The organism is Nonomuraea sp. NPDC047529, from assembly GCF_040642995.1.
Taxonomy (GTDB): domain Bacteria; phylum Actinomycetota; class Actinomycetes; order Streptosporangiales; family Streptosporangiaceae; genus Nonomuraea.
Window position 1 is genome coordinate 171603 of the sequence record NZ_JBEYTJ010000008.1, and the last position, 110868, is coordinate 282470.

The window sequence follows — 110868 nt, forward strand, 5'->3', positions numbered from 1 at the left end:
GCCCTTGCCCAGCAGCTTGTCGACCTCGGCGTGGACGTACCCGACGCCCTTGTCCAGGCGGGACTGGTCGAGGTCGGTCAGGACGACCGGGACCTCCAGGCGGCGGGCGAACAGCAGCGCCATCTGCGAGGCCATCAGCCCGGCGCCCACGACGCCGACCTTGGTGACCTTGCGGGCCAGCGACCGGTCCGGCGCGCCCGCGGGCCGCTTGGCGCGGCGCTGGACCAGGTCGAAGGAGTAGAGCCCGGCCCGCAGCTCGTCGCCCATCAGCAGGTCGGCCAGCGCCTCGGTCTCGGCGGCGAAGCCCTCGTCGCGCGAGGCGGTCGCGGCCAGCCCGATCAGGTCGAGTGCCCGGTAGGGGGCGGGGGAGGCGCCGCGCAGCTTCATGTCGACCAGGAAGCGCGCGTCGGCGACGGCCTTCTCCCAGCCGTCGTGCTCCTGCCGCTCGACGGTGACCTCGCCCTTGACGACGCGGGCGGCCCAGCGCAGCGACTCCTCCAGGAAGTCGGCCGGCTCGAACATCGCGTCCGCGACGCCGAGTTCGTACGCGTCCGCGCCCTTGATCATGCGGTTCTGCGACAGCGGGTTCTCGATGATCAGCTTGATCGCCTTGGCCGGGCCGATCAGGCGGGGGAGGAGCTGCGTGCCGCCCCAGCCGGGCACCAGGCCGAGGAAGCACTCGGGCAGCGCCACCGCGGGCACGCCGGAGGAGATCGTCCGGTACGTGCAATGCAGCGCGATCTCCAGGCCGCCGCCCATGGCCGCGCCGTTCACGAACGCGAACGTCGGGATCGGCAGCTCGCCCAGCCTGCGGAAGACGTGGTGGCCCAGCGCGCCGATGGCGTGGGCCTCCTCGCGCGAGGCCACGGCCGCCGCGCCCTTGAGGTCGGCGCCGACGGCGAAGATGAACGGCTTGCCCGTGACGCCCACGGCGGCCAGGTCGGTGCGCGCGGCGATCTCCGACAGGGCCTCGTCCAGCGCGAACAGGCCGTGCGGGCCGAAGGTGTTGGGCTTGGTGTGGTCGAAGCCGTTGTCCAGCGTGATCAGGGCCATCGTGCCCGCCCCGTCGGGCAGCGGCACGTCGCGCACCAGGGCCTTGGTGACGACCTCGTCGGTGTTGCGCCCGCTCAGCAGCGCGCGCCAGGTCTCGATGTCGCTCATGCCAGGTTCTCCCAGATCACAGTGCCGCCCATGCCCATGCCGACGCACATGGTGGTGATGCCGTACCGCACGTCGGGCCGCTCGCCGAACTGGCGGGCGAGCTGCGTCATGAGCCGTACGCCCGAGGAGGCCAGCGGGTGGCCGAAGGCGATCGCGCCGCCGTAGGCGTTGACGCGCTGGTCGTCGTCGGCGAGGCCGAAGTGCTCCAGGAAGGCCAGCACCTGGACGGCGAACGCCTCGTTGATCTCGAACAGGCCGATGTCGCCGATGGACAGCCCGGCCAGGCGCAGCGCCCGCTCGGTGGACGGGATCGGGCCCACGCCCATCACCTCGGGGTCCACGCCCGCGAACGCGTAGGAGACCAGGCGCATCTTCGGCGTCAGGCCCAGCTCGCCGGCGACGTCGCGGGCGGCCACGATGCAGCCGGTGGCGCCGTCGTTGATGCCGGAGGAGTTGCCCGCGGTGACGTTGCCGTGCGGGCGGAAGGGCGTCTTGAGCGCGCCCAGCGCCTCCATCGTGGTGCCGGGGCGCGGCGCCTCGTCCTCGGCGGCCAGGCCCCAGCCCTTCTCGGCCGTCCTGACCGCGGTGGGCACGAGGTCGGGCTGGATCTTGCCGTCGGCGTACGCCTTGGCCGCCTTCTCCTGGGAGAGCACCGCGTAGGCGTCGGCGCGCTCCTTGGAGATCGACGGGTAGCGGTCGTGCAGGTTCTCGGCGGTCATGCCCATGACCAGCGCGCTCGGGTCGACCAGCTTCTCCGACAGGAAACGCGGGTTGGGGTCCACGCCCTCGCCCATGGGGTGGCGGCCCATGTGCTCGACGCCGCCGGCGATGGCCACGTCGTAGGCGCCGAAGGCGATGCCGCCCGCGACCGTGGTGACCGCGGTCATCGCGCCCGCGCACATGCGGTCGATCGCGTAGCCGGGCACGCTCTTGGGCAGACCGGCCAGCACCGCCGCCGAGCGGCCGATGGTCAGGCCCTGGTCGCCGATCTGGGTCGTCGCGGCGATGGCCACCTCGTCCACGCGCTCGGGAGGCAGACCGGGGTTGCGCCGGATGAGCTCGCGGATGACGCGGACGACCATGTCGTCGGCGCGGGTCTCCGCGTACAGTCCCTTCGGCCCTGACCTGCCGAAGGGCGTGCGTACGCCGTCGACGAACACGACGTCACGAGAGGAAGGCACGGATTCGCTCCTCGTTCTTGGATGGGGTTCCGCGGCCTATGCTACTCGTCGGTAACCACCCCGCAGACGAGGGCGGCGGTCAGCAGCGCGTAAATGATCGGCATGGGCGGCTCCCAGAGATGGGCGCGGGCTCCGAGCAGGGCGGCGACCGCCACGGCCGCGCCCGTCCAGAGCGCCGCGCCCCCTCGTGGACGCGCGCCCCGGCCGGGATCCCACGGATCGCCAGGTGATCCTCCCGGACGGCCGGCGCGCGCCATTATCCCCAGGGCGTCCCGTGCCCACCAGATGAGGAACGACACCCCCGCGGCCAGGCCGATCACCATGGCGGCCTCGACGGCCCAGCTCAGGGCGTCGGCGAAGGCGTACAGGGCGGCCGCCCTGAACTGGCCGGGAGAGGTGGCGCCGAGCAGCAGCAGCACGGCCCAGCCGGACGCGACGCCGAGCCGGCTCAGCGGACGCCGCCGGGCCGAGGGCGGCACGGCGAACAGCTCGCGCTCGCGACGGCGCACCACGCGCGCCCGCGCGCCCCAGACGAGCTGGGTGGCCGCCAGGACGGGCAGCGCGGTCGCGAGCACCGCCAGCGACAACACGGCGAGCGGTAACGTCTGCTCTCTGGTCGGCGCCCGGTCGGCCAGCACCTGGGCCGTGGTCAGCAGCGCGATCGAGCCGGTGAGCGCGACGAAGACGGCTCGGCGGGCGGTTCTGGCCCGGGCGCGCAGCCCGGTCAACGCCTCGGCGCCTGGAGGGGGCGCCATCTCGGTCAGAAGCATGAACGTCATGATGGCGTCACGGACCGTAGTGACGCCCCGGGTTTGTGCGCTTCACATGGAGCCCTCGCCGGACGCGTCCCCAGGAGTCTGGCATCGGGTGAAATCCGCGACATTCCGTATTAGTGGAGGAATGTCAGTATGCTGCGCGTCACACCAAAGGGGGCCGCGTTCCGCGAGGGGCGCGCGGGGTGCGTCCTGTGCGGGCGCGCGTAGAGGGGGGCGCGTGAGCGAGGGCCGGAGAGTGGCGGAACGGCCGCAGCGCAGTCCCCATCGCCGCCCGGACCGGCCTCCGGGGCGCACGCGGCGCATCACCCCGCTGGCGTGGACGAGCATGGTGCTGACCTTCGTACTGGTCGCGGTCACGCTGGGCGGCTACGCGTACTACCGCAGCATCGACAGCGACATCCCGCGCGTCGCCGTGGACCCCGGATCGACGCGGCCGCCCGAGACCGGCGCGCTCAACGTGCTGCTCGTCGGCTCCGACTCGCGCGAGGGCGACAACAAGAAGTACGGCGCGAAGTCGCAGGGCCTCGGTGAGCGCACCGACACGATCATGGTGCTGCACATCTCCCCCGACCGCGACAAGGCCACCATGATCAGCTTCCCCCGGGACACCATGGTCATGATCCCGCAGTGCCAGAGCCGCACCGGCGCGACGCTGGCGGGCGGCCTGCGCCAGATCAACTCCGCCTTCAACGACGGCGGCATCAACTGCACGGTCCGGACGATCGAATCGCTCACCAACATCAAGATCAACCACATCGCGAAGGTGGACTTCACCGGCTTCAAGGGCATCGTCGACGCCATCGGCGGCATCGAGATCTGCCTACCCAAGGCGGTCAACGACCCCAAGGCCAAGCTCCAGCTCAGCGCGGGCAAGCACGTGGTCCGCGGCGAGCAGGCGCTCGCGTACGTGCGCACCCGCTACGCCCTCGGCGACGGCAGCGACCTCGGCCGGATCCAGCGCCAGCAGGTCTTCCTCACCAAGGTGCTGGACAAGATCACCAACGGAGGGTTGCTCACCGACCCCATCAAGCTCAACGCGTTCCTCAGGGCCGGGGCCAAGGCCGTCACCCTGGACGACAAGCTCACGCTGGAACGGATGGTGGAGATCGCGGGCAGCGTCAAGGGGCTGACCGCCAAGGAGCTCAAGGGCATCACCGTGCCCGTGGAGGCATACCCGGCCGACAAGAACCGGGTGCAGCTCAGGCAGCCGGACGCCCGCAACTTCTTCGAGGCCGTCCGCTCGGACACCGAGGTGAGCCCGCCCTCGACCGTCGCCACCAAGCCGAAGGTCGAGAACGGGCGGGTGCGCGTCCAGGTGCTCAACGGCACGACGGAGGTCGGCAAGGCCGGTCAGGTGGCCGACGAGCTGGCCGACCAGGGCTTCGTCGTCGTCCAGGTCGGCAACGCCGCGCCGGTGCCCACCACGTCGATCCGGTACGCCAAGAAGGACGCCGACAACGGGATCGCCTACGGGGACGCGGTGGCCGCCCGGCTGTCGAAGGACAAGCGCACGCCGGTGGCGGGCAAGGTCGCCCCGGTCAACCCGAAGCCGTACCCGGCCAAGGTCACCCAGATGCCCGACGGGCCGATCGTGCAGCTCGTCATCGGGGCCGACTGGCCCGGCGTGCGGGTGGTGTCGCCGATCCCGGGCTCGCTCAAGGACAAGGTGGTCGACTCCACCACGAACCCCTGCCTGTGAGGGCGGCGGGCTAAAGGTCCTCGGCCACGAGCAGGTCGACCAGGCCGGGGAAGCGGGCGTCGAGGTCGTCGCGGCGCAGCCGGATGAACAACTTGCGGCCCTCCGGGCGCTGGCAGATGACGCCGGCCTCGCGCAGCACCCGCCAGTGGGCGGTCAGCGTCGACTTCGGCACGTCCTCGACGACCTCGCCGCAGAACAGCTCGTCCCCCGAGGCCAGCGCGCGCACGATCTGGGCGCGTACGGGGTGGCCGAGCGCGGCGAGCACCTCCACCAACTGGATCTGGTCACGCGACGGGTGCAGCATGCGGCCATTGTACGGACAACGCGAACGATGATTTGACGGGCATTGTTCGTATGTACGAAGATTACGTACTCAATCGGTCCGAGGAGGGTGTCGTGTTCGATGTCGCCGTGGTGGGTGGCGGGCCCGTGGGCATGTTGCTCGCCGCCGAGCTGGGCCTTCAGGGGGTACGTCCGCTCGTGCTCGAACGGCTCCCCGCGCCGACCGGCCAGTCCAAGGCCGGGACGCTGCACGCGGGCATCGCCCAGAGCCTCGACCGGCGCGGGCTGCTGGAGGCGGTGGGCCGCACCACGTACGGGAGCGTGAGCTTCCACTTCTCCGGCATGTTCGGGCTCGACCTCGGGGCGGTGTCGGACGGCGGGCCGACCATCGTGGGCAGTCCGCAGGCATGGGCCGAGCAGGTGTTCGCCCGCCGCGCGGCGGATCTGGGCGCGGAGATCAGGCGCGGCCAGGACGTCACCGGCCTGGAGCAGCGGGACGACCACGTCGTGCTGACCGTGAACGGCCGCGAGCTGGCCGCCCGGTACGTCGTCGGCGCCGACGGCGCGCGCAGCGTGGTGCGCAAGGCCGCCGGCATCCCGTTCACCGGCACCGGGGCCCGCGTCGCCGCGCTCATGGGCGACGTACGGCTGCTCGACCCGTACACGGTGCCGCCGGGTTACACGCGGACGCCGCGCGGCTGGATCATCGTCTGGCTCGACCCCGCCGGGCACAGTCGCGTCACCACCTACGACTTCCGTGCCCCGCACGCCGACCGCGAGGCCCCCGTCGCCCTGGAGGAGCTCCAGGAGGCGGCCGAGCACATCCTCGGTGTCCCGGTCCCGATGGCCGGCGCGCGCAACCTGTCCCGGTACGGCGACGCCGCCCTGCAGGCCGAGACCTACCGCGCGGGCCGCGTCCTGCTGGCCGGGGACGCGGCGCACGTGCACTTCCCGTGGGGTGGTCAAGGGCTCAACACCGGCCTGGGGGACGCGTTCAACCTGGGCTGGAAGCTGGCCGCCGAGGTGCGCGGCGACGCCCCGGCCGGGCTGCTCGACAGCTACCACGCCGAGCGGCACCCGGTCGGGGCGCGGGTGTTGTGGAACGTACGGGCCCAGAGCGCGCTGGCCGACCCCGACCCGGCCGTCGACCCGCTGCGCGAGCTGTTCGCCGAGCTGATGCGGTTCGACCAGGTCAACGAGTACCTGAGCGGGATGATCAGCGGGCTCGACACGGTCTACGACGTGGGCGTGCCCGGGGCCGGGCGGATGGCGCCCGACCTGCCGGTCAAGACGGCCGACGGCGTCGTGCGCACGGTGGAGCTGCTGCGCGGCGGCCGGGTGCTGCTGCTGGACCTCGCCGGGCGCGACGACCTGGTGGCGGCGGCCGCCCCGTGGGCGGACCGGCTGGAGATCGTACGGGGGAGCGCGGAGCACGACGCCGAGGCGCTGCTCGTGCGGCCCGACGGGTATACGGCCTGGACGTCGGGGGTGCCGGGGCGTCCGCTGGAGGCGGCGCTGGCCCGGTGGCTGGGGCCTGTGTGACGGAGAGTAACTTTAGGGAAACATGTGAAATTTCCGGACAAGTCTGTTAAGAAAGGTCGCGGTCCGTATTCAAAGCTAGAGAGGGTCCATCGTGGCGCGCGACGAGAACGACAGGCCGTACGAGGATGGGCAGGGTAGTAAGTCGTTAAATCCGGAGATGACCGGAGACGTGCTGTCCCCCCGGTGGAGCACCGAGGACACCGACGAGCAGCCCGCCATCCAGGTCTCCGGCAACGAGACCTACATCCTGCCGCCCGGCCAGGCCGCGCAGTCCGTCGAGCCCCCGGCGACCCCGGCCGACGCGCCGCACGACGTCCTGGACGGTCCCAGCGGCCCGCACGACGTCCTCGACGGCGCGAGTGGACCGCACGACGTGCTGAGCGGGCCGCACGAGGCCCTCAGCGGGCCGCACGAGACGCTGGCCGGGCCGCAGGAGACGCTGAGCGGGCCGCACGCCGTCCTCGGGGCGGACGCGCTCGACGCCGCCACCGGCGACCGTGCCGTCGACGACGACCTGCCCTACCTGCCGCTGGACCAGGGCTACAAGCCCGAGCGCGACGACGACGACGCCGACGCGGGCGGGACGAGGCGCGGATTCCTCGGCTCGGGCTGGACCGACGACGCCGACGACCGCCGTGGCGCCGGCGAGCGCGAGGTGCGCCGGCGTACCAGGGTGCTGGTGCTGGCGGGCGTCGCGGTGGTGCTGGTCGGGGCCGGGGCGGGCTGGCTGCTCACCGGCACCTCCTCCGACGACCCCTGCGGGACCGCCCGCTGCGCGAGCGCGAGCGAGGTCAGCGCCCCGCCGCAGACCGCGCTGCCGGAGCAGACCGAGGAGGCCACCCCCGAGCCCGAGGTTACGGACACCGCCGAGCCGACCGTGTCCGAGACCGTAACCCCCACCCCCGTGGCCCGCCGCCCCCGTCCCACCCGCGAGCCCACGGCCCGGCCCACCACCTCCAGCCGCGAGCGCCGCCCGACGGCCACGCCCGACGACGACGCCACCCGCGGCACGCGCGGCCACATGAACGAGACCTCCGACGGCGCCCCCGAGGACGCGGCCGAGGCGCCCGCCACCAAGGAGCCGGAGCGGCAGGAGACCGGCGCCCCCACGCAGGCGCCGCCCCCCACCCAGCAGGACCAGCCCGCGCCCGCGCCGAGCGAGAAGAAGGGCCTGTTCGACATCCTGTTCCCCTGGTAGCGGGACGCCTGTCGCGGCCCGCCCGCGCACGGTGCGCGGGTTCTGTCGCCGCCGGGGGCGGGCGTGCGAGGATGCGGAGCCAGGTCGCCGTCTGGCAGACTTGGAAACCGCTTTCCGGGAGGTCTCGTGGTCACGCTTGAGGACGTCGCCAAACAGGCGGGCGTCTCCCTCGCCACCGCCTCGCGGGTGCTCAACGGCAGCACCCGCCAGGTGGGCGCGACCCTGCGGGCCCGTGTCGAGCGGGCCGCCGACGAGCTCGGCTACCGCGCGAACATCGCCGCCCAGACGCTGGCCCGGGGGGCGAGCAACGTCATCGGCATCGTCGTCCACGACCTGACCGACCCCTACTTCGCGGCGCTGGCCGACGGCGCGATGCGGGCCGCCGCCACCGAGGGGCTGCTGGTCATGGTCGGCACCACCCATCGCGACCCCGAGCAGGAGATCGCCTACGTCGCCACCATGAACGCCCAGCGCGTGCGGGCCGTGCTGCTGGCCGGCTCGCGGGTCGCCGACCCCGTCGTGACCGGGCGGCTGCGCGAGGAGCTGGCCCGGTACCGGGAGGGCGGCGGGCGGGCCGCGTGCGTGGGGCAGGACCTGCTCGGCGTGGACACCGTCGCGCCCGCCAACCGGGCCGGGGCCGCGGCCCTGGCCCGCGCGCTGGCCGGGCTGGGCCACACCCGGTTCGCCGTGCTGGCCGGGCCGCCGCAGCTGGTGACCGCCGCCGACCGGTGCGAGGGGTTCGCCGAGGCGCTGCGAGGCCTGGGGCTGCCCGAGCCCGTCGTGGTCCACGGGGCGTTCGACCGCGACGGTGGCTACCGGGCCGCGACCGAGATCGGCGACGCCACCTGCGTGTTCGCGGTCAACGACGTGATGGCCGTGGGGGCGCTGGCCGCCTGCCGGGAACGCGGGATCCGGGTGCCGGAGGACGTCTCGGTGGCCGGGTTCGACGACATCGTCACGCTGCGTGATCACGTGCCCGCGCTGACGACCGTGCGGCTGCCGCTGAAGGACATGGGGGCGCGGGCCCTGGAGCTCGCGCTCGGCGGCGCGGACGTCACCGCCGCGCCCGTGGTGGAGCACGTCGCGGGCGAGGTCGTGCTGCGGGAGAGCGTCAGGAGGATGGCGTGAGGCTGGCCGTCAGCACGCTGGGGATGCCGGGCGAGGGGTTGGAACGGGCGGTGGAGATCGCCGCCGCGCACGGCTGTCAGGGGCTTGAGCTGCGGCTGCATCCGGACACCGGCGTCCATGCCGGGCTCACCGCGCCGGAGCGGCGCGCGGTGCGGGAGCGGGTGGGGCGGGCGGGGCTGGAGATCGCCGCCCTCGCCGGATATGTCGGCATCTGCGAGCCGGGCCCGGACGGGCCGGTCGCCGACGCGCTCCTCGCCGACCTGCGGCTCGCCGCCGACCTGGGCGCGCCGGGCGTGCGGGTGTTCCCGCGCGGCGACGATCCGGCGGTGGGCGCCCGCAGGCTGAGGTCCGTCGCCGGTACGGCCGCCGCCCTCGGCGTGCGCGTCCTGGTCGAGACGCACGACGAGATGGCCACCGGGGCGGCCGTGGCCGCGCTGCTGGCCGAGGCGGGCCGGCCTGAGTCCACCGGCGCGCTGTGGGACCTGCTGCACCCCTGGCGGAACGGCGAACCCCCGGCCGCCACGCTCGCCGCGCTCGGTCCTTCGCTCGCCTACGTCCAGGTCAAGGACGCCGTCTCGGCTGCGGACACCACCCCGGTCCCGATGGGGACGGGCTCGGTCCCGCTGGAGGAGGCCGGCGACCTGCTGCGCGCGGCCGGGTACGCCGGGTGGGTCTCGCTGGAGTGGGAGCGCACGTGGTACCCGCAGGTGGCGCCGGTCGAGGAGATCCTGCCGGGCGCGGCCGACTGGGTGCGGCGGTTCACCGCTTAGATAGGGGAATGCCCCTTAACAAGAACAAAGTCCTCGTGGTCGGCATGGACGGCCTGCGCTTCGACCGGCTCGTCGCCCTCGCCCCGCCGGTCCTGTCGTCCTTGATGGCGTCCGGCGCGTACGGCACCAGCCGGCTCCCGTACGGCGAGGCGGCGGCGCCCAGGACGGAGTCGCCCGGCGAGGTCGTGCCGAAGAGCCCGGAGCCGCCGTCGGCGGGCCGCGTGATCAGGTCGCGGACGGACTCGGGCCCCGGCTGGTCGTCCATCGCCACGGGCACCTGGCCCGACAAACACGGTGTCGTAGACAACAGCTTCACCAGCCCCCAGTTCACGAAATTTCCGGACTTTTTGAGTCGTGCGAAGAATGCCCGCCCCGACCTCACCACCGCCGCCTTCCTCTCCTGGGCGGCCCTGGGCGAGCACAACGCGTTCGGCCCCGCCATCGACCACCGCATGGTCCTGGACGGCTACGCCCTCACCTGGACCGCCGCCGACCGGCAGATCGCCGACGCGGCCGGGCGCCACCTCGCCGACACCGGCCCCGATCTCGCCTTCGTCTATCTCGGCGACACCGACGAGGTGGCCCACGCCCTCGGCCCCCACTGCCCCGAGTACGCCGCCGCCCTGCACGCCCAGGACGCCTACCTCGGCCGCCTGCTCGACGCCGTCCGCGCCCGTCCCGGGGAGAGCTGGACCGTCCTGGTCACCACCGACCACGGCCACGTGGACGAGGGCGGCCACGGCGGCACCTCACCCGAGGAGCGCACGGTGTTCGTGATCGCCAACCGGCTGGGCGAGGACCTGGGCGGCCGCCCGCTCGACGAGCCCCGCCTGGTGGACGTCGGCCCGACCGCCCTGGCCCTGCTCGGCGTGCCGCTCGACCCGGCCTGGGAACTGGACGGGGAACCGCTGTTCAACAGTTGGTGAATTTATGGCAGACTCCGGGGAAGGGGGTGCCTTCAATGAGGACCACGCGTGACTTCTCCGAGATCGACGCCACGATGCTCGCCGAGGTGGGCGGAAAGGCCGCCAACCTCGGTGAGCTGACCCTGGCCGGCCTGCCCGTCCCGCCCGGCTGGGCCCTCACCACCGACGCCTACCGCCAGGTCGCCGCCGGGCTCGACCTCACCCCGGGCGACGGGCTCGCCGCGCGGGCCAGGCGGCACCTGCTCCAGGCCCCGGTGCCCGGCCCGGTGCGCGAGGCGATCATGGCGGCCTACGCGCGGCTCGGCGCGGACGTCCCGGTGGCCGTGCGCTCCTCGGCCACGGCGGAGGACCTGCCGTTCGCCAGCTTCGCCGGCCAGCAGGACAGCTTTCTCAACGTGGTGGGCGGCGAGGCGGTGCTCGACGCCGTCCGCCGCTGCTGGGCCTCGCTGTGGACCGACCGGGCCGTGGCCTACCGGGAGTCCAACGGCATCGACCACGCCGCCGTCCGGCTCGCGGTGGTCGTCCAGGTGATGGTGGACGCGCGGGTGGCCGGGGTGATGTTCACCGCCAACCCGGTGACCGGCAGGCGGCGCGAGACCGTCCTCGACGCGAGCCCCGGCCTCGGCGAGGCGGTCGTCTCCGGCGCGGTCAACCCCGACCGCTTCGTCGTCTCCGGCGGCGAGGTGCGCGAGCGGCACGCGGGCGACAAGAGGCTGGCCGTCCGGCCGCTGCCCGGCGGCGGCGTCGAACGGGTCGAGACCGCCGCCGGCGGCCTGTGCCTGACCGATGCGCAGGTGCTCGCCCTGGCCGCACTCGGCGCGCGCGTCGAGGACCACTACGGCGCGCCCCAGGACACCGAATGGGCCATCGGCCCGGACGGCACGCTCTGGCTCACCCAGGCCAGGCCGATCACCACGCTCCACCCGGTGCCCGAGCCGGCCGGTCCCGGGCTGCGCGTGCACCTGTCGCTCAACGTCGCCCAGGGCGTGATGGGGCCGTTCACGCCGATGGGGGTGTCCGCGTTCAACCTGGTCAGCTCGGGGGCGGCGGGCGTGTTCGGGCACGCGCCCGCCGACCGGCTCGACGGGCCCGCGTTCCTGTCGGAGGCGGGGCAGCGCCTGTGGCTCGACCTGACCACGCCGCTGCGCAGCCGTACCGGCCGGGCCGTCCTGACGCGGCTGATGCCCTTGGGCGAGGCGCGGGCCGCGGCCGTCGTGCGGGAGCTGGCCGACGACCCGCGGCTGTCGGTCGTCCAGAACTCGCGCCGCCCGTTCCTGCGCGGGCTGCGCCGCTTCGCGCGCCGCGTGCACGCGCCGGCGCGCGTCCGCGACGCGCTGCTCAGCCCGGCCAGGGCGCTCGCCTACGCCGCCCGCGTCGGGGCGGAACTGGACGGACGGCTCGAACCGCCGCCCGGCGCCACTCCCGCCCAGCGGCTCGACCACGCCGAACGCCTGCTCGGCGGCACGTTCCCGGCCATCGTCTCGATCATGCCGATCGTGATCACCGGCTACGCGCTGCTCGGCCTGGCCGCCCGGCTCTCCGGCACGCGGGTGGGCGACCTCCAGGACGTCCTGCGCGGCGTCCCGCACAACCCGACCACCGAGATGGACCTCGAACTGTGGGATCTGGCCACCCGCGTCGAGCCCGAGCCGTTCCGCGACCTGCCCGCGGCCGAGCTGGCCCGCCGCTACCAGGCCGGCGAGCTCCCGCCACGGGCCCAGCAGGGCCTCGCCGCGTTCCTGGCCAAGTACGGGCACCGCGGCGTGGCCGAGATCGACCTCGGCGTGCCCCGCTGGTCCGACGACCCCACCCACATCCTCGGCGTCCTGGCCAACTACCTGCGCATCGACGGCGACTCCGACCTCGCCCCCGCCGCGCTGTTCGCCAAGGGCGCGCGGGCCGCGCGGGAGGAGGTGGACCGGGTCGCCGCGCTGGCCGCGCGCAGGGGCCGGTGGCGGGGGCCCGTGGTGCGCTTCGCGCTCGGCCGCACCCGGGCCTACGCGGGGCTGCGCGAACTGCCCAAGTTCCACCTGGTCAGGGCCATCGCCGCCGTCCGGGACAGCCTGCGCGCGGTCGGCGAGCACCTCGTCCGCGCCGGCGTCCTGGACGACGCCCTCGACGTGTACTTCCTGCGCCTGGAGGAGGCCAGGGCCGCCCTGACCGGCGGCGACCTGCGCGACCTCGTGCGCGAGCGGCGGGCGGCGTACGAGCGGGAGTCGCGCCGCAGGCACGTGCCCCGGATCATGCTCTCCGACGGCACCGAGCCCGAGGCCCTGGCCGGCCCCGCCCCCGAGGGCGCGCTGACCGGCACGGCGGCCTCGGCCGGCACGGTCACCGGCGTGGCCAGGGTGGTGCTCGACCCGACCGGCGCCCACCTGGAGCCGGGCGAGATCCTGGTCTGCCCCTCGACCGACCCCGGCTGGACCCCGCTGTTCCTCACGGCCGGCGGCCTGGTGATGGAGATGGGCGGCGCCATGTCGCACGGCGCCGTGGTGGCCCGCGAGTACGGCATCCCCGCCGTCGTCGGCGTGCCCGACGCCACCCGGCGGGTCACCACGGGCCAGAAGATCACCCTCGACGGGTCCGCGGGCACCGTGACCCCGTAGGCCGGCCGGATGGTTGTCACCGCGGCGCCACCCGATCGTGGGCGGCGCCTGCCGTTAAGCCCGCGCCGCCGAGGGTAACCGGGGAGGGCATGACGTTCCCGGATGAGGCGGTCCCATGCTGGTCACAGAGCTGGTGCGCAGGGTAGGCACGACCCTTGCGCAGTCGCAAGGGCGCTTCCCCCTCTACGCCGACCCCGTGACGGGCGAATGGACCTGGTCCGAGGACGGGGACTGGTGCGGCGGCTTCTGGGGCGGCCTGCTGTCCCTGGCCGCGGTCGCCACCGGCGAGCCCGGATACGCCCGCGCGGCCGGCCAGGTCGCCGAGCGGCTGACGTCCCGCACCGACGCCCCCACCCTGCTGCGCGGCCTGCTGTTCTGGTACGGCGCCGCGCTCCCGGCCGTGCTCGCCGGCGACGAGGACCCGGGCGCCACGACCGCCGTGGCCGCCGCCCGGTCCCTGAGCATCGGCTTCGACCCGCTGGCCGGCCTGCTCCCACCCCAGGAGGACGACGTCGTCAAGTACGACTGGCCCCGGCCGGGCGCCTGCGTGGACGGCCTGCCCGGCACGGTCCCGCTGCTGGCCTTCGCCTGCGAACGCACCGGCGCCCGCGAGCTGCTGGTGATGGCCGAGTCCCACGCCCGCGCCAGCTACGCCATGTGCGTCCGCGAGGACGGCTCGGTCGCCCAGACCTCGGCCGGCGCGGTCAACGGCTCCTCGCCGGGCAGCACCTGGGCCCGCGCGCAGGCGTGGGCCATGCTGGGCCTGGCCCAGGCCGCCCACCTGTCGGCCGAGTTCATCGGGCCGGCCACCGAGGTCGCCGACTGGTACCTGGCCCACGTCCCGTCCGACCGGGTCTGCTACTGGGACTTCGACGACCCCGCCATCCCCGACGCGCCCCGCGACACCTCGGCCACCGCGATCGCCGCCGCCGCCCTGTCCAAGCTCGCGCCGCTGGCCAAGGACGGCTACCGCGAACACGCCGCCGACACCCTGGAGTCGCTGGCCCGCGACCACCTCAACGAGCACGGCGGCCTGGTGGACGGCTGCTACGACCGCCGCAAGGGCCTGGCCGCCGGCAACGAGCTCATCTGGGGCGACTACTTCCTGCTCGAAGCCGCCCTCACCCTCGACGGCACGGTCGACCCCAGCCGCGTCTAGACCACCAGCTCGGCGTAGCGGGCCTTCATCGTGGCCAGCACCTCGTCCGGGTCGGCCGCCCAGACGTCGGCGTTGAAGATCTCGACCTCGATGTCGCCCGCGTAGCCGGCGGCCAGCACGGCCCGCGTGATCGGCGCGAAGTCGATCACCCCGTCGCCCATCATCCCCCGGCCGAGCAGCACGTCCGAGGGCAGCGGGTGCAGGTAGTCGCACACCTGGTACGACGCGATCCGCCGGCCGGCCCGCGCGACGTCCTCGAACAGCCTGGGGTCCCACCACACGTGGAAGGTGTCCACGACCACCCCCACCTGCTCCTCCGGGTACGGCAGGCTCAGGTCGAGCGCCTGGCCCAGCGTGGACAGCACCGCCCGGTCCGGGCAGTAGACCGGATGCAGCGGCTCCAGCGCCAGCCGGACGCCGCGCTCACCGGCGTAGGGGGCCAGCACCGCCAGCGCCTCGGCCACCCGCTCGCGCGCACCGGCGACGTCCTTGGAGAAACCGGACGGCAGCGGCTCGCCCGGCCGCACCCCCGGCAGCCCGCCGACCACCATCACCAGGCACGCGGCGCCCAGCTCGGCCGCCTCGTCCACGGCCCGCCGGTTGTCGTCGAGCGCCCGGTCGAAGGCCCGCCGGCCCTCCTCGCCGGGCAGCCCGCCCGCCGTGAGGAAGCCACCCCGGCACAGCGAGGACACCCGCAGCCCGGCCTCGCGCACCAGCTTGACGCTGCGCGCGAGCCCCTCCTCGGCCACCTTCTCGCGCCACAGCCCGATCGCCTCCAGGCCGTGCCGCGCGCAGCCGTCCACGGCTTCGGCGACCGACCAGCGCCGGGTCGTCCACTGGTTCAGCGACAGGCTCACAGGCCGTTCACCGCCAGCAGCGCCGTCATCCTGCGCACGGCCAGCTCCTGGTCGGCCAGCAGCCCGGCCCTGTCGGCCAGCCGGAACACCTCCGACAGGTGGCGCAGCGAGCGCGCCGACTGGGCGCCGTTCACCATGGCGAACGCGTCCTGGTGGCCGTTCAGCCAGGCCAGGAAGACGATGCCGGTCTTGTAGTGGTACGTCGGCGCCTCGAAGATCTTGCGTGACAGGGCGACCGTGGGGGCCAGGATCTCGTCGTAGCGGGCCAGGTGATGGGCCGCCTCAGCACCGGTGGCCGTCTCGGCCGCGTCCAGCTCGCGCAGGGCCGCGGCGGCGGCCGGGGCGATCGCGTCGAAGATGCCGAGCAGCGCGTGCGAGCCCGACCTGATGAGCGAGGGATAGTTGAAGTCGTCGCCGGTGTAGAGGCGGACGCCCTCGGGGAGCGCGGCGCGCAGCCGTATCTCGTGCTGCTCGTCCAGCAGCGACACCTTCACGCCGTCCACCAGGGCGGCGTGGGCGTGGACCAGCTCCAGGAACGACTCCGTCGCGGCGTCCACGTCGTGCGCGCCCCAGTAGCCGGCGAGCTGCGGGTCGAACATCTCGCCCAGCCAGTGCAGGATGACCGGGCGGTCGGCCAGGCCGAGCACCTTGCCGTACACCTGGTGGTAGTCCCGCGGGCCCTCGGCCACCCCGGCGAGCTGCCGGGAGGCCATCACGATCACGCCCGCGCCGGCCGCCTGGACGGCCTCCACCTGCTCGGCGTACGCGGCGGTGATCGTGTGCAGGTCGGCGGCGCCGGGCGCGTGGTCGGTGCCCGCGCCGCAGGCCACCAGCGCCGCCGGGTCGCCGAAGGGGGAGGCCTCCTGGGCGCTGAGCCGGATCAGCTCCTCGGTCGCCGCCCAGTCCAGGCCCATGTTGCGCTGGGCGGTGTCCATGGCGTCGGCCACCCGCAGGCCGTGCGACCACAGGTGGCGGCGGAAGCGCAGCGTGGCGTCCCAGTCGACGGCGGCGGGGGAGCCCGGCGTGTTGTCGCCGAGCGGGTCGGCGACGACGTGCGCGGCCGCGTAGACGACCCTGCTCGTGGCCGGGGCGGCCGACACCGGCCAGGTCACCGGCTCGCGCAGCTCGTACGCGCCGCCCGGCAGGTCGATCCTCACAGCTGCGGCACCTCGATCCTGCGGCCCTCGGCGTTCGAGCGCAGGCCCAGCTCGGCGAGCTGCACGCCACGCGCGCCGGAGGCGAAGTCGTAGGGGAAGGGCGCGTCCTCCAGCACGTGCCGAATGAACGCCGTCCACTGGACCTTGAACCCGTTGTCGAACTCGGCGTTGTCCGGGACCTCCTGCCAGTCCTCGCGGAAGCGGGCCGTGGCCGGCAGGTCGGGGTTCCAGACCGGCTTGGGGGTGGCGGCCCGGTGCTGGAAGCGGCAGTTGCGCAGGCCCGCGACGGCGCTGCCGTGCGTGCCGTCCACCTGGAACTCGACCAGCTCGTCCCGGTTCACGCGGACCGTCCAGGAGGAGTTGATCTGAGCGATCACGTCCCCTTCGAGCTCGAAGATGCCGTACGCGGCGTCGTCCGCGGTGGCCTCGTACGCCCGGCCCTGCTCGTCCACCCGGGACGGGACGTGCGTGACGGCCTTGGCATAGACCGACCGGACCCGGCCGAACAGGTTCTCCATCACGTAGTGCCAGTGCGGGAACATGTCGAGCACGATGCCGCCGCCGTCCTGGGACCGGTAGTTCCAGGACGGGCGCTGCGCCTCCTGCCAGTCGCCCTCGAACACCCAGTAGCCGAACTCGCCGCGCACCGACAGGACGCGGCCGAAGAACCCGCCGTCGATCAGCCGCTTCAGCTTGAGCAGGCCCGGCAGGAACAGCTTGTCCTGCACGACGCCGTTCTTCACCCCCTTGGCCGCAGCGGCCTCGGCCAGCGCGACGGCCTCCTCCACAGACTCGGCCGTGGGCTTCTCGGCGTAGACGTGCTTGCCCGCCTCGATGGCCTTGAGCACGGCCTTGACGCGGGCGCTGGTGACCTGGGCGTCGAAGTAGATCAGGTTGTCGTCGTCGGCGAGGGCGGCGTCCAGGTCGGTGGTGTGGTCCGGGATCCCGTGGCGGTCCGCGATGTCGGCGATCCTGGCGGCGTTCCGGCCGACCAGCACCGGGCGCAGCCTGACGCGTTCGCCGTCGGAGAGCGTGACGCCGCCCTGCTCGTTGATGGCCAGCACGGAGCGGACGAGGTGCTGGCGATAGCCCATTCGTCCGGTGACGCCGTTCATCACGACGCCGATGGTGCGCACGCTCATGAGGATCCCTTCAGGCAGCGGGGGAGGGGAAAGCGCTTTCCCGAAACGTACGGCCGTCCCCCTCGGAGCGTCAAGTGGGAGGGCGACGACGGCGGGCGGAGGGGTGGACCCTCCGCCCGTACGCCGGCGGTGGGCTAGCTGTCGCCCCGGCCTTCGAGCCGGGCCAGCGCCTTGGCGATGGGATGGGCCGCGAGCGTGAGCTGCCACTCACGCGCCCCGAGCGCCCGCAGCCGCGCGGTCACGCTCTCGTCGGTGATCTCGGGCGGGGGTTCCCAGGTGAGCCTGCGCACCGCGTCGGGCTGGAGCAGGTTCTCCGTGGGCATGTGGTGCTCCTCGGCCAGCGCGGCCACCACGGCGCGCGCCGCCGCGAGGCGTTTGGCCGCCGCAGGGTCGCGGTCGGCCCAGCGGTTGGGCGGCGGCGGCCCGTCACCCGGGGTGCTCGGCTGGGGGAGCTGGGCGTCGGGCAGCGCCCGTGCCCGGTTGACGGCGGCCAGCCAGTCATTCATGTACCGGCGGGCGCTGCGGCCGGTGAAGGCCGAGATCTCCGTCAGCGCCTTCTTCGTGCGGGGGCCCTCAAGGGCCGCCGTGACGATCGCGGCGTCGGGCAGCACCCGGCCGGGAGCCAGGTCGCTCTCCCTGGCGATCGTGTCGCGCATGGTCCACAGCTCGCGCACGATGGCCAGCGCGCGCACGTTGCGCACCTTGTGGATGCCCGACGTACGCCGCCACGGGTCGGACCGCGGCGCCGGCGGCGGGGTGTTGAGCACGGCCGCGAACTCCTCGCGCGCCCACTCCAGCTTCCCCGACTCCGTCAGCTCCTGGTGGAGCATGTCGCGCAGCTCGACCAGCACCTCGACGTCGAGGGCCGCGTAACGCAGCCAGTCTTCGGGCAGCGGCCTGGTGGACCAGTCGGCGGCCGAGTGGCCCTTCTCCAGCCGCAGCCCGAGCACGGTCTCGACCATGGTGCCGAGCCCGACGCGTTCGTAACCGAGCAGCCGGCCGGCCAGCTCGGTGTCGAAGATCTCGCGCGGCTTGAAGCCGACCTCCATCAGGCACGGCAGGTCCTGGGACGCGGCGTGCAGCACGACCTCGGTGCCGGTCAGCGCGGCGTCGAGCGCCGACAGGTCGGGGCAGCCGACCGGGTCGACCAGCGCGGTGCCCGCGCCGGCCCGGCGGAGCTGGACCAGGTAGGCCCGGTTGCCGTAGCGGTAGCCGGAGGCGCGCTCGGCATCGACCGCCACGGGCCCGGTGCCCGCGGCGAAGGCGTCGACGACCCGCGCCAGCCCCTGCGCGTCGGCGATCACCGGCGGGATGCCTTCGCGGGGTTCGAGCAGGGGCTCAACGATGCGTTCTTCTGTCATGAGCTCACCGACCTCATGACGCTGGTGCTGTCTTGACTGGTGCCCTCACTTCGTACGGTCACTCTCCGGATCATCACGTCGGCGCGGCAGCGCGGCCACGTCGGGCGGGAGCGGCGGGATCCCCGCCGCCAGGCACATGAGGTCGCACCAGGCGGCGACGTGGCCGGTCAGATCCTCCTCGGCGGGCGACCAGGACGCACGCAACTCGAGCTCGGTCGTGACCGGGTCTTCCGCCTTGTTGCCGAAGCCCTCGGACACGGCTCTAGTCACGGTACCGCCCGCGGCGGAGTAGTCGGCTTCGTGCGCCTCCAGGGCCTCGGTCAGCCAGCTCCACACGACCGGGCCGAGCAGCGGGTCGGAGGTGATCTCCGGCTCCATGTCGGCCCGGACGTAGGCCACCAGCCGGAACGGGCCCTCCCAGCCGCGCTGGCCGTCGGGGTCGTAGAGCAGGATCAGCCGGCCGACCGCGAGCTCGTCGTCGTCGCGGTAGACCGAGGCGCCGATGGCGGCCGAGTAGGGGGCCAGCCGCTGCGGCGCGGGCAGGTCCTCGAGCTCGATCTCCGGCCTGACCTCGCACAGCCGCAGGCTCTCCGCCGCGCGGGTGAACGCGGCGGGCGGCGGTGGCTGGTCACCGAGGGTCATAGCCGAAGCGTAGGTCGAGGACGGACGGAAGGGGACCACGGGGGTGCTCATCCTTGGTGATCAAGCCGCTGCCGTAACCAGCTGGCGGACCGGTCGGGTGGTCTCGGCCGGGCCGAGCAGGATCGCGTGGCCGCATTCGGCGCAGGCCCATTCCGGGCACTCGCCCGGCCCGTGCCCGTCGAAACAGGGCGGCTGTTCGAACAGCCGCTCGCCGGCACAGGCGGCACAGCGTTCGCTGCGACGCTCCGGGGAACTCCACAACGCGGTCATCGCACCAGTCATCGAACCGGGGCCTTTCTTCGGGTCGTGGCTCCGACGTTGGCACGAGCCGCTGACAATTCCCCGCAACGCGCTCGGCGTGTCCCGAAAGTGGTCGCTGAATCGATGCCGCGCGGTGCGTTGGTGAACATTTGGTCCAGTCGAGACCGGCTCTCTGGGCGGCCATGGGGTGTGTTCGACCCGTGTGCGACGCCGCTGCCGGGCAGACCGGTAAACCTTCATCTGGCTATCTGATCATGATTTTGGGTATCCAATGCATGTTTTTCCGACACCTCGCGCCGATGTCCCGGCCGATCGGGGGCCATGGCACCCTTGGAGGGTGAATCTCGCCGACTCAGCCTTCCTGCGCGCCTGCCGCAGGCAGCCCGTCCCGCACACCCCTGTCTGGTACATGAGGCAGGCCGGGCGTTCGCTGCCCGAATACCTGAAGGTCCGCGAGGGTGTGCCGATGCTCACCGCCTGCGCGACGCCCGACCTGATCGTCGAGATCACCATGCAGCCCGTGCGCCGCTACGGCGTCGACGCGGCCATCTTCTTCAGTGACATCGTCGTCCCGCTCAAGGCCATCGGCATCGACCTCGACATCAAGCCGGGCGTCGGCCCGGTCGTCGCCGACCCGATCCGCGACGCGCGCGGCGTGGCCGCCCTGCGCCCGCTGGAGCCCGGCGACGTGCCCTACGTGACGGAGGCCGTCTCGGCGCTGGTCGGCGAGCTGGCCGGCACCCCGCTGATCGGCTTCGCCGGCGCGCCCTTCACCCTCGGGTCCTACCTGATCGAGGGCGGTCCGTCGAAGAACCACGACCTCACCAAGGCCATGATGTACGGCGAGCCGGCCCTGTGGCACTCCCTGATGGAGCGCCTGACCGACATCGTCCTGGAACACCTGCGCATCCAGATCGCGGCGGGCGCCTCGGCGATCCAGCTCTTCGACTCGTGGGTGGGCGCGGTGGCCCCGGCCGACTACCGCGAGTTCATCCTGCCCCACACCCGGCGCATCTTCGAGGGCGTCACGGGCGTGCCCCGCATCCACTTCGGCGTCGGCACCGGCGAGCTGCTCGGCGTGCTCGGCGAGGCCGGGGCCGACGTCGTGGGCGTCGACTGGCGGGTGCCGCTCGACGAGGCGGCCCGGCGCGTCGGGCCGGGCAAGGCGCTGCAGGGCAACCTCGACCCGGCGATCCTGCTCGCGCCGTGGGAGGTCGTGGAGCGCAAGGCCCGCGAGGTGCTGCGGCGTGGCGCGGCGGCCGAGGGTCACGTGTTCAACCTCGGCCACGGCGTGCTTCCCTCGACCGACCCCGACCAGCTCAAGCGCCTGACCGACCTGGTCCACGAAGCGAGCGCCTGACCGTCAGGCCGCCGACGGCCCAGGCTCGGCGGGCTCGGCCTCGGCGGGCTCCGGGGCGGCCGGGGGAGCGGGGCGGCGCGCGCGGTTGCGCCGCACCAGGAACACCGCCACGGCCAAAAGCGGCACCATGACGACCAGCCACGGCAGCAGCGCGCCGAACACGGTCAGCGCCGTCTTGGTGAACGACACCAGCGCCTCCCAGCCGGCCTTCAGCCCGCCGAGGAAGCCCGCCGGCTCCTCGGCCGGGTCCTCGACCACGGCCACCGGCCCGACCAGCCGGAGCGTCAGCGTGGCCATCGCGACCTGGGTGGCCAGCTCCTTCTGCTGGGCCTGCAACGCCTCCAGGTCCGACTCGCGGGAGTTGATCTCCCGCTCCACCTGTAGCACCTGCCCGATGGTGTCGGCCTTCTTCAGCAGCGTGCGCAACGACGCCAGCGACTCCTGGGCCGACTTCAGCCGGCTTTCGACGTCGGCGACCTGGAGGGTGACGTCCTGGGTGCCCTGGTTCATCGAGAGCTGCTTGCCCAGCTCCCTGCCCAGCCTGCCGGTCACGTCGGCGTACCGGGTGGGCGGGATCTTGAACTCCAGCAGGGCCGAGTCCTCGGTGTCGCTGGCGGTGTTGGTCTCCTCCTTCGACAGGTAGCCGCCCGCCGCCGTGACGAGCTGCTTGGCCTGCTGGGCCGCCGAGGTGACCTGTTTGGCCCGTACCGTCATGCTGCCGGTGTAGATGACCTGCCGGTCCTGCTGCTGGGCCAGTTTGACGCCGGAGACCGCGCTGTCGCCGCTCTGCCGCGCGACCCTCTTCTCAGGCGCCACCTGATCCTGTGCCTCGGGCGCGGCGAGCGCCTGCGAAGACGCCTCCGACGCGCCGGCCGCAGCCACCATGGGCTCGCCGCCGCCGGCGCCGCAGCCCGCGAGCAGCAGGGCGGCACAGGCCGAGAGCGCGATGCCTAACCGGATTCTCCTCATGCCCTCTATGACGGACGGTGGATCACCCCGGTTTGGCGACCTACGTCACGGTAGGGTCACGTGCCCCGATCAGCTGGGCGGTCTGCCGAGGCGGTAGCGTCAGGAGACGTGGAAGGCAATCGGGCGCACGTCGTCGTCATCGGCGGTGGGATCTCCGGCCTGGCGGCCGCGTGGTTCCTCCGTCAGGGTACGAGCGAGCAGGTCAAGGTGACCGTGTTGGAGGGCAGCCCCCGCCTCGGCGGCAAGCTGCACGCCTCCGAGGTCGCGGGGGTGAGCGTCGACGCCGGGGCCGAGGCCATGCTGGCCCGGCGGCCGGAGGGCGTCGAGCTGGCCAAGGCCGTCGGGCTGGAGGACGATCTCGTCTTCCCGGGCACCGCGCGGTCGGCCGTCTACTCCCGGGGCGCGCTGCGGCAGATGCCGAAGGGGCACGTCATGGGCGTGCCCGCCGACCTGGCCGAGCTGGCGAAGTCGGGCATCGTCTCGCCCGGCGGCCTGCTGCGCGTGCCGCTCGACCAGATCCTGCCGCCCACGCTGGTGCGCACCGACGTGTCCGTGGCCTCCTACATCCGGGCCCGGATGGGCGGCGAGATCGTCGAGCGCCTGGTCGAGCCGCTGCTCGGCGGCGTCTACGCCGGCCGTTCCGACATGTTGTCGCTGGAGGCGACGATGCCGCAGGTCGCGGCCGTCGCCAGGGCCGAGCGCTCGCTGCTCAACGCCGCCCGGCACATCGTCGAGGAGGCGCCCAAGAACGGCGGGCCGGTCTTCACCACGCTGCGCCAGGGGCTGGGCGGGCTGCCCGAGGCGGTGGCCAAGGCGTCCGGGGCCGACGTCAGGACCGGCGTGACCGTGCGCGAGCTCCACCGCACCGAGCACGGCTGGCGGCTGGTCGCCGGGCCGGTGCCGCAGCCGGAGGTGATCGAGGCCGACGCGGTGATCCTGGCCACGCCGGGCCCCGCCGCCGCCCGCCTGCTCAAGGACGAGGTGCCCAAGGCCGCCGCCGAGCTGGCCCGCATCGAGTACGCCAGCATGGCCGTCGTCACCCTCGCCTACCCGATCGACGCGCTCGCGCAGCCGCCCGGCGGCAGCGGCTACCTGGTGCCGCCGGTCGAGGGCCGGCCGGTCAAGGCGGTCACGTTCAGCTCGGTCAAGTGGCCCCACCTGGCCCAAGACCTGCTGGTCGTGCGCTGCTCGGTCGGCAGGATCGGCGAGGAGCACCTGCTCCAGCGCGACGACGCCGAGCTGGTGTCGCTGGCCACGGCCGAGCTGGCCGACGTCGTGGGCGTGCGCGGCCTGCCGATCGACAGCCGGGTCACCCGCTGGGGCGGCGCGCTGCCGCAGTACAACGTGGGCCATCTCGACCGGGTGGCCCGGGTGCGCGCCGCGGTGTCGGGCGCCGCCGGGCTCGCCGTGTGCGGCGCGGCCTACGACGGCATCGGCGTCCCCGCCTGCGTCGCGACCGCCCGCACGGCCGCGGCCCGGATTCTGGACCACCTGTCGCGACAAGGAGAATGAAGGACATGACAGAGGGCGCGCCGCGGCTGAAGGCCCGCGATCTCAACCAGGTGATCCGTTACACCATGTGGTCGGTCTTCCAGGTGACCGAGCAGGTCCCGGGCAACCGGGAGAACATGGCCGACGAGGTCGAGGAGCTGCTCGGCCAGGCGGCCGGGAACGACATCGTGACCAGGGGGGTCTACGACGTCGCCGGCTTCCGTGCCGACGCCGACTACATGTTCTGGTGGCACGCGCCCACGCCCGAGGACCTCCAGGACGTCTACTCCCGGTTCCGCCGCACCGGCCTCGGCCGGCACAGCAGGCCGGTCTGGTCGGCGATGGCCCTCCACCGGCCGGCCGAGTTCAACAAGTCCCACATCCCGGCCTTCCTCGCCGAGGAGGAGCCGCGGGCGTACGTGAGCGTCTACCCGTTCGTGCGCTCCTACGAGTGGTACCTGCTGGAGGACTCCGAGCGGCGGGCGATGCTGGCCGAGCACGGCCGGATGGCCCGCGACTACCCCGACGTGCGGGCCAACACCGTGGCCTGCTTCTCGCTCAACGACTACGAGTGGATGCTGGCGTTCGAGGCCGACGAGCTCCACCGCATCGTCGACCTGATGCGCACGCTGCGCGGCGCGGAGGCCCGCCGCCACACCCGCGTGGAGATCCCGTTCTTCACGGGCGCGCGCAAGCCGGTGCAGGAGCTCGTCGCGGCCCTGCCCTAGCGGGTCAGGGCGGCCCGCAGCCGCCACGACCCCAGGGCGAGCAACGCCGCCGCGAAGAGCGCGAGCACGCCGAGCTGCGGCAGGACGTCGGCCACCGTGCCGTCCCTGCGCAGCAGCTCGGCGAAGCCGTCCAGGGCCCAGGCATGCGGCGTGAGGTGCGCGATCTGCCGCATCGGGCCGGTGAACTGGTCCAGCGGCACCATCGCGCCGCCGATCGCGGCCAGGCCCATCCCGGCCAGCACCCCCACGGACACCGCCTGCTGCGAGGTGCGCGCCACCGCGCCGAGCAACATCGCCGCGCCCCCTCCGACCAGCGAGAACGCCAGCAGCAGGGCCGCCGCGCCGACCGGGTCGCCCCAGCGCACGCCGAACAGCAGCCCCGACCCGAGCATGATGACCAGCCCCTGCGCCAGCGCCACGCCGACGCGCCCGGCGGCCTCGCCGAGCAGGATCGCCCGGCTGCCGACCGGGGCGGCGTACATCCGCCGCGACACCCCGAGCCGCCTGGTCTCGATCAGCGCCGACGCGCCGGTCAGCGAGGTGAGGAAGACGAACAGCAGGAGCTGGGACGTGGCGGCGACGTCGAAGCCGGACACCTGCACCGGCCTGACCGGCCCGGTCGTGACCGACTCGACCGTGACGCCCGGCGCGCTGATGCGCCCGATCCTGGCGACGAGGTCGGGGAATGACCCCTCGCGGACGTACGCGGCGGCGCGGGCGGCCATGGTGGCCTGCGACACCACCGACCTGACGGTCGCGCCGAGTTGCAGCGCCGCCGGCTCGTTCCTGGCCACGTACGGCAGCTCGACCGGGGTGAAGGCGGCCAGGGCGCGGTCGTAGCCGCCGGGGATGATCAGCGCGGCGGTGAGCGTGCCGCGTTCGACGCCGTCGCGGGCCTCGGCCTCGCCGCCGACCCGTACCAGCTCCAGCTCCCCGGACCTGGCCAGCGCCGCGACCAGTTCGGCGGCCAGCGGGCCGTCCCCGGCGGCGACGCCGAGGCGCGGCCTGCCCGTCCCGCCGAACGAGAGCCCGAAGACCAGGATGAGGACGATCGGGAAGACGACGACGGAGAAGATGTTCGTCCGGTCGCGTACGAGCCTGACCAGGTTGACCCAGACGATGGCTGTCACAGGCGGAACATCCTCTCCGTCCGCGACAGTGCCAGTCCGAGCGTGACGACGGCGAAGCCGAGCAGCGCCAGCACCGGCACGAGTGGCACGACGGGCGCGTTCGCGCCGTGCAGGTCGGCCAGGCCGCGCATGAACCAGCGGTGCGGCGTGACCAGGCTCAGCGTCGCCAGCGCGCCGCCGGTCTGCTGGATGGGGACGAGCACCCCGCCCAGCACGCCGAGCAGCATGGCGGCCACCGTCTCGGCGTTGCCCGCCTGCTCGGCCGTCCTGGCCACGGTCACGACCAGGGCCATCACCCCGTTGGCGGCCAGCACGCCGGCCACGATGAGCAGCCCGAGCCCGACCGGCGCCCCCCAGTCCGCGCCGAGCAGCAGCGACGAGGCGGCCAGCAGCACGGTCATGCTGACGACGCCGACCACGACCCCGGTCAGCAGCTTCGCCAGCGCGATCGTGAGCCGGGGGACCGGCGCGGCGAGCAGGCGGGCGAGCGTGCCGTCGCGGCGTTCGTCCAGGATCGAGCTGAATCCGAACTGCACGGCGAAGAACAGGAAGAACACCGCGATCCCGGCCTGGAACCCCTCGGCCAGCGTGAGCTGCCGCCGGTCGGCCGTCAGATCGGCGACCGTGACCGGCGGGGGCACCGCCGCGGCCTGCTCCGGGGTGCCCCCGCCCTTGGCCGCCAGGGCCACCTGGACGTAGCGCACGTCGGAGGCGAAGGAGTCGGCGATCGACCGGGCCACGAACGCGCCGATGCGGTCGTTCACGTCGCCGATCACCCGGATGGTGGCCTTGTGTCGGGTCTGGACGGCCTGGCTGAAGCCCGTGGGGATGACGTAGGCCGCCTGCGCCTGGCCGCCGTCCACGATCGCCCGTGCCATGGTCTCGTCGTCGGCGCCGCGCAGCCTGACCACCCCGGCCTGCTCCAGCGGGCGCAGGACGCGGCCGGTGAACGTCGTCGCGATCGGCCCCCGGTCCAGGTCCGCGACCGCGAACGTGACCGGCTGCTGGGCGTCCACGTCCCGGAAGACCACACTGAAGACGGCCGCCAGCCCGAACGGCACCACGAACGCCAGCAGCAGCAGCGACCGGTCCCTGAGCCGCTGGCGCAGGTCCTTGCCCGCGATGAGGAGAATCGTGCGCACATCAGCCTCCCGGGTCCAGGTCCGGTTCGAGCGGGAGTGTGCGGGAGGGGGTCTCGATGGTCGGGTCCGGTTCGAGCGGGAGTGTGTGCATGTCAGTCCCGTAGGGCTTTGCCGGTGAGGTGCAGGAAGACCGACTCCAGGTCCGGCTCGGCGACCTCGACCGCCCGTACGGCCACGCCCGCGTCGGCGGCCGCGGCCAGGATGCGCGGCAGCGACCTCCGGGCGTCCTCCACCGTGAGCTCGACGCGTCCCTCGCGGCCGCCGGCCTCGCGCACCCCGGGCAGCGCCGCCAGCGCGGGCAGGGCCTGGGCGGCGTCGGCGGTCAGCGTGATGCGGTCCAGCTCGCCCACCAGGCCGACCAGTTCCCTGCGGGTGCCCTCGGCCCTGATCCGGCCCAGGTCGATGATGCCGATGCGGTCGCAGAGCCGTTCGGCCTCCTCCATGTAGTGCGTGGTGTAGAGCACCCCGACCCCCTCGCCGGCCAGCGCCGCGACGCTCTCCAGGATGGCGTTGCGGCTCTGGGGGTCCACGCCGGCGGTGGGCTCGTCCAGGATGAGCAGGGGCGGCCGGTGCAGCAGGCCGACGCCGATGTTGAGCCGCCGCTTCATGCCGCCCGAGTAGTCCTTGACCCGGTCGTCGGCGCGCTCGGCCAGGCCGACGAGCTCCAGGACCTCGCCGACGCGGGTGCGGACGTCCCCTTTGCGCAGGCCGTGCAGCCGGGCGAAGAAGCGCAGGTTCTCGCGGGCGCTGAGGTCTGGGTAGAGCGCGAGGTCCTGCGGGACGTACCCGATGCGCTCCTTGCCCCAGGAGCTTCTGGTGTCGTGGATGCGGCCGGCCACGCGCACCTCGCCGCCGTCGCGTTCCAGGATGCCGGCGATCATGGAGATCGTGGTGGTCTTGCCCGCGCCGTTGGGACCGAGCAGGCCGTACGTCTCACCGGCGGCGATGGTGAAGCTGACGTCGTCGACCGCGACGAGGTCTCCGAACGTCTTGCGCAGGCTCTGACATTTCAGGATCTCGTCCTGGGCCACAGGAGCAGTGTCGTGCCGGACGGCCGGGAAGATCAAGACCAACTTGACGATCTCCCTGCATTGATCTATCCCCTTTGTCACAATCGAGGATGAATTCCCTCGGGTGGCGTGACGTCGGTGGCACGGTCCACGAGGGGGCAAGGAGGGCGGGGTGGAGCAGTCCGCGGAAGGGCCGCGCCCCGGACGGCGCCGCGCGACGGGCCGCCACGCGGCGTTACGGGAATTGGGACGCGCCGACAGCCTGACCGGCGAACAACCGACTGACCCCCGACCGACCCGCGAGCGGGCGACCAGCGAGCGGGCGACCAGCGAGCGGGCGACCAGCGAGCGGGCGGAGGTGCAGGCGGGGCGTGGGCGGCATGGACGGCGGCGGCGCGGGCGTACGGGGAAACGCGGCCTGACGGCGGGTGCGATCGCGCTGGCCGGCGGGGTCGCGCTGCTCCTCGGCCTGAACGGCGCGCTCGGTGGTACGGTGACCGCCCTGGGAGTCCAGGCCGGCGCGGAAGGCGACACGGCCCGGCAGGACCCGGCGGCCGACAGCCGTGTCCCGGCGAACGCGGGCCGGGCGCCGGCGAACGGCAAGGGCGCCGCGGACGCCCGCGAGCAGCAGAAGGGCGAGGCCCGGCTGAGCACGTCGCCCACGGACTCCGGAGGCTCCGGCGCCCCCGCCCAGACCGGCACGGCCGATCCCGCCGGGAAGCCCGGCACGGAGTCCGCCACGAAGCCGGACGCCGTCCCGGGAAAGGCCGACACCGTCCAGGGGAGGACCGACACCGGCGACGCCGAGGTGAGCGTCCCCGAAGCCGACGACCCGGCCGGTCACAAAACCGACGACTCCGCCGGTCGCAAGGACGACTCCGCCGGCCGCAAGCGCGGCGACTCGGCCGGCTTCAAGGCGGACGGGCCGTCGCGGCACACCGACCGGGAGGCCGTCGAGTACTTCCGCGCCCGTTGGGGCCCCGGCGACAAGGCGATGAAACACCTCAAGGACATCCGCACCATAGGCGGATATCTACGCATCTACACGAACCTGCCGGACTCAGCCGACAACTCGCGCACGGCCATCACGCTGTGCAAACGCGGCCTGGAATTCCTGCGGGCGAACGGCGTGAAGCGTCCGATCGTCTTCGTGCAGGCGGAGTTCGGCGAGAACGGGAACCCCGTCCTCGCCAACATCCTGGGCCCGTCCGACCGCAGTTGCCGTGTCACCTACCCCCGGCCGAACTGACCCGTGGCCGGACTAGCGCACCCGGACCCGCGTCTTCGCGCACACTTCACACCGCTGGGTCATGACACGTCCGATCGTCTCAATCGTCATCCAGCGGTGGCGAAGATGGACCCGGCCCACGAAGAGGCCCCTACCCTCCGTGGGCGATCGGTACGCTCTGTCGGTGATCGATCACCCCTTGGGTTCGAGCCGCAATGAGAGCGAGTTGATGCAGTAACGATCGTCGGTCGGCGTCGCGTAGCCCTCGCCGTGGAAGACGTGACCGAGGTGGGAGTCGCAGCTCGCGCAGCGCACCTCCGTGCGCGTCATGCCGTGACTGCGGTCCTCGATCAGCCTCACCGCCTTCGACTCCGACGGCTCGAAGAAGCTCGGCCAGCCGCAGTGCGACTCGAACTTCGTGTCGGACCGGAACAGCTCCGCGCCGCAGGCGCGGCACGAGTACACGCCCTCGGTCTTGGTGTCGACGTACTCCCCCGTGAACGGGCGCTCGGTCCCGGCCTCCCTGAGCACGTGGAACTCCTCAGGAGAAAGCCTGGCCCGCCATTCGGCCTCGCTCTTGACCACCTTGTCCATGTGTCCAGACTACGAGATCCGGCAAAAAGAGATCTCCGCAGGGTGAAGCATCCTTTCTCGGCCGAATTCGCGTCTTTGTCGGTAAGGGGGTGTCATCGCCTCCTGCCAAGGGGTGAGATCGTCCGCGGCTCGCCGTAGCGGCACAGCCCACGCCCGTGCTGGCGCCGCCGGCGACCGGAGATGGCCGGCCGGGTGGCGCGCCAGCGCCCGGAACGGCGAAGGATGATCTTAGGTCCGTCCCGTCGAGCCCCGGTCCCGCCACCGACGCGGCTCCGGGACGGGCCCACCTCTTTTGTCGGGGCGGGGGAGTAGGTTCGGTGGCATGGCATCGCCGTTCATAGAGCTCGAGGTGGGGGAGCGGACCGTCAAGGTCACCAATCCCGACAAGGTCTACTTCCCGGAGATCGGGGCGACAAAGCGGGAGCTGGTCGAATATTACGTAAGCGTCGGCGAGGGTGCCCTGCGCGCGCTCCGAGACCGGCCGACCAACATCAAGCGCCATCCCGACGGCGTCCAGACCGAGGCCATCTACCAGAAGCGCATGCCGCCCAGGCACCCCGAGTGGCTGCAGTCGGTCACGGTCACCTTCCCCAGCGGCCGCACCGCCGACTCGCTCCGGGTGACCGAGGTCGCCGCGATCGCCTACTGCGCCAACCTGGGCACGATCGACTTCCACCCCTGGCAGGTGCGGGCCGCCGACGTCGAGCACCCCGACGAGCTGCGCATCGACCTCGACCCGCAGCCTGGCCTGGAGTTCGACGCGGCGCGCCGGGCCGCCGAGCGCACCCGCGAGGTGCTCGACGAGCTGGGCATGACGGGCTTCGTCAAGACCTCGGGCAACCGCGGCGTGCACATCGCGGTGCGCATCGAGCCCCGCTGGGACTTCGTCCAGGTGCGGCATGCCGGCATCGCCCTGGCCAGGGCGGTCGAGGCGCGCGACCCGAGCCTGGTGACCACCGCCTGGTGGAAGGAGGAGCGCGGCGACCGCGTGTTCGTCGACTTCAACCAGAACGCCAGAGACCGCACGGTCGCCAGCGCCTACTCCGTCCGGGCCCGCCCGCACGCCCCCGTCTCGACCCCGCTGACCTGGGACGAGCTGGCCGACGCCGATCCGCGCGACTTCGACATCCGCACCGTCCCGGCCCGCTTCGCCAAGCTGGGCGACGTGCACGCGGCCATCGACGACCAGGCGTACTCGATCGAGCCCCTGCTGGAGATGTACGCCGCCGACGACCGCGGCGACCTGCCCTACCCGCCCAACTACCCGAAGATGCCGGGCGAGCCCAAGCGCGTCCAGCCCAGCAAGGCCAGACCCGACACAGGGGAGTGACCCGCGGCCGGCCCCTGTCGCCGAGGCAGGGTCCTGTCGCCAAGGGGGTGACGGCGAAAAGCCGGCCCCGTCGCGGAGGCCGGCCTTTTCGCGGGAGCCGGTCAGCAGGTGTCGGCTCCGTCGAAGGTACGCACGCCGCGCGGCACGCGCGAGTAGATGGTCTCGCCGGGGTCGACGGTCTGGCACGCGCCGTCGGTCCCGTGCGCCCAGATGATCTTCAGCCTGAGCCGGCCCTCGCAGTCGTTGCGGGCGTAGCCGGTCTTGGTGATGGTGCCGGTGCTCTGCCAGACGGTCACGCACGACGGCGCGTTACCGGCCGGCGCGGCGGCCCAGGCCGGCAACGTGCTGAAGGTGCAGCACGCGACGGCGAGGGTGGTGAGGGCTGCTCGGGTGGCTGGGCGCATATGCGATGTCCTTCCGTTCCAGCCTCGGCCAGGCGGCTGCCTGGGCAGGGGGCGAGGTGGAGACATAAGCGAACATCTCAGACTGGTAACGGCGGTGGCGATCGTGTCAGGGCACAGGATGAGAGCCGCAGGTCTGGGCGTGTCGCGTGTAACGTCGCGACGGCGTTCCCGAAAATATGGTCGAGTCCCCACAAAGACCTGCGCGCCTTCCGCCTGACGAAACGCTGCGAACGGCATGACGGCAGATGTCATGCGCCTCCGGCCGAACTTGTCAGGCGTTTCCCGCATCGAAACGGTCATGAACTCAAGCGCCACGCACAAGAACAGCCCGACGGCCCGCCGGCTCCTCGTCTGGGCGTCGACCGTCGCCCTGTCGGCCTCACTGGCGCCGATCCTCGCCACGGGCGCCGCCTCCGCCGCGACGGGCCGGGCGACGGACCCCTTCCGGGGCGTCGACTGGGCGCCCGTCGTGGAGCGGGCCCTCCACTGCCCCAAGCCGGGGCCGAAGGACAAGTGGTACGTCGTCCGCGCCCGCGTCGCCGCCGTCGGCGACCTCACGCGTGACGGACGGCCCGAGGCCGTCGTGGTCTCGTCCTGCCCGAGCCCCACGGCGGGCAACCCGATGATCGCCTTCGTCTACGACGGCGCCTCCAAGCGCTCGGCCCCGCGGCTGATCGGCGAGCTGGGCAAGAACCGCTACTTCAAGACCCAAAGCGTCACCATCCAGCAGGGCCAGGTGCGCCTGAGCGGCAAGGTGCTCAGCGACCGGGCTCCCCGATGCTGCCCCGACCTGCTCGTCCGCCAGACCTACAAGTGGACCGGCAAGGCGTTCCAGCGGACGTCCGAGAAGCTGACCCGCATCTCCTGACGTGCGGCCCGCGCCGGGCGTGAGAGCCGCACGGCCGGACCCGGCGCCTGGGACGGGACCCGACGGCCCGGCCGTGCGGCGGCACAAGAGGTGGGGCCGAGAGACGAAGGTAACGCGCACATCTCCCGCTGAGGGAGGAATCGGATATCTGATTTCCGCTCGCGGTAGAGGATTCTCCCCTCAGGTAGAAGAAATCTCATCCTGGGTGGAATCGCCGAAGCACCCGTCCAGGACGAGCCGGGACGGGTGCGGAACGCTGGTTCAGCGGCGCACGAGATGATGTGGCGCCAGCTCGCGGGTCTCGCCGCGTTCCAGGTAGACCACGCGGTCGGCCAGGCCCACCTGCTCGATGTGGTGCCGGAAGTCGTCCAGCGGCGAGCTGAAGACGCCGTAGTCGTCGAAGTGCACCGGCACCACCGTGTGCGGGTTGATCAGGTCGACCCAGGTCGCGCCCTGCTCGCCGTCCATGGTGACGAGCAGCGTGCCGAGCAGGCGGGTGCCGCCCAGGTGCACGAGGGCCAGGTCGACGTCGGGGAAGCGGCGCGGGATCGCCTCCAGGCGGCGGTCGAGCAGTGTGTCGCCGCTGATGTGCAGGCGCAGCTCCACCAGGCCCTCGGGGCCGCGGAACTCCAGCATCGTCCCGATCACCGGCGGCAGCAGCGCCTCCGCCGGGCCGGGCGCGTGCCTGGCGGGCAGGGCGGTGACGGTCACGCTGCCCTGCGGGCCGTTCAGCTCGTGCTGCTCCCACACCTCCAGGCCCGTGCTGCGGCCGAAGCCGCGGCGGCGCAACGTGCGCGCCGCCTGCCGGGTGGTGATGATCTGGGTGTCCTTGTCCAGCCCCTTCTCGGTCACCCGGTCCCAGTGGTCCCCGTGCAGGTGCGACAGCACCACCGCGTCGACGGGCGGCAGGTCCGACACGTCGATGGCCGGGTCCTTCAGCCGCCGCGAGCTCAGGCCGTAGCCCAGGTAGGCCCGCTGGCCGCGGTGCAGGAAGTTGGGATCCGTCAGCAGCGTGAAGCCGTTGTAGCGGATCAGCGTGGTCGCGTTGCCGATGAACTGCAGGCTGCCCTTCATCGTGCTCACCCCGGATACGGCGGGTGCTGGCCCGGGGGCACGCCGCCGCCCTTGCCGCCGCCCTTGTGTCCCTTGTCGCTGCCGTGCGGCCGCCCGGCCCGCTTGCCGCCGCTCTTGGACTCCGGCACGGCGTCGGTAGATTTGGAGTTCGCGCCGGACTTACCCGACCGGCGAAGTTCGGGCTGTTGCGGATTACTCATGGCTTTTGTCCCCCTTTGCGGCTTATCACCTACCTCGCACCTCCGCCGCCAAACCCTCCGCCCGCCGACGGCTACCGGGTCAGGCCCGCGTCGTGGGCGATCAGGCCCGCCTGGGTGCGGTTGAGGCAGCCCAGCTTGTCCAGCAGGCGGGACACGTAGCCCTTGACGGTGGGTTCGGCCAGGTGCAGGCGGGCGCCGATCTGCGCGTTCGACAGCCCTTCGCCGAGGCACGCCAGCACCTCGCGCTCGCGTCCGGTCAGCGACTCCACCAGCTCGCGGGCGCGGGCGCGCGCCGGGTCCGCCGCCGTCGAGGCCGCCACCAGCCTCCGGGCGGCGACCGGTGACAGCACGGTGTGCCCCTCGGCGGCCACCCGGACGAGCCCGATCAGGTCCTCCGGCGGCGTCGACTTGACCAGGAAGCCGCAGGCGCCCGCGCGCAGGGCGCGCAGCACGTACTCGTCGGCGTCGAACGTCGTCAGCACCACGACGACCGGCGGACGGGGCAGCTCGCCCAGGCGTTCGATGGCGGTGAGCCCGTCCAGGCCGGGCATGCGCAGGTCCATGAGCACGACGTCCGGACGGCTGCGCACGACCGCCTCGATGCCGGCGGCGCCGTCGTGGGCCTCGTCCACGACCTCGATGTCGGGCGCCGAGCCGAGGATGGTGCGCAGGAAGCGGCAGACCATCGGCTCGTCGTCCACGACCACGACCCTGATCATGTGGCCACGTACGCGGGGAGGACGGCCTCGACGCTGAACCCGCCGTCGTCGGCGGGCCCGGCGCGCAGTGTGCCGTGCACGACCTCGACCCGCCGCCGCAGGTTGGCGATGCCGAGGCCGGAGCCGGTCCCGGCCAGCGGGCCGCCGGGCAGGCCGGTCGGCGGGGTGTTGCGCACGGTGAGCCGCACCTGGGCCTGGCCGTACTCGATGCGCACCTCCACCCGCGCGCCCGGCGCGTGCTTGCGCACGTTCGTCAGCGCCTCGCGCACGATCCGGTACGCCGTGCGCCCCACCACCGGCGAGGCCAGCGCCCGGTCGCCCTCCTCGACCAGCTCGGCCGGGGTGCCCACGGAGGCGGACTCGGCGACCAGCGCGGCGAAGTCGGCCGCCGACGGCGGCGCGTCCGGCTCCGGCGCGGTGCGCAGGAGGCCGATCACGTCCCGCAGCTCGTCGAGCGCCTGGCAGCCCGCGGCCCGCAGCTCCTCGGCGGCCTGCCGGGTCTGCTCGTCGCCCGCGGTCACTCGCAGCGCGCCGGCCTGCAACACCATGAGGCTCACCCGGTGGGTGACGACGTCGTGCATCTCGGCGGCCAGCCGGGCGCGCTCCTCGGCGCGGGCCTGCTCGGCCAGCAGGTGCCGCTCGCGTTCGGCCCGTTCGGCGCGCTCGGTCAGCATCCTGATCACCCGCCGCCGTCCGTCGAGGTAGAGCGCGAGCAGCGGCCCGACGGCCGTGCGCAGCACCCCGTTGACGAGGACGCCCACCGACGGCTCCCACACCCGCGCGATCACCAGTGTGTACACGGCCAGCGCGGCGAGGGCGACCCGCCGGTCCCGGCGGTAGACCGGCCCGTACGCCGCCGCGATGGTCGCGAACGGCGCCCACACGTTCCCCGGTCCGGCCGGGACCAGCACCCCGCCCGGCGAGATCAGCAACGTCAGCACCAGCGTGAACGTCCCCAGGACGGCCAGGACCGTGAGCGGCGCCCGGCGGCGGGCCGCCAGCGACAGGCAGACGGCCGCCTGGACCGCCAGCAGCCCCCAGGCGAGCGGGCCCGGACGCTCGGGCCACCACGTGAGGCCGAGCAGCGTCGAGCCGGTGTCGAGCAGCGCGAAGCCGACCGCGATGACCACGTCCAGCACGAGGGAACGGCGACACGCCCCTGCACTCATGCCGCAAACGCTATGACATCCCTGTATGCCGTAGATATCGGGCAAGTCGGAATCCATACGAAAGTCGCACGCGCTCCCTCCGAACGTCGCCCCCACGACCGACGGCCCGCCCTGCCGGACGGCCGTCCCGCCGCCGTGCAATGGACCCATGACGAACCTTCCCCCGCTGGGCCGCTACGAGATCGACGTCGAGAACTCCGCGATCCGCTTCACCACCAGGCACCTGTACGGCCTCGGCCGCGCCCGCGGCACGTTCGACGTCAAGGGCGGCACCGTGGACGTGGCCGAGCCGCTCGCCGACTCCCGCGTGCGCGTGGAGATCGACGCCGCCGGCTTCCACACCGGCAACCACCGGCGCGACGAGACCGTCCGCTCGGCCCGCTTCCTCGACGTCGCCCGCAACCCGGTCATCACCTTCACCGGCGGCCACACCGACGGCGAGACGCTGACCGGCACGCTCACCGTCGCCGGCGTCGAACAGCCGCTCACCCTCACCGTCGAACGCTGCGACGTGACCCCGAACGGCTTCACCGTCGTCGTCGCCGCCCGCGTGGACCGCACCGCCTTCGGGGTGACCGCCATGCCCGGGCTCGCCGCGCGTCACCTGACGATGTCGGCCGAGGTCAGATGCGTGCGGGCGGGCGTCAAGGATCGCGGGGAAGACCGAGCGCGCGCTCGGCGATGATGTTGAGCTGCACCTCGGTGGTGCCGCCGCCGATGGTGAAGGCCCGGGTGGCCAGGATCATGCGGTTCCAGTGACGGTCGGACGGAACCAGCGACCAGCAGAACTCCGAGATCGCCTGCGCGTGCCGCATACCGAGCAGCTTGCGCACGCTGGAGGCGGGCCCGGGGTCGGCGCCGGCCAGCCTGGACAGCGTCACGCGCAGCCCGAGCGCCGAGATCGCCTGCCCCTCGGCCCACAGGCGCCCCGCCTGCTCGCGGCGCGACTGCCGCAGCGGCGGCAGGCCGCCGATCAGCCGGATCATGTCGGTGTGCTGAGAGCCGGGTCCCCAGGAGTCGCCGAGCGCGACCCGTTCGTACGAGAGCGTGTCGCGGGCCACCCGCCAGCCGCCGTCCACCTCGCCGACCACCAGGTCGTCCGGGACGAAGACGTCGTCGAGGAAGACCTCGTTGAAGATCTCGTCCCCGTTGATCTCCTTGAGCGGCCTGACGGTGACGCCGGGGGCGGACATGTCCACCAGGAAGTACGTGATCCCCTCGTGCTTGGGCCTGTCGGGTGAGGTGCGGGCCAGGCAGATGCCCCAGTGGGCGTACTGGGCGAGGGACGTCCAGATCTTCCGGCCGTTCAGCGACCAGCCGCCCTCCACGCGGGTGGCCCTGGTCGACAGGCCGGCCAGGTCGGACCCGGCGCCCGGCTCGCTGAACAGCTGGCACCACACGAGCTCGCCGGTGAACGTCCTCGGCAGGAAACGTTCCTGCTGCTCGCGGGTGCCGTACGTGACGATGGACGGGACCGCCCAGGCGGCGATCCCCAGGTTGGGGCGTTTGAGGTCGCGGAACTCCTGGTGGATGATCACCTGTTCCAGCGGCGTGGCCGCGCGCCCCCACGGCCTGGGCAGATACGGCATGATCCAGCCCTCGCGGGCGAACCGGCCCAGCCGGGCGAGCGGCTCCTCGCGCCGCAGCGACCCGGCCTCCGCCCTGATCGTCTCCCTGAGGGGGACGGACTCCTCGGGCAGGTCGGGCTCCATCGCCCGGCGGACGCCCGCGAGGGCCAGCTCGGCGACCTGCTCGGCCCACGGTCCCGGGTCCCCGGCGAGCATGCGGCCGGACAGGGCGCGGCGATAGTGGCGGTGGGCGTCGTGCTCGAAGGTGTAGCCGATGCCGCCGAGCACCTGGATGGCGTCGGCCGCGCAGCGCACCGCCGCGTCCGGCCCCAGCACGGCCGCCACCCCGACGGCCAGCCTCGCCTCGCCGCCGAGCACACGCGGTCCGTCCTCGCGCGGTCCGTCCGGGTGGGGGCTGTCCGAACGGGGGTGGTCGAGGGCGCGGGCGGCGTCCCAGACGGCGGCGCGGGCCTGCTCAAGGGCCACCAGGGCGGCGGCCACCCGGTGCTTGACGCCCTGGAACTGGCCGATCGGGCGGCCGAACTGCTCGCGTACCTTGGCGTGGGCGGCGGCCGTGCCGACCGCCCAGGCGGCGGTGCCGCACGCGTCGGCGCCGAGCAGCACCGCGGCCAGCTCCCGCACCGGCACCGGGCCGAGCACCCGCTCCGGCGGGATGGCGCGGACCAGGCGCTCCGGCGGCACCCCGCGGGCCGTGACCGTGCAGAGGTCCCGGTCCAGGTCGACGCCCTCGGCGGGTTCGGCGGTCACGTCCGCACGGTCCAGCAGCGCCCACCCGTCGCCGTGCGGCACGAGGAACAGGTCGGCCCCGGCCGCCCCGAGGGCGACCGGCCCGAGGACGACGGCCGCCGTCAGCGACCCGTCGGCCAACCCGCGCAGCAGGCCGGGCGCGGGGGCCCGGGACCGGGCGAGCGCCGCCGAGGCCAGCACGACCGGCAGGTACGGCCCCGCCACCCGCAACTCGCCCAGCACCTCCACGGCCACGCACAGCTCCACCAGCCCGTACCCCTGCCCGCCGTGCTCCTCCGGCAGGTGCAGCCCCAGCAGCCCCTGCCCGGCCAGCGCCCGGTGCTCGACGGTACGCCCCGCCAGCCCCCGTACGGAGGCCGCCAGCGCCCGGTGTTCCTCGGTCAGCCCGATCCCCATGGACGCACACTAGAACGATATTCGGTCGATCTCCAGCGCCCCGGAAAACTGTTGGCGCGCGACCGGCGGGGATGGTTACCCTCGCAACTGTCCCGTTCGGCGCGATTTCTGGAGGTGGGTTGATGCCCGGCACGGCGCCCAGCGCGCCTCTCCGTGCCACGGGTGTGCCCCGCCTTCCCTGAGAGCCGGAGGATCGGCTTCCGAAAGGGCCAAGGCCTCGGAAGGACCGGACCACCTGTCGCACCAGCGTGCCTGTGAGGCCCGCTCGGCGCTCCCTTGCTGCCTTTTCTCGTATCAAGATCCGGCAAGGAGAACCCAGGTTGTCTGCCAACGGCAAACCTCGTTCCATCATCAGCACCGACACCTTCGCGTGCGTCCGCTGCGGCCTGACCGTCGCCGCGCACGGCCCCGACGGCGCCCGCCGCAACCACTGCCCGAGCTGCCTGCACTCGCTGCACGTGCTCGACCGGGTGGAGGGCGGCCCGTCGGAGTGCCGGTCGCGGATGAACCCGATCTCCATCGCGGTGCTCCGCACCGGCGACTGGATGATCATCCATCGCTGCTCGCGCTGCGGCGAGCTGACGTCCAACCCGATCTGCGGGGACGACAACCAGCTCATCCTCATGCGCATGGCCGTACGCCCGCTCGCACAGCCGCCGTTCCCGCTCGAAGCGTTCGGCGACCTGTGACATGCCCAGGAAGAACCCTGGCCGGGCCAGGCCGCAACAGCCCAAGGCCGTACAGCGGGGCGAGCGCGGCGACGCGTTCCGCTGCGTCGGCTGCCGGCTGGACGTACCGATGGACGCGCCGGGAACGGCGCACCGCAACCACTGCCCGCACTGCCTGACCAGCCTGCACGTCGACCACCGGATCCCGGGGGACCGGCGGGCGGGCTGCCGGGGCCCGATGGCGGCGCTGAGCGTCACCGTCAGGCCGGACGGGGAGTGGCTGATCATCCACCACTGCCAGGCGTGCGGCGGGCTCAGCGCCAACCGCATCGCCGGCGACGACAACGCGCTGGCCCTGCTGCGCATCGCCGTCCGGCCGCTGTCCGACAGCCGCCTGCCGGTCAACGCGCTGCTGGCGCTGTGAAGACGCGTTCTGCGTGAGACGCGCCTCTGAGACGCGTTCTGTGAGGCGCGCCTTGTGAGGCGCGTTCGTGAGACGGCGGGTCGTCCTTCGGGGCGGCCCGCCCCTCGCGTCGGCCTAGGCGGTGTTTCATAAGGCCTTGAGCCACTGGTCGATCGCGGCGATGGTGAGTGTGGCCTCGAACCGGACGGCGAGCTTGTCGTAGCGAGTGGCCATGCCACGGTTCTGCTTGAGCTGGTTGATGCCGCATTCCACGGCGTGACGCCAGCGGTAGAGACCGGGGTCGAAGGTCGGCGGCCGCCCGCCTTTGGAACCCTTGGCGCGCCGGTGGGCGTCCTGGTCGGCCTTGCTCGGGATGCACGCCTTGATCCCACGCCGGCGCAGATGAGTGCGGTTGGCCTTGCTGGTGTAAGCCCTGTCGGCCAGCACAAGATCGGGACGGGTCCGGGGTCGGCCGCCACCCGGGCGGCCGACCCGGATCTTGGCCAGCACCGCGATGAACTGCGGGCTGTCTCCCCGATGACCGGCCGTCACCAGCAGGGCCAGGGGTTTACGGCCCTGCTCACAGGCCAGATGCGTCTTGGTGGTCAGCCCGCCCCGCGAGCGGCCCAGCGCGTGATCGTCCGGTTCGTTCCCCGTCCCACCGGGCGGTTCCTTCTGCAGGTGACCGTCCCGGCGCGCACCCGCGGCATGCTGATGGGCACGGCTGGTCGTGGAGTCCACGCTCACCGTCCAGCCGATCTTCCCTTCGGCGTCCGCCCGCCTCTGCAACCCGGCAAGGATCTTGGCCCAGGTGCCATCACGCTGCCAGCGCCGGAACCGGCCGTACACCATGGACCAGGGCGCGTACGCCTCGGGGACGTCCCGCCATGGCGCGCCAGTCCGGATCCGCCACCGGATGGCGTCGATCAACTGGCGTCTGCTCCATTTCGGCGGACGACCGCGGTCCGAGGGCGTGGGTAACAGCGGCTCCAGCGCTGCCCACTGCCCGTCGGTCAGGTCGTGCCGCCTCGTCACCGCTACGCTGGCCACGAGGTCTCCGGTACTTGGGTCTTCTTGGTCGTTGAACCAACTACCGGAGGCCTCGTCAATTACCAACGACCGCCACGCCGCGTCCCCTCATCACCTTTGAAAACGCGGCCTAGTAGTGGGCGAAATCCGTCGTTGTCGCGGTCGCGCATCATGGGTTATGAGCCGACGTTCGGGCCGCTGCGGAGGAGCGCCTGTCCAAGGGGGGTCAGGGTGTGGAGGACGGCGCCGCCGATCCGGGTGGTTGAGACGAGTCCGGCGTTGCGCAGTACCGTGGCGTGCTGGCTGGCGGAGCCGAGGGAGGTGCCGACCCGTTCGGCCACGGACGTGGTGGTGGCGGGGTCGCGCAGGGCGGCCAACACGGCTGCGCGGGTACGGCCGAGTAGGGGGCCGAGCACGTCGGCCTGGTCGGTGGACTGCCCCCCGACGAAGATCGGATACGTCAGCACGCTGGCCGCGTCGGGCCGATACGTCACTATCAGGCGAGGCGCGAAGTAGGACGGGATCAGCAGCAGCCCGTGCCCAGGCAGAGCAATGTCATGGTCGTCGCCGAACGGGATGTACAGGGTCGGCGGCTGCCAGCGGCAGTCGGGGTGGAGCGTGGCCAGCAGGGCGTCTACCCCGCCGCGTAGCAGGGTTTCGGCGCGCAGGGTGCGGTCGGCGGCGGCTTCGGCCTGGATCTGCGGCCACAGTGGCTCCACGGATGAGGTGAAGTAGCGGTTCAGGTCACTGGCAAGGGTCTGGCGCGCCCAGGAGGCGCCGTCGGCCAGTTCCTGTGCCCACCGCCCGGCCTGCTGCGCGGGCGACAGCTCGCTGAGATCGAACGCTAAGTTGGAGCTGGTCGTCTGACTGGCCTGCTTGACGCCGGTGGCGAAGTCTCCGGCGTCCGGCTGGAGCAGGAACGTGGGTATGAAGTTCTTCGGGGGAACCAGGGGCGCGAGCACCCCGGCCCGCTCCGCCAGGCTTCCTCTCACCTGCTGGTGCAGTCGGCGGACTCCGGGTCGCGACCAGCTCCTGCTGGTCTGTGCGCCAAGCAAGAGGCGCACACTCAGTGCCGTCTCCCACAGCGCGTTCGGAGCCGGGGCGAACGTGATCTGGCGAAGGTCGGCGTCACAGAAGTGCATGCGGATCATGCCGATGATTCTCACGCAGCCGGCTCTGCTCGGCGAAGTCCAGCCTCACCCTTTTAGTCAGGACTAAAAGGCGTTGTGGTCGAAATTCGGCCAGGGCATCCTTACCATCCAGGGTCCCGATTAGGAGCCATTGGCTCCAGTTAGCGGCGCCTTGCGCGGGGGCAGCCTCATCGCTGTCCAGGGATCGCTACATGTAACCATGGATGGACTGGAAGAGGCCATCCACATCGCTGGTTTGAGCGATGAACTCTCGCCCTAGGAGGTCATAGTCGATGCAGTGAGGTGATCTCAGAGAATTAATTCGGGCAAGCAGGGATTTCTTAGCCGCAGGCGGTCGCGTATCGGGCCTTTCGGGAGAAGTCGTTGAAGACCGGAGACAGGCGTGGAGCCTCCGGTAGATGAGTTCTCACCACAAGAAATCCCATAGCCGGAAGGCTCCACGTGATTGCTCATCGTGCCATGCTCGACGTCTCCCGCGCGCTGGTTCAGTACGTTGCCCGGTTGCTGCAGGAGGAACGCCGACAGCTCGGCACTCCCAAGGGCAGCCGCGCCCTGACCCCGTTCCGGCAGGCGGTCATGGTGCTGCGCTGGTTCCGAGGCGAGCGCGACATCCCCAAGCTCGGCCGCGATCACCGTGTCTCCCGAGCCACCGCCTACCGCTACATCACCGAAGGTATCGACGTCCTCGCAGCTCAAGCCCCTGATCTACACGAGGCCCTAGATCGCGCCCAGGCCGACGGGCTGGGCTATGTGATCCTGGACGGTACCTTGATCTTCATCGACCGCTGCGCCGAACAGAGCCTCAGCGTCAAGGGCGAGCCCATCGACGCCTGGTACTCCGGCAAGGCCCACCAGCACGCGGCAACCTCCAAGCACTCTCTGCACCCAGCGGGCTTCCCCTGTGGATCGCCCACGTCGAACCAGGCTCGGTCCACGACCTAACCGCCGCTCGCGCGCACGTCCTGGGCGCGCTGTACGCCGCTGCCGCAGGCGGCCTGCCCACTCTCGCCGACGGCGGCTACGACGGCGCGGGCATCGGCGTCCACATACCGATCAAACAACCCCAGGAAACCAGACCCTCAGCCCGGACAACCGCACCTACAACCAACTCCTGCGCGGCCTGCGCTGTATCGGTGAACGCGGGTTCGCCCTGCTCAAAGGCCGCTGGCGGATCCTCCAGCACATCACCGCCGGCCCCAGCACAATCGGCGACATCGCCCGCGCGGCACTTGTACTGACCCATTTCGAGCACAACTGGCTACCAGAAATGCGCTGAGATCACCTCACTGAGGCGTCGGTTTTCGGAGTGCCCTGCTGCTCTTGCCGCACAGGCAAGAGAAGCGGATGCTCATCCCTCAACACCACATGGCCCTTCGCGCCACTCGACATTCGTTTCGCGCGGGCCGCCAAAAGGGGCTTTCGCCGCGTTGCCTCCGTAGGTGACCATGAACGCTTAGGGGGCCGCACCATCAACGGGGAGAACCATAGTGAATCGTGTTCTGGCGCTGTTATGCGCCTTCATCGTCACGCTCGTCATGATGCCGCCGGCGCAGGCAAACGCGTCGGCGTCCACCAGCACCCTCAAGCTCGCCTGGACCTACGTCGCCCTGGCCGACCCGAAGGCCTCCCATTGGAACAGCGCGGACGACGCGCTCGTGGGGACGGGTGTCCAGCCTCCCGGCGTGTTCCGCTCCTTCTTCCGCATGGACATCAGCCCGATGCGCGGCAAGAAGCTGCTGTACGCCACCTTCCAGGGCTATCTCAACAGCGGCGCCTGCGACCCCAGCATCGAACTCTGGCTGACCGGGGAGATCGGCCCGGAGACCACCTGGAGCAACCAGCCCGCCTGGACGCGGAACCTCGGCACCGGGACGGTCGCCGACGGCTTCGACTCCTGCTTCTTCAACTGGCGGATCAGTGACCTCGTGCGGGAAGCCTCCGCACGCGGCGAACGGCACCTGACCTTCGGACTGCGTGCGGCCAGCGAGGTCGGGCCGCGCAGCCTGCGTGTCTTTGAAACCGATCAGGTCAACCACCCGTACTGGGGCCGCTTCACCACGCCGGGGCTGCGCTTCTGGTACAACACCGTGCCTGAGGTGCCCACCGATCCGGCCATCAACCTCAACGACTCCTGCTGGCCAGAGCCACGCCCGGCGACAACGTTCGTCTCCACCACGACACCCACCCTGGGCGCCGACGTCGTCAACCCCGACCGGGAGCACGGCGACGAGGTGTCGGCGCGCTTCGAGTGGGCTGACGCCTCCGGCGCTGTCCTGGGCTCGGCGACGTCCTATCCCGGCAGTTGGGAGGGCAGGCACTGCACCGAGATCCCCGAAGGGCTGCTCGCCGATGGCAAGACCTACCGGTGGCGGGTACGCGCCGAGGATCACTACCAGGAGCCGGAGACCCTGGAGATGCTCAGCGACGCCAGTGACTGGACGGCCTGGCAGGAGTTCACCGTCGACGTCACCCGGCCCACGCTGCCGGTGATCGCCTCCGAGACGTATCCGGAGAACTCGACGGGCGGGCTGGTCGGCACGCCCGGTGTGTTCACCTTCTCCCCCGGCGAGTCCACCGACGTCGCGTCCTACGAGTACCGGCTCGTACCGGGTGGTTCCCTACCATCTGGGCGCGTGACGGCCGATGCCGAGGGGCGGGCCAGCGTGACCCTCACCCCGACGCGCATATTCCGCAACATCCTGTATGTCAGAGCGGTCGACCGGGCCGGCAACCCCGGGTCGGAGCGTGCCTACGCCTTCACCCCGCGGCGGAACCCGGCGCCGTCGGTCACCTCGGCCGTCTACCCGGAGAACGCGCCCGGCGGCGGAGCGGGCGTGCCCGGCGAGTTCACCTTCTCGTCCAACGGCGCGCAGGACGTCGTCGCGTACGGCTATCGCCTGGACTCCGGTGAGACGCTCCAGACCCCCGCAGACACGCCCACCGTGACCATCACGCCCGACACTGCCGGTCCTCACACGCTGTCGGTGTGGAGCATCGATGCGCGCGGCTACTCGAGCTGGGCACGTGATTACGCCTTCACCGTGAACTAGGCCGTGTTTCGAAAGATCACGTGTGAGGCGTGTCGGTGATCGTTGAACGAAGAGGTCTCCGGTAATTGGTTCAACGACCAAGAAGAACGAAACACCGGAGACCTCGTGGCCAGCGTAGTGGTGACGAGGCGGCACGACCTCACTGACGCGCAGTGGGCGGCGCTGGAGCCGCATCTGCCTGCCGCGTTGGGCAAGGGCGTCCGCCGAAGTGGAGCAGGCGGCAGTTGATCGAGGGGATCCGGTGGCGGATCCGGACCGGGGCGCCGTGGCGGGACGTGCGCCTGCTACGGTCACTGGTTCACCGTGTACGGCTTGTTCCGGCGCTGGCAGCGGGAGGGGATCTGGGCGCGGATCCTGGCTGCGTTGCAGGCGTGTGCGGACGCCGCCGGGAAGATCGAGTGGACGGTGAGCGTGGACTCCACCATCACCCGGGCTCACCAGCACGCAGCTGGAGCACGCCGGGACGGCCACCTGCAAAAGGAACCACCCGGCGGCGTGCACAGCGAGCCGGACGATCACGCGCTGGGGCGCTCACGCGGCGGGCTGACCACCAAGACCCATCTGGCTTGCGAGCAGGGCCGCAAGCTGCTGGCTGCGGTGGTGACCGCAGGTCAGCGGGGCGACAGCCCGCAGTTCATCCCGGTGCTGGGCAAGATCCGGGTGGGCCGCCTCGGCGGTGGCCGTCCCAGGACCCGCCCCGATCTTGTGCTGGCCGACAAGGCCTACACCAGCAAGGCCAACCGCACTCATCTGCGCCGGCGTGGGATCAAGGCGTGCATTCCGAGCAAGGCCGACCAGGACACCCACCGACGAGCCAAGGGATCGAAGGGAGGCCGCCCACCCGCCTTCGACCCCGCGTTCTACCGGCTGCGCCACGCTGTGGAGTGCGGCATCAACCTGCTCAAAGGCAACCGCGGCATGGCAACCCGCTACGACAAGCTCGCCGTACGCTACGAAGCCGTCGTCATCATCGCCGCGATCAACCAGTGGCTCAAAGCCTTATGAAACACGGCCTAGTCGTCCCCGAACTCCAGGCGCAGGGCCAGCGTGAAGTCGGTCACCGCCTCCTCGTGGCGTTCCATCTCCTGGAAGATCTCGCCGCGCACCCGGTAGGCCCAGATGTACTCGGGGTCCAGCTCGACGGCCCGGTCCAGGTCGCGCAGCGCGGCCTCGTTGTCGCCCATCTCGCTCAGCACCGCGCCCCGGCTGCCGAACGCCCGGTCGTTGTCGGGGTCCAGCTCGACCGCGCGGTTCAGGTCGGCCAGCGCCTCCTGGTACCGGTCGATCATGCGCAGCGCCTCGCCGCGCCGGCTGAGCGCCCGTACGTGGTCGGGGTCGGCCGCCAGAGCCCTGGTGTAGTCGTCGATGGCCTCGCTGTAGAGGTGCATGCGCTGGTACAGGTCGCCGCGCGCCACCCACGAGTACGCCAGCTCCTCGTTCAACGCGATGATCTTGGCGTGCTCGTCCAGGGCCTCGGCCAGCCGGTCCATGTCCACCAGGGCGTCGGCCTTGGCCTCCAGGATCCACAGGGACTCGGGGGCGAGGGTGAGGGCGTGGTCGAAGTCCTCCATCGCCTCCTCCGGCCGGCCGAGCGCCGCGTACGCCTGGCCGCGCGAGCCCAGCGCGTACGCGCTGTCGGGTTCCAGTCTCAACGACTCGTCGAAGTCCGCCAGGGCGGCCTCGTACCGCTCGATGACCCGATGGCTCTCACCGCGCAGCCGCCAGGCGCGGGCGTTGTCCGGGACCAGCGCTATCGACTCGGTCAGATCGGCGATAGCGGCCTCGTGCCGCGACAGCGCGATGTACGATTCGGCTCGGCTGCGCAACACTGACGCGCGCGACTGGGCGGCTGCCTCGGTCAGCTCGGTCAGCTCGGACTGGTCGTTGATCCCCTCGCTCATGGAGGGAATCTATCTAACTAAATCTGGATGATGGCCGCCTTTTCGCGGGTGTACTCCAGGACCGAGTCGTGGCCGTACCCGCTGTCCTTCACGCCGCCGAACGGCAGGCCCGGAGGCATCTGGCGGTAGGTGTTCACCCACACGGTCCCGCTCTGCAGATCCCGGACGAACCGGTGCGCCCGCCCGAGGTCCCGCGTCCACACCCCGGCCGCCAGCCCGTACGGCGAGTCGTTGGCGATCTCCAGCGCCTGCTCGTCGCCGTCGAACGGGATGGCCACCGCCACCGGCCCGAAGATCTCCTCCTGGCAGATGCGCAGGCCGTTGTCCTCGGTCGTGTAGAGCGTGGGCGCCACCCAGTAGCCGCCCGGCAGGCCGGGCACCACCTCGGCCCCCGACCGTCCGCCGAAGACCAGCTCGGCCCCCTCCTTCTCGGCCGTCTCCAGGTACGACCGCACCCGCTCGAACTGCCCGGCCGACACGATCGGGCCCATGGACGTGGCCAGGTCGAGGGGGTCGTCCAGGACCAGCCCGGCGCAGATGTGCCTGATCCGCCCGAGCAGGTCGTCCCAGATCGACCGGTGGACGAGGATGCGCGAGCCGGCCACGCACACCTGCCCGGCGTTGCCGGTGTAGATCGAGTTCACCGTGACGCCCTGCGCGGCGGCGTCCAGGTCGGCGTCCGGGAAGACGATGTTGGGCGACTTGCCGCCCAGTTCGAACGTCAGCGGCTTCAGCGCGTCCGCCGAGGCCCGGGTGATGGCCTGGCCGGTGGCCGTGGAGCCGGTGAGGCTGACCTTGGCGACGTCCCGGTGCCGGACGAGCGCGTCGCCGACCTCCTCGCCGAGCCCGCTGACGATGTTCAGCACGCCGGGCGGGAACACCTCGGCCAGCAGCTCGCCCAGCCGCAGCACCGACGCGCTCGCCTGCTCGGCGGGCTTGACGATCACCGTGTTCCCGGCGGCCAGGGCGTAGGCGGCCTTGGCGGAGAAGGTGGAAATGGGGGAGTTCCAGGGGATGATGCAGACCGCCACCCCGTACGGCTCGCGCCGCGTCAGCCCCAGCGTGTCGGGGCCGAGCAGGACGGTGTCGCCCTTGACCGCGTCCAGGCACTGCCCGGCGGCGAGCTGCCACAGGTACGCCATGCCCGGCAGGTCCTTCTTGAGCGTGTCGCGCAGGATACGGCCGTTGTCGCGGGTCTCCAGCCGGGCCAGTTCCTCGGCGTGCCGGCCGAACAGCTCCGACACCTTGCGCAGGAAGTGCGCCCGGCCCAGCGCGGGCATGGCCGACCAGGCGGGGAAGGCCGCCCGCGCCGCCGCCACGGCGGCCTCGGCCTCCCGTGCGCCACTGGCCGGGATGCTCGCCCACGCCTCGCCGGTGGCGGGGTTGACGGTGTCCATCGTCCGGTCCGCGGGGACCAGCTCGCCGCCGATGAGATTGCGATACTCAGGCACGTGCCCAAGCATATGCTTGCTTGCCAGCGATGGGCCAGTCCTGGATGGATCGGGGCATAATGGTCTTCCGTGAAGATTGACCTGACCTGGCCGGAAACCGCCGACGAACCCGTGCTCGCCGCCGTCCACCGCGTGCTGCACGCCGTCGTCGAGCTGGGTGGCGCCGTCGGCTACCTGGCGCCGCCCACCCGGGACGAGACCGACCCCTGGGTGCGGGCCGCGCTCGCGTCGGCGGCGAACGGCGAGGGCCGCCTCGCCCTCGCCACGGTCGACGGCACGGTCCAGGCCATGGGGGTCTGGCGCCGCGGCCAGGAGGCCGTCTTCCGGCACTCCGGCGAGATCGGCAAGGTCATGGCTCACCCGGAGGCGCGCGGGCTCGGTCTCGGCCGGCTGGTCGTGTCCGGCCTCGCGGACGACGCCCGCGCCGCCGGCATCGAGACGCTCACACTGCGCGTGCGCGGCAACAACCACGGCGCGATCGCCCTGTACGGGAGCCTCGGGTTCCGTGAGTGGGGGCGGCTGCCGAACGTCGTCGAGGTGGGGGAGTGGCGCTTCGACGAGGTGAGCATGTATCTGGAACTCGGCCGCCGGCCCGGCGTCATCCTCCACGGCTCCTCTCCGGGCGGCCCCGGCTCCTCCCCCAACCCCGCAACCCCCTGATCCACGACCCCCTGGCCCGTCCCTGGCGGTCCGGCTCCTGTTCGCCCGGGAGTCGCGGTTAGGATCGGGGGCATGCTGCTGGCCCCCGGAGTGCACGCCGTCGTCACCGACCGCCACGGAGGGGTCAGCGCCCCGCCGTACGGCTCGCGCAACCTCGGCGGCATGGTCGGCGACGACCCGGCGGCCGTACGGGCCAACCGCGAGACCCTGGCGGCCGAGCTGGGCGTGCGCGCCGTCGTGTACATGCGCCAGGTCCACGGCGCCGAGGTCGCGTACGTGAGCGAGCCTTTCGGCGACGACCCGCCGCCGCTCGACGGCGTGTTCACCACCGAGCCGCGCCTGGCGCTGGCCTCACTGGGCGCCGACTGCCCCGCCGTGCTGGTGGCCGACCCCGAGGCGCGCATGGTGGGCGCCGCGCACTCCGGCCGTCCGGGCACCGAGGCGGGCGTGGCCACCGCCCTCGTCGAGGCCATGGCCGCCAAGGGCGCCCGCCCCGGCAGGATGGTCGCGCTGATCGGCCCGGGCGCGTGCGGCCGCTGCTACGAGGTGCCTGCGGAGCTGCGCGACCGGGTCGCCTCGAAGGTGCCGGCGACCTGGTCGACGACGTCGTGGGAGACCCCGGCGCTCGACCTGCGGGCCGGGATAGAGTCCCAGCTCAGGGCGGCGGGCGTGCCCGACGTGCGGCACGACGCCCGCTGCACCATCGAGTCCGCCGAGCTCTACTCCCACCGCCGCGAACAGCCCGGCGGCCGATTCGCCGGCCTCATCTGGCTGACCTGACCCCGGGGCCTCGCCGGACGGCGGCGGCGCCCGGGCCGGGGGCCTACTTCTCGCGGGAGCTGTTGAAGACCACGTTGACGATGATGATCCCCACCCAGATCGGGATCATCATCAACGCCCGCCCGCCCCCCGCGAACGCGAGCGCGATCGTGGACAGCGTGCCCAGGGAGAGCGAGACGATCGCCAGTGCCAGCCGCTGCCCGTCCGACCCCCTGGCGGGCGCCTTGGCGCGCGGAGCCGCGCCGGCCAGACGCTGGTCGACGCGCCGATCGACCTCCTGGCCCACCTTGTCGAGGAACGACTCCACCAGCGCGTCCTCGAAGTCGGGGCCGAGGTCGCGCCGCGCGGACACGGCCGCCTTGAGCTCATCACCGGTGGTCATACGGGAGAGACTAGACGGCTTTGCCCCCTAACGGGCGAGGATGTCGTCGAGATCGTAACTGACCGGCCGTTCCAACTGTTCGTACGTGCACGACTGCGGGGTACGGTCGGGCCGCCAGCGCCGGAAGTGCGCCGTGTGCCGGAACCGGTCGCCCTCCATCTGGTCGTAGGCCACCTCGATCACCAGCTCGGGCCTGAGCGGGATGAACGACAGGTCCTTCTTGGCGTTCCACCGCGACACCGCGCCCGGCACCCGCTGCCCGCCGGTGGCGGGCCCCGCCGCCGGCTGCCCGGCGTTGGCGGCGGACTGCTCGGCCCAGTGGCCCCACGGGTGCTCGCTCAGCTCCGCCAGGTACGGCCTGAGCTCCTCCACCAGCTCGGCCCGGCGCGCCATGGGGAACGACGCCGCCACGCCCACGTGGTGGAGCCGGCCGTCGTCGCCGTAGAGGCCGAGCAGGAGTGAGCCGACGATGGGCCCGCTCTTGTGCTCGCGGTAGCCGCAGATCACCACGTCGGCCGTGCGCTCGTGCTTGACCTTGAACATCGTGCGCTTGTCGGGCACGTAGGGCTGGTCGCCCGGCTTGACGATGATGCCGTCGAGCCCCGCCCCCTCGAACGTCTCGAACCATTCGCGCGCCTGCTCGTCGGCGGTGGTGACCGGTGTCAGCCGGACGGACCCGCCCTTGTGCGGAAACAGCTCCTCAAGCCGCCGCCGACGCTCGGAGAACGGCTCCTCCATCAGCGACTCGTCGCCCACCGCCAGCAGGTCGAAGGCGACGAACTGGGCCGGCGTCTGCTCCGAGAGCAGCTTCACCCGCGAGGCGGCCGGATGGATGCGCTGCTGGAGGGCGTCGAAGTCGAGCTGCGCCCCCCGGGGCAGCACGATCTCGCCGTCGACGACCACCTTGTCGGGCAGCTCGGTCTTGACCGCCTCGACCAGTTCGGGGAAGTAGCGGGTGAACGGGCGCTCGTTGCGGCTGCCGAGGTAGACCTCGTCGCCGTCGCGGAACACGATGCAGCGGAAGCCGTCCCACTTGGGCTCGTAGAACAGCGTGCCGTCCTGTTTGGGCATGGCCTTGACCGGCTTGGCCAGCATCGGCGGCACGGGCGGCCGGACCGGCAGGTTGGGCACCGGCTCTTCGACGGGCTGCTCGGTCATGGGCTCTGCTCCCTCGTGTATCTGCAGAAGAGGACCCCCTCCTCTTCCAGGACCTGGCGGAGGTCAAGCGGGACCTGCGCGGCCACGCCGTTCAGTATGCGGGCCGCGCCGCCCGCGACCAGCATGGGACTCACCGACAGGCACAACTCGTCGATGAGGTCGTCGGCCGAGAGCTGCGCGTTGATGCGCGGGCCGCCCTCGCACAGGACGCGGGTCAGGCCGCGCTCGTGCAGCTCGCGCACGGCCAGCCGCATGTCGACGCCGTCGTCGCCGGCGATGATCAGGTCGGACCGCTGGGCGGCCAGTTTGCGCCGCTCGGCGGGCGCGGCCTCGCAGGTGATCACGATCGTCGGGCTGGTCGCGTCGGTGAACAGCTCGCCGTCGAGGTCGAGGTCGAGGCTGCGGGTGATCACCGCGATCGGCGGCACCTCCGGACGCCCGGCCCGCATCGACGACCAGGAGGCGCGCGGCTTGACCGGGCCGTAGCCCTCGGTGCGGACGGTCGCCGCCCCCGCGACGATCACGTCGGACATCCCGCGCAGGACGCCGAAGATGCGCTTGTCGCCCCTGCTCGACAGCCCGCCCGAGCGCCCCTTCAGCCAGGCCGCGCCGTCGGCGCTGGACACCATGTTGAGCCGCAGCCAGGGCCGCCCCTCGGGGTAGGCGTACGCCTGCTCGATGTCCGGGTTGTCTTGAATGTCGGGATAGATGCGCCGCACTCCTCTACCTTGGCACACCCCACTGACAATCCGTCCCGGGGGTTTTGCCACCGACCGCACTTTTGGGTAATCGAAGGACGAAAGGCCCCTTGCCTGCATACGGTGACGGAAGGGACTTGCCGGGAGGGAACGTGGGCCTGGTCACCGCCGCCGCATGGGCGATCGCCGCACTGATCGGGGTGTACCTGCTCTACCGCTGGCTCTCGGCCGGCGGCCTGCGCGGGCAGGAGGCCAAGGTCACCCGCTTCCCCGTGACGCTGCTGCTGTCCCATCCGGCGCTCGCGGTGTCGTCGCTGGCCTGCTGGATCGCGTACGTGCTGACCGGCAGCGTGCCGCTGGCCTGGATCGCCTTCTGCGGGCTCACCGTGGCGGCGCTGCTCGGCTTCGCGATGTTCACCCGCTGGCTCGGCGGCGGACGTCACCAGCGCCGGGCCGCCGGCTTCCCGGTGCTCGCGGTGGTCCTGCACGGCGTGGCCGGGGTGACCACGTTCGCCCTGCTCCTCGTCACGGCCGGCATCGCCCGCCTCTTCTAGCGGCCCGGCCGGCTACGGCGTCCGGGGCTCCCTGGGCAGCCGCAACACCTGGAACGACCGGCCGGTGACCGCCACCAGGTCGCCCGCCCGCCACCGCTCGTCGCCGGACGCCTCCTCCACCACGTCGTGGCCGGTGTCGAGCACCGGCAGCCACTCGGCCCCGAACTCCGGCCCCGGCAGCGTGAACGACAGGTTCTCGTGGTGGGCGTTGATGAGCAGGAGGAAGGAGTCGTCGACGATCCGCTCGCCACGGGGGCCCGGCTCGGTGATGGCCTCGCCGTTGAGGTAGACCATCAGCGACTTGGCGTAGCCGGTGTGCCAGTCGCCGGCCGTCATCTCCTTGCCGCCCGGGGTCAGCCAGACCAGGTCGCGTTTGCCGTTGTCGGGGTGGCGGCCGTGGAAGAAGCGGCGGCGCTGGAAGACCGGGTGCTCGCGGCGCAGCTTCGACAGCGTGCGGACGAACGCCAGCAGGTCGGACTCGGCGTGCAGCATCGACCAGTCGATCCAGGCCAGCTCGTTGTCCTGGCAGTAGGCGTTGTTGTTGCCCCGCTGCGTGCGGCCGATCTCGTCGCCGTGGGAGAGCATGGGCACGCCCTGCGACAGGAACAGCGTGGTCAGGAAGTTGCGGCGCTGGCGGCGGCGCAGCGCGACGATGTCCGGGTCCTCCACCGGGCCCTCGGCGCCGCAGTTCCAGGAGCGGTTGTCGTTGGTGCCGTCGCGGTTCTCCTCGGCGTTGGCCTCGTTGTGCTTGTGGTCGTACGAGACCAGGTCGGCCAGGGTGAAGCCGTCGTGGCAGGTGACGAAGTTGATCGAGGCCACCGGGCGGCGGCCGGAGGACTCGTAGAGGTCGGCCGAGCCGGTCAGGCGGGAGGCGAACTCCGGCAGGGCGGAGTTCGTGCCCCTCCAGAAATCGCGCACGATGTCGCGGTATTTGCCGTTCCACTCCGTCCAGAGCGGCGGGAAGTTGCCGACCTGGTAGCCGCCCGGCCCCACGTCCCAGGGCTCGGCGATCAGCTTCACCTGCGAGATCACCGGGTCCTGCTGGATGAGGTCGAAGAACGCGCTCAGCCGGTCGACGTCGTGCAGCTCCCTGGCCAGGGCCGAGGCCAGGTCGAAGCGGAAGCCGTCGACGTGCATCTCCAGCACCCAGTAGCGCAGCGAGTCCATGATGAGCTGCAGCGCGTGCGGCGAGCGCACGTTGAGCGAGTTGCCGCAGCCGGTGTAGTCGAGGTAGTAGCGCCGGTCGCCGTCGTGCAGGCGGTAGTAGTTGACGTTGTCGATGCCCCGGAAGCCCAGTGTGGGGCCCATGTGGTCGCCCTCGGCCGTGTGGTTGTAGACCACGTCGAGGATGACCTCGATGCCCGCCTCGTGCAGCGCCCGCACCATGGCCTTGAACTCCAGCACCTGCTGGCCCCGCGTGCCCGAGCCGGAGTAGCGGCCGTGGGGCGCCAGGTAGGCCATCGTGTTGTAGCCCCAGTAGTTGGTCAGCCCCCGGGCCACCAGGAAGTGCTCGGGCACGTAGTGGTGCACCGGCATGAGCTCGACCGCCGTCACGCCGATGGACAGCAGGTGCTCGATGATCGCCGGATGCCCCACCCCCGCGTACGTGCCGCGCAGCTCCTGCGGCACGCCCGGGTGGCGCATGGTCAGCCCCCGCACGTGCGCCTCGTAGATCACCGTCTCGTGGTACGGGATGCGCGGCGGCCGGTCGTTGCCCCACTCGAAGAACGGGTTGACCACCACGTTCTTGGGCATGTACGGGGCGCTGTCCTCCCTGTTGCGCACCGACGGATCGGTGAAGTAGTAGGGGAACAGCGCCTCGTTCCAGGTCAGGTCGCCGTCGATGGCCTTGGCGTAGGGGTCGAGCAGCAGCTTGGACGGGTCGCAACGACGCCCCTGCGACGGCTCGTACGGCCCGTGGACGCGGTAACCGTACCGCTGGCCCGGCTGGATCCCCGGCAGGTAGCCGTGCCAGACGAAGCCGTCGACCTCCGGGAGCGGGACCCGCTCCTCGCTGTCGTCATCGTGAAAAAGGCACAGCTCGACCCGCTCGGCGACCTCGGAGAACACGGCAAAGCTGGTGCCGACGCCGTCCCAGGTGCCGCCGAGTGGATAGGGCTCGCCCGGCCAGACCTCGCGCATGTGACCCGATTGTCGCACGCCAAAGCGCTCCCGTTAGAGGAGTTCGGCGTTCAGTGTGATCGTGGTGCCCGCCAACGCCTTGCTGACCGGGCAGTTCGCCTTGGCGGTCGCGGCGGCCTCCTGGAACTGCTCGGCCGTGATGCCCGGAACCTGTCCCTGCACGGTGAGCACGATGCCTGTGATGCCCTCACCCGGCTGGAATGTCACGTCCGCGCTCGTGCGCAGCGACTCCGGCGGCGTGCCCGCGCCGGCCAGGCCGTGCGACAGGGCCATGGCGAAGCAGGAGGAGTGGGCGGCGGCGATGAGCTCCTCCGGCGAGGTCTTGCCGCCCGCCGCCTCGGCCCTGGAGGGCCAGGAGACGTCGAACGTGCCCACGCCCGAGGAGTCGAGCGAGACGGTGCCCGAGCCGTCGAGCAGGGCGCCCTTCCACTGCGTGGTGGCGGTGCGGGTGGTGGCCATGGCGGGTGATCCCTCCTGTCGTCGTCCTCTCGACACTATCGTGGGCCTCAGGAGCCGCCGCGGGGGGTCGTCCGCCTCAACATTTCCGGCGAACAATGGCATGCTCGGGTCGCGGCGCACCCGCCGTCTTGGTCCGGACCACGGGAGTGTGGTGCCAGTGGAGGCACCGTACGACGACCGCCTGCTGCACCAGCGGGTGGTCGGCGGCGACGAGTCGGCGCTCGGGGAGGTCTACGATCGGCTGTCCGCGCTGATCTTCGGGCTCTCCTTACGGGTCACCAGGGACCGTGTGATCGCCGAGGACATCACGCAGGAGGTGTTCCTGGTGTTCTGGGAGCGCCCGCTGGCCTACGACCCGGAGCGCGGCACGCTGCGCGCCTGGCTCGCCACGATCGCCCACCGCCGCGGGGTCGACCACGTACGGGCCGAGGAACGCCGCCGGGTCTCCGTCCTCGGGCCGAAGCTGTTCGAGCGCGAGCCCGTGCGGCCGGAGGACACCGTGCTGGCGGCCGAGGAGGCCGAGCGCGTTCGGCAGGCCGTGACGTCGTTGCCCGAGGGGCTGCGCCGGCCGGTCGAACTGGCCTACTACGGCGGCCGTACCTATCGGCAGGTGGGTGAGGAGCTGGGCGTGCCCGAGGGCACGGCCAAGTCGCGCATCCGGCTGGCGCTGCGGCGCCTGGCGGACGCGCTGGCGGAGGAAGAAGGCTGATGGATCCTGTCGAGCGCCTCTTTCTGGACGCGTTGATGGAGGACCCGGCGGTGCCGGTCGGCTCCCTGCGCCCGCAGCTCCTGGCCGGCGCCAGGGCCCGCCGCCGCCCCGCGGCGCCGACCGCCGGCTGGGCGCGGCCGTACGCGGGCCGCGTCGCCGCCATGGACGCGCTGCTGGCCTCGGCCGTGGACGACGACTGGTCGCGCGTCATCGTCGAGGGCTGGACGTTGCAGGAGCTCGTGGCCCACCTGGCCGCCAAGGACGGCCTGCTGGCCGCCTCCGTCGGCGCGCCCGTGCTCGGCCCTCCGCCGGCCGCCTCCGACGCGGCCGGCCGCACGGCCGACGTGCAGGCGTACGAGCGGGTCCGCAGCCCCGAGCAGACCAGGCGCGACTGGCGGGCCCAGGCCGACGCCCTCTGCCGCCACCTGGACGGACTCGACCCGGCCCGGCCGGCCACGGTGGACGGCATGGAGGCGGCCGTGCGTGACCACGTGCTGGCCAGGAGCCTGGAGACGTGGGTGCACACCGCCGACGCCGCCACGACGGCCGGGATCCGCCTGCCCGACCCCGTGCCCGAGCACATCCGCCCGACGGCCGACCTGTGCGCCCGCCTGCTGCCCTGGACGATGCTGCTGTCCGGCCTGGACGGCTCCGGCCGCACCCTCCTGCTCACGCTGACCGGCGCCGGCGGCGGCGAGTGGCGGATCCCGCTCGGCGTCTCCGACACCGCGCCGGGCACGCCGGACGCCCACGTGACGGCCGACGTGGTCGCCTTCTGCTTCCTGCTGGGCGGCAGGGGAGAGCCGGACACCTTCCCGGCCGAGCTGACGGGCGACCTCGCGCTGGCCCGCGACGTCCTGACCACGGCTCCCGCGCTGTCGGGGCCGTGAGCGGGTAGGCTGTGATCGATTTGTTACCTAATATAAGGTGATAAATCGGGATCCATAGGGAATCCTTTGATCCGAAGTCCAGCAGAGGGCTTCATCTCACGTTCAAACGTGGCGTGCCTCTGCCTGGGCTTTTTCCATGGGCAGAGCCGCCATCGGGCATATGGAGCTACTCAGATGGCCGTCCTGGAAATCGCACTCGACGAAATGACCGCCGAACAGCTTCTGGCTGAGATGAACAGGCCGGAAGCCTCGGACGAGCACAAGGCCCGCATCCGCGAGCGCGTCGTCACCATGTACGACTCCCTCGTCACCGAGGTCACCCGTCGCTACCGCCACCAGCGCGAGCCGATGGAGGACCTGCGCCAGGCCGCGTACGTCGGCCTGATGAAGGCCATCAACGGCTTCGACCCCGAGCTCGGCCACGAGTTCCGCGGCTACGCCATGATCACGATGGTCGGCGAGGTCAAGCGGCACTTCCGCGACCGCACGTGGGCCGTCAAGGTGCCGCGCGTCTACCAGGAGCGCAGGCTGGAGCTCAACAAGGCCACAGCCGACCTCACCCAGAGGCTCGGCCACTCGCCCACCGTCTCCGAGCTCGCCGCGCACATGAACATCACGGAGGAGGACGTCCTGCTCACCATGGACGCCTCGACCGCCTACAGCGCCCTGTCGCTGGACGCCCCCGTCGGCGGCGACAACGACGGCGCCGACCTCGGCGACTTCCTGCCCTCCCAGGACGACTCGCTGGACACGCTGCTCGGCAAGTACGCCGTCAAGCCGCTCATCGACGCCCTGCCGTCGCGCGAGCGCAACATCCTGCTGATGCGCTTCTACGGCAACATGACCCAGTCGGAGATCGCCGCCGAGTTCGGCATCTCGCAGATGCACGTCTCCCGCATCCTGCGCGCCGTGCTCACCCGGCTCCGCACCGCCCTGTCGGACTGACCGGGCGGGCAGGCGGTCCGCGGCCCGGCCGAGAACCCGCGCCCCCGGCGGCCCCGCACGCCGGGGGCGCCGGGGGCGGGGCGCCGGGGTCACTCCTCGCCGATCCCCGTGACGAGGTCTCTGGCGTAGTCGTCGTCGCTCTCCTCCAGCACCCGCCGGACGCCCTGCTCGGCCCGCTCGTCGCCGCGCGTCGCGAGCCCCCGCGCCGCCTCGGCCACCGTGCGCAGGTCGGCGTCGCCCAGCCGGTCGGCCAGCGCCTCCCGGATGCGGGGCGTGTCCGCCGACAGCCCGGCCAGCCCGGCCGTGGCCCAGTCGCGGATCTCGGCCTCCTCGTCCCGGGACATCTCGATGAGCAGGGCCAGGCCCTCCTCGTGGTCGGCGGGCAGGACGTCGGCCAGCGCGATGGCGTCCGTCATCGTGCGTTTGTGGCCCGGCCGGCCGATGATGTCGAGCACGGCGGGCAGCGCGCGCGGGTCGCCCTGGTGCCCGAGCGCGGCCAGCACCGAGCGCAGCACCTGCGGGTTGCCCTCGGTGGTCACCATCTTCTGCAGCAGCGCGAGAGTGCGGTCGAGATAGGGCTTCTCGCCGTCGGCGAAGCCGAACTGGGCGATCGCGTCGACCCCGAACTCCCGCTCCCGCGCGTCCTCGCTCACGCACAGCCGGGCCAGGGCCTCGTACGTCTCGTCGTCGGCCCGCCGGCCCAGCGAGTCGGCCACGATCCACCAGGTCTCGGCGTCCTCGTCGACGTCGCGGTGGGCGACGGCCCTGGCGACGAGCTGGTCGGCCGGCGTGTAGACGCCCGCCGCGTCCTCCAGGACGGTCGCGATGGCGGCGTGGCCGCGCTGGGCCTGCACCTGCTCGGTCTCCGAGCCGTCGGGGGAGCGGCCGGCCACGGTGACCAGCTCGGTGCCGTCCTTGGCGTACTGGCGGCCGACGACGTACTCCCAGCCCTCCTGGGCGATCTGGTCGAGCAGCGCGGACTCCAGGTGCACGCCCACCCAGTCGGCCGCGATGTCGAGCGGGCTGTCGCCGTCGCCGTCGAACTTCTCGTGGTCGGCGCCCGCCTCCAGCAGCGTCTGCACCACGCCCAGCGCCCCGCGCCTGGCCGCCAGCGTCAGCGGCGTGTCGCCGTCGTCGTTGGCGGCGTCGAGCTCGGCCCCGGCCTCGATCAGCACGCGGGCGGTGGCGGCGTGGCCGTTGGCGGCGGCCCACAGCAAGGCGGTCCAGCCGCCGGCCTCGCGGCCGTCGACCGCGGCCCCGGCAGCGAGCAGCGCCTCGACGACCTCGACGCGGTCCCAGGCAGCGGCCGCGCAGAGCGGCAGCCCGGCCTCCTCGCCCTCGCTGGCCTTGTTGGGGTCGGCGCCCCCGGTGAGCAGCTTGCCCACGGTCTCGGTCTCGCCGTTCAACGCCGCGCGGTAGAGCTGTTCCTCATGCATGACAGGACCCTAGCGTCTTCGCCGCCCGGGGTCGCCGGAGCGCGCTGACGGGCGCGCGCGGCGGCGGCGAGGGGGCGGCGCCGGGGAGCGTGCCCATCCAAGGGTGTACGGATGTTCCTCCCAAGGGAGGAGTCCAGATCGGTCCAAGACGCGATATGTTGCGTCTATGACAGATCCGGGTGAGGTGCGCGCGTCGGACGCCGAACGCGAGGCCGTCGTGGAGCAGCTCCGTGTCGCCTCGGTCGAGGGCCGGCTCACGCTCGCCGAGCTGACCGACCGTACCGAGGCCGCCTACACCGCGACCACGCACGCCGAGCTCGCGCTGCTCACCCAGGACCTCCCCATGGGCGCCGGCCCCGTGCCCGCGCCCGCCCCGGCCCGTCAGGGTGGCAAGCGGCGCTGGTTCGTCGGCATCATGGGCGACACCAAGCGGCGCGGCACCTGGCGCATCGACCAGGAGCTGGGCGCGGTCGCCGTCATGGGCGACGTGCTGCTCGACCTGCGCGAGGCCGAGGTGCGCACGGACGTGGTCGACGTCACGGCGGTGTCCGTGATGGGCGACGTCAAGATCATCGTGCCGGACGGCGTGAACGTGGACCTCGACGGCGTCGCCGTGATGGGCGACAAGAGGGTCGACGTGCTGGAGGCGGCCCCCGGGATGAACGTGCCGGTGATCCGGGTGCGCGCCTACGCCGTGATGGGCGACGTCAAGGTGCTCGGCGACTCCCGCGCCCAGCCGCTCAAGCGCGGTCTGGCCGCCTGGCGGGAGCACTGGCGGGCGCTGCACGGCGACGACTGGCGCGAGATCGGCCGCCGGATGCGCGACGACGCCCGCGAGGTCGGCCGGCAGATCCGCGACGAGCACCGCGCCCTGGAGCACGAACGCCGCGAACGCCGCCGCGACTACCGGGGCTACTGAGGCCGTGCAACGTACGCGGGGGTCCTCGGCGTACTGATCGGTGAACATCACCGGACAGTGAGGATCTCTCGATGCGGGATCGTGCCGACTTCGAGCGCTACGTCGAGCAGCGCTCGGCCCGCCTGCTCAGGACGGCGTACCTGCTGTGCCGCGACTGGCCCATGGCGGAGGACCTGACGCAGACCGCGCTGGCCAAGGCGTGGCTGGCCTGGCGGCGCGTCGGCGCGAACCCCGACGCCTACGTCTACCGCATCCTGGCCAACACGCACGCCTCCTGGTGGCGGCGGCGCTGGCGGGGCGAGGTGGCCACGGGCGAGCTCCCGGACCAGCCGCAGCGGGACGAGACGGCCGGGATCGGCACCCGTGACGCGCTCAGGGCCGCCCTGGCCGCGCTGCCGCCCAAGCAGCGGGCCGTGGTCGTGCTGCGGTACTTCGAGGACCTGCCCGACGAGGCGATAGCCGGGATCGTGGGTTGTTCGGTGGCCACCGTACGCAGTCAGGCCAGCCGCGCGCTGGCCAAGCTGCGGCTGGACCCCGCGGCCAGGGCCGCGGCGGAGACCGGGAGCTGACGATGACAGAACAGCGACTGCGCGACCTGCTCGACCACGACAGCGCCGGAGCGCCCCCGGGCGGGATCCGGCTGGCCGACGTGGACGCCCGCGTCCGCCGCCTGCGGTGGCGCCGGGGCCGGGCGGCGGGCTCGGTGGCGGCGGCGGCCCTGGCGGTCACGGCCGTCACGGTGCTCACCGTGGACGCCCGGCCCGTTCCCCAGGCCGCCTCCGGGGACGTGTGGGTCGGCGCCCTGGCTGAGCCGTCGCCCGGCCGCGCCCAGCCTGGCCTGCCGCTCTTCCACGGCTACTCCCAGGGAGGCAGGCGGGAGACGTTCACCTTCAGGGCGAAGGCCGAGAAGCTGTCCTTCGCCCTCACCTGCCCGTCCGGCGGCTACGGGCTGGTCTGGCTCAACGGCGACCTGGCCGCCACCGGCGCGTGCGGGCCCACGGTCCGGCAGCCTCCCGGCTGGTTCGGCGACGCCACGGCCCGCGACGGCGTGAACGAGGTGAGCGCCGCCGTCGTGCGCGCCGCCGACGTGGGCACCGGCCCGATGACCGCCGCGAGCGCCGAGCTGCTGCTGGCCAGGACCGCGTCCTACGCCGCCGAGTGGCGGCTGACGCTGGTGGACGCCCGCACCCGCTCGTGCCGGGCCGACGTGATCCGGGTCGATCCGAGGAGCGGCGAGATCACGGCTCGGTGCTGAGCGCTCAGCCGGCCACCGGGACGCGGTCGAGCAGGGCCGCCTCGTACCGTTCGAGCAGCACGTCCACCAGCTCGGGCGCAGGGCCGAGCACGTCGGCGCAGACGGCCGGGGCGGTGACCCGGCGGATGCGGTCGGCGAAGAAGCCGGGAGCCAGCAGGTAGGGGGCGACGGCCACGCGCGGCGCGCCCGCGGCCCGAAGCCGCGCGACGGCCTCCTCCGGGGTCGGCCCGGCGGCCGAGGCGTAGGCCGCGGTCACCGTCCACCAGCCGGCGCGCCGCCAGGCGCGGGCCATGCCGGCGACCACCTCGTTGGCCCTGGCGTCGCTCGAACCGGCCGAGACCAGCACCACCGCCGTGTCGGGGTCGCCGGCCGGGACGCCCGCCTCCGACAGCCGCCGCTCCAGCGCCGGCAGCAGCAGCGGGTGCGGCCCGAGCGTCGTGCCGTAGCGCACCCGCAGGCGCGGGTCGCGCGCGCGGGCCTCGTTGAGCGCGGCGGGCAGGTCGACCCGGCTGTGGTAGGCCTCGGTGAGCAGCAGCGGCAGCACCACGGCCGCGCCGAGCCCGTCGAGCGCCTGCCCCAGCGTGGGGGCGCAGTGGTCGAGGTAGGCCACCCGCACCGGCACGTCGGGACGCGCCAGGCGCACGCGGTCCAGCAGCGCGGCCACGGTGGCGGCGGCCCGCGGGTCACGCGACCCGTGCGCCACCGCCACCAGTGGCACGCGCCCGGGGGCCGGCCCGCCTGCCAACGGGACGCGGCCCCTTCCGGGGATCACAGGTGAATGCCGCATTCGACCTTCCCCAGCCCCGCCCAGCGGCCGCTGCGCGGGTCCTCGCCCTCGGCCACCTGGCGCGTGCACGGCGCGCAGCCGATCGAGGGGTAGTTGTCGTAGTGCAACGGGTTGATCAGCACCCCGTTGTCGGCGATGTAGTTGTCGACGTCCTCCTGCGTCCAGGCGGCGATCGGGTTGACCTTCACCATCTGGCGCTTGGCGTCCCACTCGACGACCCTGGTGTCCGTACGGCTGGACGACTCGTCCCGGCGGATGCCGGAGATCCACGCCAGGTACGGCTCCAGCGCCCGGTTCAGGGGCTCCACCTTGCGCAGGTAGCAGCACAGGTCCGGGTTGCGGCCGAACAGGCGCGGCCCGAGGTCGCGATCCTGCTCCTGGACCGTCCTGGACGGCTTGATGTCGATCACGTTGACGTCATAGACCTGCCGCACCGCGTCACGCGTGCCGATGGTCTCGGCGAAGTGGTAACCGGTGTCGATGAACAGCACGTCCACGCCGGGTTTGACGCGGCTCACCAGATCGATGAGCAACGCGTCGCTCATGGAGGACGTCAGGCACAACCGGTCGCCGAACGTCGCCGCGGCCCACCGGATGATCTCCCGGGCCGGGGCGCCCTCAAGGAACGTGGCGGCGGACTCGACGATGTCCTGCAGGTCGAGCGTGCCGCGCTGATCTCTTAAACCGACTTCGATGTCGACCAGCGTCATATCTTCACTCCGATTCCGAGAAACTTCAGCTTGAAGGCGCGGGCGCAGGCGCGGCAGTACCAGCCGCCGTCCCCCTCGTAGGGCTCCAGGTCCTCGTCGCCGCAGTACGGGCAGTGGAAGGGAACCGCTCGCGTGGTCATTTCAGGTCCGCCTCGTCCGCGCGCTGCACCCAGTTGGCGAAGGACTCGCCCTCCTTCTTCTGGGCGTCGTAGTTGCCCACCACGCGCTCGACGTAGTCGGGCAGGGCCTTGGCGGTGGTCTTCAGGCCGCGCACCTTGCGGCCGAAGCCCGACTCGACGCCGAGCGAGCCGCCCAGGTGGATCTGGTAGCCCTCGACCTGCTCGCCGTTCTCGTCCACGACGAGCTGGCCCTTCAGGCCGATGTCGGCGACCTGGATGCGGGCGCAGGAGTTGGGGCAGCCGTTGACGTTGATGGTGAGCGGCTGCTCGAAGTCGGGCAGCCGCCGCTCCAGCTCGTCGATCAGGTGCGCGGCGGTGGCCTTGGTCTCGACGATGGCGAGCTTGCAGTACTCGATGCCGGTGCAGGCCATCGTCTGGCGGCGGAAGGTGGAGGGGTTGACCTGGAGGTCGTTGGCCTCCAGCTCGGCCACGAGGGACTCGACCCGGTCCGGCGCGACGTCGAGGACGACCATCTTCTGCTCGACGGTGGTGCGCACCCGGCCCGAGCCGTGCCGCTCGGCGATGTCGGCGATCGTGTGGAGCTTGTCGCCGTCGAGGCGGCCCACCTTGGGCGCGAAGCCGACGTAGAAGTTGCCGTCCTTCTGCGGGTAGACGCCCACGTGGTCGCGGCGGCTGCCGCGCGGCAGGGCCGGCGCCGGGCCGTCGGGCAGGCTCTCCTTGACGTACTCGGTCTCCAGCACCTCGCGGAACTTCTCCACGCCCCAGTCGTTGACCAGGAACTTCAGCCGGGCCCTGTGGCGCAGCCGCCGGTAGCCGTAGTCGCGGAAGATGCCGATCACGCCCGCGTAGACGTCGTCGACGCGGTCAGGGCTGACGAACACGCCGAGGCGCTTGGCCAGCATCGGGTTGGTGGACAGGCCGCCGCCGACCCACAGGTCGTAGCCCGCCTCGCCGTGCTCGTTGACGACGCCGACGAAGGCCACGTCGTTGATCTCGTGCACCGTGCAGTGGGCCGGGCAGCCGCTCAGCGCGCTCTTGAACTTGCGTGGCAGGTTGGAGTACTCGGGGTTGCCGATGAACTGCCGGTTGATCGCGTGGATGTCGTCGGTGGCGTCCAGCACCTCCTCGGCGTCGATCCCGGCCAGCGGGCAGCCCAGGATCACGCGCGGGGTGTCGCCGCACGCCTCGGTGGTGGACAGGCCGACGGCCTCCAGGCGCTCCCAGATGTCGGGCACCGACTCGATCTCGATCCAGTGGAGCTGGATGTTCTGCCGGTCGGTCAGGTCGGCCGTGCCGCGGGCGTACTCGTTGGCGATGTCGGCGATCGTGCGGAGCTGGCGCAGGTCGAGCTGGCCGCCGTCGATGCGCACGCGGAGCATGAAGTAGCGGTCGTCGAGCTCCTCCGGCTCCAGGATCGCGGTCTTGCCGCCGTCGATGCCGGGCTTGCGCTGGGTGTAGAGGCCGTACCAGCGCATGCGGCCGCGCAGGTCGGCGGGGTCGATCGAGTCGAAGCCCCGCTTGGAGTAGACGTCGATGATGCGCTGGCGGACGTTGAGGCCGTCGTCGTTCTTCTTGTTCTCTTCGTTCTTGTTCAGCGGCTCCCGGTAACCGAGGGCCCATTGGCCTTCGCCGCGCGGGCGCTTGTGATGCCGGCTGGCAGGGGTGCTCATTGCGCGTCCTTCGAATTGTGGGCGCGCGCAGCGTTCCTCCTGCCTCGTCGTCGAGTGCAGGGGTTCAGGTGGTTGCGACGCGCTCTGCGGTGGAGAAGATGAGTTAGCGGGCGTCGCAACAGATGGCACTGCGGACACGCTGAAGGTCGACGTGGCGTCGACCGACGAGCATGGGGTCCGCTGGCATACCTCTGAAGATACTCCGGAGATCCCGGATGTCCAAGATGGGGTCCAGAGTCTGGACTCCGCCGGCCCCTAACCCTGGCGCGGCCAGTCGAGCGCGGACTCCTGCGGCCGCTCCTCGCTCTGGTGCTGGCAGTCGCACCAGGAGCCGCCGCGGCAGTCGTCGTGACGCTTGTCCTTGCAGCTCTCGCAGATCACGTCTGCATTATTCTCCTAGAACGTTGTTCGGGTTAGGCTGGCGTGCGTGGACCTCATGGCCGGGCTGCTGGCCGACCTCCGGGCCGAGACCGATTCCCTGGAGGCGCTGCTGGCGCCCCTGCGACCCGCCGACTGGGAGACGCCCACGCCCGCCGACGGATGGGCCGTGCGCGACCAGGTGAGCCATCTGGCCTGGTTCGACGACGCCGCCGTGGTGTCGGTCACCGATCCGGCCGCCTTCCGGGCCCTGGCCGCACGGGCCGGCTCGGTGGACGACCTCGCCGCCGCCTGCCGCGCGATGCCGCCGGGAGAGCTGCACGCCTGGTTCCGCACGGCCCGCGCCGGCTCGCTGGAGGCGTTCGGCGCGCTCGGCGCCCGCGTACGGGTGCCCTGGTTCGGGCCGGCGATGTCGGGCGCGTCCTTCGTCACCGCGCGCCTGATGGAGACCTGGGCCCACGGCCAGGACGTGGCCGACGCGCTCGGCGTCACCCGGGAGCCCACCGAACGGCTGCGGCACGTGGCCCTGCTCGGCTGCCGCGCCCTGCCCTACAGCTTCGCCGCCCGCGGCCTGCCCGAGCCCGCCGAGCCCGTACGCGTCGAGCTCACGACCCCCGGCGGCGACCCGTGGACCGCCGGCCCCGCGGACGCCTCCGCCGTCGTACGCGGCCCGATGCTCGACTTCTGCCTGCTCGTCACCCAGCGCGTCCACCTGTCGGACACGGCCCTGGAGGCGACAGGGGAGCCCGCCCGCGCCTGGATGGAGATCGCGCAGGCGTTCGCCGGGCCGCCGGGGAAGGGACGGCCGCCGCGGTCAGGGTAAGTTCAGGGTCGTACCGGATGACGTCGGCGGCACGGCCGGTGACATCCTGTGAGCATGCGGACCATTCTGAACGTCATCTGGCTCGTGTTCGCCGGAATCTGGCTGGCGATCGGCTACGCCGTGGCCGGGATCATCTGCTGCGTCCTCATCGTCACCATCCCGTTCGGGATCGCCTCGTTCAGGATCGCCGCCTACGCTCTGTGGCCGTTCGGCCGGACGGTCGTGCGCGACCCGGACGCCGGCGTCTTCTCCCTCATCGGCAACATCATCTGGTGCGTGGTCGCGGGCATCTGGCTGGCGATCGGGCACGTGATCACCTCGATCCCGCTGTTCATCTCCATCATCGGCATCCCCCTCGGCATCGCGAACCTCAAGCTCATCCCCGTCTCCCTCCTTCCGCTGGGCGCGCGCATCGTGGACAACGACTAGGGCAGGTGCCGGGACGTAAGCTGTCCCGGAGAGTCACTGCGAAATACCGTTGGGTGCCATGACGTCCACCAATGCGCCTTCCCGGTCCAGGAGGCGGCTCGCCTCGAACGCCCGGGCCAGGCTGAACTGGGTGCTCGACACCAAGTCGTGGGCGATCGTGCGCGCGGCCACGAATGCCGGTGTCGACTACCGGGTCACCGGCCTGGCCGGCGAGGCCGCGTTCTTCGCGCTGCTGTCGCTGCCGCCGTTCGTGCTGGGCCTGATCGGCGTGCTGGGCAAGCTCGGCACCTGGCTCGGCGGCGGCGTCGTCACCGAGGTCAAGACCTGGGTGATCGATCAGGCCGGGCTGCTGTTCACCGACGAGGCCGTCAAGAAGGTGATCAGTCCGCTCATCACCGACGTGCTCAGGGACGACGCCAACAAGGTCTCGATCATCTCCCTCGGTTTCCTGCTGTCGCTGTGGTCGGGCTCGCGGGCGCTCTATGTCTACGTCGACCTCATCTCGGTCGCGTACGGGCTGGGGGAGGAGCGCGGCATCATCCGCACCCGGCTCATGTCGTTCGGCCTCTACGTCGTCGGCCTGATCATCGGCATCATCGTCATGCCGATCCTCGTCATCGGCCCCACCCTGCTCAAGGACGCCCTCCCCGGCGAGTACGGCATCCTCATCGACGTCCTCTACTGGCCGGTCGTGATCATCGGCTCGGTGCTGTTCCTCACCGTGCTCTACCACGTCAGCGTGCCGGTGCGGACGAAGTGGTACCGGGAGCTGCCCGGCGCGATCCTGGCCCTGTTCCTGTGGATCGTGTGCGCGGCCGTGCTGCGGGCGGTGCTGGCGGCCTGGTTCTCGCCCGTGTCCGTCTACGGCTCCCTGGCCGCCCCGATCGCGCTGCTGCTGTGGCTGTACATCACCGCCCTGGCCGTGCTCATCGGGGCCATCCTGAACGCCGAGGTCGACCGGCTCTGGCCCGGTGTGAGCCGGACCAAGTAGCGGGACGAGCGGCCTGCGGCGCATCCGCTATCGTCTAGGGCGACGCGACTGGCGCATTCGGTGGGATCGACCACCAGGGAGCGAATCAACCGGGAGCGGAGGCCGAGCGCCTGGGTCTTCGCCAATTGTCAATGATGACAGGGGAGTCATGAGTTCTCTTGCTAGCGCCGACCCGCAGCTCGCCGAGCTCATCAAGGCGGAGGAGCGCCGCCAGGCCGACACCGTCAAACTGATCGCGTCCGAGAACTACGTGTCCAAGGCCGTGCTCGAAGCGACCGGCACGGTGCTGACCAACAAGTACTCCGAGGGCTACGCGGGCAAGCGCTACTACGAGGGCCAGCAGGTCATCGACCAGATCGAGACGCTGGCGATCGAGCGGGCCAAGGGCGTGTTCGGCGTCAACCACGCCAACGTCCAGCCGTACTCGGGCTCGCCCGCCAACCTGGCCGTCTACCTGGCCTTCCTGCAGCCCGGCGACACCGTGCTCGGCATGGGCCTGCCGTTCGGCGGCCACCTGACCCACGGCTGGTCGGTCTCGGCCACCGGCAAGTGGTTCAACCCGGTCCGCTACGGCGTGCGCCGGGACACCGGCCGCGTCGACCTCGACGAGGTCCGCAAGCTGGCCCTGGAGCACCGGCCGAAGCTGATCTTCTGCGGCGGCACCGCGATCCCGCGCACGATCGACTTCGAGGGCTTCGCCTCCATCGCCCGCGAGGTCGGCGCCGTGCTCGCGGCCGACATCGCGCACATCGCCGGCCTGGTCGCGGGCGGCGCCCACCCGTCCCCGGTGGGGCACGCCGACGTGATCTCCACGACCACCCACAAGACGCTGCGCGGCCCGCGCGGCGCCATGCTCATGGCCACCAGCGACGAGCACGCCACCGCGCTCAACAAGGCCGTCTTCCCCGGCCTCCAGGGCGGCCCGCACAACCACACCACCGCCGCCATCGCCGTCGCGCTGCACGAGGCCGCCCAGCCGTCCTTCCGCGACTACGCCCACCAGGTCGTCGCCAACGCCAAGGCCCTGGCCGACGAGCTGTCCAGCCGGGGCTTCGACCTGGTCTCCGGCGGCACCGACAACCACCTGATCCTGCTCGACCTGACGCCCAAGGGCATCGGCGGCAAGCCCGCCGCCCAGGCGCTCGACCGGGCCGGCCTGGAGACCAACTACAACGCGGTGCCGTTCGACACCCGCAAGCCGTTCGACCCGTCGGGCATCCGCATCGGCACCCCGTCGGTCACCTCGCGCGGCATGGGCGAGGCCGAGATGCGGCAGATCGGCGCCTGGATGGACGAGGTCGTCACGGCCCTGGCCAAGGGCGACGCCGAGGACGTCATCACCCGCGTCCACCACGAGGTCAGCGAGCTGACCGCCCAGTTCCCCGCGCCCGGCCTGTCCTGATCCGGCGCCCGGCCCGTCCCGCCGCTGACGGCGGACGGCCGGACGCCCCGCCGCACGGGCTCCCGGTGTGCGGCGGGGCGCCGGTCGCGAGCGGGGGCCGGAGTTCCCCCGTCGCGGTGGCCGGTCCGCGTGGACCGGCCGGCACGGCCGGCGGGGGCGGACCGAATCGCCTCTGACCGGCATCGGGCGACCGCCCCTGGACGGAGCGGCGTGTACTCCAGGCTGTACGCGGCCCGGCCCGTCCGAGGTTCAACCGTCCCGCGGAACGGTCACTGCCGGACCGTCACCACGATCTTGCCGAACTGCGCGTTCGACTCCAGGTGCCGGTGGGCCTCGACGATCTCCTCCAGGTCGAACGTGCGATCCACCACCGCCCGGAAGGCCCCGGAACGCAGCCCCGACGCCACGAACGCCGCCGCCCGCCGCAGCCGTTCGGGCACCCGCGTCGTCTCGTGCATCGTGTACGTCCGCATGTTCAGCGCCGGCATGCCCAGGTCGATCGCCGGGTAGGGCGTCGGCCGGCCGCCCAGCGCGCCGTACACCAGGAGCAGGCCCTCGGGGGCGACCACCCTGGCCAGGTCCGTCACGCCCGGCCCGGCCACGGCGTCGAACACGAACTCGGCCCCGCGCCCGCCCGTCGCCGCCAGCACCCGTTCGGTGACGTCCTCCTCCTCGGTGACGATCACCTCGGCCGCGCCCTCCTTCAGCAGCGCCTCCTTCTTGGCGGCGGTACGGGTGAGGGCGATCGGCGTGGCGCCCACCCGGTCGGCGACCCGGATGGCGGCCAGGCCGACGCTGCTGGAGGCGGCGTTCAGCACGACCGTGTCACCGGGACGCATCCCGCCCACCTCCACCAGCGCGCCATAGGCCGTCACGTACGGCATCCACACCGCCGCGCCCTCCACCGGGCCCACCCCCTCGGGACGGGGCAGCACCGCCGCCGCCGGCACGACGGCCCGCCCGGCGTACACGCCGTAGTCGTTCTGCGAGAACGCCGGCACCGTGCTCACCGGCCGGCCGACCTCCAGCCCCGTGACGCCCGCGCCCACCGCCTCGACCACTCCGGCGGCCTCGGTGCCCAGCCGGGCGGGGAAACGCCGTACGGGCTCGATGTAGTGCCCGCTGCGGAACAGCGCCTCGGACCGGTTGAGCCCGATCGCCTCCACCCGGATGCGCACCTCGCCCGGCCCCGGCTCGCCGGCCGCCACGTCCTCCAGCCGCAGCACCTCGGGCCCGCCGAGCTCGTGGAACAGCACCGTCCTGGTCATCACTTCGTCCTTTCGCGTCAGAGGTCGTCATTCAACCGCCAAAGTACGACCGTCGTCAAACTTCGATGATTGTCGTACTATGGCCCCATGGACGCCGACCGCACCCCGGACCACCCCGACCTGCGCGAAGTCACCCTCCAGCGGGTGCTCGAAGCCCTCGTCGACCCGGTCCGGCGCAGCATCGTCACCCAGCTCAGCGACGCCCCCGCCGACATCAGCTGCGGCGGGTTCGACATCTCCGTGAGCAAGTCCACCGCCACCCACCACTTCCGCGTGCTGCGCGAGGCCGGCCTCATCCGCCAGCACTACGTCGGCACCTCGCGCATGAACACCCTGCGCAGGGCCGAGTTCGACCAGGCGTTCCCCGGCCTGCTCGACGCCGTCGTCACCGCCGACCGCGCGTCCTCGTGAACGCGCCGAAGGCCCTCCCGCCCGCCGGCGGAAGGGCCTTCACCGAAGCGGGGCTCAGGTCTTGACGGTGAGCAGGGTCGTGCCCGTCCTGGTGACCACCTCGAAGCGGTCGATCTCCTTCAGCGGCGTCGCGCTGCCGCCGTGCATGTAGAGCGGGGCCGGCGAGCCCGGCACCCCGTAACCCGGCGCCGGAACCGCCCAGCCGGTCATCACGCGCCGCTCGCCCGACTTGCCCACCGACACCAGCTCGCACTCCAGCGGCCCCTTCACCCCCGACAGCTTGAGCGCCGCGTGCGTGCCCCAGGCCTTCGACTCCACCACCAGGCCGCCAGACACCCCGTCGACGCCCTTGCCCGCGATCGGCGTGCCGTCGGCGTAGAACTGCTCGGCCGGGCCCATGTGGTCGGTGCGCCCCGCCATGGCCTGCGGCGGGTCGCCGCCGCCGGTGAGCTGTGTGCCGACGGTCAGCCCGCCGGCCGCCAGCGCGACCGCCGCCGCCATCCCGAGCAGGAACGTGCCCCTGTGCGACCGCCGGTCGGCCGCCTTCTTACGGCGGAGCAGGTCGACCACGGCGGCCTGCCCCTCATCGGGAGGAGGGCCGGCGTCCTCCACGGGGCCGAGGCCGTGCAGCATGTCGGCGACCCCCGCGAGGTCCGACAGCTCGAAGCGGCAGGAGGGGCAGGTGCGCAGGTGGGCCTCGAAGGCCACCCGGTCGTCCGCCTCCAGCAGGCCGAGGGCGTAGGCGCCCACGTCGGTGTGCTCGACTCCCGGGCTCACGCCGTCACCCCCCGCTCCTCCAGCGCGACCCGCAGCGCGCGGACCGCGTAGTAGACCCGGGACTTCACCGTGCCCACCGGGATGCCGAGCGCCGCCGCGGCGTCGTTGACCGACCGGTCCCGCAGGATCGTCTCGTTCAGGATCTCGCGGTGCGCCGGTGACAACGCCTTCAGCGCCTCTGACACGACCACCTGGTGCAGCAGCCCCTCCAACTCGTCCGGCACCGGCACGCTGTCCAGCGCGCCGTCGCCCGATTCCGGCGGGCGCGCCTCTCTGCGCCGCCGGTCATCGATCACGATACGTCTGGCCACGGTGGCGAGCCAGGGCATGAGCGAGACCGAGTCGGGGTCCAGCCGCTCGGCGCTGCGCCAGGCCCGGATCATCGTCTCCTGCACCACGTCTTCCGCCCACTGCCGGTCGCCCGCCGTCAGGCGTACCACGAAGGCCAGCAGCGGCCGGTGGTACTCCCGGTAGAGCGCGGACACGACCACCTCGTCGTCCGGCCGCACCCGCCGGATCAAGTGGCGTAGGCGCGTCTTGCCCGCCGGGGCCGCGTCCTCCGCCGAGGGCGGGGGATACGTGCTGATCCGCATCATTCCCCTTTCTCGCGTCCGTCGGGAGGGAGTACGCTCGGCCGCCCTGGCAGGGTTCAACGGATCGGCGAAGATAATCCGATTGCATCGCCCGGGACAGGTGGTTAGAGTCGCTTGCGCAACCGATCGAGGAGGTGAGGACCATGCGGGTCGTTCTTTTCCGTCTGCCGTCCCTCTACCTCCGGGGGCTCGTCTGAGCTGCCCGTTTCCTTCTCGATCAAAGGTTTCACCGTCTTGTCTCACGATCTTTCCCTGCTCGGCTGGACCGACCTGCGCGCCGCCGAGCTTCCCGCTGACACCGTCCCGGCGCGGGTGGCCCGCGTCGACCGCGGCGCCGCCGAGGTGATCGCCGCCGACGGGCAGCACCACGTCAAGTACGGCGCCCGCGTGCGCCGTTCCTCCGCCGACGACCCGGTGGCCCTGCCGTGCGTCGGCGACTGGGCCGCGCTCAGATGGCTGCCCGAAGGCCGGTACGAGCTCGACCAGGTGCTCTCCAGGACCACCGCGTTCGTCCGTGGCGGCGTGAGCCGCGACTCGGTCGGCGGCCTGTCCGGCGACGGTCAGGGCCAGGTGCTGGCGGCCAACGTCGACGTCGTCTTCGTGGCCGAGCCGTCCATGCACGCGACCGACTTCGCCGACCTGGGCCGTATCGAGCGTCTGGTGGCGCTGGCCTGGGAGTCCGGCGGCACGCCCGTCGTGCTGGTGACCAAATCCGACCTGTTCGAGGCCGGGCTCGACGAGCTGATGGCCGACGTACGCGCCGCCGCGCCGGGCATCGACGTGCACGCCGTCTCCTCGCTGCTGGGGGAGGGGGTCTCGCTGGCCGCGAGCTACCTGCACGGCTCCCGTACGGCGGTCGTGCTCGGGCCGTCCGGCGCGGGCAAGTCCACGCTGGTCAACGCGCTGGCCGGCATGGGAGCGATGGACACCCAGCAGGTCCGCGCGGCCGACGGGCGCGGGCGGCACACGACCGTCCACCGGGAGCTGATCCCGTTGCCCGGCGGCGGCCTGATCATCGACACCCCGGGCATCCGGCGCATCGGCCTCTACGACATCGGGGAGGGCGTGGATCTCGTCTTCTCCGACATCGAGAAGCTGGCCCAGCGGTGCCGGTTCGCCGACTGCGGGCACGTGAGCGAGCCGGGCTGCGCGGTCCTGGACGCCATGGAGAGCGGCGAGCTGCCCGAGCGCCGGCTGCAGAGCTGGCGCAAGCTGCAACGCGAGGCCGCGTGGATGGCGTCCCGTACGGACGCGCGGCTGCGCAAGGAGCAGCAGAACAAGTGGAAGATCATCCACAAGGAGATGCGCCGCTCCAACCGCAACCGCCCCTGATCCCCGAGCCCACCTCCCGCCCTGCCTGACGCGGAAGGTGTGGCCGGGCCCACCTCCTGTTCCGCTCGGTGCGGGAGGTGGGGGCGAGCCCGCACTCCTTCCGCCTCCTGGTGGGGGAGGCGAGTAGGGCGGGTTGTGGGGGTAGGCACAGGTCATGGAGCTGTTCGCGGATCGGGCCGAGGCCGGGGCGTTGCTGGCCGAGCGGCTGCCGGAGGTGAACAACCCCGTCGTGCTGGCGTTGCCGCGCGGCGGGGTCGCCGTGGCCGTGCCCGTCGTACGACGGCTCGGCGGGGAGCTGGACGTGCTCGTCACCCGGAAGATCGGCTACCCGCCGGCGCCCGAGCTGGGGGTGGGGGCGATCGCCGAGGGCGGCGAGCCGGTGTTCGACCTGACGATGCTCGACCGGCTGGGCATGACGCCCGAGGACGTGGCCGGCGTGGTCGAGCGGGAGCGGCACGAGCTGGCCAGGAGGGTGGAGGTGTACCGGGGCGGCCGGCCGTTGCCGCCGCTGGCCGGTCGCGAGGTGATCGTCGTGGACGACGGACTGGCCACGGGCGTCACCGCGAGGGCGGCCCTGCGCGCGGTCGCCGCCGCCGGTCCCGCCAAGGTGACGCTGGCCGTGCCGGTCGGCGCCGAGGACACCGTCAGGATGATGCGGGCGGAGGCCGACGAGGTGGTGGTGCTGCTGACCCCGGTCGACTTCAGGGCGGTCGGCCAGTGGTACGAGCACTTCGACCAGCTCACCGACGCCGACGTGCTCGACCTCCTGAACCGGAGATGACCCCTACCGGACACCGACGCTCAGGCTGGTGCCTAGGTGGACAGGACCGCCCACACCAGCTTCCTGGAGCTGCCGGGGGCGAACCAGCCCCATGCGCTGCAGAGCGCGTCCACCAGCCGCAACCCGCGCCCGAACTCGGCGAACACGTCGGTCTGCGCCGCCACCGGGACGGTCTGGCTGTGGTCGGTCACCACGCAGGCCAGCTCGGGCCGCCGGAAGAGCAGCCGCAGCTGTACGGCCCCGCCGCCGTGCCGCATCGCGTTCGTGACCAGCTCGGAGACCACCAGCTGCATGTCGAAGGCCACGTCGGCGACCGCCCACGAGGTGAGGGTCTGGTCCACGAAACGCCGGGCCATCGCCACGCACCCCGGCTCGGACGCGGTGCTTTCGTGGAACGGGAACACCGCGTCGCACGGTCCGGCCCGCCCATCCACCAGAATGGAGGCGAGCCACCCTGGTGGCCCGGAACCTATGGCGGCTTGCGGCCGAGCGTCGAAAGTCGTCATCCTGGCCCCCGAAGCGCGGTCTGGTGATCCAGTGCCCATCTTTACGGGGTGTGGTTATTGATGCAAGACTTTTCGTGTTTTACCGATGCGAATACCATCTGCACGTGCAGATGATCTAGGAGCGGTCGAGTGAGCGCACAGAGCGCGGAGGGAAAGCTTCTCAGCTACTCGCCGGGAAGCCCGACGGTGCTGCGGATCCTGCTGGGTACGCAACTGCGCAGACTCCGTACCGAGAAGGGCATCTCCCGAGAGGATGCCGGATACTCCATTCGCGCATCTCATGCGAAGATCAGCCGACTTGAGCTCGGGCAGGTCAGCTTCAAGCAGCGGGACGTCGCCGACCTGCTCACCCTCTACGGCGTCACCGATCCCGACGACCGGGAGCCGCTGCTCGCCCTGGCCCTGCAGGCCAACGCCCCCGGCTGGTGGCACAAGTACGGCGACCTGCTCCCCGGCTGGTTCGAGGTCTACATCGGTCTGGAGGGCGCCGCCTCCGCCATCCGCACGTTCGAGAACCAGTTCATCCCCGGCCTCCTGCAGACGCCCGCCTACGCCAAGGCCGTCATCCGGCTCGGCAACGAGAAGGCGCTCGACTCCGAGCTCGACCGCCGCGTCACCCTGCGCACCACCCGGCAGAGGCGGTTGGAGAGCGGGCTCAAGCTCTGGGCCGTGATCGACGAGGCCGTCCTGCGCAGGCCGCTCGGCGGGGCCGAGGTCATGCGCGAGCAGGTCCGCCACCTGCTCGACGCCACGGAGGAGCGCAACGTCACCGTCCAGGTGGTGCCGTTCGAGAGCGGCGGGCACGCGGCGGCCGGTGGCTCGTTCAGCATCCTGCGCTTCCCCGAGCGCGAGCTGCCCGACGTGGTCTACATGGAGCAGCTCACCAGCGCCCTCTATCTGGACAAGCCGGCAGACTCCGACCACTTCATGGAGGTCATGGACCGGCTGAGCATCCAGGCGCTGGAGCCGAAGCAGACGAGGCGCTTTCTGGAACAGTTCATTTCCGGATGAGCTGCTGAAACTCCTGTGATCCACTCCATAGTCGGATTTTTGGGCATCCGGTATATGGAGTCTGTCGTGCTGTCGTATGGTCAGCGCAAACGCGGATGCACGTGCATCCGTAAGATCGCTAGGAGCTGTCCCCCATGCACGAGTTCCGGAACGGAACCCCCGCCGGTCACCTCCCCGTCGTATGGCGCAAGAGCAGGCGCAGCAACCCCAACGGCAACTGCGTCGAGGTCGCGGGCCTGCCCACGGGGGAGATCGCCATGCGCAACTCCCGGTTCCCCGACGGCCCCGCGCTGGTGTACACGCAGGCCGAGATCAGCGCGTTCGTCCTCGGGGCCAAGGACGGGGAGTTCGACGACCTGATCGTCTGATCAGCGGGGTTCGTTGTACCAGCGCCACCGGGGCAGGCGCGGGCGTCCGGGCAGCTCGCCGCGGCCGGTCGCCCACAGCAGCGTGGCCCACGGGGCGGTGTCCACGGGGGCGTCGGGGAACAGGCGGGCCAGCACCCGCGAGCACAGATCCGCGGACGGCTCCCAGGCCAGGCCGAGCCCAGCGGACACGTCGTGCATATGCACGAGCGTTTCCACCAGGCCCATCGCGGCGAACGCCGTCGCGTCCCCCGTGCCGAAGATGTGATGACCTCCGGCCCCCGGCGGCGCGGTGCGGACCATGGCCGACAACAGCGCGCCGCTGGCCTGGAGCACCTGCAGCAGCCCGACGGGCCCGGCCGCGCGGTCGGCGTGGACGGCGTTGTTCGGGCCGCCGGGCCTGCGCCGGTCCAGTGCGAAGGGCACGTACGTGTCCAGCGGCGGCACCCTGAGCCCGAGCTGGGCGGCGTAGGAGAACAGGTCGTCGGCGAGATGCTCGACGGTCTCCCAGCAGGTCCACTCCAGCGAGCCCGCCTGCTCCTCCCACGCCTGCGGCGGCGCGTCCCGCAGGCTGTCGACGGCGAGGGCGACGGCCTCGTCGAGGTCGTCCGCGGTCACGAGCGGTGAATCCGGCATAGGGCGCACCTTATCTCCGTCCGCTTCGTGCGTCCGCGTGTAGGGTCGTCACGATCCGCACGTCCGGACGGGAGCCGTACCGCATGACCGAGCCCGAAGACCTCACCGCGCGCGCCCGCATCAGGGAGGCGGCGCTGCTGCACTTCGGCGAGCACGGCTTCGAGGGGGCCACGACCCGGGCCATCGCCGAGACCGCGGGCGTGTCCCCAGGGCTGCTGCGCCACCACTACGGCTCCAAGCGGGCGCTGCGCGAGGCGTGCGACGAGCACCTGATCAGGATCGTCCGGCGCATCGAGGGCGATGTCCGCGCCGGCGCCGTGCCCGCCGGGAGCAACCCCGTGGCCGCCGCGCTCGACGCGCTGGCGCCCTACCGGCTGTACGTGGCGCGGGCGCTGGCCGAGGGCTGGGCGGAGCCGCTGTTCGACGGCATCGCCGAGCTGAGCGAGCGGTGGCTCGAAGAGCTCGACGAGACCCGCACGGACGAGCCGTTCGCCGGCCGCAAGGCCCGCGCGACGGTGTCCACGGCCATGTCGCTGTCGATCGGCGTCCTGCACAAGCACGTCTCCCGCGGCCTGGGCGTGGACGTGTTCAGCCCCGAGGGCGCCCACCTGCTCGCGCTCACCCTGCTCGACCTCTACTCCCACCCCCTGCTGACCCCCGCGGCGGCGGCGGAGCTGCGGGACGCCCTCGGCAGAAGCCGCGCGAGCGGATGATCCCGCTCAGGACAGGAAATCCGCCAGGACCGGACGCAGCGCCTCGGGCCGGCCGAGCACGCCGTGGTCCTCGCCGGGAAGCACCAGGTGCCGCGCGCCCGGCACGGTCTCGGCGACCGCCCGTACGGCGTCGAGCATCCACTTCGGAGACTGGTCGCCGCCGATCGCCAGGGTGGGCACGGTGATCCGGGACAGCCGCTCGACCGGCGGGAGCTGCCCCGGACCGCACACGGCGGCGTCGTAGGGGAGCGTGTGCGCCAGGCCGGTGAACCAGCCCCACACGCCCTCCGAGCGCATGCCCGCCACGGTCTCCTCCGGCACGTCGACGCCCTCGGTCAGGAACAGCGCCACGGCGTCGTCGCGACGGTCCTGCGCGATGAGGGCGCGCAGGCGCTCGGCGAAGTCGTCCCCGGGAGGGGTGCGGGCGCCGTCCACGACGTACGGCGGCTCGTAGACGGCCAGGCGGGCGATCGGCAGCCCGTACGCGGCGGCCTCCAGCGCGAGGATGGCGCCGGAGGAGTGGCCGAAGACGCTCGCCGAGCCGCCCGCGTGCTCGATCAGCGCCGCGAGGTCCTCGATCTCGCGCTCGACGGCGTAGGCGGGCGCGTCGCCGCTGCCGCCCCGGCCGCGGCGGTCGTAGGCGATCGCGCGGAAGCCGGGGGCGAGCGCGGTGGCGAGGGCGGCGACGGTGGTGCGGTCGTTGAACGCGCCGCCCACCAGGATCACCGGGTGGCCGTCGCCGCCGCTCTCGAACGCGATGCGGGTGCCGTCGGCCGAGGTGACGGTCTGAAGCGTGGACTGCATTGCCGGACTCCTTCTTCGTGCTTGTGTCACCAGGAGGTCGGAGCCGGCCCGCGCCTCTCTACATGCCTCTAACGAAAAATTCGCGGATCCGCCTGAAGGCCGCGCGAGAGGCGGACGGTGATGAACTCGTTGTCGTCGGGACGACCCGGCGTGCGGCCGCTGGAGAAGGGGAAGTTGTTGTCGTCCAGGAGGGCCAGGGTGCGGTCGTCGAGCACGACCACGTCCTCGATGGTCTGGAACGGGAACCGGAACGTGCCGGGCGTGCCGCCGAGGCCGCGCGGGTCGGCCAGGTCGAGCAGGTCGGCCACCTGCGTCTTGTCCAGTGCGCCGTCGTGGTCCCGGTCCCGCGTGTCGGCCAGGTAGACGCGCTTGACCTTGGCGGCGTCGCCCTGGAGGTTGTCCCGCTCGATGATCAGGAAGCGGTTCTCGTCCACGGCGACGGCGTCGCCGATGGAGTGCGAGGGGTCCTCCAGCCGGTACGTCCACGTGCGCCCGGTGTATGCGCGCTTGCGTAGGTCGAACTCGTTCATCCGCAGAGTGCCCGCCGGGTCGCCGTTCACCGTGCCTTCGAGCAGCGGGTAGAGCCTGCGGCCGTCCACCGACCTGGCCATGCCCTCGAAGCCCTTGCTGCCGGCCAGGTTGGGACGGCCGCCGTTCAGGTAGGGGTTCTCGGGGGCCTTGACGCCGGGCAGTTCGATCGGGGCGTCGAGCAGCCGGCCCTTGCGGTCGAAGTGCAGCAGGAACGGGCCGAACTCGTCGCCGATCCAGTAGGTGCCGTCCGTGGCGCGCACGATCGACTCGACGTCGAAGTCGGAGCCGGTCAGCGTACGGTCCGGGCGGGTCAGGGCGAACGGGACGAGCCCGCGGGGGTCGGTGAGGTTGAAGCCGCCGAGCACCTCGACCGTCCTGGCGTCGAAGTCCGGCTTGACGTTGTGCACGCGCAGGAGGAAGTCGGCGCTGTTGGCCTTGTTGCCGAAGCCGTTGTCGGACAGCACGTCGAAGCTGCCGTCGTGGCGGCGGGCGATGCCGCTGAAGCCCTGCACGGGCTGGCCGGGGAAGGGCGGGGTGACGCCGTTGACCGGCGCGGTGCCGAGCAGCGAGCCCGACGGCTCGCTCCGGGGGACGTAGGTCTGGGCGGGAAGCGCGGCGAAGCCGGTGAGCGTGGCGCGGCCGAACGTCGCGCTGCCCCGGCCCTCGGGCTGAGCGGGGTCGGCCAGGGCGGCCGTGGCGGGGGCGGCGAGGGCGAGCGTCATGGCCGCCGCGCACGTCAAGGTGGTGATGCGTCTCATGGCGGGCACGCTAGAGGCGCCACATGACGGCATTCCGAACAACGGGCAACCGCCAGGAAACCGGCCATACCAGGAGCAAACACACCCAAGCCCGCAGAAAAAACCAAGGCGGGTACGTCCACAAGAAAGGCCCGCCTGGAGGAAGGGGCGAGCCGGGAAAGAGGCGGCCAAGCTCGGAGGAAAGGCCGAGCCGGGAGGAAAGGCGGACACGCTCGGGAGAAAGGTCGAGTCCGCAGGAAAGACGGAAAGGCCCGGAGAAAAGGTGGGTGCGGTGGAAACCGCGACGGCCACCCCTGCCCAGGATCGGGCGGGGGTGGCCGGGTGTGTCCGGGATGACGATCTCGGGCCTGATCAGGCAGTTACCCCGACCGGGTTCGCCAGAGCCTGGACATGGAAGGCCAGGCTCCGGTTCATCGGGACAACTGAGTGATCACGCGATGATCGTTGATGCTGCCGAGGTGTGTCAGGCGGCGGAGATGCCGGCGCTGGCGGCGCGGCGCATGCGACGGCGACGCTCGCTGGCGCGCTCGTCCTCGTTGAGACCGCCCCACGTGCCGTACTTCTCCGGCCGGGACAGCGCGTAGTCTAGGCACTCGTTGCGGACAGGGCACCCGGCGCAGATCGCCTTGGCCTTCCGCTCACGTACGTCACGCTCGGGCTGCCGCTCCCCGTCGGGGCCGAAGAAGAGCACGAGATCCTCACCCCGGCACGCGGCATCATCCTGCCAACCCCAGCTGGGGCGCGGGCGGGCGAGCTGCCGACGTACCTGAGACATGAGAAAACCACCTTCGTGAGAGGTATTTCGGTAATTGAGCCGCATTGGACGCTTTTGGCGTCACTGTTCCAACGCAAGGACGGGCCGTGATGTTCCCTAGTCAGGCGAGGGCGGGCGTGGCGTACCGCACAGGCGTGAGCCTGTCCAGCGAAACCAGCCGGTAGGTGGTGATCGTCTCGGCGCAAGCCGTACCACACGGCGCTGTGAACGCCGATGGCTCAACCACAACCTGGAACCGGACGTCTCCGCAGCGCACGACTGCTTCGGTGACGTCGCCGTCCGACCTGGAGGATTCCACGGCCACTGCGCCGACGGAGCACTCTCCCGTATGGGCTCGGGCAAAATGCTCGACGGCTTGCAATGGCTCAGGGATGCCTGCGCGCCCCCGGAGACGGTCGAGAATGACCTCGCCCGACCGGTACGCGTTAGCCGCTGCCAGTGCAGCAGCCTGAGACATGCTGCCGTAGAAAATTCCGTGTGGCAAGCACACGAGGTTGGCGGCGTAGCGATCGCCGCCAACGTGTGACGTTTCCCACACTCTGTCGGGCAAAGATTCGGCCAGCGACCGAGCGAGGGGTAGTCCAATGCGGGCGCAGCACACATTGCGCTTGGCGTGCGTGCAGACCAGAAATACCGGCTCGTCTTCAAGTATGCAGGACTCCGGGAGCACTCCCGCCACGAAGGCGTCCAGGTCAAGATCGTCCGGACCTGCGACGACACCGCGGGCCAACCAGGGGTGGTCGCCCGCCGCGTAGGCCAATAGCACACGGATTCCCTGGTCCCGCTGGCGGGTTCGCCTCCCCGGACGCCTGATGAGCTGGGGCCTGATACCGCGTTCGAGCGCTCGGCGCACGAGTTCGGAGATTTCTTCAGGAAGTTGCAAGCTTTCCAGGTGGGAGGGCCAGGGGCCGTCGTACTCGACGAGCAGCCACAGTCTGGCTCCCACGGTGGCGCTGGCCAGGGTCGGCATGGCTCCCGTGTGGCAGCCCGCCATGTGCTCGCAGCCCCTCGCCAACGCCTCCCCCTTCCCGACGAATTAGGTAAGGATAACCTAACGCAACGGCGGGTTTGGGGGCGGGGTCACCGGTTCCCGAGCGCGTCGCGTGTCGCGGGCAGCGCCCGGACGCGGTCGGCGGCGACCAGGCCGATCCTGGTCCTTCGGTCCAGCAGGTCGGCCTCGTCCAGCGCGCCCTCGTGCCGGACCGACCAGAGCAGGTCGCCCTTGGTCAGGCCGAGCCCGACCTCTTCCGGATGGGCCTTGACCAGCTCGTACGCCGCCTCGGCCTCGCTGCCGTACCGCTCGGTGAGCCGCGCCGGCACGCCGCCCGGCTGCGGTCCGGCGCCGACCAGGGGGATCTTCTTCGTCCGGCTCGGTCCGGCGTCGAGCTCTTTGAGGGAGACTGCCCGGTCCACAGCGTCCTCGGCCATTCGCCGGTATGTGGTGAGTTTGCCCCCGACGACCGTGACCACGCCGCCGTCCGACAGGACCGCGTGCCGGCGCGAGAGGTCCGCCGTGCGGCCGTCGGCGGCCAGGAGCGGCCTCAGGCCCGCGTACGCGCCCGCGACCGCCTCAGGGGTCACCCGGGCCTCAAGGATGCCGTTCAGCACCTCCAGGAGCGCTGTGACGTCCTCCGCGGGCACATCGGGAACGTCCGGCACCGGCCCGTCCACCGGCTCGTCGGTCAGCCCGACGTAGACGCGCCCGTCGCCCTGGGGAAGTACGAGCGCGAATCGGTTGGTCTCTCCGGGAATGGGCACGTGCATGCCGGCGATCAGCCCCGGCAACGTCCCCGCGTCGAGCACGAGGTGGCTGCCCCTGGACGGACGCAGCCGCACCGCCGGGTCGAGCTGCCCGGCCCACACGCCCGTCGCGTTGACCACCGCCCTGGCCCGGACGGTGAACTGCTCGCCGGTCAGCTCGTCGCGCACCTCGGCGCCCTCGTCCGTGAGCCGCAGGGCCCGGCAGCGGGTCAGGACGCGGGCGCCGTGCCCGGCGGCGGTCCTGGCCAGCGCCACGACCAGGCGGGCGTCGTCGAGCAGCCGGCCGTCCCACGACAGCAGGCCGCCGCGCAGGCCGTCGCGCGCCAGCACCGGGGCGAGCGTGTGGGCGCGCGCCGCGCCGAGCCGCGTGGGGCCGGGCAGCAGGCGGCGCGGGGTGCGCGCGGCGGTCCGCAGCCCGTCGCCGAGCCGGTAGCCGGCCATCACCACGGCGGCCTGCCGCCGGTCGACCGCCGGCGTCAGCGGCAGCAGGTACGGATGCGCCTTGACCAGGTGCGGAGCCGTCGTCCTGAGCAGGATGCCGCGCTCGACCGCGCTCTCGTAGGCCACGTCCACCTGGCCCTTGGCCAGGTAGCGCAGCCCGCCGTGGACCATCTTGGAGCTCCACCTCGACGTGCCGAAAGCCAGGTCGTGCGCGTCGATCGCGGCTACCCTCAAGCCGCGGGAGGCGGCGTCCAGGGCCGCGCCGGCTCCCGTCGCACCGAGCCCCACCACCAGCACGTCGAGCCGCTCCCCGGCGACCACGCCCAGTTCGTACGACCTTCTGCGGGCGTTCAGCGAGCTATCCAAGGTAGGCCTCCAGCAGCGCGGCGAGTTCGGCGTCCAGGTCGTCGAGCGTCACGGGGTCGAGCATCGTGGGGGCCGACAGCAGGAACGACTGGGCCACCAGCAGCACGGCCCGCGCCCTGGCCGGGCCGCCGACGGCCGGCTCCAGCAGGGCCAGCACCGCCTCGTGGCTCGCCCCCCGCCGGTCCAGCAGGTACGGCAGCAGCAGTTCCGGGTCCGCCTCCACGATCTTCCGCCACAGCGGGTGCGCGCGCAGCCCGCGTACGCCGTCCACGATCGCGCGTACCGGATCGGACAGGTCGAGCCGCGACACCACCGCGACCCACTCCCGCGTCATCAGGTCGGCGACCAGCGAGCGCACGTCCGGCCAGCGGCGGTAGATCGTCATCCGCGACACGCCCGCCCGCCTGGCCACGTCCGTGAGCGTGGTCCTGCGCACGCCGTAGGCCAGCACGCACGCGCGCGCCGCGTCCAGCACGCCCTCATTGTGACGGTTCGACGTCATGTGTCACAGTGTATGCGTGACCGGTGAACCCATGCTCTGGTGTGGCTGGGGCGACCCCGCCAAGGCCCGCGAGCTGCCCGAACAGATCCGCAAGCTGCTGCACGACCTCCTCGGCGTGCGCGCGCCCGAAACCCCGGCCGCCGCCTTCGACGACGTGCGGCTGCCGCCGGTCGCGCTGCCCGAGCCGGTGCTGGCCGCCCTCGCGGCCGTCGCCGGGCCCGCGCACGTGCTGACGTCGCACGAGGCCAGGCTGCGGCACACGCGCGGCAAATCCACGCCCGACCTGCTGCGGATGCGCGCCGGCGACGGGTCCGACGCCCCCGACGCGGTCGTGCTGCCCGGCTCGCACGACGAGGTGGCCGAGCTGTTGCGGCTGTGCGCGGCCGAGCGGGTCGCGGTCGTGCCGTTCGGCGGCGGCACCTCCGTCGTCGGCGGGCTCGTGGCCGCGCGGGCCGGCTTCACCGGCGTGATCGCGCTCGACCTGGGCAGGCTCGACCGGCTGCGCTCGGTCGACGCCGAGTCGATGGTGGCCGACTTCGAGCCGGGCGTGCGCGCCCCCGAGGCCGAGCGGCTGCTCGCCGAGCACGGCCTCACGCTCGGGCACTTCCCCCAGTCCTTCGAGTACGCCACGCTCGGCGGCTTCGCCGCGGCCCGCTCCAGCGGCCAGGCCTCGGCCGGGTACGGCCGCTTCGACGACATGGTCGTCGGCCTCACGCTGGCCACGCCGTCCGGGACGCTGGAGCTCGGCCGCGCGCCGAAGTCCGCGGCCGGGCCCGACCTGCGCCAGCTCGTCCTGGGGTCGGAGGGGGCGTTCGGCGTCATCACGTCGCTGCGGCTGCGGGTGCGCAGGCGTCCGGCCGAGCGCCGCTACGAGGGCTGGCGGTTCGAGTCGTTCCGAGCGGGGACGGCCGCCGTGCGGGCACTCGCCCAGGAAGGCCCGCTTCCTACCGTGCTGCGGCTCTCCGACGAGACCGAGACCATGATCGGCCTGGCCCGGCCGGACGCGATCGGCGGCGGCGGCTCCGGCTGCCTGGTGATCCTCGGCGTCGAGGGCGACTGGATCGGCCACCGGCACGCCGCGGCCGCCGCGGTCCTGGCCCGGCACGGCGGCGAGCCGCTGGGCCCCGAGCCCGGCCAGGCATGGGAGCACGGCCGCTTCTCCGCGCCGTACCTGCGCGACTCGCTGCTCGGCGCGGGGGCCACCGTGGAGACCCTGGAGACGGCCGGCTTCTGGTCGAACCTGCCGCGCCTGTACGACGCCGTCCGGCTGGCCCTGCTCGGCGCCCTCGGCTCGCCGCTGGTCATGTGCCACGTCTCCCACGTGTACGAGACCGGCGCGTCGCTGTACTTCACCGTCGTGACCCCGCAGGAGGGCGACCCCGTCGCGCAGTGGGAGCGGGCCAAGGAGGCGGTGAACGCGGCCATCGTCGAGGCCGGCGGCACGATCTCGCACCACCACGGGGTGGGCCGCGACCACCGGGACGCCTACGGCGCGGAGCTGGGCCCGCTGGGCGTGGGAGTGCTCCAGGCGGTCAAGGACCGGCTCGACCCGGCCGGGATCCTCAACCCCGGGGTGCTCGTGCCTCAGTCGCCGCCCGGGATCTGATCGGCCTCGGCCAGCGTCTCGGCGGCGTCGCTGTAGCGGTGGAGCGCCTCGTACGCCTCGGCCAGCCGGTACAGCGAGACCGCGAGGTGGCCGCCGCCGAGCCCGCGGCTGAGCGCCACCGCCTCCTGCGCCATGGGCAGTGCCTCGACGGCGCGGGAGCGGTCGAGCAGCAGCCCGGCCGTGGTGCGCAGGCAGTGGACCAGCAGGCCGGTGTACTCGGCGGGGGAGCTGGCGGCCAGCGCCCGGCTCTGCGCGATGGCCTCGCGGGCCCGTTCGGCGCCCCGGCCCCACCGGGGCAGGCGCAGGGCGTAGGCCAGCAGCGCCTGCACGGCCGCCGCGTCGGGGGTGCCCATCCGGGTCGCGTCGTCCGGGCCGTTCCGGTTCATGGGGGCCCACCTCCGCGTCCCAAGGGCTTGCTTGGGGACGTGAGGTTACACCATGCCGCACCATCTGTGTTTCCGGGAGTACGGAGCGTGGAGTGTGCGCGAATGGAAGATGCCGGTAAAGATGTGGTCATGGTGGAAGTGGCGGCCGAGCGCGGGAAACAACATTCCTCACGGGTGTCGGAGGCGGGGGCCGGCTGGGCCTGTGCGGAACCGGGGACGTTCGCCCAGCTCAGGCCGGACAAGGGCGGATTCACCTGGTTGAATTTACGCACGCTCTGGTTGTCTAGGAACGAGATCCTGGCCGGCTTGTTCGGTGATCCTTCCGGGGAGGTGCGGGAACGGTGGATCGCGGCTCAGGAAGCGCGCGGGATAGATCCGGAATTTCGCATCAAGCCCGGCGTCGGGGGAAATTTCAATTTCCTGATCCTCGGCGACACCGGCGAGGGCGACGCCTCCCAGTACGCCGTCGTCCCCGGCATGCTGAGGCTGGGGCAGGACACGTCGTTCGCCGTCATCGCCAGCGACGTCATCTACCCGACGGGGTCGGGCAACGAGTACGGGAACAAGTTCTTCCGCCCGTACCAGGACTACGAGGCGCCGATCTACGCCATCCCCGGCAACCACGACTGGTACGACGGGCTCGGCGGCTTCATGCGGGTCTTCTGCGACGCCCCGCCACTCAAGCCCAAGCCGGACCGTGGGCTGCGCGGCCTGCTGTGGCGCAAGCCGGAGACGATCGACGAGGCGAAGCTGGCCGAGGCGCGCAAGCTGCGGGGGCGGCCGGCCCAGCAGGCCGCGCAGCCGGCGTCGTACTGGGCGATCGAGAGCGACAGCCTGGTGATCGTGGGCGTGGACACCGGCATCAAGAACGTGATCGACAAGGCGCAGACGGCCTGGCTGCGCCGCGTCTCGCTCGACCCGCGGCCGAAGATCCTGGTGACCGGGAAGCCCATCTACACCGGCAACGTCCACAAGCCGTCTCTGCTGGAGGAAGGCGGCACGATCGATGACATCGTGCGCGACCCGGCCCACCGGTACGTCGCGGCCATCGGCGGAGACGTGCACAACTACCAGCGCTATCCGGTCAAGGTGGGCGACCGGGTGATCCAGTACGTCGTGACCGGCGGCGGCGGCGCGTTCATGCACGCCACCCACATCATCGACAGGGTGGACGTCGCCGGTGTGGCCGAGGACGACTTCAAGTGCTACCCGCTGCGCGGCGACTCGCTGTCCTTCTACAGCCAGCTCTACGCCCGCCGGCTGCGGATGAAGTGGCTGCGCCTCACGCCCGAGGAGGCGGTGTGCATCATGTCGAGCCGGATCGGCAACCGGCCGGCCCGGCCGATCGAGGGCCAGGTCACGGTCACCCGGCGGATGCGCTGGGCGGCGCGGCTGCTCGGGGCCTGGCCGTGGCCGTTCAGGCTGCCGGTGGACAAGGTGTTCCACCGCTTCCTGTCGGAGCTGTCCGACTGGGACCACCCGCCGTTCTTCAAGCAGTTCCTGCACGTGTCGGTCACGCCCGACCGGCTGACCCTGCGGTGCTTCGCCGCCACCGGCTGCCTGGAGCAGGAGCTCCGGCCGCCGCTGGAGGACGAGGTGCACATCGGTTTGTCGTAGCTGTTTGGCACCCTTATGTGCGTGTATGTCGTGGTAGCGGGGGAGACGGTGCTCCCCGTCGGGGGAACGGCCCGGCGCGTGGCCGATCCGGCGTCCGCGGTGCGGGAGCTGGAGGCCGGGTCCGGGCCGCGGTGGGTCTGGGCCGACACACGGGAGACGTACCCGCCGCTGCTGGAGCAGGGCGTGCGGGTCGCGCGCTGCCACGACCTCGTGCTCACCGAGGGGCTGCTGCTCGCCCACGAGGGCCGCTACGGCGAGCCGCGCTCGGCGCGGGCCGCGCATGCCCGGCTGCACGGCCTGCCGGTGCCCGACGACCAGCCGAGCGTGTCCGGCACGCTGTTCGCGCCCGAGCCGCTGGGGGCCGAGGCGGTGGCCGAGGTGCTGGCCGAGCAGCTCCGCCGCATCGAGGCGCTGCCCGAGCCGGGCCGCTTCCGGCTGCTGGTCGCCGCCGAGTCCGCGGGCGCGCTGGTCGCCGCCGAGATGTCGGACGAGGGCATGCCCTGGCGCCGGGACGTGCACGACGCGCTGCTCACCGACATGCTCGGACCGCGTCCCGTGCACGGCATGCGCCCGGCCAAGCTGCAGGCGCTGGCCGACGAGGTGGCGGCGGCCTTCGGGCACCCGGTCAACCCCGACTCGGTGCAGCAGCTCGTCAAGGCGTTCAAGGGCGCGGGGGTGGCGCTGAAGACGACCCGGTCGTGGGAGCTGAAGAAGATCGAGCACCCGGCCGTCGCGCCGCTGCTGGCCTACAAGGAGCTGGCCCGGCTGTACAGCTTCCACGGCTGGGTCTGGGCCGACCAGTGGGTGCGCGGCGGGCGCTTCCGCCCCGAGTACGTCGTCGGCGGCGTGGTGTCCGGACGGTGGGCGACCAGCGGCGGCGGGGCGCTGCAGATCCCCAAGGTGATGCGCCGGGTCGTGGTGGCCGACGAGGGATGGACGCTGGTCGTCGCCGACGCGGCCCAGCTGGAGCCGAGGGTGCTGGCCGCGATGGCCGGCGACGGAGGGCTGGCCAGGGCGGCGGGGGAGATCGACCTCTACTCGGCGCTGGCCCGGTCGTTCGGGGGCGAGCGCGCCAATGCCAAGATCGCGATGCTGTCCGCCATGTACGGCGGCACCAGCGGCGACGCCTCCAAGCTGCTGGCCGTCATGCGGCAGCGCTTCCCGAAGGCGTACCAGTTCGTGGAGGACGCGGCTAAGGCAGGGGAAGAGGGGCGGCTGGTCCGGTCGTGGCTCGGGCGTACCAGCCCGCCGCCGTCCGGGCGGTGGAAGGAGCTCGTGTCCGGCCCGGAGGGCGGGCGGGCGGCCCGCGACCGGGGCAGGTTCACCAGGAACTTCGTGGTGCAGGGCACGGCGGCCGAATGGGCGCTGGCGCTGCTGGCGGTGCTGCGCGGGTTGCTGCCCGAGCCCGCCAGGCTGGTGTTCTTCCAGCACGACGAGGTCATGGTGCACTGCCCGCTGGAGCAGGCGGAGGAGGTGGCCGCGGCGGTGACGACGGCGGCGGCCGAGGCGAGCAGGCTGCTGTTCGGCTCCACCCCGGTGCGCTTCCCGATGGAGACCGTCGCCGTCGCCTGCTACGGCGACGCCAAGTGACCGTCCGGGCCGGTCAGGCGCGTTCGCGGTAGCGGGCCGAGGCCAGCCAGAGGCCGGACAGGGTGACCATGACGCCGACGACCAGGCCGAGCACGCCGTAGGACAGGATGCCCACGATGGCGCCCGCGATGATCGTCCCGGTGGCGCCGCAGACGTTCATGAGCAGGTCGGACAGGCCCTGCACGGCGGGACGGCGGTCGATCGGCACCGACTCGGTGACCAGCGCCGACCCGGCCACCAGCCCGCACGACCAGCCGAGCCCGAGCACGATCAGGGCGGTGGTCACCTGCCACACGCGGTGCCCGGCCGTGCCCGCCAGGACGGCCGCCGCGAGCAGCAGCGCCGAGCCGAGCAGCAGCACCGGCACCTTGCCCGCCCGGTCGGACAGCCAGCCCACGACCGGCGAGAGCATGTACATGCCGGCGATGTGCAGGCTGATCACCAGGCCGATGACGTTCAGGGTCGAGCCGTCGTGGTGGAGCTTCACGGGGGTCATCGACATGATCGAGACCATCGCGGTGTGCGAGACCGCGATCATGACCAGCGCGCGGCGGGCCATGGGGGTCTCGCGCAGCGTCCGCAGGCCCGTCCTGATCGTGCGATGGCGGCCGGGGCCGGGCTCCGGGGCGCCGTCCAGCTCGCGGGCCAGCTTGAGCGGGTCGGGACGCAGGCCGCCGATGATGATCACCAGCGCCACGGCGAACGCCAGCGCCGCGAACGCGAACGGCCCGGCCTTGGCCGCCAGCCCCGCCTGGATGCCCATCCGGTCGGCGGGCTCGGCCAGGTTGGGCCCGGCGACCGAGCCGACCGTCGAGGCCCACACCACCAGCGACAGATGCCGGCCCGCGTGGCCTTGCGGCGACAGATCGGTGGCCGAGTAGCGGGCGGCCAGGCTGCCCGCGCTGCCACCGCCGACCAGCACCAGCCCGGCCAGCAGCAGCGGCCAGTTCCCCAGGCTGATCGCGGCCACCGAGATCGCGCAGCCCGCCAGCGCCGCCAGGTAGGTCAGCGACAGGCCCGCCCGGCGTCCCCCCAGGGTCGACAGCCGCGCGGTCGGCAGCGCGAGCAGCGCCGCCCCGAGCACGGTCGCGGTCCCGGCGAACCCGCTGATCACGGTCGAGCCGGACAGCTCGTCGACGACCACCGAGCTGAGCGCCAGCCCGACGGCCACGCCCACACCGCCCACGATCTGCGCGGCGGACAGGACGACCAGGGTCCGGCGTTGGACGTTGACGAGGTCAGGCAGGGAGACGGGGGGTTTCGTGGGGGTGCTGGTCACCTGTGAAGTCTCGCATATACCCCGACATCACCCTAAAGAGGACAGGCATCCATTTCTCTTGGGAAAGGTGCCTTCTATCAGAAGATGGTGACGGAATCCCCCACCGTGATCGTGCCGGGGGCGTCCGGGATCAGGTTGATGCCGAACCAGACCTTGCCGTCCCACTTGCGGTGGCGGGACAGCGTCCTGATGGGCTCCTTGCCCTTGGCGTAGGTCGCGGTGTCGATCGTGGTCAGCACGCAGCGGTCGCAGCCCTTGGTCACCCGGAAGGAGACCTCGCCGATGCGCAGCCGCCGCCACTCGTCCTCGGCGAACGGCCGTTCCGCCCCGTCGATCACCACGCTGGGCCGGAAGCGGCCCATGGGCAGGGGTGGCCGGACCTCCTCGCCGCGCTCGGCCGCCGTCTCGGCGATCCAGTCGTTGAGCCGGTCGAGGGACGCGGTCGTGGTCAGCAGCAGGGGGTAGCCGTCGGCCAGGCTCACCCGGTCGCCGGGCAGGCCGTACTCGGGGTTGACGGGACGGCGGGTCGGGTCGTCGAGCCAGGCCAGCCGCGCCGGACGGCCGATCAGGTCCGACAGCCAGCGGGCCGCGTCGTCGCCGCAGTCGGTGAGCTCGACCGGCGTGCGCCAGACGGTCACCGTGGTCAGGGTGTCGGTAGGGGTGACGCGCAGTGGGGGCGCGTGCGGGCCGGTCAGGGTGAGGGTGTCGCCGTCCAGCTCGGCCACGCAGGCCAGCAGCATCGGGTGCTCGCGGGCGGTCAGCAGGCCGCCCTGCCCGTCGGTCACCAGGTACCGCCGGTCGCCGGCCAGCCCCCACGGCTGCACCTCGGCCCGGTGGACGTCGTGTCCGGCGGTGGACTTGACGGGATAGAAGTGGATGCTCGCCAGTTCCATGGCCAGGACGGTACCTCACGGCCTCGGGACGGCCTCGGCCCGGTGGGCCGCGGCGACCGGCTCCCGGCGCGTACGGGCGGACAGGGCCACCGTGCCCAGGGCCGCGACGCCGAGCACGGCCCCGATCCAGCCCACGGACGGGTACCCGGCACCCGCCCCGATGGCCAGCCCGCCGAGCCACGGGCCGACGGTGATGCCGACGTTGAAGGCGGAGACGTTCATCGCGGCGGCCATCGTGGGGGCGTCCTTGGCCAGGGTGAAGGCGCGGGTGTTCAGCGTCGGGTTGGTGGCGAAGCCGAACGCCCCGAGCAGCACGATCAGCGGGACGGCCAGCACCGCGACCGGCGCCGCCAGGGCCAGCAGGACCGAGGTCACGACCAGGCCGGCGATGCCCGCGTACAGGGTCGGGAACGGGCGCGCGTCGGCGGTGCGCCCGCCGATGGTGATGCCGATCGTCGCGCCGACGCCGTACAGGGCCAGGACGGCGGGCACCCAGGCCGCCTCCATGCCCGTGGTGTCCACCAGCATCGCGCTCAGGTAGCTGAAGGAGACCAGCAGCGCGCCGGTCGCCAGCGAGGTGGTGGCGAGGGCGATCCACAGGCGCGGGTTCAGCGTCGAGCGCAGTTCGTCGGCGATGCGCGGCGCGTTCTCCTGCTCCGGCCGGCCGCCGGGGATCGTGGCCAGAACGCCCACGGCCGCCAGCGCCGACAGCGCGGCCACGGCCCAGAACGCGGCGCGCCAGCCGAGGTGCTGGCCGATGACCGTGCCCAGGGACAGCCCGAGGACGGTGGCCACGGTCAGCCCGCCCACCAGCACGCTCATGGCCTTGCCCCTGGCGTTCGGTGGCACCAGGCCGATCGCCGTGGAGGCCGCGACCGCCCAGAACCCGGCGTAGACGACCGCGCCCGCCACGCGAGTGGCGAACAGCAGGCCGTAGCTCGACGTCAGGGCCCCGGCCACGTGCGTCAGCGTGAAGACCAGCATGAACGTCAGCAACGCCGTACGGCGCGGCCAGCGCAACGTGACCACGGCCAGCACCGGCGCCCCCACCAGCATCCCGATCGCGAACGCCGAGATCAGCAGTCCCGCGTCCGGGACGGACACGCCGAGGTCGGCGGCCATCTCCGGCAGCAGTCCGGCCAGCATCAACTCCGAGGTGCCCTGGGCGAAGATCGCCAACCCCAGGATGAACACCGCCAAAGGCATGATCGACACTCCTGTTTTAGAACGTTCAGTACAAAATTCGGCCATCAAAAAGAGAACGGCGCGAGGTCAGAAAGCGGTCAGCGCGGTCGTCGCGATGGATTCGAGCACCGCCCGGCCCGCCCCGCCCCTGGCCGCGACGCGCAAGCCGCTGACCGTGGCCACGACGAAGTGCGCCAGCGCCAGGGCGTCCTTGCCGGCGTCGATCTCGCCGCGGGCCTGCCCGCGCTCGATCGCGCCCCGCAGCGCCTCCACCCGTCGCTCACCGTCGCGGCGCAGCAGGGCGGCGATGCCGGGATCGTGCGGGGCCACCTCCACCAGGGCGTTGACCACCAGGCAGCCGGCCGGGTCGCCGGCCTCCGGATCGACCGCCTGCCACAGCACGGTCCGGATCTTCTCCACGACCGGCAGGCCGGAGTCCATGAGCTCGATCAGCGCGGACGTGCGCTCCTCGTGGTAGCGGCGAAGGGCCCGCTCGTAGAGATCGCGCTTGCTCGCGAAGGTGTTGTAGATGCTGCTGCGGCCGAGGCCGGTGGCCGCGCACAGGTCCTGGGTCGAGGTGCCTTCGTAGCCCGCGTCCCAGAACGCGCGCATGGCTGCCTCGACGGCGCGGTCCTCCTCGAACGTGCGTGGTCGTGCCATGACGAGCACGCTAGCACGTTTTGGACTGATCGATACAAATATGGGGGGTCAGGTGGTCTGGCGGAACGTGTCCAGGAACACCTTGCGGGCCTCGGCCTGGTCGTCCCACTTCAGCTCGGGCATGTCGAACGAGATCGTGAAGGCGGTCTTGTCGTCGAGCGTGACGTACCGGGTCAGGGCGTGCATCGGGACGCCGTCCGCCGAGGTGTAGGTGTACTCCCAGTCGGCGGCCTTCCAGCCCCGGTAGTCCGTGGCCTGGAGCTGCACCTGGATGTAGCCCTCCACGCCGCCGTCGGCCTCGCGCCGGCTCAGCTCGGCGAGCCCGTCGGCCTGCGGGGCGGCCTGCTCGACCGTGATCCGCGTGCCGGAGTCCTTGGGGCCGGTGAACGTGGCCGCGTCCCCCGAGGTGGCGAGCTTCCAGCCGTCCGGCGCCGCCGCCGCGAAGCCGGGCGCGGTGTGCTCCTTGTAGCCGTCGGGCACCGGGGACGGTCCGGCCTTGCTCGGCGCCGCGCTCGCGGAGGCGCCCGGCGACGCGCCGGGCGAGACCTGGGGCGAGCCGCCGGACAGGATGACCGCGATCGCGCCGATCACCACGGCCACGCCCGCGACCGCGCCGGCGATCAGCAGCGGTGTGGGCCTGCCGTTACGCGTCCAGGGGCCGCCGCCCTCCTGGGCCCGGCGGCGGCTCGTGCCGGAACGCGAGGAGCCGGAGCGCGAGGGACCGGTCCGCGCGGAGCCGGTTCGCGTCGAGCCGGTGCGTGTGGAGCCGGTCCGCGACTGGCCGGTGCGCGTGGCGTCCGAGCGCGGTGAGGAGCCGGGCAGGGTCGCCAGGCGGCTGTGCCTGATGTCGTGCGACAGGTCGCGCGAGTGCTCGCGCAGGTCGTCGGCCGAGGCCAGCGGCCACGGGGCCGAGGTGGCCGCCGCCCTGCTGTCCGAGGTCAGCGGCAGGATCGGCTGCGGCGCGGGCGGGACGGGCGCGTCGAGGTCGTCGGGATCGTCGGCGGGCGGCTCCATCCGGTGCGGCCCCGAGGGGCCGCCGAAGGCGTCGAAGCCGCCGGCCGGGGACGGGAGCTGGTCGGTGCGATGGCTGCCCGACGGGCTCGACAGCCCGTCGTAGGGCGGCATCGCGTACCCGCCCGCCGGGCCGGCCAGCGGGTCGTACGGCACCCGCACCGGCCCCGAAGGGGTCTCCACGATGCGCGACGGCATCGGCCCGGACGGGAACTCCAGCGGCGGCATCAGCCCCAGCGGCGTCTGGTCCGGCTCGCCCGGCAGCGTCTCGACCGGGCGCGGCCGGGCCGAGCCGTGGGCGCGCAGCACCGCTTCGAGCATCTCGGCGACCTGCTCGGAGGCGAGTCGTTCGGCCGGGTTCTTGCGCAGCAGGCCCTCGATCACCGGCAGCAGCGAGCCGGCCCGCTGCGGCCTGACCGGCTCCTGGGTGAGCACCGCGCCCAGCACGGCGATCGCGTCCGGCCCCTCGTACGGCGGCCGCCCCTCCACGGCCGCGTACAGCGTCGCGCCGAAGGACCACAGGTCGGCCGCCTGCCCGATCGGCTGACCGGACAGCCGCTCCGGCGGCACGTACGCGGGCGAGCCCATGAGCAGCCCGGTCTGCGTGATCGTCACGTCGCCCTCGATGGCGGCGATGCCGAAGTCGGTCAGCACCACCCGGTCCGAGGTCAGCAGCACGTTGCCCGGCTTGATGTCGCGGTGCAGGATGCCGGACGCGTGCGCGTGCCGGAGGGCGTCGAGCACGCGGATGCCGATCTCGGCGGCCTGGATCACCGGCAGCGGCCCGCTCTGCCGTACGGCCTGCTCCAGCGACCAGGCGCGGACCAGTTCCATCACGATCCACGGACGGCCGTCCTCCTCGACGACGTCGTGGACGGTGACGATGCCCGGATGCGTCAGCCGCGCGGCCGACCTGGCCTCGCGCAGCATGCGCCGGTGCGCCATCTGCGTGCCCGCCTGATCCAGCCCGTACGGCAGGATCAGCTCCTTCACCGCCACGTCCCGGTCGAGCAGCACGTCGTGGGCGTGCCACACCATCCCCATGCCGCCCCTGCCGACCGGCGACATCAACCGGTAACGCCTGCCGACCAGACGCCCCTGGCTCTGCGGGTCACCCCCCGGTGCACCCTGGTCCGGGCCGGGCCCGCCGAGCAAGCGGTCGGCTGCCATCTTGCCGCCCCCATTCAGCCTCATCTGTCACATCAGAGCGTGACCACTTCGTGCGGTAGATCGCCGTACGCGACACCGTGCGCCATGCGCTACTTGCAGATTATGAGGTTCGCCACGATATCGGCGGAAAATCGGTAATGGAAGGCGATGGCCCTTTACAACCGTCCTGACCTGCCGATATACGGCTTTTCAAACTGATCACTTACTCAGCGGCGAGCGCGATCAAGGCGCTGGTGAACGCCTGTGCGGGCGGCTCGACCAGCCCCGCCCCGACCTGACCGGTGCCCGCCACCCGCCCGGCGATCCCGGTGTTGACGACCGGCAGAATGCCCGTCCTCGCGACGAGCGTCACGTCGATGCCGACGGGCGTGCCGCGGAATCCGAGCCCGGGAATCTGGTAGGCGGGGTGCTCGGCGAGCGTGATCTCGTACATCGAGCGGGTGGCCCGTACCGCGTCGGCGACCTCGCCGCCGACGAAGCGCACGATCGCGGGGGCGGCGGCCATCGCGAAGCCGCCCAGCCCGGAGGTCTCGGTGATCGTGGAGTCGCCGATGTCGGGGTTGGCGTCCTGGGGGCCGTACGCGCCGAGGTAGAGCCCGTCCGGCACCCCGGCGGGGCCGGTGAACCAGCGTCCGCCGAGCCCGGAGACCTGCACGCCGAAGTCGGTGCCGTTCCTGGCCATGGCCACGACCAGCGACGAGCCGGGGATGTCGCGGGCGGCGTCCGTGCTCACCTTGCCCGCGGCCATGCCCGCGTTGAGGAAGAAGTGGTCATTGCCGTTGATGAAGCGCAGCACCTGCGCCGCCTGCGCGGGCGCGGCCTCGACCACGGCCGGGGCCAGCTCGCGCAGCAGCAGGGAGGTGGCCGCGCGGTTGCGGTTGTGCAGCTCGTCGCCCATCTGCAGGGCCTGGGCGATCAGCGAGCGCAGGTCCACTGGGCCGGTACGGGCCAGCGTCGCCGCCAGGACCGGGCCGAGCACCTCGTCCATCCAGCGCAGCCGGTCGAGCACCTCGGGGCCGTACGCGCCGTACCTGAGCACCTTGCCCAGGCCCTCGTTCAGCGAGCAGTAGGCGGTGCCGCCGTGCTCCTCGTCGCGGACCTCCAGCAGCCACATCGACGGGCTCACCACGCCCGCCATCGGCCCCACCACGGCGTGCTCGTGACAGGGCCGCAGGGCGACCGCGCCCGCCGCCAGCCCGGCCTCGGCCTCCCGCTCGTCGCCGGCCAGGCCCTCCAGCAACATCGCGCCGATCAGCGCGCCGCGCATCGGGCCCGAGGCGCGTTCCCACTCGATCGGCGGCCCGGCGTGCAGGAACGTGCCCACGGGCAGCACCTCGGCGGCCCGCCGCAGGCCCACCAGGTACGGCCGCGCGCCGGTGAGCCTGCGCACGGCCAGCTCGTTGGCGGCCGTCCTGCGCGGGTCGGCCAGCACCTTGGCCAGGGCGTCGGCGGTGCCGGGCAGCGGCGGACGCCAGGCGACGGGCGTCGTCGGCACGGCCTGGGCCGCCAGCGCCTCGTCGAGCAGCCCCGCGCCGACGGTGATCACCCGCGGCGGCCCCGACAACAGGCTCACGACACCCTCCCGGCGACACGGCGAACGGCAACGGACGGAACCAGGGCGGCGGGGGTCACAGGAGGCTCCGGGCGTGTCGGGCGGCCTCGGCGTTGGAGACGAACACGGCCGCCCCGGCCTCGCGCAGCGCGGCGGCCTGCCGGTGCAGGTCCTGCGGGTCGCCCGCGCTGCCGACGAGGGCCACCACGACGGTGGCGGGCGTACGGGCGACGGCCGGCGCCAGCGACGCCGCCGGGTCGAGGTCGGCGACGTGGCCGAGCACGACGTCCAGGAGCACCACCTCGTCCGCCCGGACGCGTGACAGGGCCTCCAGGCGCAGCGTCGGGTCGATCATCGGGTGCGCCCTGCCCCTGGTGTAGGCGTCGTCCCCGAAGTCGGTGAACTCGCCGGGCCCGGCGAGGACGGCGGCCTCCGCGCACAGCGTGCCGCCCGCGTACAGCCCCCTGACGCTCCGCGGCTCCCCGCGCAGCGCCCCCGGCCACGACGGCCACTCGGGCACGCTTCGGCCCAGGGCCCGCAGCGTCCGCGCGGCGGCCTCGGTGAGGTCGGTCTCCGGCAGCATCGCCTCCACCACCGGCGTGCGCAGCCCCGCGGCCACCTCCCGGACGGCCCGCGCCACCTCCGGGTCCGGCGGCTTGCCGACCAGCACGACCAGCTCGGTGGCCGGATCGTCGTCGAGCAGCCGCAGCGCGCGCATCGTGGACAGCCCGCCGACCTCGGCCGACAGGTCCCTGCCGCCCACGCCGATGATGTGGCTGACGCCCGCCTCCGCCCAGTCGAGCAGGCACGACACCTGCTGGGCGCCCGTGCCGGAGGCGGCGACCAGGCCGACGGGCCCCGGCCGCAGCACGTTGGCGAAGCCGAGCCCGACGCCCGCGACCACGGCGGTGCCGCAGTCGGGCCCCATGACCAGGACGCCGCGCTCCTCGGCCAGCTCCTTGAGCCACCGCTCCTGGGCCGGGGGCACGCCGTCGCTGAAGATCATCACCGGCAGCCCGGCCTCGACGGCGTCGTACGCCTCGCAGAAGGCGTGCTCGCCGGGCACGGACACCAGGACCAGGTCGGCCGGCGTCCTGGCGGCCGATCGGGTGGTGCGCGGCGGCTGCTCCCCGGCGGTGGTCGTACCGGCGGTGGTCCGGGCGGCCAGGCGGGCGTCCAGCTCCTCGACGGCCCGCGCGGGGTCGCCGCCGCGGACGGCGATCAGCAGGTCGCCGGGCCCCGCGGGCGGGGGCTCGAACCCGAGGTCGCGCACGATGGCGAGGTTGAGCTCGGTGGCCATGGCCACCATCGCCACCTCCACGCCCGGCATTTCGGTCAACGTACGACTTATTCGCATCAGGGTGACTGAGTCGTGGTACGTCCCTTTTCGGAGCTGGATCAGGTCGTCGCTCACCGGCGCCCGCTCAACGCCCGGACCGAGTCGAGCCCGATCGAGATGCCCTGCGCGAGATCGGCGCCCGAGGTGTGGCCCAGCCGGTGCAGCCGCCGCAACGCCGGTTCGAGCGCCTGCCTGCCCGCGATGCCGCGCAGCACGCCGGTCACCTCCGGGCTGGCCTCGCCCCTGGCCGCGCAGTGCAGCAGCGTCGCCGAGATCGGCGTCGTACGGGTGCGCGCGTCGAAGGTGACGGTGGCCGCGAGCCAGTCGGCCAGCCAGACCGCCCGTTCCGTGCCGGTCGCCGCGCCGAGGTGCCTCAGCGTCACCAGCAGCCCGGCCAGCACGTCGTCGCCGCTCGGCGTGAGCCCGGGACCGAGCCCCACGAGCCGTTCCGCCGCCATCACCGCGCCCAGCAGCCGGGCCTGCGCGCAGCTGCTCGCCAGCAGCTCGACCGCGTCGTTCCCGGCCAGGCCGGGCCGTCCCGGGCCGTCCAGGACGATGCCGGCCAGGCTGAGCGGGTCCACCGGGCCCAGCGCGGGAGCCGGGTCCCACCAGCGGCGTACGCCGAGGCTCAGCGAGCCCAGCTCGACGCCGCGGTCGCCCACGGAGGCGTCGTCACCCACGGTGACATGGGGGAGTGGCGTGGCCATCAGCACCGAGTTGGGCAGCCGGGCCGCCTCGCCGGTGATGAGGGCGATCACCGACGGCTCGCAGTCGGTCCTGACCTCCAGGTATATCCCCGCCGAGAACGCCGCGAGCACCCGGGCCGGGCTGCGCGGCCCCTCCAGCACGGGACGCACGGCGGTGCTCGCCGCGCCCGTCACGCGGACGCGGGAACGCCGCGCATGAGTACTGACGGTCACCGAACCTCCCATCGGACCCTGGTCCTGACCGTAGAACGGCCGGAGAACCCTCCGTACGGAGAAATTTGCCAACAGTCAGCGGGAAGGTTGGCTCTTCCTGACAGACCACCTGTGGAGTCACAATCACCACATGGAGCCCCCCGTGCGTCTGGCCAGCACCGGAACGATCATCCACGGCGTCTCCGTCGGAGAGGTGCTCGGCGTCTCGACACTGGCCGAGGCCAGGCTGATCGCGGGGGAGAGCGGGCTCGGACGCATCGTGCAGCGGCTCAACGTCATGGAGGTGCCCGACATCCTGGCCTGGGTCAAGCCGCACGAGCTGCTGCTGACCACCGGCTACCCGCTGCGCAACACGCCGCAGTCGCTCGGCCGCCTGGTCGCCGACCTGGACGAGCGCGGCCTGGCCGCCCTGGCGATCAAGCTCGGCCGGTACGTGGACGAGCTGCCCGCCGAGATGACCGAGCAGGCCGACCGGCTCGGCTTCCCGCTCATCCTGCTGCCCAACGACGTCGGCTTCGACGACATCCTCAACCAGGTGCTCACCGACATACTCAACCGCCAGGCCGCCGTGCTCGCCCGCGCCGAGGAGGCGCACCGGGCGCTGGTCCACGTGGTGCTGGCCGGCGGCGGGCTGAACGAGGTCGCCGCCGAGGTGGCCCAGCTCCTCGACGTGGCCGTGGCCGCCGTGGACGGCTCCGGCCGGGTCCTGGCCACCGCCGGGGCGGCCGAGCACGTCGCCGCGCTGCGCGAGTCGATCTCCCGCGAGGGCCCGCCGCCCGCGCGGACCGCCGACGCGTCCGGGCGCGGCAGGTCGTTCGCCTCGGCCCCCGTGCTGGCCGGCGGCCACCACCACGGCCGGATCGTCGCCTACAGCGCCACCGGCGCGATCAGGGACAGCGACATCGGCATCCTCGAACGCGCCGCGACCGTCGCCGCGCTGGTGGTGACCCGGCAGGAGGCGGTCAACGCCGTCGAGAGCAAGTACCGGGCCGACTTCCTGCGCGACGTGCTCACCGGCCGGGCCGGGACGGCCGAGCGGGTCGACGCCAGGGCCAGGGCGTTCGGCTGGGACCTGGCGCGGCCGGTGATCGTGCTGGTGGCCGAGCTCGACCCCGACGGCGACGAGCGCAGCGCCCAGGACCGGCTGGTGTCCTGCTGGACGGCGGCCGTCCGGCGGCACGACCCGCGCGGCGCGGTGGCCGGGTTCTCGCACGAGGTCGTCGCCGTGGTGGACGCCTCGCTCGACGCCGCCAGGGTGGCCAAGGACGCGGCCTCGGCGTTCGCCGACGTGCCGCCCGCGACGTTCTCGACCGGGACCTCGCGGCCGAGCCCGGGGGCCGGGACGCTGCCGGAGGCGTACTCGCAGGCGCTGAAGGCGGCCCGGGTGGGCCGGCAGCTCCACGGGCCGGGCGCGGTCGCGCACTTCGATCAGCTCGGCGTCTACCGGCTGCTGTCGCTGGTGAACGACACCGGCGAGCTGCACGCGTTCGTCCGCGAGACGCTGGGCCCGCTGGCCTGGGACGAGGACGCCGAGAACGCCGACCTGCGGCGCACCCTCCAGGTGCTCCTGGAGACCAATCTCAACGTCGCCGAGACCGCCCGCAGGCTGCACTTCCACTACAACACGCTGCGCTACCGGATCGGGAAGCTGGAACGCCTGCTCGGCAACTTCACCGACGACCCCCACCTGCGGCTCAACCTGACCCTGGCCCTGCACGTGCTGCGCATGCGCGGCATCTAGGCTTGGGGCTCGTGGATCTGGATTTCGAACTGCGTTCCGAGTACATCCCGCTGTGCGACCTGCTGAAGTACTGCGGGGTCACCGAGACCGGCGGCATGGCCAAACATCTCATCGCCGAGGGCCTGGTCCAGGTCGACGGCGAGGTCGAGCTGCGGAAGACGGCCAAGATCCGCACGGGCCAGGTGGTCAGCGGCGACGGGTTCACGATCCACGTGCAATAACGGCCCGCCGTATCCGGATGGTCGCGACACCCCTTATTGTGCTCTCCGACATGTTCGGAAGACGTCGCCGCTGGTCAGGCGGAAGATTGAGGTGGGTTCGCGGTGTTCAGGTGGAAGCTGCACGGCGACGGGAAACATCTGACGCCGGGAGAGGTCGTCAAGCCTGACGAGCGGCTCTCCTGGCCCAGGATGGTGGGCATCGGCGCCCAGCACGTCATCGCGATGTTCGGCGCGACGTTCGTGTTCCCGCTGGTCATGGGGCTCGACGCGAACCTGGCCGTGATGATGTCCGGCGTCGCGACGATCCTGTTCCTGCTGATCGTCAAGGGCAGGATCCCCAGTTACGTCGGGTCCAGCGCGTCCTTCGTGGGGGCCGTGGTGGCGATCCGGGCGGCCGGGGGCGGCGACGCGACCGTCACCGGCGCGCTGCTGGCGGTCGGCGTCGTGCTGGGCCTGTGCGGGCTGGCCATCCACCTGCTGGGCGTGCAGATCATCCACCGCGTCTTCCCGCCGATCGTCACCGGCGGCGTGGTGATGCTGATCGGGTTCGGCATGGCCTACGTCGCGGCCGACGTCTACTGGCCCAAGGACCCGTGGGTGGCGCTGCTCACGATGGCGGCCACGTTCGTGTTCATCGGGGTCTTCAAGGGCTTCCTCGGACGGATCGGCGTGCTGCTCGGCCTGGTCTTCGGGTTCGTGCTGTCATGGGTCTGGGACCTGGTGGGCGGCAAGATCCTGTCCCCCGACGCCACCGGCAAGGTGACCGAGCACTTCCGCGTCGACCTCCAGGGCGTCGCCAAGGCCGACTGGATCGGCCTGCCGTCGCTGCACGGGCCCGTGTTCGAGGTGTCGGCGATCGTGCTGGTGCTGCCGGTCGTGATCGCGCTCATCGCCGAGAACGTCGGCCACGTCAAGGCCGTCGGCGAGATGACCGGCGCGGACGTCGACGGCTACATGGGCCGCGCCATCATGGCCGACGGCGTCGGCACCGTGGTCGCCACCTCGGTCGGCGGCCCGGCCACCACCACGTACGCCGAGAACATCGGCGTCATGGCGGCCACCAAGGTCTACTCCACGGCCGCCTACTACATCGCGGCGGTCATCGCGATCCTGTTCGGCCTGTGCCCCAAGTTCGGCGCGCTCGTGGCCGCGACCCCCGACGGCGTGCTCGGCGGCGTCACCACCATCCTGTACGGCATGATCGGCCTGCTCGGCGCCAAGATCTGGATCGAGAACAAGGTGAACCTGTCCGACCCGGTCAACCTGGTCCCGGTCGGCGCGGGCATCATCATCGCCATCGGTCCGGTCGCGTTCCCGATCACCAGCACGTTCTCCCTGAGCGGCATCGCGCTCGGCACGATCGTGCTGCTCGTCGGCTACCACCTGCTGCGCGCCACGCGCCGCGAACCGGTGCCCGAAACCGGCCGATAACCCCTCTCTTTCCGGCCGGCGACCCTCCCGTACGAGAGGTTCGCTCTGGCGACCGCGGGATGTTTGGCAGATCATGCCCGTGTAGCCGCCTTGCGGCGGTCCTAATGTGCCCGCAAAGGCACGGTCGCCGGCCCGGAAGAGAGGGCGCAGATGGTTTTCGGATGGACCAGACACGGTGACGGCAGGCATCTGGCGCCCGGCGAGGTGGTCAGGCCCGACGAGCGGCTGAGCTGGCCGCGCATGGTCGGCTTCGGCGCCCAGCACGTGATCGCGATGTTCGGCGCCACGTTCGTGTTCCCGCTGGTCATGGGGCTCGACCCGAACGTCGCCGTGATGATGTCGGGCGTCGCGACGATCATGTTCCTGCTGATCGTGAAGGGCAAGGTGCCCAGCTACCTGGGCACCAGCGCGTCGTTCGTCGGCGGCGTGTTCGCCATCAGGGCCGCCGTCGGCACCGACCAGTCCGTCGCGGACGCCCTCGTGACCGGCTCGATCCTGGTGGCCGGGCTCGTGCTGGCGCTCGCGGGGCTGGCCGTGCACCTGCTCGGGGTGCAGATCATCCACCGGATCTTCCCGCCCGTCGTCACCGGCGCGGTGGTGATGCTCATCGGGTTCGGGCTGGCGTACGTGGTCGCCGACGTCTACTGGGGGCAGGACCAGTGGGTGGCGCTGGTGACGATGCTGGTGACGTTCGTCGTGATCGTGGCGTTCAAGGGGTTCGCCGGGCGCGTCGGGGTGCTGATCGGGCTGGTCGCCGGGTTCGCGCTGTCGTGGGTGCTGGACCGGGCGGCCGGTCCGGTCACCTCCGTGCTGCCCGGCCAGAACCTGCGCGACGCGGCCGGCGCGGCCTGCCCGGCGGAGGGTACGTACTGCGTGGCCACGGCCTTCCCGCACGACCGGGTCAGCTTCGACGCCGTGGCCAAGGCCGACTGGTTCGGGCTGCCGGACTTCCACGCGCCCGACTTCCGCTTCTCCGCGGTGCTGCTCGTGCTGCCCGCGGTGATCGCGCTCATCGCCGAGAACGTCGGTCACGTCAAGGCCGTCGGCGAGATGACCGGCACCGACGTCGACCCCTACATCGGCCGGGCGATCATCGCCGACGGCGCCGCCACCGTCGTCACCAGCGCCGTCGGCGGCTCGCCCACGACCACCTACGCCGAGAACATCGGCGTCATGGCCGCCACCAAGGTCTACTCCACGGCCGCCTACTACATCGCCGGCGTGATCGCGATCCTGTTCGGCCTGTGCCCGAAGTTCGGCGCGCTGGTCGCCGCCACGCCGGGCGGCGTGCTCGGCGGCGTCACCGTCATCCTGTACGGCATGATCGGACTACTCGGCGCCAAGATCTGGATCGAGAACCGGGTGGATTTCGCCGACCCGGTCAACATGGTCCCGATCGGCGCGGGCATCATCCTGGCGATCGGACCGGTGACGCACATGATCGGCGGAGACTTCTCCCTTGAGGGCATCGCGCTCGGCACCGTCGTGGTGGTGGGCGGCCACCACCTGCTGCGCGTCATCGCCGGACGCTCCCCGCGGCCGGTCCAGGGCGAGGCCGGGTGAAGCCGCCGCCGTTCGCCTACCACGCGCCCCGCGACCTCGGCGAGGCGCTGCGGACGCTCGCGGAGGTAGACGGCAAGGTGCTGGCCGGCGGCCAGAGCCTGATCCCCATGCTCAACATGCGGCTTGCCGCCCCCGGCCACGTCGTCGACATCAACCGCCTGGCCGTCCTGGACACCGTGGAGGCGGGCGGCGACGGGGTGCGCGTGGGCGCGCTGGCCCGGCACTCGCGGGTGGCCCGGTCCGGCGCGCACCCGCTGCTGACGAAGGCGCTGCGGCTGGTCGCCCATCCCGTGATCCGCAACCGGGGCACGGTCGTCGGGAGCCTGGTGCACGCCGATCCGGCCGCCGAGCTGCCCGCGGTGCTGGCCGTCCTGGGCGGCTCGGTACGGCTGGCCCGCTGGAGCGCCGCCGGGATCACCGAGCGGGACGTGCCGGCCCGGGAGTTCTTCGTCGGGCCCATGGAGTCCGACGTCCGCCCCGGCGAGCTGGCCGTGTCGGCGTACTTCCCGGCGCTCGGCGGCCGGGCCGGGACGGCGTTCCAGGAGGTGTCCCGGCGGCACGGCGACTACGCCCTGGCCGGCGTCTGCGCCGTGGTCACGCTCGACGACGACCTGCGCATCGCCGCGGCCCGGGTCGCCTGCGTCGGCGTGGGCCCGGTCCCCGTCCTGATGGACGTGACGCGCGAGTGCGGCCACCGGCCGGCCGCGAGCGTCGACTGGCCCGCCGTCGCGCGGACCGTGCGGGAGGGCACCGACCCCGAGGGGGACATCCACGCCACCGCGGCCTACCGGCGGCACCTGGTGGGCGTGCTGGCCGAACGGGCACTGCGCGAAGCGGCACGGGAGGGGACGGCGACCGGTGGAACATGAGATCACGCTGACCGTGAACGGCACGGCCAGGCGGGTCAGCGTCCCCGGACGCCGCCTGCTGTCCGACTGCCTGCGTCACGACCTCGGCCTGACCGGCACCCACGTCGGCTGCGAGCACGGCGTCTGCGGCTGCTGCACGGTGCTGCTCGACGGCGAGCCGGTCCGGTCGTGCCTGACGTTCGCGGTCACCGTGGACGGGCGCGAGATCACCACCGTCGAGGGCCTGGCCGGCCCGGACGGGCTCTCGCCGGTGCAGCGGGCCTTCGCCGAGTGCCACGGCCTGCAGTGCGGCTTCTGCACCCCGGGCTTCCTGTGCACGGTGACCGCCCTGCTGGCCGACAACCCGGCGCCCACCCACGAGGAGGTGCTCGAAGGCGTCTCCGGCAACCTGTGCCGGTGCACCGGCTACCAGAACATCATCAAGGCCGTCCACCGCGCCGCCGAGCTGCTGGCGGAGGAGTCATGAGCCTGGTTCCAGCCGGTGGGCCGTGTGTGGAGGTGTCGTGAGCACCAGACTGTTCGGTGAGCCGGTGCAGCGGCGGGAGGACCCGAGACTGCTCACCGGCCAGGGCCGCTACCTCGACGACCTCGGCCGCGACGCGCTCGCCGCCGCGTTCGTCAGGTCGCCCCACGCCCACGCCCGCGTCGGCGACATCGACGTGTCCGCCGCGCTCGACGTGCCGGGCCTGGTCGCGATCTACACCTGGGAGGACCTGCCCGAGCGGGTCGGCCGGCCGCTGCCGCTGCTCATCCCGCACCCGGCGCTCACCCACGGGCGCACGGCGTACCCGCTGGCCAGGGAGGTCGTGCGGCACGTGGGCGAGCCCGTGGTCATGGTCGTGGCCGCCGACCGGTACGCCGCCGAGGACGCCTGCGCGCTCATCGAGGTCGCCTACGAGCCGCTCAAGCCGGTCGTCGGCCTGGCCGAGGCGGTGCAGGGCGCCCAGCTCGTGCACGAGGACGTGCCGGGGAACGTGGGGGCGCACCTCGTCCAGGAGGTGCCCGGGGCCGACGGCAGGGGCGCGCGCGAGGCCGTCGAGGGCGCGCCGCACACGCTGGCCTTCCGGCTCGACATCGAGCGCAGCGCCAGCACGCCCCTGGAGGGACGCGGCGTGCACGCCCGCTGGGACGGCCGCGACCTGCGCGTGCACTCCAGCACGCAGACCTCCACCAGCGTGCGCATGGCCGTCGCCGCCGCGCTCGGGCTGCCGCTGCCGCAGGTCGAGGTGATCGCGCCGGACGTCGGCGGCGGCTTCGGCGTCAAGATCGTGCACCCGTGGCCGGAGGAGATCCTGGTGCCGTGGGCCGCGATGACGCTCGGCCGCGAGATCAAGTGGACCGAGGACCGCAGGGAGCACTTCATCTCCTCGGCCCACGAACGCGCCCAGATCCACCACGTGCGCGTCGGCTTCGACGACGACGGCCGCGTCCTGGGCCTGGACGTGACGATCCTGCACGACCACGGCGCCTACACGCCGTACGGGATCATCGTCCCCATCGTCACCTCCACGCAGTTGCTGGGGCCGTACAAGCCGGGGGCCTACCGGGTCGAGTTCACCGCGGTCTACACCAACACCGTGCAGGTCACGCCCTACCGCGGGGCCGGCCGCCCGCAGGGCGTGTTCTGCATGGAGCGGACCATGGACAAGATCGCCCGCTACCTCGGCAAGGACCGGACCGAGGTGCGCGCGGCCAACTTCATCCGGCCCGAGGAGTTCCCGTACGACCAGGGGATGATCTTCCAGGACGGCCGCCCGCTCGTCTACGACAGCGGGAACTACCCGGAGATGCTCCGCATGATCAAGGAGCTGATCGGCTGGGACACCTTCGAGCGGCGTCCCGGCCGGGGGATCGGCATCGGCTGCTACGTCGAGGGCACCGGGGTCGGCCCGTACGAGGGCGGGCACGTGCAGATCACCTCCGACGGCCGGGTGCACGTCTCGACCGGCCTGACCTCCCAGGGGCAGGGCCACGAGACCGCCTTCGCCCAGATCGCCGCCGCCGAGCTGGGCGTGCCCATCGACCGCGTCAGCGTGGTCACCGGCGACACCCGCAGGTTCGGGTACGCGGTGGGCACCTTCGCCTCCCGGGCCGCCGTCGTCAGCGGCAACGCCATCGCCCTGGCCTGCCGGAAGGTCAAGGAGAAGGCCCTGCGCATCGCGGCCGAGGCGCTGGAGGCCGACCCGGCCGACCTGGAGATCGACGACGGCATGGTGCACGTCGTCGGCGCGCCGACCGCCGCGATCCCGCTCTCGACGGTGGCCGTGCTGGCCAACCCGCTGCGGTACGCCTTCGACGAGGAGACGGCCAGGGCGACCCAGTTCTCCGGCGTGGCCGACCCGTCCCGGCCGCCGGTGGCCGAGGGCGACGAGCCGGGTCTGGAAGGGCGCGGCTACTACTCGCCGATCAGGTCCACGTTCGCCTCCGGCATGCACGCGGCCATCGTGGAGACCGACCCGGACACCGCCGAGATCAAGGTCGTCAGGTACGCCGTCGTGCACGACTGCGGCCGGCTGATCAACCCGATGATCGTGGAGGGCCAGATCCACGGGGGAGTGGCCCAGGGCATCGGCGGCGCCCTGTACGAGCGCATGGAGTACGACGTCCACGGCCAGCTCGTCAACGCCTCCTTCATGGACTTCCTCATGCCGTACGCCACCGAGATCCCCCCGATCGAGACCGCCCACCTGGAGACGCCCTCGCCGCTCAACCCGCTCGGCATCAAGGGCGCGGGCGAGGCCGGCGTGATCCCGGTGTCGGCGGTCATCGCCTCGGCGATCGAGGACGCCGAGGGCATCGAGATCGACCGCATGCCCATCTCGCCGTCCGACCTGTTCGGGCTGCGTATGCGATGATCTGCGGCATGCTCGCTCCCGGCGCCGGCCTGACCGCCTTCCCCGACGTCCCCGACGACGTGCGGACGATCGACCTGGCCTGGAACGGGATCACGCACGTGCCCGACCGGGTGGCCGGGCTCGGCTCGCTGGAGGAGCTGCGGCTCGACGGCAACCGGCTGCGCGAGCTGCCCGGCCTGTCCGGCCTGACCGCGCTGCGCGCCCTGCACCTCGACGGCAACGAGCTGAGCGAGGTCCCCGCCTGCCCGCCCGGCCTGGAGACCCTGTTCCTCTACGGCAACCGGATCGAGCGTCTGCCCGGCGACCTCGGCCCGCGCCTGCGCCACCTGGCGCTCGGCGGCAACCGGCTGACCTCCGTGCCCGCCGCGTTGTGGAAGCTGACCGCGCTCGAATCCCTCAACCTCGCCGAGAACGCCCTCACCGAGATCTCCCCGGACATCGGCGGCCTGACCCGGCTGCGCATGCTCGACCTCGGCCACAACCGGCTCGCCTCGATCCCGCCCGAGGTGGGCGACCTGCCGCTCACCGACTACCTCTACCTGAGCGACAACGGCTTCACCGACGTCCCCGCCGCGCTCGGCCGCCTCGACCGGCTGGCCTACCTCAACCTGACCGACAACCGGCTGACCAGGCTCCCGGACGCGCTCGGGTCGATGACGTCCCTGGTGGAGCTGCGGCTGTACAACAACCGGCTGGAGGCGCTGCCCGAGACCGTCGGCGGGCTCGGCAGCCTGCGCGAGCTGCACCTGCAGGGCAACCGGCTGACCCGGCTGCCCGCCTCCCTCGCGGCGCTGACCGGGTTGCGCGTGCTCGACCTGCGCAACAACCACCTGAGCGAGCTGCCCGTGCTGCCGTCCGGGATCACCCATCTCGACCTGCGCAACAACCGGCTGCGCGAGCTGCCCGACTCGCTCGCGGCGCTGACCGGGCTGCGCAAGCTCGACCTGCGCTGGAACAAGCTCTACGACGACCCGCCGGTGCTCGGTCTCCTGCGCGCCCGGGGCTGCGTCGTCCTGCGCTGAACCGGCGCGGGCGGCCGTGCGTACCTCCGCACATGACGACACTTCCACGTCTGGCCGCTCTCGCGCTGCTGGCCGGGCTGGTCGCCGCCTGCTCCTCCGGGGGCGGCTCCGCGGCGCCCGGTCCGAGCGCCGCGCGGGCGGCGGCGCCGCAGACCGTCGAACAGCTCGCCGCCAAGGTCGGCTGCAAGCCGCGCATGCAGGTGGACGCCGCCGAGATCCGTACGGGCTACTGCCGCACCCCCGACGGCCAGTTCTTCGTCACGACGTTCGCCAGCCAGTCCGGCAAGGACGCCTGGATGGACGCCGCCCCCGAGTACAACCCCCACCTGGTCGGCAACCTGTGGACCGTGCTGTCCAGCCGCAAGGTGCTGGAGCTGCTGAAGGAGCGGCTCGGCGGCGACCTCCACCTGAAGGACCACCGCACGAACCAGATGCGCAAGGTCGGTTAGCGGGCCCTACGCCGCCGTCAGGATGACCCGCTTGCGGAACACCCAATACGTCCAGCCCTGGTAGACCAGCACGAACGGCAGCGTGATCAGCCCGATCCAGCTCAGCATCGTCAGCGTGTACGGCCCCGAGGCGGCCTGCGCCAGCGTCAGCCCCGGCAGCGGCGCGACGCGCAGCTCGATGAAGACCGCCAGCGTGGCCAGCACGATGCCCGCGGCCGTCGCGCCGAACGCCCAGCCCTCCCTGCGCCGCCAGATCAGCGCGGCGGCGGCGGCCAGCGCGGCCATGGCGGCCAGGGCGGGCGGCGAGCCCAGGTTCGACAGGGCGAGCACGGCCACCGGGATGGCCACCGCCGCCGCGGCCATGGCGGCGGTCCTGGCCCGGCGGCGCACCGGGCCGGTGGTCCGCAGCGCCAGGAAGACCGCGCCGTGCAGCACGCAGAGCGTCAGCGTGAACGCCCCGCCGACCAGGGCCGCCGGGCCGCTGTCGAACAGCACGTCGGCGAAGATCGCGCCCCACAGGAACGCAGGGAGGCCGCTGCCGACCAGGATGCCGACGTCGCACCAGATCGGGTTGGCGACCTTGCCGCGCCATTCGAGCCCGACGCCGCGCACGATCAGGCCGACCAGGATGAGCGTGACGGGCAGGTAGAAGGCGCTGAACAGGCCGGAGTACCAGGCGGGGAACGCGGCGAACATGGCGCCGACCGCCGTGATCAGCCACACCTCGTTGCCGTCCCAGACCGGGCCGATGGTCTGCAGGCTCTGACGCTGCTCGGCGGCGTTCCTGCTCAGGAGCGGCGCCAGCAGGCCGACGCCGAAGTCGAAGCCTTCGAGGACGAAGTACCCGGTCCAGAGGAAGGCGATGATGACGAACCACAGGTTGATCATGGTCTGGTCCCTCTAGTACATCAGCGACGGTTCGAGCGGCTGCGCCTCGGGAGCCGGCTGCGGCTCCTCGACGCCCTTGCGCACGTGCTTGGCCAGCAGGACGACCTCGGCCACGGCGAGGCCGCCGTACAGGAGCGTGAAGACGGTCAGCGAGATGGCGACCTCGGCCAGGGTCACGCCGGGCGAGACGCTGGAGGCGGTCAGCAGCTCGCCGGCGACCGTCCACGGCTGCCGGCCGATCTCGCTCAGCAGCCAGCCCGCGATCACCGCGGCGAACGGCAGCGGCAGCGCGAGCAGCAGCGCCCGCGCCAGCCAGGACGGCACCTCGCGCCTGCGCCGGGTCAGCCAGAGCCCGAGCAGCGCCAGCCCCGCCGTGGCCATGCCGAACACGATCATCACGCGGAACGACCAGAACACGATCGTCTGGTCGGGCCGGTAGTCGCCGGGGCCGAACTGCTGCTCGAAGCGCTTCTGCAGGTCCTCGGTGCCCTGGACGGTGGCGTTGAGGTCGTTGGTGGCCAGGAAGCTGAGGACCTTCGGGATCTCGATGCCGGGCGCGAGGGAGAAGGCCGCCCCGGCGGTGTCGCGCTCCAGGCCCTCGGCGGAGGCCAGCTTCATGGGCTGCTGCTCGTACATCAGCTTGGCCGACATGTCGCCGGTGCCCGCGACGACCGCCCCCGCGATCGCCGTCATGACCAGCGCGCCCCGGGCGGCGCTGCGCCACATCGGCGCGCGCGTCCTGAGCAGCCAGTAGCCGCTGACCGCCAGCACGAACCCGCCCGCCACGATGAACGCCGCCCCGATGACGTGGGGGACCTGCGCGACCGCCGTGGAGTTGGTCAGCACCGCCCACAGGTCGGTCATCCTGGCCTTGCCGTCCACGACCTCGTAGCCGACCGGGTGCTTCATCCAGGCGTTGGCCGCGAGGATGAAGTAGGCCGACAGGTTCGATCCGATGGCGGCGGCCCAGATGCTGGCCAGGTGCGCCTTCTTCGGCAGCCGGTCCCAGCCGAAGATCCACAGGCCGAGGAACGTGGACTCCATGAAGAAGGCCAGCAGCGCCTCCATGGCCAGCGGGGCGCCGAACACGTCCCCGACGAACGTGGAGTACTCACTCCAGTTCATGCCGAACTGGAACTCCTGCACGATGCCGGTCACCACGCCCATGGCGAAGTTGATCAGGAACAGCTTCCCGAAGAACTTCGTGAGCTTGAGGTAGTGCTCCTTGCCCGTACGGTGCCAGGCCGTCTGCAGGCCCGCCACGAAGATGCCCAGACCGATGGTCAGGGGTACGAACAAGAAGTGGTACACGGTGGTGACCCCGAACTGCCACCGTGCCAGGTCAAGCGCGTCCATCTGTTCCCCACCCGCTCATCGCTCTACAGGCTGTAGTACTTCTACCTGTAGTAGTACTACAGGGCGTAGAGCATCGCGATGCGACCTTGGTCACATCCCCCGTTTTCTGGCTACTCGTCGAGGATTCCGTACGGGTACGTCCCGGCGCGTCACCCGCCGGGCGGATCGTTCTCTACCCCGCCCGGCGGACCCCGCCGGAGGCGTCCAGGTAGGCCTGGAGATTGCCCAGCTCGAAGCCGCGCCGCCGGATCTTGTCGATCAGCACGCGGAAGTCCGCCGCCAGGTTGGGGCGGAAGTGCAGGAGCAGGATGTCGCCGGGACGCAGGCGCTTGTCGGGCACCTGGTAGGCGATCTTGCCACCCGGCTGGACGGTGGCCGTCCACAGCAGCACGGCCTTCATCCCGCAGCGCCGGGCGGCCCGCAGCGTGTCGGTGTTGTAGCTGCCGAACGGCGGCCGGAACAGGGCCGGCCGGGTCCCGATCTCCTTGCCGACCACCTGGGCCGAACCGCAGATCTCGCGGCGCTGGCCGTCGAAGGGCAGGCGGCGCAGGTCGGGGTGGGTCAGCGTGTGGTTCTCGATGGGCACGTGGAGATCGCGGAGCTGGCGAAAATATCCCCACTTGCCGGCGCCCACGTAGCGGCCGGGGCCGCCCGCCGGGTCGGGGCTGCCCTTGGCCTCGACCGCGTCGCGCATGGCGAAGGCGGTGATGGGCACGCGCCGGTCGCGTACCAGCTTGACGAAGCCGGGGTCCTGCTCCCAGCCGTCGTCGATGGTCAGGAAGACGACCTTGCGCTTGGTGGGGATCGAGCTGATCACCGGGGGCAGGCCGTCCTCGCCCCTGATCGGGCCCACCTCGCCCGCACGCGGCAGCGCCCCCGGCGCCCCCGGCGGGCCCTGCGGGGTGGGCCGGGGAGTGCGCGCGCCGGTCGCGGACGGCTTCGCCGACGGCTCCGGCTCGACGTCGCCG

At 72.2% G+C, this 110868-nt stretch carries 108 protein-coding genes and 2 pseudogenes (2 of these 110 running past the window's edge); 51 read left to right on the forward strand and 59 right to left on the reverse strand.

The features are described 5' to 3' along the window. The 3 genes in view from ABZ815_RS15355 to ABZ815_RS15365 are tightly spaced (at most 41 nt apart) and all read right to left on the reverse strand, a layout consistent with a single transcriptional unit that may run on beyond the window. Positions 1-1161 carry the 5' portion of a 3-hydroxyacyl-CoA dehydrogenase NAD-binding domain-containing protein gene (locus tag ABZ815_RS15355; protein ID WP_357698047.1) on the reverse strand. The gene continues 927 nt to the left of window position 1, outside the view, so only the first 1161 of its 2088 coding nucleotides appear in the window; the start codon lies at positions 1159-1161; the stop codon falls past the left edge of the window. Next, positions 1158-2342, reverse strand: a complete 1185-nt coding sequence (locus ABZ815_RS15360; RefSeq protein ID WP_357698048.1) for a thiolase family protein — start codon at positions 2340-2342, stop codon at positions 1158-1160. Before ABZ815_RS15360 ends, ABZ815_RS15355 begins: the two co-directional genes overlap by 4 nt. Positions 2343-2383: 41 nt before the next feature. Beyond that, positions 2384-3112 carry a hypothetical protein gene (locus ABZ815_RS15365; RefSeq protein WP_357698050.1) on the reverse strand — a complete coding sequence of 243 codons (729 nt, stop codon included), beginning with the start codon at positions 3110-3112 and terminating at the stop codon, positions 2384-2386. 331 nt (positions 3113-3443) lie between these two features. On the opposite strand from ABZ815_RS15365, the gene ABZ815_RS15370 reads away from it, so the two are divergent. Then, on the forward strand, positions 3444-4817 hold the full coding sequence (locus ABZ815_RS15370) for an LCP family protein (protein ID WP_357698052.1): 1374 nt from the start codon (positions 3444-3446) through the stop codon (positions 4815-4817). A gap of 10 nt (positions 4818-4827) precedes the next feature. On the opposite strand, the gene ABZ815_RS15375 is transcribed toward ABZ815_RS15370, so the two are convergent. After that, entirely contained in the window at positions 4828-5121 is a 294-nt protein-coding gene (locus ABZ815_RS15375; RefSeq protein ID WP_357698054.1) for a helix-turn-helix domain-containing protein, read from the reverse strand. A 92-nt stretch (positions 5122-5213) separates the two neighbouring features. On the opposite strand from ABZ815_RS15375, the gene ABZ815_RS15380 reads away from it, so the two are divergent. The 7 genes from ABZ815_RS15380 (at position 5214) to ABZ815_RS15410 (ending at position 14428) form a co-directional block, all read left to right on the forward strand. After that, positions 5214-6641, forward strand: coding sequence for an FAD-dependent monooxygenase (locus tag ABZ815_RS15380; RefSeq protein WP_357698056.1), 1428 nt, complete (start codon positions 5214-5216; stop codon positions 6639-6641). Between the two features lie 157 nt (positions 6642-6798). Beyond that, the gene (locus tag ABZ815_RS15385; protein ID WP_357698058.1) at positions 6799-7839 is read left to right on the forward strand and encodes a hypothetical protein; all 1041 of its coding nucleotides are present in this window, start codon (positions 6799-6801) and stop codon (positions 7837-7839) included. Positions 7840-7965: 126 nt separating this feature from the next. Further along, complete coding sequence (locus ABZ815_RS15390) at positions 7966-8967, forward strand: LacI family DNA-binding transcriptional regulator (protein WP_357698059.1); 1002 nt, start codon at positions 7966-7968, stop codon at positions 8965-8967. Beyond that, complete coding sequence (locus ABZ815_RS15395) at positions 8964-9737, forward strand: TIM barrel protein (RefSeq protein ID WP_357698061.1); 774 nt, start codon at positions 8964-8966, stop codon at positions 9735-9737. Before ABZ815_RS15390 ends, ABZ815_RS15395 begins: the two co-directional genes overlap by 4 nt. An 8-nt stretch (positions 9738-9745) precedes the next feature. Further along, complete coding sequence (locus tag ABZ815_RS15400) at positions 9746-10663, forward strand: alkaline phosphatase family protein (RefSeq protein ID WP_357698063.1); 918 nt, start codon at positions 9746-9748, stop codon at positions 10661-10663. Between the two features lie 35 nt (positions 10664-10698). Continuing rightward, entirely contained in the window at positions 10699-13269 is a 2571-nt protein-coding gene (locus ABZ815_RS15405) for a PEP/pyruvate-binding domain-containing protein (RefSeq protein ID WP_357698065.1), read from the forward strand. Positions 13270-13384: 115 nt separating this feature from the next. Beyond that, positions 13385-14428, forward strand: coding sequence for a hypothetical protein (locus ABZ815_RS15410; protein ID WP_357698067.1), 1044 nt, complete (start codon positions 13385-13387; stop codon positions 14426-14428). Here the strand turns inward: ABZ815_RS15410 and ABZ815_RS15415 are convergent. The 6 genes from ABZ815_RS15415 to ABZ815_RS15440 all read right to left on the reverse strand — a co-directional run bounded on the left by ABZ815_RS15415 (position 14425) and on the right by ABZ815_RS15440 (position 19857). Further along, positions 14425-15285, reverse strand: coding sequence for a sugar phosphate isomerase/epimerase family protein (locus ABZ815_RS15415; RefSeq protein ID WP_357698069.1), 861 nt, complete (start codon positions 15283-15285; stop codon positions 14425-14427). The genes ABZ815_RS15410 and ABZ815_RS15415 overlap by 4 nt on opposite strands. Then, on the reverse strand, positions 15282-16442 hold the full coding sequence (locus ABZ815_RS15420) for a DUF993 family protein (RefSeq protein WP_357698071.1): 1161 nt from the start codon (positions 16440-16442) through the stop codon (positions 15282-15284). The genes ABZ815_RS15415 and ABZ815_RS15420 overlap by 4 nt, the downstream gene beginning before the upstream one ends. Continuing rightward, on the reverse strand, positions 16439-17584 hold the full coding sequence (locus ABZ815_RS15425) for a Gfo/Idh/MocA family oxidoreductase (protein WP_357698072.1): 1146 nt from the start codon (positions 17582-17584) through the stop codon (positions 16439-16441). Before ABZ815_RS15425 ends, ABZ815_RS15420 begins: the two co-directional genes overlap by 4 nt. Before the next feature lie 134 nt (positions 17585-17718). Further along, positions 17719-18945 (reverse strand): ribonuclease D, encoded by a 1227-nt coding sequence (locus tag ABZ815_RS15430; protein WP_357698073.1) that lies wholly within the window; start codon positions 18943-18945, stop codon positions 17719-17721. A gap of 45 nt (positions 18946-18990) precedes the next feature. Next, positions 18991-19587 carry a DUF3000 domain-containing protein gene (locus ABZ815_RS15435; RefSeq protein WP_357698075.1) on the reverse strand — a complete coding sequence of 199 codons (597 nt, stop codon included), beginning with the start codon at positions 19585-19587 and terminating at the stop codon, positions 18991-18993. A 60-nt stretch (positions 19588-19647) separates the two neighbouring features. Further along, positions 19648-19857, reverse strand: coding sequence for a hypothetical protein (locus tag ABZ815_RS15440; protein WP_357698077.1), 210 nt, complete (start codon positions 19855-19857; stop codon positions 19648-19650). A 400-nt stretch (positions 19858-20257) separates the two neighbouring features. Between ABZ815_RS15440 and hemE the strand changes: the two genes are divergently transcribed. Continuing rightward, on the forward strand, positions 20258-21208 hold the full coding sequence (gene hemE, locus ABZ815_RS15445) for a uroporphyrinogen decarboxylase (protein WP_357698296.1): 951 nt from the start codon (positions 20258-20260) through the stop codon (positions 21206-21208). Between the two features lie 3 nt (positions 21209-21211). Here hemE and ABZ815_RS15450 read toward each other — a convergent pair whose 3' ends face one another. After that, entirely contained in the window at positions 21212-22177 is a 966-nt protein-coding gene (locus ABZ815_RS15450; RefSeq protein WP_357698079.1) for a DUF4349 domain-containing protein, read from the reverse strand. A gap of 108 nt (positions 22178-22285) precedes the next feature. Between ABZ815_RS15450 and hemG the strand changes: the two genes are divergently transcribed. Continuing rightward, positions 22286-23689, forward strand: a complete 1404-nt coding sequence (hemG, locus tag ABZ815_RS15455; protein WP_357698081.1) for a protoporphyrinogen oxidase — start codon at positions 22286-22288, stop codon at positions 23687-23689. Between the two features lie 5 nt (positions 23690-23694). Further along, positions 23695-24396: a hydrogen peroxide-dependent heme synthase gene (gene hemQ / locus ABZ815_RS15460; protein ID WP_357698298.1), complete on the forward strand. Its 702-nt coding sequence runs from the start codon at positions 23695-23697 to the stop codon at positions 24394-24396. Here the strand turns inward: hemQ and ABZ815_RS15465 are convergent. From ABZ815_RS15465 to ABZ815_RS15475, 3 genes are all read right to left on the reverse strand, one after another. Then, positions 24393-25526, reverse strand: a complete 1134-nt coding sequence (locus ABZ815_RS15465) for an ABC transporter permease (protein WP_357698083.1) — start codon at positions 25524-25526, stop codon at positions 24393-24395. The two genes, hemQ and ABZ815_RS15465, sit on opposite strands and share 4 nt — an antisense overlap. Further along, positions 25523-26668, reverse strand: a complete 1146-nt coding sequence (locus tag ABZ815_RS15470) for an ABC transporter permease (protein WP_357698085.1) — start codon at positions 26666-26668, stop codon at positions 25523-25525. Before ABZ815_RS15470 ends, ABZ815_RS15465 begins: the two co-directional genes overlap by 4 nt. Before the next feature lie 92 nt (positions 26669-26760). Then, the gene (locus ABZ815_RS15475) at positions 26761-27741 is read right to left on the reverse strand and encodes an ABC transporter ATP-binding protein (protein WP_357698087.1); all 981 of its coding nucleotides are present in this window, start codon (positions 27739-27741) and stop codon (positions 26761-26763) included. Positions 27742-27850: 109 nt separating this feature from the next. Between ABZ815_RS15475 and ABZ815_RS15480 the strand changes: the two genes are divergently transcribed. Then, positions 27851-28927, forward strand: coding sequence for a hypothetical protein (locus ABZ815_RS15480; RefSeq protein WP_357698089.1), 1077 nt, complete (start codon positions 27851-27853; stop codon positions 28925-28927). Positions 28928-29098: 171 nt separating this feature from the next. On the opposite strand, the gene msrB is transcribed toward ABZ815_RS15480, so the two are convergent. Next, entirely contained in the window at positions 29099-29500 is a 402-nt protein-coding gene (msrB, locus tag ABZ815_RS15485) for a peptide-methionine (R)-S-oxide reductase MsrB (protein ID WP_357698091.1), read from the reverse strand. 322 nt (positions 29501-29822) lie between these two features. On the opposite strand from msrB, the gene ligD reads away from it, so the two are divergent. Then, the gene (gene ligD / locus ABZ815_RS15490) at positions 29823-30830 is read left to right on the forward strand and encodes a non-homologous end-joining DNA ligase (RefSeq protein WP_357698093.1); all 1008 of its coding nucleotides are present in this window, start codon (positions 29823-29825) and stop codon (positions 30828-30830) included. Positions 30831-30931: 101 nt separating this feature from the next. Here the strand turns inward: ligD and ABZ815_RS15495 are convergent, their stop codons facing one another. After that, complete coding sequence (locus ABZ815_RS15495; protein ID WP_357698095.1) at positions 30932-31234, reverse strand: hypothetical protein; 303 nt, start codon at positions 31232-31234, stop codon at positions 30932-30934. Positions 31235-31532: 298 nt separating this feature from the next. On the opposite strand from ABZ815_RS15495, the gene ABZ815_RS15500 reads away from it, so the two are divergent. Beyond that, a complete protein-coding gene (locus tag ABZ815_RS15500; RefSeq protein ID WP_357698097.1) occupies positions 31533-32102 on the forward strand; it encodes a hypothetical protein in 570 nt (189 codons plus the stop codon). 261 nt (positions 32103-32363) lie between these two features. On the opposite strand, the gene ABZ815_RS15505 is transcribed toward ABZ815_RS15500, so the two are convergent. The 4 genes from ABZ815_RS15505 to ABZ815_RS15520 all read right to left on the reverse strand — a co-directional run bounded on the left by ABZ815_RS15505 (position 32364) and on the right by ABZ815_RS15520 (position 35264). Beyond that, positions 32364-33176 carry an MBL fold metallo-hydrolase gene (locus ABZ815_RS15505; RefSeq protein ID WP_357698300.1) on the reverse strand — a complete coding sequence of 271 codons (813 nt, stop codon included), beginning with the start codon at positions 33174-33176 and terminating at the stop codon, positions 32364-32366. A gap of 5 nt (positions 33177-33181) precedes the next feature. Continuing rightward, positions 33182-33376: a hypothetical protein gene (locus ABZ815_RS15510; protein ID WP_352325673.1), complete on the reverse strand. Its 195-nt coding sequence runs from the start codon at positions 33374-33376 to the stop codon at positions 33182-33184. Positions 33377-33447: 71 nt separating this feature from the next. After that, a complete protein-coding gene (locus tag ABZ815_RS15515; RefSeq protein WP_357698099.1) occupies positions 33448-34095 on the reverse strand; it encodes a response regulator transcription factor in 648 nt (215 codons plus the stop codon). Continuing rightward, positions 34092-35264 (reverse strand): histidine kinase, encoded by a 1173-nt coding sequence (locus ABZ815_RS15520; RefSeq protein ID WP_357698101.1) that lies wholly within the window; start codon positions 35262-35264, stop codon positions 34092-34094. Before ABZ815_RS15520 ends, ABZ815_RS15515 begins: the two co-directional genes overlap by 4 nt. 148 nt (positions 35265-35412) lie before the next feature. Here ABZ815_RS15520 and ABZ815_RS15525 point away from each other — a divergent pair, with 148 nt between their 5' ends. After that, on the forward strand, positions 35413-35949 hold the full coding sequence (locus ABZ815_RS15525; RefSeq protein WP_357698103.1) for a YceI family protein: 537 nt from the start codon (positions 35413-35415) through the stop codon (positions 35947-35949). Here ABZ815_RS15525 and ABZ815_RS15530 read toward each other — a convergent pair. Then, complete coding sequence (locus ABZ815_RS15530; RefSeq protein WP_357698105.1) at positions 35909-37996, reverse strand: acyl-CoA dehydrogenase; 2088 nt, start codon at positions 37994-37996, stop codon at positions 35909-35911. The two genes, ABZ815_RS15525 and ABZ815_RS15530, sit on opposite strands and share 41 nt — an antisense overlap. Before the next feature lie 320 nt (positions 37997-38316). On the opposite strand from ABZ815_RS15530, the gene ABZ815_RS15535 reads away from it, so the two are divergent. Beyond that, on the forward strand, positions 38317-38685 hold the full coding sequence (locus tag ABZ815_RS15535) for an RNHCP domain-containing protein (protein ID WP_357698107.1): 369 nt from the start codon (positions 38317-38319) through the stop codon (positions 38683-38685). A 1-nt stretch (position 38686) separates the two neighbouring features. Continuing rightward, positions 38687-39088, forward strand: a complete 402-nt coding sequence (locus ABZ815_RS15540; RefSeq protein ID WP_357698109.1) for an RNHCP domain-containing protein — start codon at positions 38687-38689, stop codon at positions 39086-39088. 126 nt (positions 39089-39214) lie between these two features. On the opposite strand, the gene ABZ815_RS15545 is transcribed toward ABZ815_RS15540, so the two are convergent. Together ABZ815_RS15545 and ABZ815_RS15550 are read right to left on the reverse strand one after the other, a co-directional pair. Further along, a complete protein-coding gene (locus ABZ815_RS15545) occupies positions 39215-40117 on the reverse strand; it encodes an IS5 family transposase (protein ID WP_357698111.1) in 903 nt (300 codons plus the stop codon). 155 nt (positions 40118-40272) lie between these two features. Then, positions 40273-41247, reverse strand: a complete 975-nt coding sequence (locus ABZ815_RS15550; protein WP_357698113.1) for a winged helix-turn-helix domain-containing protein — start codon at positions 41245-41247, stop codon at positions 40273-40275. A gap of 459 nt (positions 41248-41706) precedes the next feature. Here ABZ815_RS15550 and ABZ815_RS15555 point away from each other — a divergent pair. The 3 genes and pseudogenes from ABZ815_RS15555 (at position 41707) to ABZ815_RS15565 (ending at position 45302) form a co-directional block, all read left to right on the forward strand. Next, positions 41707-42523: pseudogene (locus ABZ815_RS15555) on the forward strand (transposase family protein). Positions 42524-42734: 211 nt separating this feature from the next. Beyond that, a complete protein-coding gene (locus tag ABZ815_RS15560; protein WP_357698115.1) occupies positions 42735-44297 on the forward strand; it encodes a hypothetical protein in 1563 nt (520 codons plus the stop codon). Between the two features lie 120 nt (positions 44298-44417). After that, a pseudogene (locus ABZ815_RS15565) lies at positions 44418-45302 on the forward strand (IS5 family transposase). An 8-nt stretch (positions 45303-45310) separates the two neighbouring features. Here ABZ815_RS15565 and ABZ815_RS15570 read toward each other — a convergent pair. Together ABZ815_RS15570 and ABZ815_RS15575 are read right to left on the reverse strand one after the other, a co-directional pair. Then, positions 45311-46198, reverse strand: a complete 888-nt coding sequence (locus tag ABZ815_RS15570; RefSeq protein ID WP_357698117.1) for a tetratricopeptide repeat protein — start codon at positions 46196-46198, stop codon at positions 45311-45313. Between the two features lie 17 nt (positions 46199-46215). Next, positions 46216-47649, reverse strand: a complete 1434-nt coding sequence (locus tag ABZ815_RS15575) for an aldehyde dehydrogenase family protein (protein ID WP_357698119.1) — start codon at positions 47647-47649, stop codon at positions 46216-46218. A gap of 69 nt (positions 47650-47718) precedes the next feature. On the opposite strand from ABZ815_RS15575, the gene ABZ815_RS15580 reads away from it, so the two are divergent. Both ABZ815_RS15580 and pgeF read left to right on the forward strand, forming a co-directional pair. Then, positions 47719-48309: a GNAT family N-acetyltransferase gene (locus ABZ815_RS15580; RefSeq protein ID WP_357698121.1), complete on the forward strand. Its 591-nt coding sequence runs from the start codon at positions 47719-47721 to the stop codon at positions 48307-48309. A 72-nt stretch (positions 48310-48381) separates the two neighbouring features. Continuing rightward, positions 48382-49089: a peptidoglycan editing factor PgeF gene (pgeF, locus tag ABZ815_RS15585; RefSeq protein ID WP_357698123.1), complete on the forward strand. Its 708-nt coding sequence runs from the start codon at positions 48382-48384 to the stop codon at positions 49087-49089. A 43-nt stretch (positions 49090-49132) separates the two neighbouring features. Here pgeF and ABZ815_RS15590 read toward each other — a convergent pair whose 3' ends face one another. Genes ABZ815_RS15590 through ABZ815_RS15600 form a run of 3 tightly spaced genes read right to left on the reverse strand, consistent with a single transcriptional unit; the run spans position 49133 to position 51348 of the window. Continuing rightward, positions 49133-49471: a hypothetical protein gene (locus ABZ815_RS15590; RefSeq protein WP_357698125.1), complete on the reverse strand. Its 339-nt coding sequence runs from the start codon at positions 49469-49471 to the stop codon at positions 49133-49135. Positions 49472-49498: 27 nt separating this feature from the next. Further along, positions 49499-50629 (reverse strand): ATP-dependent DNA ligase, encoded by a 1131-nt coding sequence (locus ABZ815_RS15595; protein WP_357698127.1) that lies wholly within the window; start codon positions 50627-50629, stop codon positions 49499-49501. Then, positions 50626-51348 (reverse strand): pyrimidine reductase family protein, encoded by a 723-nt coding sequence (locus tag ABZ815_RS15600; RefSeq protein WP_357698129.1) that lies wholly within the window; start codon positions 51346-51348, stop codon positions 50626-50628. Before ABZ815_RS15600 ends, ABZ815_RS15595 begins: the two co-directional genes overlap by 4 nt. 131 nt (positions 51349-51479) lie before the next feature. Here ABZ815_RS15600 and ABZ815_RS15605 point away from each other — a divergent pair, with 131 nt between their 5' ends. Further along, positions 51480-51881, forward strand: a complete 402-nt coding sequence (locus ABZ815_RS15605) for a hypothetical protein (RefSeq protein WP_357698131.1) — start codon at positions 51480-51482, stop codon at positions 51879-51881. Positions 51882-51893: 12 nt separating this feature from the next. Here ABZ815_RS15605 and glgX read toward each other — a convergent pair whose 3' ends face one another. Together glgX and ABZ815_RS15615 are read right to left on the reverse strand one after the other, a co-directional pair. After that, entirely contained in the window at positions 51894-54023 is a 2130-nt protein-coding gene (glgX, locus tag ABZ815_RS15610) for a glycogen debranching protein GlgX (protein ID WP_357698133.1), read from the reverse strand. A 33-nt stretch (positions 54024-54056) separates the two neighbouring features. After that, positions 54057-54482 (reverse strand): OsmC family protein, encoded by a 426-nt coding sequence (locus ABZ815_RS15615; protein WP_357698135.1) that lies wholly within the window; start codon positions 54480-54482, stop codon positions 54057-54059. 151 nt (positions 54483-54633) lie between these two features. On the opposite strand from ABZ815_RS15615, the gene ABZ815_RS15620 reads away from it, so the two are divergent. The 3 genes from ABZ815_RS15620 to ABZ815_RS15630 all read left to right on the forward strand — a co-directional run bounded on the left by ABZ815_RS15620 (position 54634) and on the right by ABZ815_RS15630 (position 57026). After that, positions 54634-55191: a sigma-70 family RNA polymerase sigma factor gene (locus tag ABZ815_RS15620; protein WP_357698137.1), complete on the forward strand. Its 558-nt coding sequence runs from the start codon at positions 54634-54636 to the stop codon at positions 55189-55191. Further along, on the forward strand, positions 55191-56081 hold the full coding sequence (locus ABZ815_RS15625; protein WP_357698139.1) for a maleylpyruvate isomerase family mycothiol-dependent enzyme: 891 nt from the start codon (positions 55191-55193) through the stop codon (positions 56079-56081). Before ABZ815_RS15620 ends, ABZ815_RS15625 begins: the two co-directional genes overlap by 1 nt. Positions 56082-56255: 174 nt before the next feature. Beyond that, on the forward strand, positions 56256-57026 hold the full coding sequence (locus ABZ815_RS15630) for a SigB/SigF/SigG family RNA polymerase sigma factor (RefSeq protein WP_357698141.1): 771 nt from the start codon (positions 56256-56258) through the stop codon (positions 57024-57026). A gap of 89 nt (positions 57027-57115) precedes the next feature. On the opposite strand, the gene ABZ815_RS15635 is transcribed toward ABZ815_RS15630, so the two are convergent. Beyond that, positions 57116-58462 carry an ankyrin repeat domain-containing protein gene (locus ABZ815_RS15635; RefSeq protein ID WP_357698143.1) on the reverse strand — a complete coding sequence of 449 codons (1347 nt, stop codon included), beginning with the start codon at positions 58460-58462 and terminating at the stop codon, positions 57116-57118. 166 nt (positions 58463-58628) lie between these two features. Between ABZ815_RS15635 and ABZ815_RS15640 the strand changes: the two genes are divergently transcribed. The 3 genes from ABZ815_RS15640 (at position 58629) to ABZ815_RS15650 (ending at position 60636) form a co-directional block, all read left to right on the forward strand. Continuing rightward, the gene (locus ABZ815_RS15640) at positions 58629-59381 is read left to right on the forward strand and encodes a DUF1707 domain-containing protein (RefSeq protein ID WP_357698144.1); all 753 of its coding nucleotides are present in this window, start codon (positions 58629-58631) and stop codon (positions 59379-59381) included. 71 nt (positions 59382-59452) lie between these two features. Further along, a complete protein-coding gene (locus ABZ815_RS15645) occupies positions 59453-59950 on the forward strand; it encodes a SigE family RNA polymerase sigma factor (protein ID WP_357698146.1) in 498 nt (165 codons plus the stop codon). Positions 59951-59952: 2 nt separating this feature from the next. Beyond that, the gene (locus ABZ815_RS15650) at positions 59953-60636 is read left to right on the forward strand and encodes a hypothetical protein (protein ID WP_357698148.1); all 684 of its coding nucleotides are present in this window, start codon (positions 59953-59955) and stop codon (positions 60634-60636) included. A gap of 4 nt (positions 60637-60640) precedes the next feature. Here ABZ815_RS15650 and ABZ815_RS15655 read toward each other — a convergent pair whose 3' ends face one another. The 5 genes from ABZ815_RS15655 to ABZ815_RS15675 form a co-directional block, all read right to left on the reverse strand. Further along, complete coding sequence (locus ABZ815_RS15655) at positions 60641-61381, reverse strand: sirohydrochlorin chelatase (protein WP_357698150.1); 741 nt, start codon at positions 61379-61381, stop codon at positions 60641-60643. A gap of 23 nt (positions 61382-61404) precedes the next feature. After that, positions 61405-62133 (reverse strand): phosphoadenylyl-sulfate reductase, encoded by a 729-nt coding sequence (locus ABZ815_RS15660; protein WP_352328173.1) that lies wholly within the window; start codon positions 62131-62133, stop codon positions 61405-61407. Between the two features lie 136 nt (positions 62134-62269). Then, positions 62270-63943 (reverse strand): nitrite/sulfite reductase, encoded by a 1674-nt coding sequence (locus ABZ815_RS15665; RefSeq protein WP_357698152.1) that lies wholly within the window; start codon positions 63941-63943, stop codon positions 62270-62272. A gap of 103 nt (positions 63944-64046) precedes the next feature. Then, the gene (locus ABZ815_RS15670) at positions 64047-64130 is read right to left on the reverse strand and encodes a putative leader peptide (protein WP_311132608.1); all 84 of its coding nucleotides are present in this window, start codon (positions 64128-64130) and stop codon (positions 64047-64049) included. 68 nt (positions 64131-64198) lie between these two features. Beyond that, a complete protein-coding gene (locus ABZ815_RS15675; RefSeq protein WP_260478325.1) occupies positions 64199-64324 on the reverse strand; it encodes a hypothetical protein in 126 nt (41 codons plus the stop codon). 55 nt (positions 64325-64379) lie between these two features. Here ABZ815_RS15675 and ABZ815_RS15680 point away from each other — a divergent pair, with 55 nt between their 5' ends. The 4 genes from ABZ815_RS15680 (at position 64380) to glyA (ending at position 67966) form a co-directional block, all read left to right on the forward strand. Further along, entirely contained in the window at positions 64380-65144 is a 765-nt protein-coding gene (locus ABZ815_RS15680; RefSeq protein WP_357698302.1) for a TIGR03084 family metal-binding protein, read from the forward strand. A gap of 54 nt (positions 65145-65198) precedes the next feature. Continuing rightward, positions 65199-65573 (forward strand): YccF domain-containing protein, encoded by a 375-nt coding sequence (locus tag ABZ815_RS15685; protein WP_357698154.1) that lies wholly within the window; start codon positions 65199-65201, stop codon positions 65571-65573. Positions 65574-65631: 58 nt separating this feature from the next. Then, positions 65632-66564 (forward strand): YihY/virulence factor BrkB family protein, encoded by a 933-nt coding sequence (locus ABZ815_RS15690; RefSeq protein WP_357698156.1) that lies wholly within the window; start codon positions 65632-65634, stop codon positions 66562-66564. Between the two features lie 148 nt (positions 66565-66712). Further along, positions 66713-67966, forward strand: a complete 1254-nt coding sequence (gene glyA, locus ABZ815_RS15695; RefSeq protein WP_357698158.1) for a serine hydroxymethyltransferase — start codon at positions 66713-66715, stop codon at positions 67964-67966. Positions 67967-68235: 269 nt separating this feature from the next. Here glyA and ABZ815_RS15700 read toward each other — a convergent pair whose 3' ends face one another. Further along, positions 68236-69234 (reverse strand): zinc-dependent alcohol dehydrogenase family protein, encoded by a 999-nt coding sequence (locus ABZ815_RS15700; protein ID WP_357698160.1) that lies wholly within the window; start codon positions 69232-69234, stop codon positions 68236-68238. Positions 69235-69321: 87 nt separating this feature from the next. Here ABZ815_RS15700 and ABZ815_RS15705 point away from each other — a divergent pair, with 87 nt between their 5' ends. Further along, entirely contained in the window at positions 69322-69645 is a 324-nt protein-coding gene (locus ABZ815_RS15705; RefSeq protein WP_357698162.1) for a helix-turn-helix domain-containing protein, read from the forward strand. Between the two features lie 54 nt (positions 69646-69699). Here ABZ815_RS15705 and ABZ815_RS15710 read toward each other — a convergent pair whose 3' ends face one another. Both ABZ815_RS15710 and ABZ815_RS15715 read right to left on the reverse strand, forming a co-directional pair. Then, positions 69700-70422, reverse strand: coding sequence for a zf-HC2 domain-containing protein (locus ABZ815_RS15710; protein WP_357698164.1), 723 nt, complete (start codon positions 70420-70422; stop codon positions 69700-69702). Then, positions 70419-70907 (reverse strand): sigma-70 family RNA polymerase sigma factor, encoded by a 489-nt coding sequence (locus ABZ815_RS15715; protein ID WP_357698304.1) that lies wholly within the window; start codon positions 70905-70907, stop codon positions 70419-70421. The genes ABZ815_RS15710 and ABZ815_RS15715 overlap by 4 nt, the downstream gene beginning before the upstream one ends. Before the next feature lie 342 nt (positions 70908-71249). Here ABZ815_RS15715 and rsgA point away from each other — a divergent pair, with 342 nt between their 5' ends. Together rsgA and ABZ815_RS15725 are read left to right on the forward strand one after the other, a co-directional pair. Further along, positions 71250-72347, forward strand: coding sequence for a ribosome small subunit-dependent GTPase A (gene rsgA, locus ABZ815_RS15720; protein ID WP_357698165.1), 1098 nt, complete (start codon positions 71250-71252; stop codon positions 72345-72347). 154 nt (positions 72348-72501) lie between these two features. Continuing rightward, the gene (locus tag ABZ815_RS15725) at positions 72502-73128 is read left to right on the forward strand and encodes a phosphoribosyltransferase family protein (RefSeq protein WP_357698167.1); all 627 of its coding nucleotides are present in this window, start codon (positions 72502-72504) and stop codon (positions 73126-73128) included. A 32-nt stretch (positions 73129-73160) separates the two neighbouring features. Here ABZ815_RS15725 and ABZ815_RS15730 read toward each other — a convergent pair whose 3' ends face one another. Continuing rightward, positions 73161-73532 carry an ATP-binding protein gene (locus ABZ815_RS15730; RefSeq protein ID WP_357698169.1) on the reverse strand — a complete coding sequence of 124 codons (372 nt, stop codon included), beginning with the start codon at positions 73530-73532 and terminating at the stop codon, positions 73161-73163. 231 nt (positions 73533-73763) lie between these two features. On the opposite strand from ABZ815_RS15730, the gene ABZ815_RS15735 reads away from it, so the two are divergent. Beyond that, positions 73764-74645, forward strand: coding sequence for a helix-turn-helix transcriptional regulator (locus ABZ815_RS15735; protein WP_357698171.1), 882 nt, complete (start codon positions 73764-73766; stop codon positions 74643-74645). 134 nt (positions 74646-74779) lie between these two features. Then, positions 74780-75013 (forward strand): DUF397 domain-containing protein, encoded by a 234-nt coding sequence (locus ABZ815_RS15740; RefSeq protein WP_352327185.1) that lies wholly within the window; start codon positions 74780-74782, stop codon positions 75011-75013. Here the strand turns inward: ABZ815_RS15740 and ABZ815_RS15745 are convergent, their stop codons facing one another. Then, positions 75014-75646, reverse strand: coding sequence for a hypothetical protein (locus ABZ815_RS15745; protein ID WP_357698173.1), 633 nt, complete (start codon positions 75644-75646; stop codon positions 75014-75016). A gap of 83 nt (positions 75647-75729) precedes the next feature. Here ABZ815_RS15745 and ABZ815_RS15750 point away from each other — a divergent pair, with 83 nt between their 5' ends. After that, positions 75730-76359 (forward strand): TetR/AcrR family transcriptional regulator, encoded by a 630-nt coding sequence (locus tag ABZ815_RS15750; RefSeq protein WP_357698175.1) that lies wholly within the window; start codon positions 75730-75732, stop codon positions 76357-76359. 6 nt (positions 76360-76365) lie between these two features. On the opposite strand, the gene ABZ815_RS15755 is transcribed toward ABZ815_RS15750, so the two are convergent. The 6 genes from ABZ815_RS15755 to ABZ815_RS15780 all read right to left on the reverse strand — a co-directional run bounded on the left by ABZ815_RS15755 (position 76366) and on the right by ABZ815_RS15780 (position 82297). Beyond that, positions 76366-77163 (reverse strand): alpha/beta hydrolase, encoded by a 798-nt coding sequence (locus ABZ815_RS15755; protein WP_357698177.1) that lies wholly within the window; start codon positions 77161-77163, stop codon positions 76366-76368. A gap of 68 nt (positions 77164-77231) precedes the next feature. Further along, positions 77232-78452 (reverse strand): esterase-like activity of phytase family protein, encoded by a 1221-nt coding sequence (locus ABZ815_RS15760; RefSeq protein WP_357698179.1) that lies wholly within the window; start codon positions 78450-78452, stop codon positions 77232-77234. A 463-nt stretch (positions 78453-78915) separates the two neighbouring features. Further along, positions 78916-79227 carry a WhiB family transcriptional regulator gene (locus tag ABZ815_RS15765; RefSeq protein WP_125634885.1) on the reverse strand — a complete coding sequence of 104 codons (312 nt, stop codon included), beginning with the start codon at positions 79225-79227 and terminating at the stop codon, positions 78916-78918. Positions 79228-79327: 100 nt separating this feature from the next. Next, positions 79328-80197, reverse strand: coding sequence for a sucrase ferredoxin (locus ABZ815_RS15770; RefSeq protein WP_357698181.1), 870 nt, complete (start codon positions 80195-80197; stop codon positions 79328-79330). A gap of 110 nt (positions 80198-80307) precedes the next feature. Continuing rightward, positions 80308-81795, reverse strand: coding sequence for a glycerol-3-phosphate dehydrogenase/oxidase (locus ABZ815_RS15775; protein ID WP_357698183.1), 1488 nt, complete (start codon positions 81793-81795; stop codon positions 80308-80310). After that, positions 81788-82297 (reverse strand): helix-turn-helix domain-containing protein, encoded by a 510-nt coding sequence (locus ABZ815_RS15780; protein ID WP_357698184.1) that lies wholly within the window; start codon positions 82295-82297, stop codon positions 81788-81790. The genes ABZ815_RS15775 and ABZ815_RS15780 overlap by 8 nt, the downstream gene beginning before the upstream one ends. A 31-nt stretch (positions 82298-82328) precedes the next feature. Here ABZ815_RS15780 and ABZ815_RS15785 point away from each other — a divergent pair, with 31 nt between their 5' ends. Further along, a complete protein-coding gene (locus tag ABZ815_RS15785) occupies positions 82329-83903 on the forward strand; it encodes an FAD-binding oxidoreductase (protein WP_357698306.1) in 1575 nt (524 codons plus the stop codon). Here ABZ815_RS15785 and ABZ815_RS15790 read toward each other — a convergent pair. Beyond that, the gene (locus ABZ815_RS15790) at positions 83882-84289 is read right to left on the reverse strand and encodes a hypothetical protein (RefSeq protein WP_357698186.1); all 408 of its coding nucleotides are present in this window, start codon (positions 84287-84289) and stop codon (positions 83882-83884) included. The genes ABZ815_RS15785 and ABZ815_RS15790 overlap by 22 nt on opposite strands. A 129-nt stretch (positions 84290-84418) precedes the next feature. Here ABZ815_RS15790 and ABZ815_RS15795 point away from each other — a divergent pair, with 129 nt between their 5' ends. Together ABZ815_RS15795 and ABZ815_RS15800 are read left to right on the forward strand one after the other, a co-directional pair. Further along, complete coding sequence (locus ABZ815_RS15795; RefSeq protein ID WP_357698188.1) at positions 84419-85906, forward strand: metallophosphoesterase; 1488 nt, start codon at positions 84419-84421, stop codon at positions 85904-85906. A 15-nt stretch (positions 85907-85921) separates the two neighbouring features. Next, positions 85922-87496, forward strand: coding sequence for a bifunctional 3'-5' exonuclease/DNA polymerase (locus tag ABZ815_RS15800; protein ID WP_357698190.1), 1575 nt, complete (start codon positions 85922-85924; stop codon positions 87494-87496). Between the two features lie 13 nt (positions 87497-87509). Here ABZ815_RS15800 and ABZ815_RS15805 read toward each other — a convergent pair whose 3' ends face one another. The 8 genes from ABZ815_RS15805 to ABZ815_RS15840 all read right to left on the reverse strand — a co-directional run bounded on the left by ABZ815_RS15805 (position 87510) and on the right by ABZ815_RS15840 (position 97505). After that, on the reverse strand, positions 87510-88775 hold the full coding sequence (locus tag ABZ815_RS15805; RefSeq protein WP_357698192.1) for an MFS transporter: 1266 nt from the start codon (positions 88773-88775) through the stop codon (positions 87510-87512). A gap of 77 nt (positions 88776-88852) precedes the next feature. Beyond that, positions 88853-89668, reverse strand: coding sequence for an MOSC N-terminal beta barrel domain-containing protein (locus tag ABZ815_RS15810; protein ID WP_357698193.1), 816 nt, complete (start codon positions 89666-89668; stop codon positions 88853-88855). A 15-nt stretch (positions 89669-89683) separates the two neighbouring features. Beyond that, positions 89684-90874, reverse strand: coding sequence for a Cmx/CmrA family chloramphenicol efflux MFS transporter (locus tag ABZ815_RS15815; RefSeq protein WP_357698195.1), 1191 nt, complete (start codon positions 90872-90874; stop codon positions 89684-89686). A gap of 66 nt (positions 90875-90940) precedes the next feature. After that, complete coding sequence (locus ABZ815_RS15820; RefSeq protein ID WP_357698197.1) at positions 90941-91513, reverse strand: TetR/AcrR family transcriptional regulator; 573 nt, start codon at positions 91511-91513, stop codon at positions 90941-90943. A 48-nt stretch (positions 91514-91561) separates the two neighbouring features. After that, positions 91562-93718: a serine/threonine-protein kinase gene (locus ABZ815_RS15825; RefSeq protein WP_357698199.1), complete on the reverse strand. Its 2157-nt coding sequence runs from the start codon at positions 93716-93718 to the stop codon at positions 91562-91564. Positions 93719-93896: 178 nt separating this feature from the next. After that, the gene (locus ABZ815_RS15830; protein WP_357698201.1) at positions 93897-95267 is read right to left on the reverse strand and encodes a DUF1116 domain-containing protein; all 1371 of its coding nucleotides are present in this window, start codon (positions 95265-95267) and stop codon (positions 93897-93899) included. Between the two features lie 55 nt (positions 95268-95322). After that, entirely contained in the window at positions 95323-96576 is a 1254-nt protein-coding gene (locus ABZ815_RS15835; protein ID WP_357698308.1) for an FdrA family protein, read from the reverse strand. Positions 96577-96656: 80 nt separating this feature from the next. Then, the gene (locus ABZ815_RS15840; protein ID WP_357698203.1) at positions 96657-97505 is read right to left on the reverse strand and encodes a DUF2877 domain-containing protein; all 849 of its coding nucleotides are present in this window, start codon (positions 97503-97505) and stop codon (positions 96657-96659) included. A 130-nt stretch (positions 97506-97635) separates the two neighbouring features. On the opposite strand from ABZ815_RS15840, the gene ABZ815_RS15845 reads away from it, so the two are divergent. The 9 genes from ABZ815_RS15845 to ABZ815_RS15885 all read left to right on the forward strand — a co-directional run bounded on the left by ABZ815_RS15845 (position 97636) and on the right by ABZ815_RS15885 (position 107656). Continuing rightward, positions 97636-99246 (forward strand): PucR family transcriptional regulator ligand-binding domain-containing protein, encoded by a 1611-nt coding sequence (locus ABZ815_RS15845; protein ID WP_357698205.1) that lies wholly within the window; start codon positions 97636-97638, stop codon positions 99244-99246. Positions 99247-99257: 11 nt separating this feature from the next. Next, positions 99258-99467: an RNA-binding S4 domain-containing protein gene (locus ABZ815_RS15850; protein ID WP_352363868.1), complete on the forward strand. Its 210-nt coding sequence runs from the start codon at positions 99258-99260 to the stop codon at positions 99465-99467. 102 nt (positions 99468-99569) lie between these two features. Next, positions 99570-100898 (forward strand): solute carrier family 23 protein, encoded by a 1329-nt coding sequence (locus tag ABZ815_RS15855; RefSeq protein WP_357698207.1) that lies wholly within the window; start codon positions 99570-99572, stop codon positions 100896-100898. A gap of 150 nt (positions 100899-101048) precedes the next feature. Next, positions 101049-102461, forward strand: coding sequence for a solute carrier family 23 protein (locus ABZ815_RS15860; RefSeq protein WP_357698209.1), 1413 nt, complete (start codon positions 101049-101051; stop codon positions 102459-102461). After that, positions 102458-103330: an FAD binding domain-containing protein gene (locus ABZ815_RS15865; protein ID WP_357698211.1), complete on the forward strand. Its 873-nt coding sequence runs from the start codon at positions 102458-102460 to the stop codon at positions 103328-103330. The genes ABZ815_RS15860 and ABZ815_RS15865 overlap by 4 nt, the downstream gene beginning before the upstream one ends. Then, on the forward strand, positions 103320-103796 hold the full coding sequence (locus tag ABZ815_RS15870; protein ID WP_357698213.1) for a (2Fe-2S)-binding protein: 477 nt from the start codon (positions 103320-103322) through the stop codon (positions 103794-103796). The genes ABZ815_RS15865 and ABZ815_RS15870 overlap by 11 nt, the downstream gene beginning before the upstream one ends. 37 nt (positions 103797-103833) lie before the next feature. Continuing rightward, a complete protein-coding gene (gene cutA, locus ABZ815_RS15875; RefSeq protein WP_357698215.1) occupies positions 103834-106185 on the forward strand; it encodes an aerobic carbon-monoxide dehydrogenase large subunit in 2352 nt (783 codons plus the stop codon). Between the two features lie 8 nt (positions 106186-106193). Beyond that, positions 106194-107207 carry a leucine-rich repeat domain-containing protein gene (locus tag ABZ815_RS15880; RefSeq protein ID WP_357698216.1) on the forward strand — a complete coding sequence of 338 codons (1014 nt, stop codon included), beginning with the start codon at positions 106194-106196 and terminating at the stop codon, positions 107205-107207. A 32-nt stretch (positions 107208-107239) separates the two neighbouring features. Next, positions 107240-107656 (forward strand): hypothetical protein, encoded by a 417-nt coding sequence (locus ABZ815_RS15885; RefSeq protein WP_357698218.1) that lies wholly within the window; start codon positions 107240-107242, stop codon positions 107654-107656. 6 nt (positions 107657-107662) lie between these two features. Here ABZ815_RS15885 and cydB read toward each other — a convergent pair whose 3' ends face one another. The 3 genes from cydB to ABZ815_RS15900 form a co-directional block, all read right to left on the reverse strand. Next, positions 107663-108544 (reverse strand): cytochrome d ubiquinol oxidase subunit II, encoded by an 882-nt coding sequence (gene cydB, locus ABZ815_RS15890; RefSeq protein WP_357698220.1) that lies wholly within the window; start codon positions 108542-108544, stop codon positions 107663-107665. Positions 108545-108556: 12 nt separating this feature from the next. Further along, on the reverse strand, positions 108557-109900 hold the full coding sequence (locus ABZ815_RS15895) for a cytochrome ubiquinol oxidase subunit I (RefSeq protein WP_357698222.1): 1344 nt from the start codon (positions 109898-109900) through the stop codon (positions 108557-108559). 172 nt (positions 109901-110072) lie between these two features. Next, positions 110073-110868: the 3' portion of a polysaccharide deacetylase family protein gene (locus ABZ815_RS15900; RefSeq protein ID WP_357698224.1), read on the reverse strand. It continues 116 nt past the right edge of the window; only the last 796 of its 912 coding nucleotides appear in the window; the start codon falls outside the window, past its right edge; it ends in the stop codon at positions 110073-110075.

Coding starts and splice junctions, on each gene's coding strand:
- ABZ815_RS15810 (WP_357698193.1), bottom strand. CDS start 89,668: ATGGAACTGGCGAGCATCCACTTCTATCCCGTCAAGTCCACCGCCGGA.
- ABZ815_RS15625 (WP_357698139.1), top strand. CDS start 55,191: ATGGATCCTGTCGAGCGCCTCTTTCTGGACGCGTTGATGGAGGACCCG.
- ABZ815_RS15440 (WP_357698077.1), bottom strand. CDS start 19,857: ATGACCGCGTTGTGGAGTTCCCCGGAGCGTCGCAGCGAACGCTGTGCC.
- ABZ815_RS15365 (WP_357698050.1), bottom strand. CDS start 3,112: ATGCTTCTGACCGAGATGGCGCCCCCTCCAGGCGCCGAGGCGTTGACC.
- ABZ815_RS15375 (WP_357698054.1), bottom strand. CDS start 5,121: ATGCTGCACCCGTCGCGTGACCAGATCCAGTTGGTGGAGGTGCTCGCC.
- ABZ815_RS15495 (WP_357698095.1), bottom strand. CDS start 31,234: ATGCGCCCAGCCACCCGAGCAGCCCTCACCACCCTCGCCGTCGCGTGC.
- hemE (WP_357698296.1), top strand. CDS start 20,258: ATGAGGCAGGCCGGGCGTTCGCTGCCCGAATACCTGAAGGTCCGCGAG.
- ABZ815_RS15570 (WP_357698117.1), bottom strand. CDS start 46,198: ATGAGCGAGGGGATCAACGACCAGTCCGAGCTGACCGAGCTGACCGAG.
- ABZ815_RS15705 (WP_357698162.1), top strand. CDS start 69,322: ATGGACGCCGACCGCACCCCGGACCACCCCGACCTGCGCGAAGTCACC.
- ABZ815_RS15525 (WP_357698103.1), top strand. CDS start 35,413: ATGACGAACCTTCCCCCGCTGGGCCGCTACGAGATCGACGTCGAGAAC.
- ABZ815_RS15750 (WP_357698175.1), top strand. CDS start 75,730: ATGACCGAGCCCGAAGACCTCACCGCGCGCGCCCGCATCAGGGAGGCG.
- ABZ815_RS15895 (WP_357698222.1), bottom strand. CDS start 109,900: ATGGACGCGCTTGACCTGGCACGGTGGCAGTTCGGGGTCACCACCGTG.
- ABZ815_RS15760 (WP_357698179.1), bottom strand. CDS start 78,452: ATGAGACGCATCACCACCTTGACGTGCGCGGCGGCCATGACGCTCGCC.
- ABZ815_RS15425 (WP_357698072.1), bottom strand. CDS start 17,584: ATGAGCGTGCGCACCATCGGCGTCGTGATGAACGGCGTCACCGGACGA.
- ligD (WP_357698093.1), top strand. CDS start 29,823: ATGGCATCGCCGTTCATAGAGCTCGAGGTGGGGGAGCGGACCGTCAAG.
- ABZ815_RS15785 (WP_357698306.1), top strand. CDS start 82,329: ATGCTCTGGTGTGGCTGGGGCGACCCCGCCAAGGCCCGCGAGCTGCCC.
- ABZ815_RS15700 (WP_357698160.1), bottom strand. CDS start 69,234: ATGACCAGGACGGTGCTGTTCCACGAGCTCGGCGGGCCCGAGGTGCTG.
- ABZ815_RS15435 (WP_357698075.1), bottom strand. CDS start 19,587: ATGACCCTCGGTGACCAGCCACCGCCGCCCGCCGCGTTCACCCGCGCG.
- ABZ815_RS15765 (WP_125634885.1), bottom strand. CDS start 79,227: ATGTCTCAGGTACGTCGGCAGCTCGCCCGCCCGCGCCCCAGCTGGGGT.
- ABZ815_RS15630 (WP_357698141.1), top strand. CDS start 56,256: ATGGCCGTCCTGGAAATCGCACTCGACGAAATGACCGCCGAACAGCTT.
- ABZ815_RS15405 (WP_357698065.1), top strand. CDS start 10,699: ATGAGGACCACGCGTGACTTCTCCGAGATCGACGCCACGATGCTCGCC.
- ABZ815_RS15740 (WP_352327185.1), top strand. CDS start 74,780: ATGCACGAGTTCCGGAACGGAACCCCCGCCGGTCACCTCCCCGTCGTA.
- ABZ815_RS15755 (WP_357698177.1), bottom strand. CDS start 77,163: ATGCAGTCCACGCTTCAGACCGTCACCTCGGCCGACGGCACCCGCATC.
- ABZ815_RS15790 (WP_357698186.1), bottom strand. CDS start 84,289: ATGAACCGGAACGGCCCGGACGACGCGACCCGGATGGGCACCCCCGAC.
- ABZ815_RS15530 (WP_357698105.1), bottom strand. CDS start 37,996: ATGGGGATCGGGCTGACCGAGGAACACCGGGCGCTGGCGGCCTCCGTA.
- ABZ815_RS15660 (WP_352328173.1), bottom strand. CDS start 62,133: ATGACGCTGGTCGACATCGAAGTCGGTTTAAGAGATCAGCGCGGCACG.
- hemQ (WP_357698298.1), top strand. CDS start 23,695: ATGACAGAGGGCGCGCCGCGGCTGAAGGCCCGCGATCTCAACCAGGTG.
- ABZ815_RS15410 (WP_357698067.1), top strand. CDS start 13,385: ATGCTGGTCACAGAGCTGGTGCGCAGGGTAGGCACGACCCTTGCGCAG.
- ABZ815_RS15820 (WP_357698197.1), bottom strand. CDS start 91,513: ATGGCACGACCACGCACGTTCGAGGAGGACCGCGCCGTCGAGGCAGCC.
- ABZ815_RS15825 (WP_357698199.1), bottom strand. CDS start 93,718: ATGAGGCTGAATGGGGGCGGCAAGATGGCAGCCGACCGCTTGCTCGGC.
- ABZ815_RS15835 (WP_357698308.1), bottom strand. CDS start 96,576: ATGCCGGGCGTGGAGGTGGCGATGGTGGCCATGGCCACCGAGCTCAAC.
- ABZ815_RS15430 (WP_357698073.1), bottom strand. CDS start 18,945: ATGACAGAAGAACGCATCGTTGAGCCCCTGCTCGAACCCCGCGAAGGC.
- ABZ815_RS15615 (WP_357698135.1), bottom strand. CDS start 54,482: ATGGCCACCACCCGCACCGCCACCACGCAGTGGAAGGGCGCCCTGCTC.
- ABZ815_RS15795 (WP_357698188.1), top strand. CDS start 84,419: ATGGTGGAAGTGGCGGCCGAGCGCGGGAAACAACATTCCTCACGGGTG.
- ABZ815_RS15645 (WP_357698146.1), top strand. CDS start 59,453: ATGCGGGATCGTGCCGACTTCGAGCGCTACGTCGAGCAGCGCTCGGCC.
- ABZ815_RS15500 (WP_357698097.1), top strand. CDS start 31,533: ATGAACTCAAGCGCCACGCACAAGAACAGCCCGACGGCCCGCCGGCTC.
- ABZ815_RS15725 (WP_357698167.1), top strand. CDS start 72,502: ATGGAGCTGTTCGCGGATCGGGCCGAGGCCGGGGCGTTGCTGGCCGAG.
- ABZ815_RS15400 (WP_357698063.1), top strand. CDS start 9,746: ATGCCCCTTAACAAGAACAAAGTCCTCGTGGTCGGCATGGACGGCCTG.
- pgeF (WP_357698123.1), top strand. CDS start 48,382: ATGCTGCTGGCCCCCGGAGTGCACGCCGTCGTCACCGACCGCCACGGA.
- ABZ815_RS15590 (WP_357698125.1), bottom strand. CDS start 49,471: ATGACCACCGGTGATGAGCTCAAGGCGGCCGTGTCCGCGCGGCGCGAC.
- ABZ815_RS15770 (WP_357698181.1), bottom strand. CDS start 80,197: ATGCCGACCCTGGCCAGCGCCACCGTGGGAGCCAGACTGTGGCTGCTC.
- ABZ815_RS15670 (WP_311132608.1), bottom strand. CDS start 64,130: ATGCCAGCGGACCCCATGCTCGTCGGTCGACGCCACGTCGACCTTCAG.
- ABZ815_RS15845 (WP_357698205.1), top strand. CDS start 97,636: ATGGAGCCCCCCGTGCGTCTGGCCAGCACCGGAACGATCATCCACGGC.
- cydB (WP_357698220.1), bottom strand. CDS start 108,544: ATGATCAACCTGTGGTTCGTCATCATCGCCTTCCTCTGGACCGGGTAC.
- ABZ815_RS15370 (WP_357698052.1), top strand. CDS start 3,444: ATGGTGCTGACCTTCGTACTGGTCGCGGTCACGCTGGGCGGCTACGCG.
- ABZ815_RS15885 (WP_357698218.1), top strand. CDS start 107,240: ATGACGACACTTCCACGTCTGGCCGCTCTCGCGCTGCTGGCCGGGCTG.
- ABZ815_RS15690 (WP_357698156.1), top strand. CDS start 65,632: ATGACGTCCACCAATGCGCCTTCCCGGTCCAGGAGGCGGCTCGCCTCG.
- ABZ815_RS15860 (WP_357698209.1), top strand. CDS start 101,049: ATGGTTTTCGGATGGACCAGACACGGTGACGGCAGGCATCTGGCGCCC.
- ABZ815_RS15550 (WP_357698113.1), bottom strand. CDS start 41,247: ATGATCCGCATGCACTTCTGTGACGCCGACCTTCGCCAGATCACGTTC.
- ABZ815_RS15780 (WP_357698184.1), bottom strand. CDS start 82,297: ATGACGTCGAACCGTCACAATGAGGGCGTGCTGGACGCGGCGCGCGCG.
- ABZ815_RS15515 (WP_357698099.1), bottom strand. CDS start 34,095: ATGATCAGGGTCGTGGTCGTGGACGACGAGCCGATGGTCTGCCGCTTC.
- ABZ815_RS15800 (WP_357698190.1), top strand. CDS start 85,922: ATGTGCGTGTATGTCGTGGTAGCGGGGGAGACGGTGCTCCCCGTCGGG.
- ABZ815_RS15880 (WP_357698216.1), top strand. CDS start 106,194: ATGCTCGCTCCCGGCGCCGGCCTGACCGCCTTCCCCGACGTCCCCGAC.
- ABZ815_RS15650 (WP_357698148.1), top strand. CDS start 59,953: ATGACAGAACAGCGACTGCGCGACCTGCTCGACCACGACAGCGCCGGA.
- msrB (WP_357698091.1), bottom strand. CDS start 29,500: ATGGACAAGGTGGTCAAGAGCGAGGCCGAATGGCGGGCCAGGCTTTCT.
- ABZ815_RS15685 (WP_357698154.1), top strand. CDS start 65,199: ATGCGGACCATTCTGAACGTCATCTGGCTCGTGTTCGCCGGAATCTGG.
- ABZ815_RS15450 (WP_357698079.1), bottom strand. CDS start 22,177: ATGAGGAGAATCCGGTTAGGCATCGCGCTCTCGGCCTGTGCCGCCCTG.
- ABZ815_RS15520 (WP_357698101.1), bottom strand. CDS start 35,264: ATGAGTGCAGGGGCGTGTCGCCGTTCCCTCGTGCTGGACGTGGTCATC.
- ABZ815_RS15540 (WP_357698109.1), top strand. CDS start 38,687: ATGCCCAGGAAGAACCCTGGCCGGGCCAGGCCGCAACAGCCCAAGGCC.
- ABZ815_RS15635 (WP_357698143.1), bottom strand. CDS start 58,462: ATGCATGAGGAACAGCTCTACCGCGCGGCGTTGAACGGCGAGACCGAG.
- glyA (WP_357698158.1), top strand. CDS start 66,713: ATGAGTTCTCTTGCTAGCGCCGACCCGCAGCTCGCCGAGCTCATCAAG.
- ABZ815_RS15385 (WP_357698058.1), top strand. CDS start 6,799: ATGACCGGAGACGTGCTGTCCCCCCGGTGGAGCACCGAGGACACCGAC.
- ABZ815_RS15510 (WP_352325673.1), bottom strand. CDS start 33,376: ATGAGTAATCCGCAACAGCCCGAACTTCGCCGGTCGGGTAAGTCCGGC.
- ABZ815_RS15640 (WP_357698144.1), top strand. CDS start 58,629: ATGACAGATCCGGGTGAGGTGCGCGCGTCGGACGCCGAACGCGAGGCC.
- ABZ815_RS15815 (WP_357698195.1), bottom strand. CDS start 90,874: ATGCCTTTGGCGGTGTTCATCCTGGGGTTGGCGATCTTCGCCCAGGGC.
- ABZ815_RS15680 (WP_357698302.1), top strand. CDS start 64,380: ATGGCCGGGCTGCTGGCCGACCTCCGGGCCGAGACCGATTCCCTGGAG.
- glgX (WP_357698133.1), bottom strand. CDS start 54,023: ATGCGCGAGGTCTGGCCGGGCGAGCCCTATCCACTCGGCGGCACCTGG.
- ABZ815_RS15665 (WP_357698152.1), bottom strand. CDS start 63,943: ATGAGCACCCCTGCCAGCCGGCATCACAAGCGCCCGCGCGGCGAAGGC.
- ABZ815_RS15595 (WP_357698127.1), bottom strand. CDS start 50,629: ATGACCGAGCAGCCCGTCGAAGAGCCGGTGCCCAACCTGCCGGTCCGG.
- ABZ815_RS15745 (WP_357698173.1), bottom strand. CDS start 75,646: ATGCCGGATTCACCGCTCGTGACCGCGGACGACCTCGACGAGGCCGTC.
- ABZ815_RS15505 (WP_357698300.1), bottom strand. CDS start 33,176: ATGAAGGGCAGCCTGCAGTTCATCGGCAACGCGACCACGCTGATCCGC.